The following is a 115,343-nucleotide window of genomic DNA, read 5'->3' as shown; positions in this document are numbered from 1 at the left end:
CAGGGGCTATTTTGGCAATATCTTCGTCCTTAACGGCAATACGTTCGGCATTGGCTATAAGGATGCCAAGGTCGGTAAACGATGCAGTTTTAGGATTGGCTTGCAGTACGGTATCAATCTTTTCCCTCCAGTGGAACAGCTCCGAACGTGTGGGTGGTATACCTGCATCTATTTTAGACCGTAAAAAATCTTTTTCGGCTTTGGTGAGCCAGTCCTGTTTGCCTATAAAATCGGCTATGGCTTTGTATTCCTCGGTGGTGAGTTCGCTGTCCTGCCAGGCGTGGTAGAGCAGGGGGAGCAATATGTTTAGTTTTGGGTCGTTGTTAAAGGTAATATCCATTTTGATTGTAATTGTGCGGATATAAAAATAAGCATTATCTTACGGTACTGTTTGTAAGGGAGTGTTAAAAAAGATGCTGAGTTACTGAGAAGCTTAGATACTTAGTTTAAAAATATAGTTGTTAAAAAAATGCATGGCCAACCGATATCGGAATTATCTAAAAAAATAGGAGTGGTAATTACAGATACCCCCGGGCATGTTTTGGTTACCCAATACTTTAGCATGAAGAATACCTGGGTAAGGGATGGTGTTGTAATTTTTATGATGATATTTTCTATCTGTGCTGTATTTGTTGTTACAGCAGGTTTTCAGTGGCTGCCCATGGTGCTTTTGGCTTTGGGGTTACCGTTAATGGGCTATAGTATGTATATGGTACTGAGCATGGCACGCGATTTTGTAAAGGTATCGCCCGGCCATATTTCATATAAATACAGGTTACGGCAGAAAGAAATATCCTATACCGCCGATACGGTTTTAAACCTTAGTTACCATGAAGATACTGTAAGCGGAAGGTATAATACCTACCATTATTTTATAGTGCATATAATGGTAAAATCAGGACAAAAGCATGAAAAGGTGTTTTCTGTATATACCGATGCCAAATACAGGAATGAAGCACTGTATGTGGCCAACCACGTGTTACATCTTATAAAATCTAAAGGGTTGAAAAGCGAATATTAAAAACAACAACCATGAAAAATATTTACTTTCTGTTATTACTGTTTAGTGCTGCCGTGTGGTCACAGGAATTATCGCAATTAAAAGGTACATGGATATCTAAGGAAAGCGATATTATTATGATTGATAGTGTAGCAGAACATACAAATATAATTGCGACATTAAATGACAGCCAAGAATTGGCATTATCAATTGAGAAAAAGAAACTTAATTTTACTGAGGAATTTTATTCATCAAGGGAAGATTATAAAAAGCTGCATACCTCTATGTATAGCTTTAAAATACTGAAATTGTCAGAAACAGAACTGTGGTTAAAACCTGTATCCAAACTTTCTAAGAGCTTTTTTCAAAACAGAAAGATGATTAAATTCACTAAAGATAAATTTAATGTTGATGCGGCGCTGAATTTTGAAAAACTTATATTTCATACCACGCCATGTTTTGGTACCTGTCCGGTTATAGATATAGAAATTAAAGCAAGCAGAACCACGTACATTCAATATGAGCCAAAACCAATGTTTGTGTTTGAAGGCGAAAAAGAAAAATTGGGCAGGTATGAAGGGGTAATTGCCGATGATTTATATCAAGAACTCTTGGAAATTTTATCAACAAGTAATATCAGGACATTATATTTCCCGGAACAGTGGGGAGCAGACGCGCCTGAAATTACCATTATCCTATATTATAACGGTGAGCGGAAATACCTCAAATCCATGTTCCCGCCAAAAGTAGCTGACAGGCTTATTGACTTTTTATACGCACTTCCAAAAAAAGCCAAATTACCGCCTACAGAAGTGGTCAGGAAGCTTGAAGACAAGCCATAAGGCTACCCTAAAATCCCTTCAATCTTAGCCCATTGCAGCAGCATAACAGTTTTGGCATCCTTGATTTCGCCACTCTTTATCATGCCGAATGCTTCTGTAAACGGCAGTTCCAGTACCTCTATAAACTCCTGTTCTTCTTCAAGGCCACCGCCGTCACCACTTTTAAGGGCATCGCTGTAAGGCGCGGCAAAAAAATGTATGGTCTCAGTCACTGAGCCTGGCGACATATATACCTCCATAATGCGGGTAACTTCGCCCACAATATACCCGGTTTCTTCCTGGGTTTCGCGGCGAATGTTTTCCTCGGGGCTTTCGTTGTCCAGCAGGCCGGCACAGGTTTCTATAAGGCGTGCTTCGGGGTTACCGTTATAATAGGTGGGTATGCGTACCTGGCGGGTAAGGATTACGGTGCCTTTTTCCTTATTGTACAGTAATATGGTAGCGCCGTTGCCACGGTTGTATACCTCGCGTACTCCTGTTACAGTTTCCCCGTCAGGAGTGGTGGTCTGGTAGGTAACTTTGGTCAGGGTACCCCAGTTGTTGCTTAGCAGTTCTTCGCTCAGTATGGTAATATTTTCGGGCATTGCTTTCTTCTTTGTTTGTAAAGGTAACGGTAAAGTGCGAAAAAACGTACTGCCGCCTGTAAAATTATAGGCATGCTTTCGTTAGCCATAAACCACCAAAAGCGTAACTTTGCTTTACAAACAAAATACCCGAAGCCATGAGCGACCTGAGCAATTACCGCCGTTCTTACGAAAAGAGCCAGCTTGATGAAACCCACCTGCCCGAAGACCCTATAAACCTGTTTAAGAAGTGGTTTATAGAGGCAGAGGAATTTGGTATGTCAGGCGAGGTAAATGCCATGACGGTTAGTACAATGGGGCTGGACGGCTACCCGAATTCGCGAGTGGTGCTGCTTAAGCAGTATACTTACGAGGGCTTTATTTTCTTTACCAATTATAATTCCGATAAGGGGAAGGCCATTGCCGAAAACCCTAACGTATGCCTGTCGTTCTTTTGGCAGGATATGGAGCGTCAGGTAATTATAAAGGGTAAGGCTGAAAAGACTACCGTGAATATAAGCGACGGTTATTTTGACAGCCGCCCCGATGGCAGCAAACTGGGTGCAATAGCATCAGAACAGAGTAGTGTAGTGCCATCCCGTGATTACCTTGATGACAGGCTTACGGTTGTAGAGAAAAATTACAAGGGAAAAGTAATTCCACGCCCGCAGCACTGGGGCGGTTACCTTGTAAGGCCGGTGAGCGTGGAGTTTTGGCAGGGCAGGCCAAACCGTATGCACGACCGTATCCGTTTTATACTACAGGATGACCATTCATGGAAGGTGGTAAGGCTGGCGCCGTAAAAATTAACAGAATAGAATTTTTATCATAATTTTAAGAGCAAATTAACTATTTGGGTGGCATTGCTTTAATAATTTTTGTAAATTTAGTTATAATCATTTCAAAAACAGAAGCGTATGAAAACCCTTATATTGATCCGCCATGCTAAATCGAGTTGGGATGCACCCCTTAACGACAAGGATCGCCCGCTGAGTACCCGTGGCATACAGGACGCCCACCTTGTGGCAGCAAAGGCTGAAGACAGCCTGCCAAAATCGTATATAGTATGGAGCAGCACGGCACAACGCGCCCGTAACACGGCCTATATTTTTGCCGAAACGCTTTCGGTACCTATAGATACTATCAACTTCAGGGACGACCTGTATACTTTTGACCACAAGTCGCTGGCAAAAGTGGTAAAAACCTGCGATAACCAATTTGATAACCTAATTCTTTTTGGACATAATGATGCGATTACTAATTTTGTTAATACCTTTGGGAACCGCGATGTGGAAAATGTGCCTACGTCGGGGTTTGTTTCCATGACGTTTGATACAGACGACTGGAAAAACCTTACCAAAGGTTCAACAGATGTGCTAATCTTTCCAAGAGAATTAAAAAAATATGATCCATCATTCACCGGTTAACCGGTATAACGACAGGGAAAAAAGCTGGCTCGCATTTAACGCTCGCGTATTGCAGGAAGCCGCCGATGAAACTGTACCATTATTAGACCGACTTCGTTTTTTAGGGATATTCTCCAATAACTTTGATGAGTTTTTCCGTGTACGCTATGCCGCCATTCGCCGCCTGAGCCTGGAGGGCATAACCAGTGAAGAACTCCCACTTACCGACTCGGCACACAAGCTGCTGGGCGAGATTACAGAAATTGTTATAGAACAGCAAAGTGAAAGCCTCCGCATCCTGAGCCGTATAGAAAAGGAACTGGAAAAGGAGAACATCTTCATGCTGAATGAAGCCCAACTGAACCGTGAACAGGAGCAGTTTGTAAAGGATTTCTTTTTGCAAAAGGTGAGCAATGAGCTGGTAACCATTGTACTTAACGACCTTAAGGAGTTTCCGCTGCTTAAAGATACTGCGGGCTACCTTGCGGTAAAAATGGTATTGCCACCTAAAAGAGAGGGCGATGGCGAAAAGCGTGTACGCTATGCCATTATAGAAATGCCGCGAACCGTGAGCCGTTTTGTAATACTGCCATCGGTAAACGAGAAGCATTTTATCATACTGCTTGATGATGTGGTACGTTATAACCTGAATAATATTTTCAACATCTTTAACTACGAGAGCATTTCGGCACACATGATCAAGATTACCCGCGATGCCCAGCTCGATCTTGACTCAGACCAGAGCAAGAGCCTTATGGAGAAGATTTGGACCGGGGTAAAAGACCGTCGCATTGGCGAGCCTGTTCGTTTTGTGTACGATGTATCTATAGAGGAAGATACACTACAGTACTTCCTTGAAAAACTAAACATAGATTCTACCGATAGTATTATACCCGGCGGGCGCTACCACAATCGCAGGGATTATATGGATTTCCCTACGCTGGGCCGCACCGACCTGCTGAGCCAGCAAAACCCTCCGCTGCCGGTAAACGGCCTTACACTGGAGGGCAACATTCTTCAACGCGTAAAAAAGAAAGATTACCTTATATATGCGCCTTATCAGTCGTATTCGTATGTGATTAAATTTTTGCGTGAGGCAGCGCTGGACCCAAAAGTGCAGAGTATTAAGATAACGCTGTACAGGCTTGCAAAAAACTCGCAGATTATCAGTTCGCTTATAAATGCTGCCAAAAACGGCAAAAAGGTAACAGTACAGATAGAGCTACAGGCACGCTTTGACGAAGCCAGTAACATTACCTATGCCGAAATGATGCAGACTGAGGGTATCAATCTTATTTTTGGTGTGAAAGGGCTTAAGGTGCATAGCAAAATATGCCTTGTAGAGCGTCTTGAAAATGGTAAAATAAAACGCTATGGCTTTATATCTACCGGTAACTTTAATGAAAGTACCGCTAAGATTTATACTGACGTAACGCTATTTACCGGCCACCAGCAGATAATGAAGGAGGTAAGCAAGATATTCGACTTTTTTGACGTAAATTACAAAGTACATCGCTACAAGCACCTTATAGTATCGCCGCACTATATGCGGAATAAATTCTATAAGCTGATAGACAGGGAAATACTGAATTCTATAGCAGGAAAAGAAGCCTATATAAAGCTGAAAATGAACAGCCTTACCGATTTCCGTATGATAGACAAGCTGTATGAAGCCAGCCGCGAGGGTGTACGTATACAGTTGGTTATACGTGGTATGTGCTGCCTTATACCGGGAGTACCTGGCATGAGCGAAAATATTGAAGCGATAAGTATTGTAGATAATTACCTGGAACACCCGCGTATTTATATTTTTGCGAATGCGGGCCATCCGGATATTTATATTTCGTCGGCAGATTTTATGACGCGTAATATTGATTCGCGTGTAGAAGTTACCTGCCCTATATATGATGAGGATATTAAGAAGGAGCTGCTGGATACCTTTGAGATAGGGTGGAAGGGCAACGTTAAAGCCAGGCTACACAGCGAAGGTATGGAAAACAAATACCGTAAAAAGGCCAATGCTAAACCGTTCCGTGCGCAGCAGGAAACCTATAATTACTACCGCAACAAGCTGGAGGTAATTTATACCACCGTTAGCCCAGAAGGCACGGAAGAGTAACACGATTTTAAAGACACGAGCTAGACTACATGATTACTATAAAAAAATATGCTGCTATAGATATTGGTTCAAATGCCATGAGGCTTTTGGTATCTAATATCGTGGAAGCACCCGGAAAAGAAACTGCGTTTAACAAAGCCTCGCTGGTGCGCGTACCCATACGCCTCGGCCAGGATGCTTTTACTGTAGGGGAAATTACCGAGGAAAATATAGAACGCATGGTAGATGCCATGAAAGCCTACAGCCTGCTTATGAAGGTACACAAAGTAGAACGCTATACAGCTTGTGCTACATCGGCTATGCGTGAGGCTTATAATGGCCAGGAAGTAGTGGATATTATACAGCGTGAGGCCGATATTAAGATAGATATTATAGACGGCAAAAAGGAAGCAGCTATTATTGCGGCTACAGATTTGCACGATTTTTTAAAACCCGGGCACAATTACCTGTTTGTAGACGTGGGTGGCGGCAGTACTGAATTTTCATTATTTGCCGATGGTAAGATAGTGGCATCTAAATCATTTAAGAACGGTACCGTGCGCCTGCTGAACAATATGGTGAATGATGTTGTATGGCACGAAATAGAAAAATGGATTAAAACCGTTACCGAACAGTATGAGAATATTAACCTCATAGGTTCTGGCGGTAACATAAACAAGCTGTTTAAGCTTTCGGGTAAAAAGCAGGATAAGCCGTTGTCTTATTTTTACATACAGAGCCAGTACCAGCAACTGAGCAGCATGAGCTATGAGCAGCGTATTACCGACCTGGAACTGAACCCGGACCGTGCTGACGTAATTATCCATGCCACGCGCATTTACCTCAATGCCATGAAGTGGAGCGGTGCCAGGAACATTTACGTACCTAAAATAGGATTATCTGACGGGATAGTGAAGGCTATGTACCACGGTACACTATAAGCCTATTCCAGCGCCAGGAATTTTTCCTCTATTTCCATGATTGCGGCAGTAGTAAGCGGCTTGGAGCTGAAACTTACGCCACGGCCTTCGGCTACTTTCATGTCGTCGGGGTTTTCAGATGTGCTGAGCATGGTTATGATGCGGCTCTTCTTTTGCGTTTCTTCGAGCGCAAAATAAGCATCTAAAAACTCCCAGCCGTTCATGCCGGGCATATTTATGTCGAGGAAAATAAGGTCGGGCAGTGCGTCGGTATCAGCGGTTTTTATGGCATTAAGCGCTTCATCTGCCGAAAGGTAAGCGGTAACTGTAATCTCGGGGTTATGTTTTTTGATGGCCCTTTCATGAAAAAAGTTGTCAATCTTGTTGTCATCAATAAGCATTATCAGCTTTATCTGTCTGTCCATATTAATCAGTTATAGAGCTGAAATCCAATGCTTTTGTATGGTATAAGCCTTTTGTGTACAATGCGTTCAGCGATTAGTTTTAGTAATTTTGGATATGTTTATTTTCTTGGGATATAAAACAGGGGAAATTTACCTACAATTTTCGTGAAATTTCATAGGGTTTTCCCTAATTAGCATATCCTTAACATTTTTTAGCTTTCAAGGTTAGCTATTGTAAACCAGAAAGTACTGCCTTCACCGGGTACAGATGTTACCCATATTTTGCCCCCGTGCATTTCGGCAATCTTTTTACAATTGGCTAGCCCCACGCCATAACCTTCATAATCGTCGCGACGGTTTACGCGTTGGAAAATATTGAAAATGCTCTTAAAATGCTTCTCATCTATACCAATACCGTTATCTGATACATAAAACTCATGTTTGTGCTCATTATTGTTGTAGCTGTAGCCTATGTGTATAGTGCATTGGACATCTTTCCGGCAAAATTTTACGGCATTGTTTATCAGGTTCTGGAAAAGTTGGCGGAGTTCTGTTTCATAAGCAGGGATTACCGGCAGGGGAGTGTCGGTATATATTTCTACGTTTGATGCAGTGATAAGCCCTTTCAGGTCGGCTTTTACTTCGTTTACAATTGTAGCCGTATCGGTAGTAGACAGTTGCTTGTCGCGACCCAGGAGCCCATAATTTAGCAGGTGCCTTATAAGACCACTCATGCGTGTGGTGGCCTGTTCCATTTCGTCAAGGTGCATGCCTATTTCATCGGTAAGCGCTTCAGGATAATCCTCCCGTAGCAACCCAATATAATTAGATACCGTGCGGAGCGGTTCCTGCAGGTCATGTGAGGCTATGTAGTTAAACTGCTCCATCTCCTGGTTTTTTATTTTCAGTTCGCGCATCTGTTCATTAATAATGCGTTCGGTGTTTTTACGTTCGGTAATGTCTACCACTATGGCAAGGCCCACAAAGCCGTCTTCCGTTTTCAGCGGGGTAAGGCCAAGTTCTATGGGAAATTCATGTCCGTCCTTATTACATGCATACAGTTCCGCTTCAGAGGTATACTTCCTTGAGGTTGGCCGTACAAAAAAGCGTTTCCTTTTCTCGGGGTGCAATGCCTTAAAGCGGCCGGGCAGCAGCATTTCTATCTTATTCCCCAGCATTTCTTCCTTCTTGTAGCCAAACATCTTTTCCGTTTCAAGGTTTGCAAGCAATATTCTACCTTCTTCGTTGGCTATAACAAGGGCATTGGGCAGGGCTTCAAAAACACTGTTCAGCTTTTCAGTTTCCAGCAGCATTTTGTGTTCCAGTGAGTTTAGTTTTTTTGACGTTTGCCAGATAAACACAAGGCTTATAACAATGATTAGGACCGCAAATATCAATGAGTTCGTTTGCCTGAACATAAACTGGTAGTGGTCTATATAACCGTCTATGTAACTCATCAGCAGCATAGCCGCCGATATTTTTATAAACAGCCTGCGTGCCATTACATTGCCTATACCTGTACCGGTAAACAGGCGGGTAAGGCCGTGGCGGTAATTGAGTAGGCTGGCTGCCACAGAAAACAACACAAAACACACACCGGTGTTTATGGCCATAGGGCGGTACTCATTATAAGTGTATACGTCCTGTAAATTGAAAATATACCCAAGCAGCTCTAAAGTGGATATAAAGGTTACGCCATGAAGCAGGTATTGTGATAGGGTGATGACCGTGTTCTTTTTACTGTTACCCAGTAGCAACCCTAATCCCGAGAACAAAAAGCACGATGAGGTGTATATTGATATTTTGCCCTGCACCATATAGGTTTCGCGGTTTTGCCACGCTGCATACAACAGGTGAGACAAAGGCCTGTCTTGTATAAGGCTTTGCTCCAGGCCTACAAACCCGATGAGTGCTGCCGAACCTGCCAATATACGTGCCAACAGCCTGTATTTTTGCAGTGAATGTGCCAGGTGGAGTATCAGTGAAACGGATAGCAGGATAAGGCCGATAGCGGTACTTACCTTCATAGTGGTGTACCCGGGCACTACGCTTTTCAGGGTTTCATTATCATATACCCAGCCGATTAAAGACAGTACGCTGAGGATAATAATAGCCGCTGCCGAATAAAATGCTGCGTATTTATAACGAAGTACAGGCATGGTGTGCATCATTTGGTGGTTTTGGTTATAATTCAGTTTTGATGGAGTTACTATAAATTTACTAAAAAAACACGACCTGTATTGACAAAAAGTGTGACATTAACTATTTGGAATGATTCTTCCGTGTCAACTTGTCATAAGTTTTCTGACAATTTACACAGTTTTGAATGGCATGGTTTACTGGCACAATCATTGACTAATAGAAAGCGTACTGAAATAAAAATATAAATCGGAAACAAAAAAATAAACTATATAAGATGAGTAAGATAATAGGAATCGACTTAGGAACAACCAACTCTTGCGTAGCCGTAATGGAAGGCGGTGAGCCGGTTGTTATTGCAAATGCCGAAGGGAAAAGGACCACGCCATCGGTAATCGCTTTTGTTGAAGGAGGCGAAATTAAGGTGGGCGACCCTGCTAAAAGGCAGGCGGTAACTAACCCTACAAAAACCATAGCTTCTATTAAGCGTTTTATGGGTAACAAGTATACTGAAAGTGCTAAAGAAGCATCTACAGTAGCTTACAAAGTGGTGAAAGGTGACAACGACACCCCACGTGTAGACATTGATGGCCGCCTTTACACTCCACAGGAGCTTAGCGCCATGACGCTTCAGAAAATGAAGAAAACCGCTGAGGATTACCTTGGGCAAACTGTAACAGAAGCCGTTATTACTGTACCGGCTTACTTTAACGATGCACAGCGCCAGGCTACTAAAGAAGCCGGTGAAATTGCAGGCCTTAAAGTAAGGAGGATTATTAACGAGCCTACTGCAGCTGCACTTGCCTACGGCCTTGATAAAGCCGGTGTTGACCAAAAAATAGCCGTATATGACCTTGGTGGTGGTACATTTGATATTTCTATCCTTGAGCTTGGCGACGGCGTATTTGAAGTGCTTTCTACTAATGGTGATACACACCTTGGTGGTGACGACTTTGACCAGGTAATCATCGATTGGCTTGCCAATGAGTTTAACAGCGAAGAAGGTGTAGACCTGCGCAAAGACCCAATGGCACTACAACGCCTTAAAGAGGCTGCTGAAAAAGCTAAAATTGAACTTTCTGCCTCTGCACAGACCGAAATAAACCTGCCGTACGTTACTGCAACTGCTTCAGGCCCTAAGCACCTTGTAAAAACACTTACACGTGCTAAGTTTGAGCAACTTGCCGATGATCTTGTACAGCGTTCTATGAAGCCTGTTGCAAAGGCGCTTCAGGATGCAGGTCTTAAAACTTCAGATATTGACGAAGTTATCCTTGTAGGTGGTTCTACACGTATACCACGTATACAAGAAGAAGTGGAGAAATTCTTTGGTAAAAAACCTTCAAAAGGTGTTAACCCGGACGAGGTTGTGGCTATTGGTGCTGCTATCCAGGGTGGTGTACTTACCGGCGACGTTAAAGACGTACTACTTCTTGACGTAACCCCGCTTTCTCTTGGTATCGAAACTATGGGTGGTGTAATGACCAAGCTTATCGAGGCTAACACTACTATCCCTACCAAAAAATCACAGACATTCTCTACCGCAGCTGACAACCAGCCATCAGTAGAAATCCACGTGATACAAGGTGAAAGGCCAATGGCTAACGACAACAAAACTATCGGACGTTTCCACCTTGACGGAATTCCTTCTGCACCAAGAGGCGTACCTCAAATTGAAGTAACTTTTGATATTGATGCTAACGGTATCATTAAAGTATCGGCTACAGATAAAGGTACAGGCAAGTCGCATGACATCCGTATTGAGGCTTCTTCAGGTCTTACACAGGAAGAAATCGAAAGGATGCGCCGCGAAGCTGAAGAAAACGCTGAAGCTGACAAGGCTGCAAAAGAAAAGGTTGAAAAGCTTAACGAAGCTGATGCCATGATTTTCCAGACTGAAAAACAACTTTCAGAATTTGGCGATAAGCTTTCTGCCGGAAACAAAGGCAACATTGAAGCTGCCCTTACCGAGCTTAAAGCTGCTTACGAAAGCAAAGACGCTGCTACCATACAGCCTGCGCTTGACAAGATTAACGAAGCCTGGAAAACTGCATCTGAAGAGCTTTACAAAGCCCAGGCCGAAGGCGGACAGGGTGGTGCCCAGCAAGCGGAGCCACAAGGTGCCGAAGCCGGAGATAATGTTCAGGATGTAGATTTTGAAGAAGTGAAGTAATCTTTTACTCTAAGATTTAGAGATAATAGATGACAGATAATAGACGCCCCGCAATTTGCGGGGCGTTTTTATTTATATGTCTTGCCCTGAAAAAGTTGATTAATAAAATATCAACCTATTTCAGGATTAATTAATAAGAAGATAGGAAATGTATTCGATAGCTTCTGTTGAGAAATGCATTTTACAAATCATTTTAATGAGTAATGACTTGATTATAATGCTGTAAAATATAATTACATAAAGAAATACATTAATATATAACGTATAAACAACAAAGCGCTCCTTTTGAGAGCGCTTTGTTGTTTTATTACTAAGTTATACTACTTTTTCTTCAGTACTGCTTTATACCTCCAGTAAGCAAAACCACCAAGGATAAGCATACCGGCTGCCATATAGTAAAAATGTGCAGGTGTACGCGGTTCACCGGTAGCGTAACTGTGCAGGCCGGTAAGGTAGAAGTTTACACCAAAATACGTCATTAGTATAGAGAAATATGCCAATGCGCTAAACAGGCTGAATATCCACGTGCCTCTTAGTTTTGGCACAAGACGCATGTGTATTACAAATGCATATACCATAATACTTACCAGCGCCCAGGTTTCCTTAGGATCCCAACCCCAGTAACGGCCCCAACTTTCGTTTGCCCACTGCCCGCCAAGGAAGTTACCTATGGTAAGCATTACAAGGCCCACGGTAAGCGCCATTTCGTTTACGTAGGTTAGTTCCTTAATATTAAGTTCGAGCTTCTTTTTATTTTTTTCTGTTGCAAACAGCATCAGTATAAGAGATACAAGCCCCAGTATCATAGACAGTGTAAATGGCCCGTAGCTGGCTACAATCACCGCTACGTGTATCATCAGCCAATAGGAATTAAGTACCGGCTGCAGGTTAGCAATAGCACTATCAAGCCAGTTCCAGTGTGCTACCATAAGGATAATACTGGTTACAAAAGCGGCCGCTGCAACCACAAGGTCTGACCTTCGCTTTACATAATCTTTTACGAAGCTTATCTTCATAACAAGATGCAGTATTATATTAGGGGTAAAGCCTGCACCCAGCGCAAGTCCAAAGAACATTGTAGCCCAGGCAACATAGACTATAGACTCGTAAGCGTTACTCCATGGGGCGTGGCCCGATAAGTACCAACGTACAATAAGCCCGGCTGTATGCAGTGCAAACAATATCCATATAATGGTACGGAAAACTTTGATAGAAGTATTTATACCGCGTGTGTCTTTAAAAATTTTGATTAGGGCAAATACAAGCATCAATAACCCTGCATATAGGTAGTACTGGAAAAGCCTTTCAAAAATATTCACCTTGTTGTACAACAACTCTGCGTCAATTTTACGATCAGATGGTATTACTGTAGTGCCCATTTTCTTTTGGTACAGGCTCAGGTTATCCAGTATGTCATCGGCAGCTTTATAACCTCCGGTTTGTACTGCCCCGCCAAGTGACCCGAAATAATACGGCACTATATTGCGTATGGTATCCATACCCTTAATACTGTCGGTAACTGCCTCGGTATACGATACCCACTTGTGGTTTTTGTTGCCCGGCACCGGAAGTACCTTAAACAACTGCCCCGAAAGGGTAAGGTTAAGCAATACTATACGTTCATTAATATCTTTAAAGTCCTTATCAAACTTATTCATTTCCTTTTTATGGGCGCCTTCTTCCAGTACAGCGCTCAGCTTATAGTTACCCTTGTCATCAAAAAAATCGGACATGGCAGCATACTCGGTATCAACAGGAAGCCCGGTTATTTTACGCAGGCTGTCGTTATGCCTTGCAAGAAAAATGACAGGCACTTCATACCACATCCTGTCCATAAGCGTCATGGAAAGCAGTGCCTGGTCTGAGTTCATGCCATGGAATGTTTCCTTCTTGCTCAGCTTGCGCAAAAGTTCAGAAGAGAATGTGTTAATTGGCATCACACGCCCATTATCCTGAATAAGGATACGGCCAAACTTAGCAGCATGCTCCTTGCTTACCTTATATTTCTCAAAAATAGAATCCAGCTGTTTATCGGTTGGCCTGTCATGCTGGTGTTTTTCTTCTTGGGAATGGTCATGGTCGTGATTGTGATCATGGTCGTGATTGTGCGTTTGCGCATATCCGCCCAATGCAAAGAACAGTACAAGCAGGGCGGTAAGTCCGGCTTTCTTCTCGTGTATTTTATCAATCTTCCTTTTCAGGTCGCCAAAGCGGGTGTTTTTGTCAAACAAAATAGCCATAAGCCCCAGGTACAACAAAAAGTAACCGGCATACGATATCCATGTACCCCAAAAGTCGTGGCTTACCGATAGTTTGGTACCCAGCTCATCCGGGTCAAAACCCGACTGGAAGAAACGGTAGCCACGGTAATCAAGCACGTGGTTCATATAAATATGGTAGTCAAATTTGTCTTTCTTCTCAGTATCGTCTATAGTAACTTTACTTTCAAATGACGAATATCCGGCGCTCATACCTTCCATACCGGGATAGCGGTTTGCTATAAAGTCGTTAAGCGTTACATCAAACGGAAGTTCGTAGGTTTTACTGCCGTACAGCAGCGTGAAATCAAGCTTACCTATTTTAAAGGCCACCGGTACGCCTATCTTCTGGTTACCACCCATAAGGGTTACTTCTTTTTCTTCGCCCTGTGTTTTTACGGTAAGCGTTAATGCCGAATCGTCCTTGGTTTTATAGTCACCGTTAAACACATAATCCACTTTACCTTTTATGGCACGTTCAGGCAGTACAAACATGGCACCCGCCACATTATACAGTGATCGGAACATAAGCGGCTGCACAGTGTCTTTGGCTACTTTGCCCTGCATACGGTCGGCCATGCGCATAAAGCTACCTTCAAACGGGGCGCTTAGTGTATAGTCTTCGCCATTTTTGGTAATGTTAATAGCACCGGCAGTAGGCTTATTAAAGGCAAACAGTATGTTGTTTATGTTTTGTACTTCCCCAGCCTTCAGGTAATGTTCGGCGCGTTTACCCTGGCTTTGCTCTACCAGTTTCATGTATTCGGTTCCGTTAGCATCGGGCACTATGTTTTCTTTCGCACCCAAAACATAGTTTTTGTACTCTATTTCAAAAGGTATGCTGTTAAACTCATCATCTATACTGAAGTGGTTGCTTGCCAAAAGCGGCATTTCTTTACTGGTCATCAGTATCGTCTTTTCATACGTACGGCGCATTACCTGCCCTTGGTATTCGCCATCTACCCATACGGTAAGGTAAGGTTTATCGCTGTAAAACTGGTGTTCGGTAGCCTTTTCGCGTATTGGCATCATGCCTTCGTAGCTCAGGTAGCGGGTTACAAAAGCGCCTATAAGTATTAATATAAAGGCAAGGTGCAATAGCAGCGTAGCCCATTTCTCGCGTTTGTGAAGCTGGTATTTTTTTATGTTGCCCAAAAAGTTAATCAGGAAAACCAGCATTATACCTTCAAACCACCATGTATTATAGATAAATACGCGTGCGGTTTCGGTATTATATGCGTCTTCTATAAATGTGCCTATGCCCATAGCAGCAGCAAAGAGTAGGAACAACATGGCCATTAAACGGGTAGAAAACAGGAAAGATGCTATTTTGTTCATTTGTGTATGTACAAAGAGGTTGTAAAAAATCCCTGCAAAAATACTCAAAACTTCAGTTTGAAGCAGCCGTTATTTCATAAAATTAGATATAAAGTAAAATATTGTATCAATTTTATTATTTACATTAAGTTAGGTATCTTTGGTCGCAAAGGAAACATAACCATTACCTTAATTTAATGAAAATACAAAAAATATTCTGGTTCATAGGCCTTACTGCTTTTACGGCCTTTGCCCAGGAAGCCGACCCTACCAACCAGGAAAAGTTTGATGACATTATGTACCGCCGCGGCAATACCTACAGGGCTGCCAGTGGAACACCCGGCCCGGAATACTGGCAAAACCACGCCGACTATGTTATAGAGGCCGAGCTAGACGATGTAAGCAATACCCTGAAAGGCAAGCTTACCATGACCTACTACAATAACAGCCCGCAAGACCTGTATTATATATGGATGTATGCCGAGCAGAACCGCTTTACCGAGAATTCGCGCGGTACGCTTACTACGCCCGTTAGTGGTAACCGTTATAGCGGCGATACCGACGGTGGCCTGAATATAACCAACCTTTCTGCTAAGACCAAGGGTTTTACAGGTACTAAGTTTCTGGTTAGCGATACCCGCTTCCAGGTATTTTTTGATAAACCGATTAAAGCTAATGGTGGCAAAGCAACTGTAAGTATGGATTTTGAGTTTAAAATCCCGTCTGAAGGTATGGATCGTATGGGGCGCCTTACTACACAGGGTGGTACTACATACTCTATAGCCCAATGGTATCCGCGTGTGGCTGTATACGATGATGTTATAGGCTGGAATACAGAACCGTACCTTGGCGCTGGTGAGTTCTATGTGGAGTACGGCAACTTTGATTACAAAGTTACAGTACCGTACAACCACATAGTAGCAGGCTCAGGTTTGCTTGTAAATGCCGGCGAAGTGCTTACAAAACAAGAGCAGCAACGCCTGGAACAGGCCAAAAACAGCGATAAAACCGTATATATTATTTCTCCTGAAGAGGCTGGTAATACTACCGTAACCCGACCGGTGCAGAGTGGTAAGGTTACCTGGCACTTTAAGATGGAAAACACACGCGACGTGGCGTTTACCACTGCGAAGAATTTTATTTGGGATGCTGCACGTATCAACCTGCCAAGCGGTAAAAAAGCACTGGCACAATCGGTATATACTAAAGAAGTAGATGATAACAATGCCTGGGGTCGCAGTACCGAATACGTAAAGGGCAGTATAGAGCACTATTCTAAAACGTGGTTTGAATACCCTTATCCTAATGCCATAAATGTAGCCAGTAATGTGGGCGGTATGGAATATCCGGGTGTGTCTTTTTGTGGTGCTACAAGTATCCGCGGCGACCTTTGGGAAGTAACCGACCACGAGTTTGGCCACAACTGGTTCCCTATGATAGTGGGCAGCAACGAGCGCCGTTATGCGTGGATGGATGAAGGATTCAATACATTCATCAACTACTACAGCGCCGGGGCATTTAATAACAATGAGTACCCGAGCAATATTGGTAAAAGCCGTGCCCATGTTTTTTGGCTAAAGAGCAGCAAACGCGAAAGCATAGCTACCTACCCAGATGTAGCAAGGTCGTCTATGAATTTAGGTTATACAGCATATTACAAGCCTGCAACCGGTCTTATAATGCTGCGCGAATACATATTGGGCCACGAAAGGTTTGATTACGCTTTTCGTAATTATATAAAAAACTGGGCATACAAGCACCCGCAGCCAACCGACTTTTTTAACGCCATGGACAATGCTGCAGGTGAGAACCTTAACTGGTTCTGGAGGGGATGGTTCCTTAGCAATGCCAATATAGACCTTGGTATATCTGCAGTAGCTGAAGAAAAAGACGGTTACCTGATAACCTTTACAAACAAAGGCGACATGCCTGCCCCGGTAGTGTATAAAGTAACCTATGACGATAATACTACAGAGGTGCGTACCCTGCCGGTAGAAATATGGCAACGTGGCAACGAATGGAATCATTTCTTTAAAACCACCAAGAAAATTAAAATACTGGATATAGACCCGGGACGCTTCGTTCCGGATATTAATATAAGCGATAATACCTGGACTAAGGAATAATAAAAAAAGCAGGATAAACTTATCCTGCTTTTTTATAGTATATAAAATATCAAACAAAAACGCCCTGCAATATGCAGGGCGTTTTTGTTATAGGCTTAGTATAAAATTGTCTTTGCTTAACCCATCTGAAATATGCTGCCAGTTAATGTGTACCACATCACTAAGTACTTTTTTCAGCATGTTAAAGTCGTTAGGCTTTTTAATGTAAACGTTAGCTCCGGCTACAAAGGTTTCCTCAATATCCTGTTCAGATGAAGAAGTGGAATATATGGCTACCGATATTTTCTTTAGCTGGTCGTTTTGCCTTATTTCCTTAAGACACTCCATACCGCTTTTTCGGGGCATGTTCAGGTCCAGGAAAACGATATCCGGGAGTACACTGCCGGGAGTATTTAGGTATTCCATAAGCTGCTCGCCATCGTTAAAGGTGGTAATGTCGTATTTTATCTTTACCTCCTCAAATGCCTCCTTAAAAAACAGGCGGTCATCTTCATCGTCGTCGGCAAGCATTATATGCAGTGGTTTATCGTGCATCAATTTTTTTAAAGATTTATTTAATATCAGTAATCCTTTTTTGACGCATTATTTTCCTGAAGGCAGAGGGCGTTACCCCTGTAATATTTTTAAACTGCTGCGAAAGGTAAGCCACGCTGCTATAATTCATCATGAAAGAAATCTCGGTAAGCGATAAATTTTCTGTTAACAATAGTTGCTTAACCCTTTCAATCTTGTGCAAAATAATGAAATTTTCGATAGATATAAAAGTAACTTCCGAAAAAACCTGAGAAAGTGTACGGTAGTTTTCACCGAGCTTTTCAGACAGGTACGTAGATATTTTAAGCGATTGCATGCCCTTATCTGCATACAGCATTTCCAGGATTACATTCTTTATTTTTTGTACCAATATATTCTTTTGGTTGTCAACGATTTCTATACCGAATGCCTCCAGCGATTTTAAAAAGGCATGATAGGTATCGGCAGGTACGCCGCTTTTAAAATTTACATATCCCGGCTCAGTCACCTTGCAGTCTATATTAAATTTATCGAGTTGCTGCTGCAGCAGAACCTTACACAGGGTGTCTATGTTGTACTTCAGGTAAAGTTCCATACGGTATTTTTCGTTATAACTGGTTTTGTAGGATATCTTCAGTAGAGATATAAAAGTATAAAATTTTATGGTTGTAATACTTACACTTTTGTACAGTACACAATATTGTAAAATACACCATGTGTTAAAAATTAACATTTTGAAAATGTGCGCATTGTAAATGCTATTAGTATGTAAAATTTTATAAAAATTTATTAAACCCATACCTTATCAATGTTTAAACCTTGTATTTTTATGCGATAAATACTACTGTATGCCACAATTGTTGCCACCGGACGGCGGTATCATCTATACCGAAACCGATATGCATTACCTGTTCCCCGAACCGCTTAATGCCATAACATCGTGCTTTTTCCTTGCCATAGCCATTTATTGGACATTTAAGCTGTGGGGCAGGGGCAGGCAATATACATTTCTCAGTTTTGCATTAGTACTCCTATATATAGGAGGTATTGGCGGCACCATATACCACGGCCTGCGCCAATGGACTTTCTTCATCATGATGGACTGGGTGCCTATTATGCTGCTGTGCGTTTTTGCGGGAATTTATTTCATCAGCAGGCTTACAAAATGGTATTATGCACTACTGCTGGTTGTGGCATATATGGCATTCTGGTACATATTACGCACTTACCTGAAAGGAGCAACAAATGTGCAGCTTTACATAAATATTAATTATGCCATAATGGGATGCATAGTATTACTTCCTGTTTTAGGTTACCTTATAAAAACAAAATTTAACCACGGTAGGTGGGTAGGCTATGCTTTGGTTGCATTTGTATGCGCACTTACTTTTAGGGTGGCCGACCCTTGGCACTGGATGGCATGGGGTACGCACTTTTTATGGCATACATTTGGGGCTATAGCAGCATTTTGTATGTTTATGTATTTATACCTTATAAACAATGGAGAGCCAACCTATGAAAGCGTAACAAAATAAAAAACCTGTTTGCGGAGGCTTTGCAAACAGGTCTATAGCATTATACGGTATATACCGGCAAAAAGTGTTATTAATAATGTTTGTGCCGGAAAGAAATTTTAACGTACCGAAAACAGTTGGTTTAGAAACTGATGCGGGAATGTAAAATTAGGCAAAATCACTATTTGAAATATCGTTTTTTCAATAAAAATTATCCTTTAATTGAATATTTTTTTAGCTACAATTTAGTTATTCTTAATGAATTGTTAAAAATTAACAATTATGTTATATCTGTAACTATTCCATTTTAGATTTAATGAAGTCGGCTATCAGTGCTGCAATTACTTTTCCGGTAAGGTGTATGTAGCTTTCATACTCCAGTTCCGGCACCGCTTCGCATATGTGCAAATAGGTTACATTGCGGCATTGCCCGAAATAATGTATAAACTGTCGTGCTTTTTCTATACTGAAACCGCTTGCCGTCATGGTATCAGTAGGGAAGTGGGGCAGGGCAGACAAATCCAGTTCCAGCCCGAATGGGTCATCGGCAATAAAACCTTTGGCGAGTGCCAATTCCTCATTAAAGTGTTTTTCCTTGCGTACAGCAATCTGCTCATAAGTGTTATACCGCAGGCGGTCGTTATGCTTTTTAATAGTTTCGAGTATGCCTTTGTTGGCATAACTTTCGTGCATCCCGAAAATAAAGTAATTTTTCAGGAACCCTTCTTCAAATGCATAGCTAAAGCCATTACCGCTGTGGCGTCCTTCCAGCATACGCAGGCGTGCACGGCTGTCGTAGTTTACAGCATTAATCGGCTTTCCTTTTGCCAGCGCGGCACCTTTTACATTACCATAAGCATTGTTATGCCCACCGCCCAATACAATAGGTATTTTACCCGCCTGAATAATGCGGCATACTATATGAGATACGTCTTTGTCTATCTTTTCTACCAGTGTACTCAGTTCCCTGCGGCCTTCTTTTTCACGAGAATCTATAACAGAAGCTGCTTCCATGGCTTCTGTAACGTCTACCTGTCCAAGCACTACAAGGCTACTGCCTTTGCAGAAACGGTTGTGTTGCATGTTGCAAATGCTGCGCAGGGCATAGTCCCAGGCTTTTGCTGCGCCTGGTTTTCCATGGTTGGCACGTACCCCTATATCTTCGGGCACACCCAGCAGAACAAACTGTGCCTCAGTTTCTTTCAAAAATTCAAACGGGTCTGTATCCTTAGGAACGGTTACTATACGTTCGCCAAATTTAATCTCCCCACTGCGCTGTTTTGTGTATTTTAACAGGTCTGCAGCTGTAAATGGTATAATATTTTTCATTGCTTGCTTGTTATACCAAAAATAATACTTTTCTGTAAATTTTTCTTAAAAGAGAAAAATCGTATTAATTAATAACTAAATTTGAAAAACTAATTACATAAACGTTATGGAAGAAAATCAAAAAAGCAACTCAGGACTGAAAATAGTAATCATAGTATTGTCCTTGCTTCTTATAGGAAGCCTTGGGGTAATGTACAAAATGAGTACTGACAGTAAGGAGACGGAAACGCAACTGGTATCTGAAAAAGATAAGCTAATGGCCGATCTTAAGGCTCAAAAAGAAAGCTATGATAAAGCTATAGCCGAAAACACTTCGCTATCGGGTGAGCTTGAGGCAGAACGTGCCAAAATTGTAGAGCTTATGGCTGAAGTAGAGAAATCTAACGGCCAGATTGCCGACCTGAAAGGTTTCAGGAATAAATATTCTCAACTTAAAAAGCAGCATGATAAGCTGATTGCCGAAAACCAAAGGCTGGTAGAGGAAAATGCTACACTTACCACACAGCGCGATAGTACTCGCGGTGCACTGGATGAAAGCAAGCGCCTTAACGATACACTTGTAGCGCAAAACAGTAGCAAGGATAAAGTAATAGAAAAAGCACAGAAACTTAGCATTACTAATGTACGTACCAAAACCTACAAGAAGAAAAGTTCTGGTAAGCTGGTAGAAACAGACAAAGCCCGCAGGGTAGATGTTATAGACGTTACCTTTACCATTGCTGCAAATGAGGTGGCTATAGCCGGAGAAAAAACATATTATGTTCAGGTAATAGACCCTAAAAACAATGTTGCTGGTGAAAAGAAAACCGAAACATTTAACGGGCAGTCGCTTACGTATAGCTTTGTTACCAAGGCTAACTTCCAGAACAAAACACTGGATATAAACCAAACTATTAATGGTGAGGATTTTGCTAAAGGTACTTACTTTGTAAACGTGTTTGATAACGGTGTACTTGTAGGTAGCTCAAGCTTCTCTCTACGATAATATACTTCGTAAATAATATAAAAATGGGTCTGTATCTTTTTGATACAGACCCATTTTGTTTTGTGTAAATTGTGTCTACTATATTATTTCACCGCCAATAATAATGGTATCTATAAGGTTGCTGCCAAAAGCATATGGCAGTTCGTAATACGAATTGAGCGGTTTGGTGATGATGATACTTGCCTTTTTACCAACGGTAATGCTACCGTGGGTCTCGCTTAGCCCCATAGCATAAGCGCCGTTTATAGTGGCTGCGTTTATTGCTTCTTCCGGGGTCATTTTCATTTTGATGCAGGCTGTAGCTACTACAAGGTTCATGTTGCCGCTGGGCGTGGTACCGGGATTGTAGTCGGTAGCCAGGGCAAGGGGCAGGCCTGCATTAAGCATTTGCCGGGCAGGTGTATATGGTATGCTAATGAAGAACGAGCAGGTGGGTAGCGCTACCGGCATGGTGCGGCTGCCTTTAAGAGCATTAATATCTTCATCGGTAACAATTTCCAGGTGGTCTACACTGAGCGCATTGTGTTTTACACAGGCAGCTATACCTTCAATAGCTGTAAACTGGTTCACGTGTATTTTGGCTTCCAGGCCGTAGCGTTTACCGGCTTCCATAATGCGTTCGGTTTCTTCCACAGAAAAATATCCGGTTTCACAAAACGCATCGATATAATCTGCCAAACCTTCGTTTACAATAGCAGGCAGCATTTCGTTTATAATCAGGTCAATGTAGCCCGTATGGTTTTCTTTATACTCTTTTGGGAAAGCATGCGCCCCAAGGAAAGTAGCCTTAACAGCTACCGGGTAATTTTCGCGCAGGCGCTTTACTACGCGCAGCATTTTAAGTTCGCCCTCCACAGTGAGCCCGTATCCTGATTTTATCTCAATAGCCCCCGTACCCAGTTTCATCACTTCTTCCAGGCGTTTGCGGCTTTGTTCGTACAGTTCGTCTTCGCCGGTTTCGTTCAGCCTGTTTGCCGAATTAAGGATGCCACCGCCACGGTTGGCTATTTCTTCATAGCTCAGCCCGTTAATACGGTCTACAAATTCCTGTTCGCGGTTGCCTGCATATACCAGGTGGGTATGGCTGTCGCACCAGGTGGGTAGCACAGTTTTTCCGGTGGCGTCTATAACCTCTGCATCTGGCAGGGCAGGGCAGCTATCCATTGTGCCAAAGCCTGTTATGGTATCGCCCTCTATAAGCAGCCATGCGTTTTGCAATGCGGGTAGTGTAGCCATTTCGGCACCACTGAGTTTATCAATATGGGTATCGCGAACCTGTAGTAGTTCTTTTATATTGGTAATGAGTATCGGCATATGTCAAAGTTTGTGTAAAAATAGCATCACTTTTAAAAAACTCCTATATTTATAGTACAGAAAATACCACACTTTTTGTGAAAAGAATAGAATACAATAAAGTACGCAGGGTGCAGCCCAATGCTTTTGAATACAATGGCGACCATACCGACGAACCCGTACAAATGCAGCTCTTTGTTTTTGACGAAGAAGGCTATGAGGAATATAAAAAAGTAAACCTGGAACGGGTAATCAGTGAGTGTACCGACCCTAAACAGGAACATGATATAAAATGGCTTAACCTACATGGCCTCAATAATCCGGAACTTATAAAAAACATTACCGAACTGCTAAAAGCAGAACCGCTTATAATAGGCGATATTCTTAATGTACACCGCCGTACCCGTATTGAGGAGCTTGGCGATGTGCTGTTTTTCAGCATAAAATCGGTACTGCCGGAGGAGGAGGATAATGTAGTGAAAACCGAACAGGTGAGCTTTTTACTGAAAGGAAATACCATAATATCGTTCCAGGAAAAACGCAGCGATTACTTTAACCACATACGCGAACGCATACGTACAGGCACAGGCGTTGTCCGTAAAAAGAAGAACGACTATCTGCTGTACCTGATGCTGGATGCCATTATGGAGAATTTTTTCATTACGCTGGAAAAATACGAGGAACGCATAGCGCAGCTTAATGATGAAGGCCGAACCAATTGCGGTGCCAACTTCATTGAACGCGTTGAAGCTACAAAAGACAATCTTGTATTCCTTAAACGCGCCATAACACCGCTTCGTGAAGCATTGTTGAGCCTTAAAAGCGAGCGGGATGAAGACGAGTATGAAACCATACGCAAGGCAACCCACGTATATTTTGCCCGCCTGCACCAAAAGTGCCTGGAACTTTTGGATCAAACCGATTACGACCTCACCTCACTGGACAGCGCCAGTAACTTCCATTTTGCATCGCAGGGGCAGCGTATGAATGAGATTATGAAAACCCTTACGGTGTTTTCGGTAATATTTATGCCGCTTACTTTTATAGTGGGTGTCTATGGCATGAATTTCGATAATATGCCTGAACTGCATACCCATAACGGATATTATATAGTGTTAGCAATAATGGTAATTACTATAATAGCCATGGTCATTTATTTTAAAAAGAAACGCTGGTTTTAATTATGAATTTTATTAGTGATGTATCTAAAAAGGAGTTCCCGCAGCAGGAAAAAGTACCTGCTACCGTGGTACGCCGCCCCATACTGGACCTTATTAAGGCCGAACACCCAGAATTTGACGACAGTTGCCACCTTGCCATGAGCGAGCTTAACGCGTATCGCGAGCGCTACATATCTGAATCGCTGGAGCAGGAGGTAGGCCAGCTTGACGACCTTGAGAAAAAGGTTGTAAAAGCAATGGCCGACAGGAAACTCGTTAGCGATAACCCCGATGATGATGACAGCCTGCCACTTACCTTTGGCCAGCGTATAGCCGATAAGGTTGCTGATTTTGGCGGAAGCTGGACGTTTATAATCTCTTTTGTTGCATTCCTGCTGGTGTGGATAGGCATCAATGCTTTTGTGTTCCTCAATAAGGGATTCGACCCATATCCGTTTATTTTACTGAACCTGATACTGTCTTGCGTGGCAGCATTACAGGCTCCGGTGATTATGATGAGCCAGAACCGCCAGGAAGAAAAAGACCGCCAGCGCGCCCAGAACGATTATATGGTTAACCTGAAATCAGAACTGGAAATACGGATGCTGCACGAAAAAATAGACCACCTGATACTGCACCAGGAGAAAACCCTGATGGAAATACAAAAAGTACAGGTAGATATGATGAACGATATATTGGCACGTATTGAAAAGAAAGTGTAAGCTCTATACAAGTTTAAAGGTGTTTAAATATAATTTGAAAAAATTCGTGTAATTCGTGGCTAACTTCAATGAACGTTTCAGCAAAGTAAATTTGAACGTTACACCAAAGTAGCCCCTTTTATTGCTGCCTAACTTTGTACCATAATCATTAAACAACATTATGTCATGGAAAAAGTTTGGTTTATAACAGGAAGTTCACGTGGCCTTGGCAGGAGCCTTACCGAAGCCGTACTGAAAAGCGGTGATAAAGTGGCTGCTACTGCCCGAAACCCTAAGCAGCTTGACGATTTGGTTGCCCAATATCCCCAGCAACTACAGGTAATACAGCTTGATGTTACCGATTATGATGCCGTACATTTGGCTGTAGCCGGTGCAGTAAAAAACTTTGGGCGTATAGATGTACTGGTAAACAATGCAGGTTTTGGTATTACCGGTGCCACTGAGGCATTTACAGATGACCAGGTACGCAGCCAGCTGGAAACCAACCTGTATGCACCTATAGAAGTTACCCGTGCGGTATTGCCCTACATGCGTAAGGAACGCAACGGACGCATACTACAGGTAAGTTCTATTGGCGGGCGTATGGGCAGTGCCGGGGTAAGTATTTACCAGGCGGCCAAGTTTGGCCTTAGTGGTTTCAGCGAAGCGCTGGCTAAGGAAGTAGCCGAACTGGGTATTAAAGTTACATCGGTAGAGCCGGGCGGTTTCCGTACAGACTGGGCGGGTGACAGTATGACCTATGCACGCAGGATAGAGGACTATGTTACGGTAAACAGCCGTGCCGATTATTTCAGTAGCGGTACATTTGTCCCTGTAGGCGATCCTGATAAGGCAGCCAAAGTTATGGTAGACCTTGCTGTACATCCGAATCCTCCCGTACACTTAGTATTAGGCAGTGAAGCCATAGGTTTTTTAAGGAGTGCCGATGCCTGGCGTGCTGCTGAGCTGGAAGAATGGCTGCCGGTAAGCCTTAGCACCGACCATGATGAGTCTGAAAATTTCCTTGAAACAGAAATGGGAAAAACTTATCTTAAGAAATAATTTTTCAGCCACGAATTTCACTAATCTGCATAAGCAGGCGATATGATTATAGTTTGTGTACATTAGTGAAATTCGTGTCAAAACATAAAAACAGTATGTCAAATACAAGCACTACAGTTATAGACGGTATTATTTATTCCTGCTACACCCGCCTGAGCCGCGAAGGTGAGAATTTTATACCGTACCATGTGTTTAGTTACATAGAATCGGGCAGCCTGCGTATTAACGATGGTAAAAAGGAATACCTGCTACAGGAGGGCGACTGCGCTTTTTACCTGCGTAACCGCCTTGCCAAATTTTCTAAAATGCCTGAACCGGGCAGGGAATTTAAATCCTTATCTGTAAGGATAGACAGTGATATACTCCGTGGGCTTAAAGCCAATTTTAAAGATGCGGCATTACAAAAGCCTGTAACAAATGATGCTATTATAAAACTGGATGAAAACCCTTTGTATACGGGTTTTGCGCAGTCACTCATATCCTATCTGGGCAGTGGTGCAACACTTACCGGGCCGCTTAAACAGTTAAAAGTCCAGGAAATAGCAATGCTGATACTCCAGGCGCAACCTGAGTTGGCAGGTGTGTTGCTGGACATAAGCGAACCGGGCAAAATAGATCTCAAGGATTTTATGCAGCGCAATTTCAGGTTTAATGTAAGCCTGGAACGTTTTGCCTACCTTACCGGCCGTAGCCTGAGTACGTTTAAACGCGATTTCGAGAAGATATTCGGTATTACGCCAAGTCGTTGGTTACAGCAAAAACGCCTTGACGAAGCCCGTTACCTTATTGCCGACAAAGGCTACAAAGCATCGGATGTGTATATTGAAGTAGGTTTTGAAAACCTGTCGCATTTTTCATTTGCATTTAAAAAAGCTTTTGGCAAAGCACCTACGCAATTGGGGTAGTTTTTAAAATACTGATTTGTGTAAATTGGTGAAATTCGTGGCTTAGATATCTCAGGAAAGCAACAACTGCATAAATTGCAAATCAAGCCAACGGTCAAATTTAAAAGCCACTTCTTTTAGCACTCCCGCTTCTGTGAAGCCAAATTTTTTATGGAAGGCAATGCTGCTTTCGTTTGCGGCGTCAATACAACCTACCATGCAGTGGTAACCTTCACTTCTACAAAGTTCTATAAGATGTGAGAAGAGTGTAGAGCCAACACCTTTGCTATGCGCATTTTCAGACACGTATACCGAATGCTCTACCGTAGGCTTAAACCCATCCTTAAATCTAAAGGTGCCGTAGGTAGCATAACCCAAAACGGTAGTATTTTCTTCGGCTATAATAACCGGCCAGTCCCCCTGCTGCTTATCAGCAAACCATTGTGCTATTTCGGCATCCGTTTTTGGCTCATAATCGTATATTGCAGTGCTATATACTATATTATGATTCATTATTTGCTGTATTTCAGGGAGGTCGGCGGCAGTAGCTTTACGTAGGGTAACCATAGTTCTTTTGCTTTAGTCGAAACATTCCATCATTAGTAAATCACCTTCACGGTGCTCTATAACAACCATACCGTCTTTGTCGGCTTCGTTGCTGCTACCGGTACGGTAACCTATGGTAAGCGATTCTTCGTGCAGTGGGTATTTCAGGTTTTTAGTGGAGATACCGTCAACTTTACCAATTGGGATAAGCGAGATAATTGTACCGGCTGGGTACCACTTTTCAAACTTATTCGGTAGCAGGAATATCTTGCTGTGGTCGTCCAGCAATACAACTTTCAGCTTGTCGCGAAAGCGGACTATATTGGTAATGTTAGTCACAGTATGGTCGGCGCGCCTACCCGTAGCCCAAATTACATTTACGGCAGGTATATTACGGGTGATAAGGTAGTCGAAAGCCTTTTCAAGGTCGGTTTTTTCCTGGTCGGGAGTATATACGATTTCCAGTGGATATTGCTGTTCCAGGTATTTTTCAGGGCTGAAGCCACGGTCGAAATCCCCAAGCAGTACATCTACCTTTATGCCCAGTTCCATCACACGGTCTATGGCGCTGTCTAAGACAATTACCAGTGGCGACCATTCCAGGAGCTGCCCCATAAGTTCTTTACTGCATTCGGCGCCGTTAGCTATTATAAGTGCGGGTTCCTGGTCGTCTCGTACTATGTGGTGTGATGACATTTTGTGTTGTTGCTATTTTTACAAAGGTAGTAACTTATGCGGGATTTTTACTGGAGCAATAAGTGCTACAGTAATCACACACAACAAAAAAGCCTGCTTTTATAAAAAAACAGGCTGATTGTGGAATATTAATTATTTCACTGGGTAATGGTATACTGTAGAGTGTCTACCTGCGTAACGCGGAAATACCCTAAGGCATAGTTATCAATATCGGTCTGGTTAACAAGATTGCCACGTACACCGGCCGGGGTGGTTGTAAATGGCCCGCCGCCGTTTCCACTGGCTACTTCAAGCAGCTTATCCATATAGTTTTTGTAGCGCTGCGAAATGCTGAACAGCCTTATACCAAGGGTTTGCCCCGGTTCTAGGTCTTCATCGGTAAAAATGCCGAACATTTCATTACCCTGCGTAAATTCATCGTCAAACACATCATAGTCAGGGTAGGGAAGTACCTCGGAGTCGAAACGTACCATGTAATAATTATTGGCAGTGGCATCGTCCATGAAATAGAAACGTACCTCAGTTTCATCACCTAAAAATCCCCCGTCATTTACCTGGTGTACCGTGGTAATATCAGGTATAGGAGCCAGGGTTTCTACCGCGGTATAGGTTTGGCTGTCCGTAATCACTGTAAGTGTATAGGTGTCACCTATAATGGGTTCAAAATCGTTGCATACATATTGCCCTGTACCGGGTGTTTCTGTAAAGGTAAAAAGTGTACCGGTGCTGTTTGCTACAGTTACTATGGCATCGCTTACTACGGGTACTTCACTTTGATAATAACCGGTAGTTGTGGTAAGCTTTATGATTTGTACATTGCCGGGTGTGCCTTTAACCCAGTCCAGTGATGCGTCTACTACAAGCCTTGGCGGGGCGGTGTCCAAGTTAACATCTACCACTTCTTCACAAGAAGTAAAAAGCAATACAGTAAGTATCGGAAGTATATAAAATATATTTTTCATGATTCTGATAATAAAATGGTTAACGATTAAAACTTAAAGTTATACGTTACACTGGGTATTACCCCAAAAATGGACAGCCTTACAGCTTCATTAGCACCTGTATCTTCGTTTTGGCGGAAGCTTATAGAAGCTGAGTTCTGCCTGTTGTACAGGTTGTAAATGCTGAATACCCATTCGCCCTGCCATCTTCTACCTTTCTGGTTTTGAGGGGTCAGGGTAGCCGAAATGTCCAGGTGATGGTAGGCCGGCAGCCTGTTTTCATTTCTCAGGCCGTAGCTTGGTATGGTAATGTCGCCGTAGTGGTACTGCCCGTTAGGGAATGTAACCGGGCGCCCGCTTTGCAGCGTGAATATTGCCCCAAACTGCCATTTCTTGTTCAACTCATACGCACTTGTTACCGAAAGGTTGTGCAGCTTGTCATAGCCGGTTTTGTACCATTGGCCATCATTAATGCCTATTTCATTTGGGGTACGTCCCGGGGTCTGCTGTTCTGAACGGGAAAGGGTATACGATACCCAACCGGTTAGTTTGCCCTCATTTTTACGCACAAGCAACTCAAGGCCGTATGCACGCGATTTCCCCCTTAACAGCACCTGCTCTATATTTTCATTGGCTATAAGGTCGGCACCATCTATATAGTCTAGCCTGTTTTTTATGTTTTTGTAGTATACTTCGGCTTCAACAGAATACGCATCATTTTTCAGGTTACGGAAGTAGCCTAATGCATACTGGTCCAGCAATTGTGGTTTCAGGTAGTTGTCGCTCGGTGCCCAAACATCCAGTGGGGTAGGCGATGCCGTGTTGCTTATCAGGTGTAGGTATTGTGCCATACGGTTATAGCTTGCTTTAATTGATGCATCATCGTTAAGGCGGTACGATACGGCTGCACGGGGTTCTGGGTTATTAAACTGTGCTATAACATCGCCGCTGCCGTAGTAGCGTGTACTTATAGGTGTAGCCTTTTCGTATATTTTCAGGTCATTGTCGTAGGCCACGGGCTGGTTATTGGCATAAATATTCATGCTTTGTGCACCCAGCCTGTAGAAAAGGCTGTAACGCAGGCCGTAACTCACAGTAAGCTTATCGGTCAGCTGGTGCTCGGCATCGGCGTAAAAGGCGGGTTCAAAGGCATATTTTTCAGCCAGCTTATCGGGATTAATGGCAGAATCCGGACCTGTAGGGGTAATTTCGCCGGGGTTAAAGCTGTAGTACACGGCATTAACACCATAGGTAAGCTTTATCTTGTCGTTTACGTAATGCTTAAAGTCGTACTTAAAGTTGTAGTTTTTAATACCGCTGTCCCACTTAAAGCCGATGAAATCAAGTGTCAACCCATAATAGTAATCGCTGTAAATAAGGCTCATGTTACTGAAAAGCTTGTCGCTATACAGGTGGTTCCATCTTAGGTTGACCAATGTATTGCCATAAATATTGTTAAAGCTACTGCTGATGCTCATAAGGTCGCGCCCGAAATAACCCGAAAGGTACAGGTTGTTGTTATCGTTTAACTTGTAGCTCAATTTGGTATTCAGGTCATAGAACGAGGCTGAATTATCGTTGCCCGAAAGTTTCAGGAACAGGTGGGCATAACTTGTACGTCCACCTACAAGGAATGATCCTCTATCTTTTACAATAGGACCTTCGGCAAGCAAACGGCTTGATATAAGCCCGATACCACCATTTACATGAAATTCGTTTTTGTTACCTTCTTTCTGGTAAATGTCCAGTACGCTGGAAAGGCGGCCACCATAACGGGCGGGTATCCCGCCTTTATACAGTTTGATTTCTTTAATGGCATCGGCATTGAATACCGAGAAAAACCCGAAAAGGTGCGATGAGTTAAACAACATGGCCTCATCAAGCAATATCAGGTTTTGGTCGGCAGCCCCACCACGTACATTAAAACCTGAAGACCCTTCGCCCGAATTGGTTACGCCCGGTAATTGCATCAGCGACTTAATAACGTCGGTTTCGCCCAGTACCACCGGCATCTTTTTAATTTCTGCCGATGTAAGGCGGTTCATGCTCATCTGCGGGGTACGTACGTCAGCCTTGGGCTTATCGGTACTGATTACCACTTCCTGAAGCTCATTCGCACTGCTGGTCAGGTTGTAGTTTTTGCGTACGTTACTTGTAAGCGTTATGGTCTCTTCAATAGTGCCGAAGCTTACATAACTTATTTGCACCGTGTAAGTACCCTGTGGCATTGAAATAGAATAGAAACCGTACTCATTTGTAGTAACAGCCGTTTGCAGTTCTTTAATGTAAACGGTGGCACCTATGAGGGTTTCGGTGGTGCCGGAGTCGGCTATAGTGCCGCTGAGTGTGAATTTTTCCTGTGCATGCAGGCCGCAATACACAAATAAAAAGAATACCGGCAGGTATTCTTTAAGCAGTTTTTTCATAGTGGTTTTTATTGATTGACGATAGGCTAACGCCTATCAGACGTTTTTTAGTACACTATGTTACAGGATTAATGGTTTTTTAATGCGTAAAATTGTTTTGCTAATGCATTGTTTCAGGATTTAAGAAATAATGCGCAATTTTACCGTATGATTTTAGCCATTGATGTGTACTACCTTGATAAAGGTGCCAAAGCTGTAGGTGTATTGTTTGAATGGGATGATGCCGCACCCAGGCAAACCATTATAGAGTTTATAGATGAAGTAGCCGATTATGTTCCGGGCAAATTTTATAAGCGTGAATTACCCTGCATAGAAGCCTTGCTGAAAAAGATTGGTACAGACTTTCTCGATGCAGTTATTGTAGACGGGCATATATACGTAGATAATAACGGTACTTATGGTTTGGGCGGACGCACTTTTGAGTTGATGGGCGGGAAGCTCCCGGTTATCGGGGTGGCTAAAACGGGATTCCATACCAATAAAGAAACCGTAATTGAGGTCTTTCGTAGCGAAAGCAAAAATTCGCTGTATGTATCGGCTATAGGGATGGATGTGGCTTTGGCTGCTGCCAAAATACACGCCATGCACGGCAGTTACCGCATGCCCGATATTTTAAAGAAGCTGGATATGATTACTAAGGAGTGATTTACAAGATAATCTCATAATAGGCTTAAACAAAAAAGCTGTCCCCGTAAAAGGGACAGCTTTCTTTATACTCCGGCTAATTTCGACCTAAGCAGGAGATTATTGGAATTTAAGCAAGTTTCGCAAGTATCGCATTAAGCGTGGCACTTGGCCTCATAGCAGCATCAGTCTTGGCATTGTCCGGGTGGTAGTACCCGCCAATTTCTTCAGCTTTGCCCTGAGCACCGATAAGCTCGGCATCAATTTTAGCTTCGTTTTCAGTAAGTTCAGCAGCAATAGGAGCGAAAATAGCTTTTAGTTCAGCATCTTTGTCCTGTGCAGCAAGCGCCTGTGCCCAATATAGTGCAAGGTAGAAGTGCGAACCACGGTTGTCTATCTGGCCTACGCGGCGTGCTGGTGACTTATCGTTATCAAGGAACTTCTCATTTGCAGCATCAAGGGTTTCGCTAAGTACTAATGATTTAGCGTTGTTCTGCGTTTGTCCAAGGTGCTCAAGAGATACACCAAGTGCAAGGAACTCACCCAGTGAATCCCAACGCAGGTAACCTTCCTCTACAAACTGCTGAACGTGCTTAGGCGCAGAACCACCGGCACCCGTTTCAAACAGGCCACCACCGTTCATTAGCGGAACGATAGAAAGCATTTTAGCCGATGTACCAAGCTCCAGGATAGGGAACAGGTCGGTCAGGTAGTCACGCAGTACGTTACCGGTTACAGAGATAGTGTCCTTACCGTCTTTAATACGCTCAAGCGAGAACTGAGTAGCAGCAATAGGGTCAAGGATTTGTATGTCAAGACCTGTAGTATCGTGGTCTTTCAGGTAAGTGTTTACTTTAGCGATAAGCTCGCGGTCGTGGGCGCGGTTTTCATCCAGCCAGAAAACAGCAGGAGTGTCGCTTAGCCTTGCACGGTTTACGGCAAGTTTCACCCAGTCCTGGATAGGCGCGTCTTTGGTCTGGCACATCCTGAAGATGTCACCGGCCTCAACAGCCTGCTCCATATATACAGTACCGTTGTTGTTATCTACAACTTTGATTACACCTGTGGCAGTAGCCTGGAAGGTTTTGTCATGCGAACCGTACTCTTCAGCTTTCTGTGCCATAAGGCCCACGTTTGGTACGCTACCCATAGTGGCAGGGTTAAACGCGCCATGTTTTTTACAGAAGTCGATAGTAGCAGTGTATACGCCGCTGTAGTTCCTGTCCGGGATAATGGCTTTAGTATCCTGTTGTTTGCCTTCTACATTCCACATTTGGCCGCTTGTACGTATCATTGCAGGCATAGAAGCATCTACAATAACGTCGCTCGGTACGTGAAGGTTCGTAATGCCAAGGTCAGAGTTTACATAAGCAAGCGCAGGGGCAGTAGCGTAAACGGCTTCAATAGCAGCTTTTACTTCAGCTTCTTCCGGTTTGCCTGCTATTTTAGCATAAACATCACCAAGGCCGTTACGTGTATCTACACCAAGTTGTTTGAACAGCTCAGCATACTTTTCAAATACTTCAGCATAGAATACCTCTACAATAGCGCCAAAAATGATAGGGTCAGATACCTTCATCATCGTAGCTTTAAGGTGTACAGAGAACAGTACGCCTTTTGCTTTTGCATCTTCAATTTCTTTAGAAACGAATGTTTTCAGTTTGCTTAGGCTAAGTGCAGAGCTGTCAATGATTTCGCCTGCTTTAAGCGGGGTAGAAGCTTTAAGTACGGTTGAAGTACCATCAGTACCTACAAACTCGATTTTTACATCGGTAGCCTCGCTTACGGTAACTGATTTTTCGCTACCGTAGAAGTCGCCTTCGCTCATACTGGCAACGTGTGTATTGCTATCAGCACTCCATACACCCATAGAGTGCGGATGAGCCTTAGCATAGTTTTTAACGGCTTTAGGCGCACGGCGGTCTGAGTTACCTTCACGTAGTACAGGGTTTACAGCCGAGCCAAGTACTTTGGCATATTTTGCTTTTACAGCTTTGTCTTCGTCAGTTTGTGCGTCTTCAGGGTAGTTAGGGATGTTGTAACCCTGCTCCTGAAGTTCTTTAATAGCTGCCTTAAGCTGTGGTACAGAGGCAGAAATATTCGGAAGTTTAATGATGTTTGCTTCCGGGGTGTTGGCAAGCTCACCAAGTTCGGTAAGTGCATCGCCTATTTTTTGTGCCTCGGTAAGGTTTTCAGGGAAGTTAGCCAGTATACGGCCTGCAAGTGAAATATCCCTTGTTTCAACATTGATTCCTGCTGTTGAGGCAAACGCCTGCACGATAGGCAGGAATGAATGTGTGGCCAGCATTGGCGCTTCATCCGTTATCGTGTAGTAAATTTTAGATTTGTCAGACATCTTCTGTTTGTTTATAGCTTCATCGGGAAAATGAAACCGAAAAAGCTGATTGTTAATACGTTATTTTAAGTTTGTTTAGGCTTTAAACTGTATTTAGGGATGCATGTATTACACCATACCGAAAATACAATTCAAGGCTCGCAAATATAGGAAAACTCATTCTAAATAAGGTGGTTTTATTTCGTAAAAAATCGATATAGATTTTGAGTTTTCAGTAAATTAAAGGTCTAAATTTTCTTTGATTTTTATAGTTAGAAAAGTTTTTTTTAAAGCGGTGTTTAGTCTAAGCAGGGGTGTGCTTTTAATAACTTATTTTATTTCCCCTGACAAGGCATTTTTAGTGGGGGAGTGGTGCTTATAATCGTTTTTTTTAAGCATCTAATGGTTTAGTGCTATAGGGGTGAAATAAAAATCCCTGCTTTTTAGGGCAGGGATTACTATTAACAATATAAATTAAGCTTAAAAATTAGCTTGCAGGATTTTCTGCCTTTTTAATGGTCACAACCAGTTCGCTGCCGCCATCTTCAAGGTCCATGAAAATTTCATCGCCGCTTGATATTTTAGAGGTGATAATTTCCTCAGCAAGTACATCTTCCACGTACTTCTGTATGGCACGTTTTAGTGGCCTTGCACCATATTGCTTATCAAAACCTTTGTCGGCAATAAAGTCTTTCGCTTTTTCGCTTAGCTGAATGTTGTAGCCAAGGTCCTTAACGCGGGCATATAGTTTTTCAAGCTCAATGGTGATGATTTTATCAATATGCTCTTTCTCAAGAGGGTTGAACACAATGATGTCGTCAATACGGTTGATAAATTCTGGTGCAAATGTCTTTTTAAGTGCAGCTTCAATAACACCTTTGCTGTGCTCATCAGCCTGCGACACTTTGGCAGAAGTACCAAAACCAACTCCCTGACCGAAGTCTTTTAGCTGGCGGGCACCTACGTTAGAGGTCATGATGATGATAGTGTTCTTAAAGTCAATCCTGCGGCCAAGGCTGTCGGTTAGGAAACCGTCATCAAGCACCTGAAGCATCATGTTAAATACATCAGGGTGGGCTTTTTCAATCTCGTCAAGAAGCACTACTGCATACGGCTTACGGCGTACTTTTTCAGTAAGCTGTCCGCCTTCTTCATAACCTACATATCCTGGAGGCGCACCAACAAGGCGTGATATGGCAAATTTCTCCATATACTCACTCATATCGATACGGATAAGCGCATCTTCACTGTCAAACAGTTCTTTTGCAATAACCTTGGCAAGCTGGGTTTTACCCACACCGGTTTGTCCAAGGAAAATGAACGAACCTATCGGCTTGTTAGGATCCTTAAGGCCCGCACGGTTACGCTGTATTGATTTTGCAATTTTCTGAACAGCTTCGTCTTGTCCAATTACTTTACCTTTAATAAGTTCCGGTAGTTGGGCTAACTTGTTACTTTCAGTCTGTGCAATACGGTTTACAGGGATGCCTGTCATCATGCTTACCACATCGGCCACGTTGTCTTCGGTAACGGTAACGCGGTTGTTTTTAGAATCTTCTTCCCACTGCTCCTGGGCTATGGCAAGTTCTTTTTCTATGCGTTTTTCGTCATCACGAAGCTTCGCAGCTTCCTCGTATTTCTGTTTTTTAACCACACTGTTCTTAAGCTCGCGTACTTCCTCAAGCTGGCGTTCCAGGTCAAGTATCTGCTTAGGAACATCAATATTTGTAATGTGTACGCGGCTTCCTGCTTCGTCAAGGGCATCAATAGCCTTGTCCGGAAGGAAACGCTCACTCATGTACCTGTCGGTCAGCTTCACACAAGCTTCAATAGCTTCTTGTGTGTAGATAACGTTGTGGTGGTCTTCGTACTTGTTCTTAATATTGTTAAGAATAGTAATAGTTTCAGGAACACTTGTAGGTTCTACCATTACCTTCTGGAAACGCCTTTCAAGTGCGCCGTCTTTCTCAATGTACTGGCGGTACTCATCAAGGGTAGTAGCACCGATGCATTGGATTTCGCCACGTGCAAGTGCCGGTTTGAACATATTACTTGCGTCAAGCGAACCCGTAGCGCCACCCGCACCTACAATAGTGTGAATTTCGTCTATAAAAAGGATGATATCGTCATTCTTTTCAAGCTCGTTCATAACCGCTTTCATACGTTCTTCAAACTGTCCACGGTACTTGGTACCTGCCACAAGGCTGGCAAGGTCTAGCGTTACCACACGTTTGTTAAACAGTATACGCGATACTTTTTTCTGGATGATACGCAGTGCAAGGCCTTCAGCAATTGCTGATTTACCCACACCCGGCTCACCTATAAGTAGTGGGTTGTTCTTTTTACGGCGGCTAAGGATCTGGCTTACGCGCTCTATCTCTTTTTCGCGGCCCACTACAGGGTCAAGTTTGCCTTCTTCGGCAAGTTCAGTAAGGTCTCGGCCAAAATTATCGAGAACCGGGGTTTTAGATTTTTTATTGGCCTTATTGCCCGGAGCAGGATTGCTGAAGCCGCTGTCGCCCCTCAGGCTGTCATCCTGTCCTGGATCGTCGTTATAGGATTCCGCTTTTGGCAGGTTATCCATAAAATCTTCCTCGTTTGATGTCATGCTAATGAATTGTTCTTTAACAGTTTCGTAATCAATTTTCAGTTTGTTCAGCAATTTCGTGGTAGGGTCGTTCTCGTTGCGCAGTATACATAACAACAAGTGTGCTGTGCTTATACTGGTGCTTTGGAAAACCTTGGCTTCCAGGAATGTAGTGCGTAGTGCCCTTTCGGCCTGGCGGGTAAGGTGGAGGTTTTTCTTCTCGTTATTACGCTCTGCCGTAGGGTTTGCAGGGCTTAGTATCTCTACCTTTCTGCGCAGGTGGTCCAAGTCTACCGATATGCTGTTCAGGATGGCAATGGCCTTGCCCTGGCCATCCCGTAAAATACCTAACATAAGATGTTCTGTACCAATAAAGTCATGGCCCAGCCGGAGGGCTTCCTCCTTGCTGTAGGTAATTACGTCCTTGACTCTTGGTGAAAAATTATCATCCATATTCTTCCTTTCTTTACTAAATGTAAATCTACTATTTTTTTAAGGAATTTGCAAAAACTGTACCCAACAAAGTACTGTCATGCTAATTGACAAAAAATACCTGACAAAAGAAAGTGTTTTATGCTTACTTTATCAACTATAGCTGGGGTTGCCGTTGTTGATAAATGAAGTAAAATAGTAGTTTTAAAATACGGAAATCATAATTTTATTGCGTATATTGGCGCGTTTTGTATTAACTATAAATTTTAATTATAACGACTTATGGCTGAAGGAGAAAAGTTAATTCCCATTAATATAGAAGACCAGATGAAGTCGGCCTACATAGATTATTCGATGTCGGTTATCGTGTCAAGGGCGCTTCCGGATGTAAGGGATGGCTTGAAACCCGTGCACAGAAGGGTACTGTACGGAATGTACGAACTGGGTGTACTTAGTAACAGGGCGCATAAAAAATCGGCAAGGATTGTAGGTGAGGTATTGGGTAAGTTCCACCCTCACGGCGATTCATCTGTATATGATACTATGGTGCGTATGGCCCAGGAATGGAGCCTTCGTTACATGATGGTAGACGGACAGGGTAACTTTGGCTCTATAGACGGTGACAGCCCCGCAGCAATGCGTTATACCGAGGCAAGGCTTAAAAAGCTCTCTGAAGATATAATGAGTGACCTTGATAAGGAAACTGTAGACTTCCAGCTGAACTTTGACGATACCCTGCAGGAGCCTACCGTAATGCCTACGCGTATACCTAACCTGCTTGTAAACGGTGCCAGCGGTATTGCCGTAGGTATGGCTACCAATATGGCCCCGCACAACCTTACAGAGGTGGTAGACGGTATACTTGCATATATAGATAACACCGATATTGAAATAGACGAACTGATGCACCATATAAAAGCACCTGATTTTCCTACAGGTGGTATTATATATGGGTATGAGGGCGTACGTGAAGCCTTCAAAACCGGCCGTGGCCGTGTAGTGCTTCGTGCCAAGACCAACTTTGAAGAAGTAGAAGGCCGCGAAGCTATTATTGTTACTGAAATACCGTATCAGGTAAACAAGGCCGAAATGGTGAAAAAAACCGCTGACCTTGTGAACGATAAAAAGATAGAGGGTATAAGCAATATACGTGACGAGAGTGACCGTAACGGTATGCGTATCGTATATATATTAAAGAAGGATGCAGTGCCAAACGTGGTACTGAATACTCTGTTTAAGTTCACGCAGCTTCAGTCGTCGTTTAGTGTAAACAACATTGCACTTGTAAACGGCAGGCCGGAAATGCTGAACCTGAAGGATATGATCCATCACTTTGTGGAGCACAGGCATGATGTAGTGGTACGCCGTACGCAGTACGAACTCCGCAAAGCAGAAGAGCGTGCACACATCTTAGAAGGCCTTATCATAGCCTCAGATAATATAGACGAGGTAATAGCCATCATCCGTAGTTCTAAAGACGGTGAGGAAGCCCGTGCCCGACTTATAGAGCGTTTCAGCCTGAGTGAAATACAGGCGCGCGCTATTGTAGAGATGAGGCTACGCCAGCTTACCGGCCTAGAGCAGGATAAACTTCGTGCTGAGTATGCCGACATCATGAAATTAATCGCTGAGTTAAAAGCACTCCTTGCCAGTAAAGAGCTAAGGATGGCCCTTATTAAAGAAGAACTTACAGAGGTTAAAGATAAATATGGTGATGACCGTCGTAGTCAGATAGAATACAGCGGTGGTGATGTAAGCATCGAAGACCTTATTGCCGACGAAAATGTGGTAATCACTATTTCGCATGCGGGTTACATTAAGCGTACGCCACTTAGCGAATACAAAACCCAGAACAGGGGAGGTGTAGGCCAAAAAGGTGTGGCTACACGTGATGCCGACTTCCTGGAGCATCTGTTTGTAGCTACAAACCACCAGTACATGCTATTCTTTACACAAAAAGGTAAATGTTTCTGGATGCGTGTATACGAAATCCCTGAAGGTAGTAAAACCAGCAAAGGACGTGCTATACAAAACCTTATTAACATAGAAAATGACGATAAGGTAAAAGCATTCATCTGTACGCAAGACCTTAAAAATGAGGAGTACGTTAACAGCCATTATGTAATAATGTGTACCAAACAGGGTATTGTTAAAAAGACCCTTCTTGAGCAATACTCACGCCCAAGGCTAAACGGTATTGCTGCTATTACTATCCGCGAAGACGATGAGCTGCTTGAAGCGAAACTAACTACCGGTGAAAGCCAGGTGCTTATAGCCGTTAAGAGTGGTAAGCTTGTCCGTTTTGAGGAAGGTAAGACCAGGCCAATGGGACGTAGTGCCAGCGGTGTACGTGGTATTACCCTTGCCGATGAAAAGGACGAGGTAATTGGCATGGTATCTGTAAACGATATGAACAGCGAAATCCTTGTGGTATCTGAAAACGGTTACGGCAAGCGAAGCAGCCTTGAGGATTACCGTATTACAAACCGTGGCGGTAAAGGTGTAAAAACGCTGAGCATTACCGATAAAACGGGTGGGTTGGTATCTATAAATAACGTTACCGATGCTGATGACCTGATGATTATCAATAAATCGGGGCTTACCATCCGTATGATGGTGAGCGACCTGCGTGTTATGGGCCGTGCCACACAGGGTGTACGCCTTATAAACATTAAGGGTAACGACTCTATTGCGGCTGTTGCCAAGGTAATGCGCGAGGAAGAAGAGGAAAACCTTGAGGGCCTTGAAGGAGTAGAAGGTATTACCGATGAAGGTACCGATGCTACTACTGCCGAAGATACGCAGGAAGATACAAATACAGACGAATAAACAACAATAACAAAATAATTATGAAAATTAAATATGCCGTAGCGGCTTCGCTGCTACTCTCAGTTGCTGCTTATGCACAAAAAGACGAGCTGAAGGCACTAAAAAAACTTGATGAGCTTAAGACTCCGCCTACAGAAGCACAGATTAAAGAATATAACGACCTTTTTGCTGCATTTGAGTCTAAGATAGGCAGTGCAAACGAAGAACAAAAAAGGGATTTTTATTACTATCGCGGTACGTATTATCTATTTGTTGATTTAGCCCTAAACCCGGCTAACGCAGTAAATGCAATCACCAAGGGTATGGACGACGTTAGTAAAGTCCTTGAAATAGAGAAAAAAGGTAAAAAGAAATATACAGACGAGCTTGAGCAGCAGAGCCTGCCTCAGTTGAAATCTGAAATATTGCAACTGGCCGAAACTGCTACACAACAAAAGCAGTATAAAATGGCTTCGGTTGCTTATGAGTTAGCTTATAAAGTAGACCCTAAAGACCCTTTCAGCCTTTACAATGCCGGTGCTATGGCATTAAATTCTCAGGATTACGATGCAGCATTAAAAGATTACCTTGAGCTTGATAAAATTGGTTTCACAGGTGAATATACCTACTATATAGCTACCAATAAGTCTACGAGCCAGGATGAAACTTTCCCTAGTAAAACGGTTATGGATATTGCCATCAATACTTCTAAAACCCATACAAACGGAAGGGAAACAAAGCAGCCTTCAGTAAGGCCCGAAATCATTAAACAAATAGCCCTTATCTATAAAACAAAAGGTGAAAAGGAAAAAGCAAAGACATTTTTTGCTAATGCACGTAAGGAAAACCCTGATGACCTTGACCTTTTGCTTACCGAGGCAAACCTTTACTATGAATTAGGTGATACAGCTACTTATAAAAAACTTATAGGCGAAGCTGTAGCTAAAAGCCCTAACGACCCAATTTTGTTCTACAACATGGGTATCGTTACTACACAGTCACAACCTGCTGAAGCGGAAGGTTACTTTAAAAAAGCTATTGAGCTTAAACCGGATTATTTTGACGCGCTTGTGGCATTGGGTACCCTTCAGCTAAACGGCGAGCAAAAGATTATTGATGACATGAACAAGATTACAGGCAACACTGCTAAAGACAACCAAAAGTACGAAGCGCTTAAAAAACAAAGGGCGGCACTTTATAATAAAGCACTGCCATATCTTGAACAGGCCCATAAAGTGAAGTCAGATGACCAGTACGTAATTTCAGTACTTGCCGGTATGTACCAGGCACTAGACCGTACTGCTGATTATAACGCTATGAAAGCTAAGAGAAAATCTTAATAGTATTTTCATATTAATAAGCACATTAGCCTCGCAAATTGCGAGGCTAATTTTTTTACTTTAATCATCAAACAAAAAAAATCCCTGAACAATCTATTTTGCTCAGGGATTTTTTATTTACCAGACAGTATTTAACTACTGGTCCATTATGGTCTTTTTCTTTTGCAGTACATCTACCTTTTCTTTTTCTATTACCTCGCCTTTAAGCTTTAGCACTACGGTGCCACCGGTAACATTTACAGCATTGCTCTGTACGGTTATCGTCTTACGTATAGGCCCGGCATGCATGTTATACTTTACTTCAATCTTTCCGGTTTGTCCCGGTTTTATCGGGTCTTTCGGCTTACTGGGTACAGTACATCCGCAAGATGATTTTACTTCGGTAATTACAAGGTCAGCATCACCGGTATTCTTAAACTCAAACACCCTCAGGCCGTTATCTTCGTCCTTATTAGTAGTACCATAATCTATGGTATCGCTTTTATATTCTATTTTGGCGCCCTGTTGTGCATTGGCAGTAACAACGATAAACAGCATGGCTACTAAGTGTAAAAATTTCTTCATGTATTATGCATTTTGTATCCGTAAAAATAAACATATCCGCTATACCCACAAATAATGCCTGTGTTTTTTTGTAATTGTGCTTATATGGTTACTTTTGCATTTAATTTTACAAAATCCGCGCCATTTTTCAGGCGTTTATTTAAGTTAACTGATATATGAGTATTCCAGCACAATTTGACCCGAAAGCAGTAGAGAGTAAGTGGTACGACTATTGGATGAAAAACAATTATTTCCATTCAGAACCCGATAGCCGTACACCATACACCATAGTAATCCCGCCACCAAACGTCACCGGGGTGCTGCACATGGGCCACATGCTGAACAATACCATACAGGATGTACTTATACGCCGTGCACGCCTTAAGGGCTTTAACGCCTGCTGGGTGCCGGGTACAGACCATGCCAGTATAGCTACCGAAGCTAAGGTGGTTGCCAAACTGAAAGCGGAAGGCATCAACAAGGCTGACCTTACCCGTGAGGAATTCCTGAAGCATGCATGGGAATGGACCGAAAAATACGGCGGGGTAATTTTAGAACAGCTTAAAAAACTGGGCGCTTCGTGCGACTGGGAACGTACCAAGTTCACTATGGATCCGGATATGAGCGCTTCGGTTATAAAGTCGTTTGTAGACCTGTATAACAAAGGCCTTATTTACCGTGGCTACCGTATGGTAAACTGGGATCCTGAAGCTAAGACTACGCTAAGTGACGAAGAAGTTATTTACGAAGAGCGTCAGGGTAAACTGTACCACATTAAGTACCAAATAGAAGGTACTGATGATAGCATTATAATAGCCACTACACGCCCGGAAACCATTTTGGGCGATACCGCTATATGCATCAACCCGAATGATGAGCGTTATACGCACCTGCAAGGCAAAAAGGCTATTGTGCCGATTGCCAACCGTGTGATACCTGTTATTTTTGATGAGTATGTAGATATGGAATTTGGTACCGGCGCACTAAAGGTGACTCCGGCACATGATGTGAATGACAAGGAACTTGGCAACAAGCACAACCTTGAAATCATAGATATATTTAACGAAGATGCCACACTGAACAGTTTTGGCCTGCACTATGCCGGTAAAGACCGTTTTGTGGTACGCGATGAAATAGCCAAAGAGCTTGAAGCCATTGGCAGCCTTGAAAAAATTGAAACGCACCTTAACAAAGTTGGTACATCAGAGCGTACCAAGGCGGTTATAGAACCAAGGCTTAGTGACCAGTGGTTTCTGAAAATGGATGAACTGGTTAAGCCTGCGCTTAAAGCCGTACTTGAAACCGAGGAGGTAAAACTATACCCGAGCCGTTTCAATAACACCTACCGTCATTGGCTTGAAAACATCCGCGACTGGAACATATCGCGTCAGTTATGGTGGGGCCAGCAGATACCTGCTTACTATTATGGTGATGGTAAAGAAGATTTTGTGGTTGCCGAAACCCCTGCTACTGCACTGGAACTGGCTATAGCCAAAACCGGTAACACTGCACTTACTGCCGCCGACCTGAAACAAGATGTTGATGCGCTTGATACCTGGTTCAGCTCTTGGTTATGGCCAATGAGTGTATTCGGTGGTATATTGGAGCCTGAAAACGAAGAGTTTAAATATTACTACCCTACAAATGACCTTGTTACGGGTCCGGATATCCTTTTCTTCTGGGTAGCAAGGATGATTATTGCAGGATATGAATACGCAGGCGAAAAACCGTTTACCAATGTATACCTTACCGGCCTGGTACGCGACAGTCAGCGCCGTAAGATGAGTAAGTCACTGGGTAACTCTCCGGATCCGCTTGACCTGATAGAGAAATTCGGTGCCGATGGTGTACGTGTAGGCTTGCTACTGAGTGCTTCTGCAGGTAACGATATACTGTTTGACGAAGAATTGTGCAACCAGGGCAAAGGCTTTACCACCAAGGTTTGGAATGCGTTCCGACTGATAAAAGGGTGGGAGGTAGCCGACATAGCCCAGCCGGAACATTCGGCGAAAGCCATAGCATGGTACGAAGCCAAGTTACAGAAAACGCTTGCTGAGATAGAAGACCATTTTGAGAAATACCGTATCAGCGATGCGCTTATGGCTATTTATAAGCTGGTTTGGGATGATTTCTGTTCATGGTTCCTGGAAATGATAAAGCCGGGCTACCAGCAGCCGATAGACAGCGCTACTTTTGCCAAGGCTATAGAACTGCTTGAAAGCAACCTGAAACTGTTGCATCCGTTTATGCCATTCCTTTCAGAAGAGATTTGGCAACATATTGCTGAGCGCAGTGCCGAAGAAGCGCTTATCGTATCGAAATGGCCTGAAGCCAAACCGTATGATGAGAAGCTGCTTGCTGACTTCGAATTTGCTACCGAGGTTATAGCGGGTATCCGCACCATAAGGAAGGATAAGAACATTCCGTTTAAGGATGCTATAGAACTGAAAGCTATCAATACCGAAAACGCTTCTGAAGCCTTTGACAGTGTGATTACCAAGCTGGGTAATGTAAGTGCTGTGGAATACGTTTCAGACAAAGTAGGCGGTGCGCTTACCTTCCGTGTGAAGAGTAACGAGTACTTTATCCCTGTAACGGGCAATGTGAACATTGAGGAGGAAATAGCCAAGATAGAGGAGGAGCTTAACTACAACCGTGGTTTCCTCAAATCGGTACAGGCGAAACTTAGCAATGAGAAATTTGTAAACAGCGCCCCTGAAAAGGTAGTAGCCATAGAGCGCCAGAAAGAGGCAGATGCCCTGGCTAAAATAGCCGTACTAGAGCAAAGTATTGCTGCACTTAAATAGTTTACTATGTAAATATTATAAAATAGGCCGCTGAAAAGCGGCCTATTTGTTTTTCTATTTTGTATAAATTGAGGAATTTAGCAATCCTAAATTTACTTAGTAGTTGCTTCCTGGTAGGTTATTTTACGTTCTACGTTGAAGGCAGGCTTACTGAAAACAACTACTGTTTTTTTCGTCCAGTTGTTGTGGTCGTCGTAGGTGTATACGTACTTACGGTCGTCCAGTACCTTGCCTGTTGCATCGGTTGTACGTACCGAAACCAGGTTACCCTTATCGTCATAAATATTTTCAATAGTAACTTTAGGCGAGCCTTTTCTCTCGCGTTCCCGTAATGTTACGTTCTTATCCTTGTCGTATTTATACGTATCTGTAGTTTCAGAATTATCATAGCGCTCTGTAGTTATATGCCTGAATACATTATCGGCAGCATCGTAGTTGAATATTTCTACGTACTCAGTTTGGCCTTTATCGTCTGTGGTTTCTTCTTTAACAAGGTTTTTACCGGTATACTGGTACGTAGTTTTATAGTTCAGCTTTTCTTCGCTGTAACGGCTTTCGGCAATTTTCAGGTTCTGTGCATTGTACTCATACTTTGCTTTTACCTTTATAATTTCCGTACCCATGTAAAGGTTTTCACCTATAAGGTTGCCCTTATCGTCGTACATGTAGGTACTCTTATCCAGTGGATTATCCTGGGCATTGTAAGTTATCTTCTCTATCGGTTTACCGTTTTCATACTTGTAAGTGATTTTACCCAACTGGCTGTTATCGGGGTTACGGCGTATGGTGGCCAGTATATTGTCTCCGGCGGCATCCCATTGGTTTTCCGTAACCATAGAAGGTACCCCATTCAAAAACTGGGTACGCCTTAGCAACTTTTCCCTGCCGGTATATGAAGACTCTTCAAAAGCCTTATTGCCAAGCCATTTCTTTTCAGAAACCAACATACCGATTTCGTCAAAGTAAAGGTCGGTATCGTGTTCAGAGGCTATTTCATTGCCTGGCTCATTTTTACCGTCAGGGCCAACTTTAAATGATTTTTCAGATACTGATGTCACATTGCCTTTTAGCTTGTAAAAGTCGAGATCAGTTTTTTCGGGTTTGGTTTCAGCCTGAGATTTTTTTTCATCTGCGCACGATGCAAGCAGGAATAAGGAAAGCGTAATATACAGGTATTTCATTTATTGTTTGTAGAATTAGTTTAATGCCAAAAATCTGTCTTTTTTATGAGAAAGTCAAATGCTTTATAGCCTAAATACAATAAAAGATTTATAGCCCTTTACTCTTTTTCCCAGATTTCAGGATTTCGTGAAGTGTGATACACTGCCAGAATATTGACCTGGTTTTCTTTAAGCAGAAACTCATAGTGTATCCCGTACGGGAATTTATTTGTGAAGGCTACCCGAATGTTGGAATATCTAATTCCGTAAGCTGCTGGATTTTCAATAATATTGTTTACCATATTACTTACTTCTTTAAGAAATATATGACCTAAACCTTTACGGGCATTATTATACCATTCAGCAGCTTCTTTTAAGTCTGATTTTACGGTATCAGCAACATGTTTTTTAATTTTCATCACCCAGTTCCTTTTCTAATTCTGTCATCATAGTGTCAAAATCGATTAGGGATTCAGGATGATTTTTTATGTGCTGTTGTCTGCGAAGTGTTTCTTTTTTTTGCCAGGCAGGGATATAAAAATCCTCTTCTATTGTTATAGATATCGGTTTTTTCTTAAACGCGGCCTTAATCGTTTCAATGAAATCCGGTGAAATTTCGTCGGCAGAAGAAAAATGAAAGGTAGTTTCCATAGCTGAAGCTTTTTACCAAATTTACTAATAAAAGATATACAGTAAAATAATAAGCCACGAATTACACTAATTTTCACCAATTGATTAGTGAAAGTAAGGTAATTCGTGGCTGAATTATTTAAAAGAGAAACTCTTAGTTTTCCATGTAAGCCTCTATAGGCGCGCAAGAACAAACCAGGTTACGGTCGCCATACGCATCGTCTACGCGGCGTACCGCAGGCCAGAATTTATTTTCCTGAAGGTACTCCAGCGGATACGCTGCTTTCTCACGGCTGTAAGGAAGGTTCCAGGTATCAGCAGTAAGCATGGCAAGCGTGTGCGGAGCGTTTTTCAGTATGTTGTTCTTATCTTCAGCGGTAGCCTCGTCAATTTCCTTACGGATAGAGATCATGGCATCGCAGAAACGGTCAAGCTCCTCAAGGTTTTCGCTTTCGGTAGGTTCTACCATCAGCGTACCTGCTACCGGGAACGATACCGTAGGCGCGTGGAAACCGTAGTCAATAAGACGCTTAGCGATATCCGTCACCTCAATACCATTCGCTTTAAACGGACGGCATTCCAGGATCATTTCGTGGGCAGCACGGTTCATTTCGCCAGTATATAGTGTATCAAAGTGGCCTGCAAGGCGCTCTTTAATATAGTTGGCATTCAGTATGGCATGCTCAGTTGAACTTAGTAGTCCATCAGCACCCAGCATGGTAATGTAGCCGTAAGAAATAAGGCATACAAGGGCAGAACCCCATGGAGCCGCTGATATGGCAGTAATAGCCTTATCGCCACCTGTAGCCACAACCGGGTTAGTAGGCAGGAACGGTACAAGGTGCTTAGCCACACATATAGGGCCTACACCGGGACCACCACCACCGTGAGGGATAGCGAAGGTTTTATGCAGGTTAAGGTGGCAAACGTCAGCACCAATGGTACCCGGGTTGGTAAGGCCAACCTGAGCGTTCATGTTAGCGCCGTCCATATATACCTGTCCGCCGTTTTCGTGGATAATGTTTATAACCTCTATTATCGAAGCCTCGTATACACCGTGGGTAGACGGGTACGTAACCATAAGGCAGGCAAGGTTGTCCTTGTGCAGTTCTGCTTTGGCTTTAAGGTCTTCAACGTCAATGTTTCCGTTTTCAGAAGTTTTGGTAACCACAACCTCCATACCGGCCATATGCGCAGTAGCAGGGTTGGTTCCGTGTGCAGAAGCAGGGATAAGGGCAATGTTCCTGTGGCCTTGTCCTATAGACTCCTGGTAGGCGCGGATAACCATAAGGCCAGCGTACTCGCCCTGTGCGCCACTGTTTGGTTGTAGGGTAGTACCTGCAAAACCGGTAATCACATTAAGTTGCTCTTCCAATTTTTTCAGCATGGTCTGGTAGCCCTGTGCCTGCTCAAGCGGTGCAAACGGGTGGATGCTGTTCCAGCTTGGTAAGCTTAGCGGAAGCATTTCGGCAGCAGCGTTAAGCTTCATGGTACAAGAACCAAGAGAAATCATACTGTGGTTAAGGGCAAGGTCCATACGCTCCAGCTTTTTGATGTAGCGCATAAGAGCCGTTTCGCTGTGGTATTTGTTGAATACCTCGTGCTTCAGGAACTCGCTGGTACGTGAAAGGCTTTCAGGGTAGTTTGCAACCGCAGAAAGTCCGGTAACCGTTTCAGCAGTTTTACCGGTAACTTCAGTAAATACAGCAATGATATCATTAATGTCGTTTACCGAAGTAGTTTCGTTAAACGCTATGCTTACGGTGTTTTCGTCTATGTAGAAGAAGTTGATTTCCTTAGCTTCGGCAGCAGCCTTAACTTTGGCAGCATCAGCTTTTACCACAAGGGTATCAAAGAAAGCAGTATTAGTCTGGTAAACACCAAGCTTGTTAAGCGCATCGGCAGTAGTTGCAGCAGAAGCATGAACTTTACCGGCTATGTACTGTAGGCCTTTAGGGCCGTGGTATACGGCATACATACCAGCCATAACAGCAAGCAGTACCTGAGCAGTACAGATGTTTGATGTAGCTTTTTCACGTTTAATGTGCTGCTCACGTGTTTGCAGCGCCATACGCAGTGCACGGTTACCGTTAGTATCGATAGTAACACCGATGATACGGCCCGGCATAGAACGCTTGTACTCTTCTTTAGTAGCGAAGAACGCTGCGTGAGGCCCACCGTAACCCATAGGGATACCAAAACGCTGTGTAGTACCTACGGCAACGTCGGCACCAAGCTCACCCGGAGAGGTAAGCACGGCAAGGCTTAAAATATCGGCAGCAACCGCAGTTTTAATACCGTTTTCCTTAGCTTTGGCAATAAATGCGGCATAATCGTACACCTGGCCGAATTTGCCAGGGTATTGTAGTATGGCACCGAAGAAATCCTGAGAGAAATCAAAGGTTTCGTGGTTGCCCACCACAAGCTCTACGCCTATAGGTGTAGAACGCGTTTGCAGTACGCTAAGGGTTTGCGGAAGTATTTCTTCGCTAACGAAGAATTTGTTTACGTTGTTCTTTTTCTGGTCGCGGGTACGCACGTCAAAAAGCAGTGCCATAGCCTCAGCAGCGGCAGTACTTTCGTCAAGCAGCGATGCGTTTGCTATTTCCATACCTGTAAGTTCTATTACAGTAGTCTGGTAGTTAAGCAGCGCTTCAAGGCGGCCCTGTGCTATCTCAGCCTGGTACGGCGTATAGGCGGTATACCAACCCGGGTTTTCGAAAATATTACGTTGTATAGGTGCAGGTACAATGGCAGGGTGGTAGCCCAAACCGATGTACGACCTGAAAATTTTATTGGTGCGGCCCAGCTTGGTGATATGGTTGTAGTACTCATACTCGCTAAGTGCAGGATCCAGGTTTAGCGGTGCTTTCAGGCGGATGTCGTCCGGAAGTGTTTCGTAGATCAATTGGTCCATGTTTTCCACGCCAATTGTTTTAAACATTTGTTGGAGGTCAGCCTCCCTTGGCCCAATGTGCCTCAAAGCAAAAGCATCTGTTTTCATGTTGTGTTGAGTGCGTTGTTTTTAAAGGCACAAAATTAGTCATTTTTATTCAAATTTTTATCTGTGTATAAACGTGATTTTGTGAATTTTTCAACACAAGTTAATAACCTTTGTGATATTCGCTAAATTTGTAATTATGGCAGTACTAAAACGATTGTTTAGCTTTTATATACACGGCAGCATCCACGTTTCGGTGGCGGTGCTAAGCCTTGTATTGATGACCAATCACATGTTTTCACTGCCGTTAAATGCTTACATGGCGGGCTTTGCGTTCTTTGGTACGCTGTTCGGGTACAATTTTATAAAATACGAAAGCCGTTTCCGCAACAGGCTTCCGCTTAGCATCTTTCACAAAGCCGTTTTAATAATTAGCCTGCTATCACTTGTAGCAGGGGCGTGGTGTTTTTTCATGCTTTCGCATAAAGCGCAGCTTGCCGCCCTGATACTGTTTGTTTTTGCAGTGCTGTATGCGGTACCTGTTTCGCCTAAAGGCAACCTGCGGAACCTTGCCGGGATAAAAATATACATCGTTGCGCTGTGCTGGGCGGGCATCACTACGCTGATGCCGTTGCTCAATGCCGGGCTTGATTTGGGCCATGACGCCTGGCTGAAATTTTGCCAACGCTTTTTGCTTGTCATTATCCTGATACTGATTTTCGAAATCATCGATCTCAGTGTAGATGACCCGGCTTTGAAAACCGTTCCCCAAAAGATAGGTATTAAAAACACCCGTTTGCTGAACCTGTTTTTATTGGCACTGTTCTACTTCCTGGAATTTTTTAAAACCCATACCGACATGCACCAGCTCATGGCTAACGTGGTGCTTATATTTACCGTAGGGTTGTTTACTCAGTTTGCCAGCCCACAGCGTCCTAAATACTACACCCTGTTTTGGGTGGAAAGTGTACCGGTGTTTTGGCTGGGTTTGTTGCTATTGCTGGATTATATAGTATAAAAGCCTCCCACACGTATGCAGGAGGCTTTTACAGAAAGAAAATAATTGCCTTATTTAGAAATTGTAACGCATGCTAAAGTTCCATGTCCTACCGTTTCCGAAGAAAGCGTTATTGGTAACATTTATTCCTTTGTAGGTTGTAACACCTTCGGTAACCTGGTTTGCTGAAGTAACTTCAGAAAGGTAAACCTCGTCAAAAACGTTGTTTACGTTTGCCCTGAATACTATAGATGTTTTAGGGAAGTTAATCCTGTATGTAACACCTGCATCTACAAGGTCGTAAGACGGTAGGGCCACGTAGTCTTCCAGTACGGTATCAGAGTACAGGCTTGAATAGTTCCTCCAGTCGGCATCTATACTCAGGCCTTTGGTTATTTTATAAGCAGCGCCAAGGCCTACAGTACTTTGGGCAGCACCGCCTACTTTCATATCTTTTACGTTAATAACGTCTTCACTAAGTATGTTCCTGTTTTCATCACGCCTTACTACAAATACGTTATCATCGTATTTCCAGTCGCCAAGCGATACAAATCCCCTTACATCAAGAGCCGGTAACGGACGTGTATGTACATCAAGTTCAAGTCCTTTGTGTAATTGGTGTACACCTGAGTTAGTACTGTAAACAAGCATATTTGTTTCTGCGTCAGTGGTACTTGTGGTTGTAACCCTGTCTTTCCAGCGGGTAATGTATCCGTTAAGGTTAGCGTCTACATACTGGCTGCGGAAACGGTAACCGGCTTCAAATCCTGTAATTTTTTCATTCTCGGTAAGCGGGTTAACCGTGTTACCAAAGTTCAGGTAAATGTTGTCGTGGAAAGGCTGCTTAGAGTAGAAACCTGCATTAGCAAATAGGGTATGGTTTTCTGTAATACTATAGCTGGCACCACCCTTAATGTTATAACCGGTGTTGTTTACCTTAGCCGATTTTTCTTCTGCCTGGGTATATCCCCAACGGTCCCAACGTACATGGCTCTGGTTAGAAAAAGCACCTTGTGCAAATACAGAGAAATCATTGGTAGCATATTCTACCTGCCCGAAAACACCGGCGTAACTTATACGCTCGTCATAGTCATAGTCTATCTTCTGTGTATCGGCTGGCTTATTTGTAAACGCACTCCACGGGTTAGCGCTGTATTGCTCTGTAACCACATAACCGTCAAGGTGATGGTAGTTATAGTCCAGGTTTGGCTGGCCGGCATCATAAGCAGGTACCCTGAAACCGCTTAACCCCATAAAGTTAGATACTTCCCTGTAGTGGGTACCTTTATAAGTACGCAGGTCTATACCGGCATTGTAGCTAAGGTTTTCTGAAATTTTATGGTTAAAGTTACTTACCACACCATACCAGGCGTGGTTGTTTACCGAATTACGGATAAGATAAGAGTTAGAAAGCTGGCCTATACCATCGGGTAATGCCATGTTGTTATTTCGTATGGTATTAAAATCAATATGCCCGTCTGCAGTATATTTTTTATTAGATGAAGCACCGAAGTTACCGGTACCGCCACCACGGCCCCATGAAGCATATAGTACAGTACTAAGGTTCATTTTATCATTGATGTTAAAGTCCCAGTTAAGGTTAGCTACTGGCTTATGGTAGTAATTTGTCCTTTCGCTAAGGTAATCTCCGTCAAGGAAACCGTAGTTATTGTTGTACTTACGGCCATATTGCAGGTACCTTGAAATAGGCTTGGTAAAGTTTTGATCGTGCCATTGTGGTGCACCGAATACAAGGAAGTTAAAAATATGCTTTTCGCTGGCTTTGTAACCAAACGAAAGGAAGTAGTTATAACCTTCACCATAGGTACCACGGTTGTAGCCGTCTCCGCTCCATTTGGTAAGCATGGCACTCACACCCAAACCATTTTCCATAAGGCCGGTATTGTAGCCTACAGTAGTACGGGTATAATCGTTGTTCCCTATCATAGACTGGGCAAAGCCGCCTTGTTTAAGGTCGGTAGCTTTGGTAACTATGTTTACTGTACCACCCACTGAAGATATGGCAAGCTTAGATGAACCAAGACCGCGCTGTACCTGTACAGAGTTGGCCACGTCGGTCATACCGCTCCAGTTACTCCAGTACATGTTACCGTCTTCCATACCGTTTATAGGCTGTCCGTTCAGGAGGAATGCCGTATTTGTCTGGTCGAAACCACGCACATACATTTGCGAATCACCATAACCACCGGCCTGGCTGGCTACGTAGATACCCGGTGTATTTTTCATAACCTCAGGAAATTCCTGGTTACCTGATTTTTCCTGTATTTCGCGGCGGCTTATGTTGCTTACGGCTACAGGTGTACGCCTGTCTTGTGCAAGGTCTATAACACCTTTACCTACAATCACTACACCTTCAAGTTCAGTTGTATTATCGCTCAGGGTTATTGTACCTACACTTAGGGGCGTACCCGGAGTAATGGTAAAATCTACCGTTTGTGAACTAAACCCAAGGAAGCTTACTATTAGCTGCCCACTTGTTGTTTGTGTGCTTAGGGTAAAGTTACCGTTTGTATCGGCAGTTGTGGTATCACTACCGCCACTAACAACGATTGAGGCCCCGGGTAATGGCTGGCCATCGGTATCGGCAACTGTACCGGTTACTGTTTCCTGTGAAAATGCTATCCCTGCAAACAGCAGGAATACCACAGTGAAAAACGATGTGAAGTTCTGTTTCATTTAGGTTACTTTTAATTAGTTGCTGCCAAAAGTCTTTTTCACGGCGGAAAAGCGTGTTAAGGCAGCGTTAAAACCAAATGAGTTTACAGAAATGTAACAGTAGCGGGCTGTTTTTAAGAGAATTTTATGAAATCTCGTAAGAACCGTTTATACTTGCTTTTCACAAAGGTAACGGTAGGATAATGGCTATTGTTTGATTTTTAAGCAAAGAAATATAAAGCTTGTCAGAATTGATTTATTTGCCAATACATCTGAACATTATACACAAGCAATCCCGTATATACTGTGGCAAACAGCACAAACAATGCATTCATACCATAACTGCCAATTTTAAAAATAGTTTGCTGCGGTATCTGGTAATTAACCCAAAGCTAAAATTAAGCCCCTGTATGTAGCGCCCATAGGTTTTGGCAATTTCCTGGTTCAGGGGTTTTAATTGTTTTACATCGTTGTACCAGTCGAAAACACGGTGGCGTATGTAGGGATAAATGAGTGCAGTGAATATTTGGCCGATACCTCCCAGTATAATGAGCCAGTTTGGAATGTTGATAATCATGATTTTAAGGTTTATAGTTAATAAGGTCTTTCAGTGCGTGCCAGCTTAGGCATACTGAGTAACAAGCAATTAGCATGGGGATTATAATGAGTAAAATGGGGCGTAGTAGAGGGTAAATGTTTGAGAGGCCGAAGAATAATATTAGCCATACACCGGTTATTCCCCAATACAGGCCAAGTGCGGTTTTTGTTTTGGAACTAAAAAAACGCATGGATACCAATTGTATTATGCCAAACGACAACTGGTAAAACCCCAGCCAAAACTGGAATGACAGGCCTTTACCCCATGTTGCTGTATGCACCGATATGGTTACAGTAACAAACACCAGGTTTACAATGTGAAGGAAGCGGAACAGGGCTATCATAATTTATATTTTAATATTGTATGTTTTTCACAGGGAAAGAAACCTGTTGTTGCATTATTGGATAATAAGGTTTCGAATAGCATCTTCAGCGTTGTTATACTTAAACTCAAAGCCGCTTTTTAATAATCGCACCGGTATTACATTTCTTGATTTAAGTACCAGTTCGGTTTCAGTGCCTATAATCTTAGCGCCTATTTTTAAAAGCCATTTGGGCTGGGGTAACCCAAAGGGCATGTGTATAGTTTTGCGTAGCATAGCCATGAAATCAGTGTTTTTTATTGGGTTAGGTGCGGTTACATTTACCGGCCCGGTAAGCTTTTGGGTAATGATAAAGTCTACCGCGCGGGCAAAATCCAGTTCGTGTATCCAGCTGATAAATTGCCTGCCGTTTCCCTGCTTGCCGCCGAGCCCGGCTTTGGCCAGTGTTTTTATCGGGGGGAATGCCCCGCCACCGTTACCCAAAACTATAGAGGTACGCAACGCAGTTTTATATGTGCCTGGTGTATTTGCTGAAAAAAAGATGTGCTCCCACATTTTGGCTACATTCATACTGAAATCAGAGCCTATTTCACCGTTACTCTCATCCATCTGCAAGTCTTCGCTATGGCGGTATATGGTAGCAGTCGATGCGTTCAGCCAGTGGGCGGGAGGGGCACTGCATTGTGCTATTGCTTTGGCAAGTAAAGCGGTACTGTCTAAGCGGCTGTTTAGTATTTCGTTTTTATTGGTTATAGTATAGCGACAGTTTACCGATTTCCCGGCAAGGTTTATCAGCACATCGGCACCGTTAAGTTCCGTTGCCCAATTGCCAAGCGCCTTGGCATCCCAATGCACATATTTTATATTGTCTTTATTGGGTAACATATTGCGCGTGAGTATGATAATTTCTTCGGCTTTATCTTTAAAATAAGCAATAAGAGTTTTGCCCAGGAAGCCTGTACCTGCGGCGATTACTATTTTTTTCATGATGATTTTAGTAAGTTAGGAAAACGTAAAGTATGGTAAATATAAGAATGAGAAACCTGTACAGGAACCAGCCTGCACAAAGCCCGGTGCGTAAACCCAGTAGTTTTATACGGCGGTAGTGTTCTGAGAACATGATGATTGCCGTAATTAAAAACCAGAAGAATATAGCGTTTCCTGATATATCTAAAAGCGAGTTTGCTATCATTCCCAATACCAGTAATAAAGAGCCAAACAGAGATACCGTCATAAGATTGCCGAAGTATTCAAATTGGGTTTCCCTGCTTTCTTTTTGTAGCAACAGCCATTGAAACGGTATTTGCCCAAAGGCTAAAAACAGTTCCAGACAAAAAGGGAACGTAGCTTTTCCATAATTCCTCAGCTGCGAATAGCGGTACAGTGCAAGAGCGGTCATTACACCTGCAAGCACTATGTAAGCAATACGGTACTTCAGGTTAAAATCAGGGATGCACTGTACCTCGGTTTTACTTTTTGCTGAAGGGATAATCACCTTACGGTTGTACGATACTAACGAATACAGCTTTTTTAAAAAGAAATAGGTTGGTTTGGTTTTGCCCATTTTTTCAATAAACGATATTGAATGCCCCAGCACTTTCAGCAGGCTGTCTATACCATAAGTAACTGATTTGTTGTTGTGGTCTATCAGCGCGATTTCGTTGCGTGCACGGTTAGCATCCACAAAAGCGCAAGTATCAGTGTTGAGGTCGGCATAGGGGAGACGGCCGTTTTCATCGAGCATGCCTGTCTTCACAAAACCGGCGGTATAAGCCCTGCATAACGGACAGTCCTTGTCGTATACCAGTGTTTGGTGTTTCAGGGTTTTCATAGCCTTACATTTTAAACACTATTTTATCTTCGGCTGGTGTCTCTTTAGCTTTGCGTTTGCCACGGAAAAAGAAGTACAGGTTAAGGAACAGCATAACACCCAAATAAATACTAAAACCGCCTATTTTATAGCTCAGTGCTTCTACCAATTCCTGGTAACTGTCTTTGTAGAGTTCTATACGCAGTATCATCAGGGCAAAGCCAAGGTTAAGCAGATAAAACCCAGTTTCGAAGAGCTTGTTGGTAGCGTCGGCTATTTCGGCACGGCCCTTAAAAATATCCAACATAAAAATACGGGCGTTTTTAAACAGGGTGCGACTTACGACCAGCGTAAGGGCAATAGCCACAGGCAGGTAAATAAAATAGCCGGTAAGGATTTTTGTAGTTTCCATATAAAGATGATTTATAGTTAATGAATAAGTTTTTTCACGTAACGGGTAATGATGAAAAGGTTTACATAATGCAGCACAGCAATCAGTAAGACTATATAACCGATGCGGCCTGCAAGCGTTTCGGAAAAACCGGTAAGGGTTTCTATGTTTTTCCAGTTGGCAAGGGTAGTGGCGGCATAACCAATGTTTACAAAATAGTAACCTGTAAGCAGTATTTTATTAATGCGCGTACACAACTCCTGATGCCCGGGTATCAGCGACAGCACATAGGTATTGCCATTGCGGTAGCAAATCCTGCCTACTATAACAATAATGTATATGGTGCAAGCCAAGAATATACAGTAGGCAAGGAGGTTAAGGTTCATGGCTTTTCGCTTTTATGTGTAGTACTATAGTGAGATATATTATAGTAAGTGGAGCCAGTATAAACATTGTACTATCCCTCACAAGTATTGTTGCCAGTGCCAGTAACAGATAGACTATGATGTATATATTTGTGCCCTTTTGGACAATCCAGATAATTACACCTAATGCCTGAGCGGCTGCTATTATAAATCCTGCCCACATACTTACGTACATGAATGTTTCAACCATAAAACCGAAACCAATAATCGTGAAAACTGTAAGCAGACAAATGGCTATCAGGTTAATGTTGTTGATTGTATTCATGATGCGCTGCTTTACGGTTGTTATACAAAATAAAAGTCCGGTAAAAGGCAAGCACCGGCGGTATAAAGCAGATGTAATCTACATCGGCACCCACTATCCATAAGCCAAAGAACACCACAACACCTAAAAAGTAAATGTATATATGTGACTGTTTAGGATTATCCACAGCATGATTAATTGCAATAACAACCTGTACCAAACCCGTGAGTATTGTAGATAAAGCTGCATAAGCCCAGAAACCATTATCAATAAACCCTATCAGAGCCAATATAATAGGCAGTATTACTACAAAATTATTAAGTCGGCGTATATTTTTCATAGTATTGATTGTTTTAAACTTTCAAAAAATATTGAAATATTGTAATAAAAAATTTTAGCGCATTATCTTCATAACAAGGCGGGCTATCCAGTTGTCTTTGTGCTCAGTAACTTTCTCTATCATGTTGTCAGCTTTCAGTACAAAATCGTACAGTTTGGCTGTCTGCTCCCTGAAGGTCTTAGCCTCGGTAGAGTTATCCTCTTTAGAAAAAGACGATACATCTTTCAGCACTTTAAGTGCAGGTTTAATTTCGCGTTTACTACGCTCCTGGGCTATTTTTACGGCCAATTCGTCAAGATCTTTTTCAGCTACAAAAAACTCACGGCGTTCGCCCGGCTTCAGTTCCTTATATACAATACCCCAGTCCATGAGCGAGCGAAGGTTCATGCTGGCATTGCCACGGCTTATGTGCAGCTCTTCCATTATTTCCTCCATGCTCAGGGCTTCGGGTGCTACCATAAGCAGGGCGTGTATCTGCGCCATGGTTTTGTTTATACCCCATTGAGAGCCTAATGCGCCCCAGGTTTGTATGAACTTATTTTTTGCTTCTCCGAATTCCATACACCAAAGGTAAATAATTATTTTTAAACTTTCAAAATATTTTGAAAGTTATTTTTAACAAAGAATAAAGTGCCTGATTAGTTTTATATTACTTCCAGTTTAGCTCTAATGCAAAACAGGCTTTATTATCCTTGTTTATACTGAAAAAAGTTTGCTTGTCCTCGTTACCGGTAAGGATTTGTACGGTTTCGCCCAACTGTAGCTCTCGCATAAAATTCATGTCCAAGCTTTGTAGTTGCTGTTTCAGTAAAGGCTTAGGGTCTATGGCATCAAGGCACCATTCTAAATATTTCACATTATTTACATGGTTTACAATATCCAGGTCGCTAAGTACAGTTTTATATTCAGCAGCTACGGTAGTTTCACGGTTGAGTTCCACTTTTTTAAAGGATTCTGTAGATGCTTTATTGTCAGGGTATTTTTCAATATGCTCATGTGGCAGCGCTAAAGATTCAGCCCTGCGGGTCCGGGTATTAAAAACGGCCCAATAGGTAACACTGCCTGCCAGTTTTTTATCACCATGCCACAGTTCCAATGCACGTATGGAGCGCGAACCCTGCAAATCGTTTATCCAGGTTTTTACCGTAACCACATCGCGCCAGCTAGGCAGTTCATTTATCTCAACACGCATGCGGCTAAGTACCCATGCCTGGTGGTGCAGCTGCATATCGGCAAAGCTAAGCCCGCCTTTTTCGGCATGGTAACCGGCAGTGAGTTGGAGTATATTACACAGCTCGGTATGTTTCAGCAGGCCATTTGGGGTGCATTGAATAAAATTTATTTCCCAGTCGTGACTGTATACCGATGTAAAATCCGGTGCTATTGGCATGATGTTTCGTTTATGTAATTAATGATTTCTTTCGGTTCTGTGGTAAAATCAAACCACTTTGTACCCTCAGTACGGCGGAACCAGGTCATTTGCCTTTTGGCAAAACGGCGTGTATTCTTTTTTATTTCCTCTATGGCAAAATCCAAATCCCATTCACCGTCAAAATAACTGAACAATTCACGATACCCCACAGTTTGCAGGGCATTCAGTTCTTTGTGGAGATATAGCGCTTTTGCTTCTTCAATAAGTCCCTGCTGTACCATAATATCTACCCGCATGTTTATGCGGTTGTACATCAGTTCGCGGTCGGCTTCAAGGCCGATGATTATTGGGGTAAACCTGCGGCTGTTCTTTTTAATATTCAGGAAAGAAGAGTAGGGGCGCCCACTGCCTATACTTACCTCAAGGGCACGCATCATACGCTGCGGGTTTTCCTTTGCTACATTTTCATAATGGACCGGGTCAAGCCGTTGCAATTCTTCCTGAAGGTAAGTAATGCCTTCAGTTTCGTAACGGGCTTTTATCTCTTCGCGTACTGCCGGATCTATTTCAGGGAAGTCGTCAAAGCCCTTCAGTACGGCATCTATGTATAGTCCTGAGCCGCCTACCATAACTGCATAATCGCTGGTTTCAAAAAGTTCATCCAGTTTTGCAATGGCATCGCGTTCAAAATCACCTACGGTATATTCTTCAAAAATGCTGATATTTTGTATAAAATGATGTTTGGCAGCTGCCAGTTCGTCTGGAGATGGTACGGCGGTGCCAATAGCCATTTCCTTAAAAAACTGCCTGCTGTCTGCCGATAGTATTTCGCAGTTGTAATGCTGTGCAAGTTGTATAGCCATTGCTGTTTTGCCAATGGCAGTAGGGCCAACAACAGTTATAAGGTATTTCTTAAGTGGCATCATGGTTTGGATTTAGTTCGGAGCTGCAATTATAGCAGAATTTGGCATCGTCCCTGTGATCCTTGGCATGGCACTCAGGACACACCTGGGTATTAAGATGCACCTTGTGGTCGCTGATTATCTGAGCGGTAACAAGCCCGGTAGGCACTGCTATTATGCCATACCCCATAAACATGATGACTACCGATACCAGCTGGCCCAGTGGTGTAATGGGTGTTATATCGCCAAAACCCACAGTAGTAAGCGTAACGATGGTCCAGTAAATACTGATAGGGATGCTGGTAAAGCCGTGTTCGGGGCCTTCAATCATGTACATTAGTGTACCAAGTATAATGCATAACACCATAACGCTGAACAGGAATACCGCTATTTTGGTTCGGCTTTTGGCTATGGCTCCTGTAAGCTGGTTTGATGCGCCTACAAACTGTGGCAGCTTCAATATCCTGAAGATACGTAAGAAACGTACTGCCCGTATTGCTATCAGGAAGTGTGTAGCAGGAAACAACTGTGCTATATACATGGGCAGCATGGCAAGCAAATCAATTATACCATAGAAACTAAGTATATATTTTATGGGTTTGTTTACTGCTATAATCCTGCCGATATATTCAAGTGTGAAAAGTACGGTAATTACCCATTCGATAATCATGAGCTGACGGCCGTAAACAATGCGTACCGATTCTATACTCTCCAGCATTACTGCTACTACACTAAGAAATATAATGCTTTGTAATACTATGTCAAATGTTTTGCCCGCGCGGGTATCAGACTCGTGTATTATGGTGTGCAGCCGTTGCCGCAGTTTTTCGGGGATAATATTTCTCTTGCTCTCTTCCATACCTTAAAATATTGAAAAATATTTTAAAAACGCATGGTTTTCAGCGCTTTCTTTTTCCTTATGTAATCCTGTATAATCTTTTTGGCATCGCGGTTGTTGTCCATTGGTATCAGGATGTTTTTCAGGATGTCTATGTGTGTAACCTGATAGTTCAGGTTAAAAAAGGCATAGCCTTTATAAATACCATTTTCTATAAGCACGGCACTGCGTTCATCAATAGCACGGCCACGGTCTATAATAATTAGGCTTTGGTTATAGAAGCTGTTCATTTTGATGAATTCTTCTACGCGTGCATTGTATTCTGCCGGGGCTTCCTGTTTTATACAGGCACCGTTACATTCGCCCATACCATAAGGGAAACAGGTTTCCTTAACCGAAGGATCCATGCCGTTTACCTTTTGGCAGAGTTTGTATTTTTCGGTAATGCGGTATAAAGCGCTTTTAGCCTCAACACTGCTTGTAAACGAAATGATTTCCTTTTTACGTCCATCGGTTTTTAGCAGCTTCAGGGCAATGTAACCGTCTTTATCCTTTTCGGCATATAGCGAAACAGGGTAGACTGTTTTTTTCTGTGCGCGGTTCAGTATCGGTTTGTTAACCTTTATTTCCTGGCATTCCTTCAGCATGGCTATAAGTTCGCTGCCGGTTTCTTCATAGGTTACGGTAAAGGCATCGCGCTGTATGCGCTTTGATTTACGCGAAGTACCTGTAAAATGCTGGTTAACGCGTTTTTTTATATTACGGCTCTTGCCAATATATATCAGCGTGCCGTCTTCTTTATAAATGTAATAGATACCGGTAATAGAAGGCAATCCCTCAATCATATCGAGCAGGCGCGGCGAAATACCTTTTTGCCCCTCGGTTTTTATAAGGCTGCGTACAATTTCCTTTTCGGTATCTTTTTGCAGCAGTAGCTTAAAGAGCTGTACGGTAGCCATGGCATCGCCGGTGGCACGGTGCCTGTCGCTGATAGGAATGCCCAGCGAACGCACCAGTTTACCCAGGCTGTGCGATGGCTGTTCGGGCAACAGCTTTTGGCTGAGCTCTACAGTACAAAGGGTTTGTTTTTCGAAATCATAACCCAGGTTCCTGAATTCGGTGCGCAGTACACGGTAGTCAAACTGTGCGTTGTGGGCTACAAGTATGCAACCCTCGGTAATTTCTATGATACGCTTAGCTACTTCATAGAACTTCGGGGCGCTGCGAAGCATGGCATTGTTAATGCCGGTGAGCTTTACCACAAAGGGTTGTATGGGTTTTTCCGGGTTTACAAGGCTGATAAACTGGTCGATAACCTCATGGCCATCGTACTTGTAAATGGCTATTTCAGTTATTCCTTCTTCGTTAAACTGCCCTCCGGTAGTTTCTATGTCGAGTATTGCGTACAAGAAAAATGTTTCAGGTTTAAGTTTAAAATTACCTTCTGGGGTAATGGGTTATATGCAAATGTACAAAATTATCTGCTGCCAAATATACTACTGCCTATACGTACCATAGTACTGCCGCTGGCTATTGCTATTTGGTAATCACCACTCATACCCATGGATAAAGTTTCAGGTTTCAGGTTTAAAGTTTTTTCCGAAAGTTCTGACTGTTTTAATTTATCAAAAATGGTTTTCAGGAGGGTAAATTCCTTTTGTATCTGTGTTTCATCTTCAGTAAAAGTAGCCATACCCATAAGGCCGGTTACACAGATGTTTTCCATTTGTGTAAATTCATCCGATACCAGTAGAGCATCAAGCTCAGCTTCATCCATCCCAAACTTGGTTTCCTCTTCGGCTATGTGTATTTGCAGCAGGCAGTTAATGGTTTTTCGGTAACGCTTAGCTTGCTTGTTTATTTCTGTAAGTAACTTCAGGCTGTCTACACCGTGTATAAGTGAAACGTACGGAGCCATGTACTTTACCTTGTTGGTTTGTACGTGGCCTATCATGTGCCATTGTATATCCCTGGGCATCTGCTCCCATTTATCGGTCATTTCCTGGATTTTATTCTCCCCGAAAATACGTTGCCCGGCACTATAGGCTTCCATTAGGTCGGGCACAGGCTTGGTTTTGCTCACTGCTACCAGCGTTACATGGGGCGGGAGGGATGCTTTTATGTTGTTTAGGTTATCGGCTATTGACATTTTATTTAGTTTACAGTTGATAGTTCTCGCAAAGGTACAATACTTACGAACAATCAAATTAACAAATCCACGAATCCACAAATCCACTACAATTCATACACTACCAATCCGCTTCTCAGCTTAGGTTCAATATACGTGCTTTTCGGTGGCATTATCTGGTTGTTGTCTGCCAGCGCTTTTATTTCATCTATAGAAGCAGGGAAGAGGGTGAAGCCTACAGTAAACAGACCCTCATCTACCATTTCTTTAATCGCGGTGATGGATTTAGTACCGGGAAGGTATTCTATGCGGCCGTCATTCCGTAAATCGTGGATGCCAAGTAACGGTTGAAGTACTTTATCGTAGAGTATCTGTGCATCAAGGGCTTCGTGTGTATTACTGAAAGTAGCTTCTTTAAGCGTAAGCGAATAAAACTCACCTTGCAGGTACATACCAAATTCGAATTTCTTTGAAGGCTTCCAAAGTTCTAAATGGCGGTTTTCTACCTCGAAATCTTTGCTTAAAAGTTTAAGGAACTGGCCTGCCGTATGTCCGTTAAGGTCATGAACAAGGCGATTAAACTCATATATTTTCAGGTCTTTTTCCGCTATCAGGAAGCTCATAAAATAGTCCAGATTAGCATTGCCTTCTGATTTATATTCCTCATACAGCATTTCTGCCGATGCGCTGCGGTGGTGGCCGTCGGCTATGTACAGGCTGGGCATATTGGCAAATTGCGCCTGTAGCCATTGTATCTCGGCAGCATCCTTTACACGCCACAAGGTGTGCTTGTCACGATTAAGTGATGAAAACAGGTACAGCGGGCGTTTTTGCTTGCGTGCTGTTATCCATTGCTCCAGTTCGTTGTTTTCAGGATATGTGACCAATACCGGTTCGGTATTAAAACCGGTAAGGTGCATATAGTCTTTAAAGTATGATACGCGATAGGGCAGGGTATCCTCGTGCTTTTTAATGATATTTTTCTGGTAATCTGCAATCGAAGTCCCGGCTATGATACCGGTATATGTGTTGCCTTTTCGCTGTATCTCGTACAGGTAAAAAACAGGGGTGTTTTCCTGACGTAATATCTCTTCCTGCTTAAATTCAAAGTACTTATTATGCACCGAACGGAAACGCACATTCTCAGATAGTTTCTGTTGGTTGATATAACCCGGGTTCAGCACGTGCAGAAACGAGAAAGGGTTATAATCCAGCTGCGATGCCAGTTCAGCTGGGCTGTATTCGTCATACGAACGGCAGGTAACCAGGCTCACCTTGTCACGCGATGGGCGTACTGCTTTAAAGGGTACTATTGTAGCCAAAAGTTATTTCAGATTTTTGATTGAAGTTTTCAGGATATTACAGATTTCTTATTTATCGTTATAATGGCCCATTGCAGAAACAATAAATACGGTAACCACATCTTCTTGAACGCGGTAAACCATCCTGTCTTTTTGGTTTATGCGCCTGAACCAATCGCCGCTAAAATCATGTTTGAGTTGCTCAGGCCTGCCTTCTCCCTGATAGGGTGTTTCTGTGAGTTCTAAAAGTATCTTTTCATTTTTTTTGATAGTAGCTTTATTCCCGGATTTAAAATGTTCTTTTAAATCTTTTTTAGCATCAGGAGTAATTTCTACAAAATATTTTCCCATACGTTATCGGGGTTTAGGCGCGTGGTTTTACCTTTTTTTATGTCGGCTTCCCCTTTTTTAATTTTAGTAGTAAACTCAGGGCTGTAATTGGCTTTTTCTTCAATCTGAATAAAAGGGAGTACCTTAAGATATTCTAAGAATGCCTTTGCCTGTTTACTTCTTGGGTTTATTTTGATTGTAATTTCCATAGTATCAAAACGGGTTTCTACTAACAAATATAAAGAAAAATGATGTGTTTTAAAAGAGGTAAAGTAAACTCCGCTACTTTACCTCTTTTAAACTTTATTACTTCTTATATGCTACTTTCTCAGCTTTTTTACTTTCGCTGTAATCGTAAAAACCTTCGCCTGATTTTACACCCAGCTTACCGGCGCGTACCATGTTTACCAGTAGCGGGCAAGGGGCATATTTCGGGTTTTTAAAACCGTCATACATTACGTTAAGTATGCTAAGGCAAACGTCAAGGCCAATAAAATCGGCCAGTTGCAGTGGTCCCATAGGGTGTGCCATGCCCAACTTCATTACAGTGTCAATCTCATAAACGCCGGCTACGCCGTTGTACAGGGTTTCTATTGCCTCATTTATCATCGGCATCAGTATACGGTTTGCCACAAAACCAGGGTAGTCGTTTACTTCTACAGGTACTTTGCCCAGTTTTTCGGAAAGTTCCATTATAGCTTTGGTCACTTCGTCTGAAGTATTGTAACCGCGGATAATCTCCACCAGCTTCATAATAGGCACGGGATTCATAAAGTGCATGCCTATTACCTTATCCTGCCTTTCGGCCTTAGTAACCGCGGCAATCTGCGTTATAGAGATAGACGAAGTATTGGTAGCCAAAACGGTTTCGGTGGCGCAATACTTATCCAAATCCCTGAATATTTTTAGTTTCAGGTCTACATTTTCGGTAGCAGCTTCCACTACAAGGTCAGTATTTACTACTCCGTCTTCAATATCGGTATAGGTAATAATGTTGCCTATGGTTTTATGCTTGTCTTGTTCGGTTATGGTACCTTTTGCCACCATACGGTCTAGGTTGGCAGCGATTGTATTGATGCCTTTTTCAAGCGCTTTTTCTGATACGTCAATCAGTTTTACGTTAAAACCGCTTTGTGCAAACACGTGGGCTATCCCGTTGCCCATAGTACCGGCACCTATTACCGCAATATTTTTCATTTTAAATAAGTTATAGTTTATTGTTTGTTTCTTTTTTGCAGATTATATCCAAAAATAAGAATAATTATTAGATTATATCAAAAAAACATCCTTCCAATACATTGGTAATATAACTCACAAAATGATTTTATCAAACTTTATATTATTTGCCTTTACCAACAATACCCTTAAGAGTTTCAAAGGAAATAAGGTTCATATACGTTTTCCTGTTTTGGTCGAATTCTGTAAATTCAAAAAACGGGTTAACAGGTGCAATGCTCTTGCCAATATCAATGGTCTTAGACAATACTCCCACACCCCAGTCGGTATCTATACAGCAAGAATATACAGCCGGGTTAAAACGCCATTTTAAGAACGCTTTCCATGTAGTACCATTCCAGAAACCGTTGGCCGGGGTAAAGTAATAGCCATAACGCTCACGCGCGTGAAATTCTGTCGGAGGATTACAATCGTGAAGCACTATAAAGCCATCTTCTTTAATGTATTGCAAAGCATTTATAATATCTCGGTCTACCTGGTCGGCCAGGTGAAGGCCATCTATAAAAATAACGTCAAATTTAATATCGCTTGACAGGATTTCACCTGCCGACAGCTTTTCAAAAAAGACATCGCTGGTCATTTTAAAATCTACAGGGTTCTCCTTAAACTCCACACCGGGGTCTACGCTATACTTTCGTGGCGACTTAATATGGTTGAAGTTTTTTTCGGGGTTGCGTACACCTATTTCAAGGTAACAGGTGTCATTACCTTTTACAGACAGCAGGTAGTTAATTATTTCTGTCCTTACAGGGCTTTTGGAAGTCTCTTTACGGTTCAGTTTCTGAACCTCTACATAATAGGGATCTTTAAGGTAATCAAATCCCTTAACTACATATTTAAATGGGGCTACTGCAAGAAGCAGTTGTTTAATCGTCATAACCGGTGTAAACTAAATTGATGCTAAGCTAAAAAAATCTACGCAATAACAATCTAAATCTTCAATAAATAACAATATTGTTTATGAAGGTTTAATAAACTAACCGAGCCAGCCGTCCCTGTCAAGGCTACGGTACTGTATGGCTTCGCTAATGTGATGTGATGCTACGTTATTACTGCCTTCCAAATCTGCTATGGTGCGCGATACTTTCAGTATACGGTCATACGCCCGGGCAGAAAGATTAAGGCGCTCCATTGCTGTCTTTAGCAGTTGCAGTGAAGCGTCGTCCAACTGGCAATATTCCCGTATCAGACGCGTACCCATTTGTGCGTTATAATGTACGTTTTCGTATTGTTCAAAACGCTGCGTTTGTATTTCGCGGGCAGCGGTAACGCGCTTGCGTATCTCAGCACTGCTTTCGGCTTTGCGGTTATCGCTTAGCTTTTCAAACGGCACGGGTGTAACCTCTATATGTATGTCAATACGGTCGAGTAGGGGACCTGATATTTTACTGAGATAACGTTGCATTTCATGCGGCGATGAACTTACCGGGGCATCTGGGTCGTTAAAATACCCGCCAGGGCTTGGGTTCATACTTGCAACCAGCATAAAGCTAGACGGATACGTAATAGTAAAACGTGCGCGGCTTATGGTTACCTCGCGGTCTTCTAAGGGTTGACGCATTACTTCCAGTACCTCACGCTTAAATTCAGGCAACTCATCCAGGAATAGTACACCATTGTGTGCCAGGCTATCTTCACATATACAACATGCGGAATGTTTATCTACATTTGAATCTCAGAAATATTCCTCACCTTAAATGTGTGCAACTGAAATTGCACACTCAAAAGATGAGGGATGTTTGTTTATATTTGCAACCATTATTTCAAAGATATGAATAATCTTATTTACGCTCGTGTTTCAACTATTGAATATCAGGATTACCAGCGACAAATCGATGATTTGAAGAAAGTAATAACTGATAATGGACACCAACTTGATAGCATTAAAATCTATTCTGAAAAAATATCAGGATATAAGAAGAATGAGGAAAGGCCAGCCCTTAACGAAATGCTTTCTTTTATCAAGACAAATCCAGAATCAACAGTTTGGGTAACTGAAATATCTCGCCTTGGCAGAAATCCCAGCCAAACAAGGAAAACAATTGATGAACTGAGCGACTTGAAGGTGCCTGTTTTTATCCAATCCTTAAACCGAGCCACGATTGACTCTCAAGGCAACAGAGACGGCATTGTAAACATTATTTTGCAGGTTTTGATGGAGTTTGCGCATGAAGAGGTAAAACAGCTTAAAACACGTATAAAATCAGGAAAATTGGCAGCAGCCAAGAAAGGTCAACATGCAACCAATGTATATCCGTATGGCTATATGAAAGGTGATGATAAAAAAATAATTATAAACCCTGATGAAGTTGAAACGGTTAAATTAATCTTTGACTTCTATTCACAAGGTCTTGGCATGAGAGCAATTGCTACAAGGCTTCAAAACATGGGCATACCTACAAAGTTCAATACTATCTATGATGCTGATAAGATAGTCAACAAACAAAAGGCCAGTGAGTATGCCTGGACAATTGCAACAATAAAAGGCATACTTGCCAATTCAATCTATAAGGGTGAAAGAAAATACAAGGATGAAATCATCCCTGCACCTGCAATAATTGAACCCGAACATTGGGAACGCGTTCAGGATATAATGCAAAATAAGACAAATAGAAACTATCTTACCTCTTACACCTATCTATTGAAAGACCTCATTACCTGTGGTAAATGTGGGAGAAATTATTACGCAAAATACAAGCCGACACCAAATGGTGATAAGGTGTATATGTGCAGCTCTAAGATAACACATACACCATGTGGGCAATCATCAATCAACCTTCCATTTGTTGAGACACTAATCTATAATGAGATTGCTCTCTCCCCTGACCTATTAAAATATCTAAGCAGTTCGGTGGAGTTGAAGAAAGGATTAGCAAATGAAATTAAGCACTTAAAATTAGAAGTCCCTCAAACCGAAAAAACAATAAAAGAACTGGAAAAAAAGAATAATAAATTACTTGATTTATTACTTGAAGATAAGATTACTAATAATGTTTATAATGAGAGACATGCGGATTTTAAAACTCAATTAGACTCAGCTCAAAAAAAGCTTGTACTGCTTAAAAAAGAACTTTCTCAAAAAGAAAGAGCATTAGTAAAATTTGATGAGGAAAAGATTAATCAGGATGTGATGGTAAATGCTAAAGATAACAGAGCAGAACTGCAATCACTATTTAAACAATTCATCGATAAAATTGTAATTAATGAGATTGGTGAGAAACTAATGTTGTTAACAGTTTACATTAAATTAGGAGATGTAACTATTTTACCTCCAATAAGATTGATTTACGATAGATTCAGAGTTAAATTCTATCCGAAATATCAAATTTTCCATGGCATAACTATAACAACGGAACCTAAATTTGACTTGGGAGAATTTAGAAAGAACGGTAAGTATATACTTCAAAATGCTGAGGAATTGGATAAAGTCTATAATGAAGAAATAACATCGAAGGGTTGGTTATCGATGGATAGGAAAAATTTCTTGGAAGTGTATTGATATTATTTCAGATGTGTCATTGAAATAATATCAATATTTTGCTGAACTAAAATCTCTCGCACTTCGTGATTTAAACTAAACGAACTTGTATTACCACTAACATAATATTCGCTTAAAACACCTTTTTTTACCAGTCTTTCAAGGTCTGCATTGTCATACGAAAAATTTATAGAGGTTGTATTTCTTACCAAAAATTCGTTTACATATAATCTCTGATTTTTGTTTAATTCATTAAAAATTTTAAACCACTTTTTCTTATTCTTACGTATAAGTTGTTTCTCACGGTATTCTTTGTAAAAGAAATTCGATATCCAAAATATAAATGAAACTATTAGAAATGTTAAAGCTGATAGATATATAAGCAAAATAATGCCCTGCCAATTTTTAAAATCTTGGGTTTCTACGATAGCTTTGGGTCTAAAAATAAAGATGATAGTACCTAAAATTGATATAACTGAATAGAACTTAACAGGTGTTTTATCTATTTGAAACAGCTTAATAAAAAAATTCTCACTATCCATTTACTCCTTATTTAAATAACTCTCCTATTTCAACATCTAATGCCTGGGCAATGCGATAAAGTTTATCAATACCCATGATTTGCTTTCCAGCCATATAACGTCTCAAGGCTTCAATATCAAGGTCTGCATCGTGCGCAACTACACGCACCTTCAGGCCTTTTTCTTTTATGATAGCCTTTACTTTGGCCCCGACTTGAATAACAATCTCTGGTATTTCCTTCTTTCTTTCCATTATTACCAAAGGTAAATTCATCACTCCACATAAACAGGAACGTATTTTTCCAGTTATATATGACTGTTTTTGTTTGTTTTATGTATATTTGCCATATAATTAACTTATAACCAAAATAATATGAAAAGAATCTTGGCACTTCTCGCAATTGCCCTAACACTATCGCTAACCTCTTGCAGTAGCGATGATAATGAAACGCTATCTGAACAACCGAACCCAGTCACAGCACAAAACAGGCTAAGGGTTACATGGACTGATAACCTTGTAAGAACCTATAAGATTGATTGGTCTAATGATGCCACCAGCGGCACAAAAAATGCCAGTGCAGGTCAAACTAACATATCCGACAGCAACGGTTACACAAACTTTATTGATTATGCGACAGGTGATTACATTACCCGTGTTCAGATACAAACAAACTTAATATCAAAGGATTTAAAGGTATCGCTGAACGGCAAGGAAATAAAGCAAACGCTTGCCGAAACAAAACGTTATGAAATAACCTTTATTCAGAACAACGGCGTTTGGCAGCCCAATGCGATAACACTATCAAACTAACAACAATGAAAAAGATATTATTAACACTATTCGCCATAATCAGCCTAGCCTCATGTTCATCAGATGACGCTACAGCAATAAATGAACCATCCCCTATAGCAACAGAACAAACCAAAAGCTACAGATTTTTCCCGATGGCTTATGACGCATCACTGTATCATATGCCTATAACTCTAACCACAAATGATATGTACTTTGCTATCAAGCGTGGTAATGATGAATGGGTTGAACAACCTGTATCATATAGTGACATTACAGTGCAGCAAAATGATAGTGTTTGGTTTAAGGTGATACCTGCGGATGGGTATTATCCAAATGAAAAAAATTATCTGGATTTCCAAATTTGGAATAAGGATACCTTAGCACAAAATGCGGGCAATACAAAAGTGAGATTTGAAACGTATAATGCACCGATTAATAAGAAATTGAAGCTGGAATTTCCTGAATACTATTAAGAATAAAAAGATTTAATCATCAGGTTCAGAAAAATCTGAGCTTTTTTTTTATTTTGCAAATCTAATTTAAACCTTATCAATCATAATGACTATAATAGATAATGACTATCACATTGGCGAATCAGAAGCATTTACTTACAATCTTAACTTATGTAAAGTTTATGGAGAAGGTACAGTGAGAGATATAATTTCAAACAATGTAAATACAAAGTGGCCTGAACCTAGAAAAAGTGGAGTGTATTATCAACACGAAGTTCTGAATTCTATTGCCGAAAATTTTGTAAAAAAGAAAATTACCGCTAAAAAAGCATCAGAATTGACAGAAGCACATTTACGAACACTCCTGAACAAATCTGATGAAGTTGATTGGGAAAGCTTAACTGCTACAATCAATAAGAATAACCTAGCCAAGGTCATTAAACAACATGGTGCTAATATTCCAAATAAAGCATATTGGAAATTAGTAGCACATGCTTACACAATGAGCAATATGTGTTATGAAGACGCTGATAACATACTTCCCTTTTTTCAAAATGATAGACCAGATAGGCATTTTTTAATGGATGAAGATGAACAACAAGCATTAGCAGCTTTACCTGAAACATTCACAATTTACAGAGGATGTAGTAAGAAAGAAATTAAATCAGAGAAATTCAGGTTCAGTTGGACAACTGATAGGAAAGTAGCAGAGTATTTTGCTTTCACCTATATTAATCTCGCCAAAGGAGAAAAGATTGATAAGAAAAAAGAACTATTTGATATTGTTGAAAAAACCATAAATAAAAAAGATGTAATTGCTTACTTCCTAGGGAGAGAGGAAGCAGAAATAATTTATATCTCTTAGAAGGTACTAATAATTTTCAAAAGGGGATTGCTTAATGGCTTTCCCCTTTTTTATGCCCGATTTTCATGTTACAATGTATTTTTTTATGTCTTGCTAGATTGCAGCCCTAATATAAAAAATTATACCAATGGAAACAGAAATCATGCGCTATGAAAGCTTGATTTGCAACGCTTTTAAATGTCGTCCAGGCAACAGGCACGGAGCTAGAAAAGGTTTAATGAGAAATCTAATAAAGACGGAACAGGGGGTGAAAATTAAAGGCATTGGCTCCCACAAAAAGCAACTTGAGGATATTAAGAAATATCTAAGCAAAGCCTTAATTAAATTATCCAAAACAAAACCTTATTCAAAATCATCTGGTTTCTTTACTACGTTGGATATGTTATTATCACGCTGTAATTATAGTTCCGAACTGATGGTTATAGTTAATAATGCGATGGAAAGAGTTATAATCCTGAGAGATACCGTCGCCATTCTAGATTAACCATGGAGGCATTTTGTCTTGAATACAATTTAAACAGAAAATACCTATTGATAGGTATTTTTTTTTATGTTAAAAATCCGAATTTACCTATTCAATATATAAAAATATAATTATGAAAGAATACGTTTTAAAAACAGTCGTAATTTTTATGTTTTCAATATCCAGCAATGCTCAAAGTTGGGTAGCTCAAATAACAGGTGTTGATATAAATTTGAACAATCAAACTGTTTCTATTAAACCTCCTGACATTTCGGCAATACCAACAATGCTACAAAATTTGCCTAAAGATGTTGGCCAAGCATTATTAAATCCAGCCGCACCAATTTTAGCTTCGTCAATTAGATTTTCAAAAGGACAAGCTCAAAATAGAGGAACTCAACCAATTCCTTATAATATTAAACAACAGTTGTTAAATTTTTTTCCTAGAAATATTTTAGAGAGTACAACTTGGACAACTGCAAATGGAATTAGCATTGATGGAATGCTAAAAAATTGGCTTAATCAAGAAGGTGCCGTAACATTTGACAATGTTGTATGTTTTTCAAGCGCAGATTTAGCTAATAATGTAGAACTTTGGGCACACGAACTAACTCACGTTTTACAATACGACCAAATGGGAGTTGAAACTTTTGCTTTTATTTATTCAACGAATTGGAATAGTTTAGAAAGCCAAGCACGGGATAACGCTAGTAGAATTGTACAAAATATTAATTTAATAAATCAAGGAAATACACCTAGTTGGAGATATAATATTGCTCCAAATATTGGACAGAATCAATTAACCTGGAGTGAAGTTAATGATAAAGCAAAACTTACTATATCACCAACCGAGTGTATTTGGGTTAACAATCAAAATAATACTACTGGCAATATATGTCCTTGCTCAATTATGGTAACTGGAGTAATAATAAAAAGGCTTTCAGATGGATTTGTAACCACTATGCCTTGCAATGAACCAACCTGTTTATTTAGGGCTGGGCAATCTGGTCCACTACTTTCTCCTGTTGGTTTTATCATTACAGGAGTTACAGCTGCATACCAGTATTAATTCAAGTGAAATCTAAATTAAAAAAAATTATGGATGCCAGAACGGCAAACTTTAACGATAAGGTTGTTGAATATGAAGCTTGTGAAGTTTATTCAAGCAATGAAGATTTTGGTTTATAAGCTTGGTATTGTACAAAGTTAGAAGATGCTGAAAGGAAATTCTTATCTTTGGAAGATTAACCAATTATTTTATATTATGCCAATAATTACATTTATCGTTGAAGTAAAGGACTTGAAAACAAATGATATTTATGAAGTTCCTTTAGAGTATCATGTAGACTTAGACCCAGTATATCTTGTTCTTAAAGGAACTAGTATACTTTCAACAAGCATTGATATGGTAAGTAGCGAGCCTACTTTTACGGAAGGTATTAAGCACTTGAATACGACTCTTAGGGTTGATGATTATAAAATTGAAAAGATTGAAGAGATTGAAGATTCTTTTGCACAATTAATTGGACAAGTTTTTCAAGAAATAAGAAAATTTAATAAATAAGGGTAGCGTTAGCTACCCTTATTGTTTTTCTAATATATCCTGAACTTTCTTCACGGTTCTTGCATCCACCTCACAAGCTCCAGCCACCTCTTTCTGTTTCATTTCTGGGTAGTCTTGCAACATCTTAACGACCCTACTATATTTCTTTAATACCTCAGCATCATTCTCAGTAGTACCCTTTGGTCTGCCGCCATTAAGCACACCACCATTAGCATCCTTCTTAGCCTTAATACCATCCCTTATGCGTTGATTGATGGTCTCTCTTTCCATTGTCGAAATACCACTTAAAACCGTTGTAAGGAAGGAAAATAGTCGATTAACGCTACCATCCGAATTAAGGCTTTTTAAGCCATTTAAATCCTCCACATGGATATTGACACCATGCCTATGTAGATAATCGATTGTGGTAAGTATATCAAGCGTATTCCTGCCCAGGCGTGATAGTTCAGATACAAATAAATCACTTACCTGACCATCACTCACAGCCTTATAAAGCTTCTTACCTGCTGGCCTATCTGCAAATGGTATTGCACCAGATACACCCTTATCGGTAAAGATAAGTTCATCCTGCTGCTTCTTTATATCCTGTCTCAGGGTAGATTGTTGGCCTGTTGACACTCTTATGTATCTTGCTTTATTCATGGTCTTAAATCGCTTTAAAATGATTATTAATTAAGATAAACCACCTCACCAAAGCTTAGATTAAAACCCCGTTGTTAATAATTAATATTCGTAACCTTCTATAAATTCAATCCTGTTATCAATGCCCTTTAAAAGCTGGTCAAAATACAAACCTTTGATTTCATCCTTTATCTTGCCATCTTCAAACAGGTACACATCATAAAGGTCAGCAACTGATAAACTTATCAGCATCCAACCTGAATGCCTGTGAGCATTAACTTTGAGCAAAAGCCCTTTATCATCATAGTTAATTTTCCTCTCAACACCCCAACTCCAAAAGACATTGGGGGTTGGATAATGGAGTAATAGTAGTGTTTGCTCCACATCAAAATCTCGGCAGCAAAGGCTGTCCATGTTCTCAAAAATTTTTACTATTTTTGTCATAAGTGAAAATTGGTTAGGGGTTCGCTTCTAACCTTTGGAAGGGATGTTAGCGCATCCCTTTTTTTATTGGTGGTATCTCAATATTTCAATGTACTTGTTGTTCCTTATTTGAACAAGTCAAAGATAGGCATATTAAATTTAAATACAAAATAATACTTAACTATTTTTATGTATTTTTTAAATCATTTTCACCAGTAAATACGTTTGGTATTGGCATCAAAAACAAATGCACAATAACCTATAGTATTATCGTGCATTTTTCTGTTATAAGGAAAATCTATTTTGATGTAATCTGGCTGCTACCTTGATGTGAGGTGGGCATTCCTGGGCCTGTTTAATTCGGGTCAGGGTCGCGCGTATTTAAGAGGGGAAATATTTATGTGGATTTACTATATTTATTAAAATTTCTAACTGTAATTTTATGGCTCATATTAAATTGATTCCTAGCAAACATCAAAGCATTTCATTTAATCCTAAAGAACTAAACAATATAGAACTTTCAGAAGAAAGTAAAGAAATTGGTATCGACTATCTAAAATCGAAGGAGTTAATGAAAGATTATGATATCATGTTGATGTATGATGATATGATTACATTTGGATTTGATTATATCCATAATAAAACTAAGAAGTTATTTATTGAAATAAACCCTGTAACAATTTTTTATTCTAATGCCGTAATGTCATTTGGGTCTTTAGAACATTATAGAAATATACTTCTACAACAAGGACAAGATGTTAACAAAGTAGCAAGCCAAACTAACGAAAACACAAATTTAACTCACTCAGGACATTATTTTCAATTAGCTATCAATTGTATAATTAATCTTCAAGCGTCTTTAGAGAGCTTTGCAAATAGTATAATTCCAGAAAATTATCATTATTTAGACAGCAAGGGTAACCCCGTTAGACCGTCAATAATCTATAAACTAACGAAAGTACTTCCTCAGCTTAAAAAGGTAAATTTCGAGATTAGCAGTAATAAAAAACATCGCAAGAGCATTGAGAGTTTAGTAATTCTCAGAAATGATATTATTCATCTAAAACCAGTTCCTAAAACCAATACTGGGTATAAAGATGTTTATAGAAGAATACTTGATTTTGATTTTAAGAAGGCTTTAATTGCAGTCAGAACGTTTATAAATTTTTATGAATCAAATTTAATTCAAGAATGCGAATGTGGAATTGATTATTCTTATTATAGAATGCCCGAAGAGAAAAAGAAAATATAACAAATAAAACACCAGCTTTAATTGCCAGTGTTCTCTAATAGGGTTCTAATTTTCTTTATTGTATCTTTATATATTTGACCTACTCTATTATTGGTAACAGCATATATTTCTGCCATTTGTACGTGGGTTTTCTTTTCTCCATTTAGTTGGTGGTAGTATTCTATTATTTCTCTTTCCCTCGGCTTTAGTGACTTTAGGGCTGATTCAATCTTTTCCCACATTTCTGAGGTATTTTCATCATCATTATTATCAGGAAATTCAAAATATTCTGGCAACTGAATCTTTCTTGGTATATTATATTCTCCCCCCGCGCTTTGTTCATCTTGTAGGGATTGTTGCTTCTTGAACAATTCCTTTAGCTTTTTGGAGGGCATTCTGATGCTGCTGTTGTATTGCAATAGGGTCGTGATTATTCTTCTCTTTATCTGTACTGCTGCAAAATATGACAAGGTTGTTCCGATGTGCGGTTGATAGGCTTCAACCGCTTCCATTAATCCAATATTCCCCTCACATATAAGGTCATCGATAGTTAATGCTCCATCATCTGGTAAATACTTCTGGAACTTCTTTGCAAGGTGGACAACCAACCTTAGATTAGCATTTATTAGTTGCTCCCTTGCTTTATTATCCCCAGCTTTGGCCTCTATTACCAAGGCCAGCTGTTCTTCTTTTGATAAAGTGGGGATATTGCTTAATTCATTGTAATAAATGCTATTCATTATATTACATGGCCCCAAGTCTTGCCCGTGATGATTGAGCTTATTGTGCTTGCTGATACCTCGTACAAGCCAGCAATTTGCTTTTGGCTGATACCCATATTCACCAACTTTTTGATAGCTTTTACCAGCTTCTCGGATAGTTTTGCCATGCCGTGTTTACTACCCTTATGTGAACGATTTTCAGCCCTTGTAAGGTATCTTAGGTTAGTTAGGGAGTTGTCCTGCTTATTGCTGTTGATGTGGTCACATTCGTAACCTGATGGCTTCTCACCAACAAATGATTCTAATATTAGACGGTGCATATAATACTTCTTGCCGTCTATTACAATAAATAGGTAATCATCCTTTTTTTGCCCATTGGATAGTGGCGATAGAGTTCTTGTTTTTCCGTTCTTATAGGTGTGACGGATGTTTCCAAGGTTGCTTACTTCATAGGTTTCATTTGCTTTGATTGCTTTCCACTGTTCATTTTGCTTCTTCATTTTTAATTAATACTTTTTCTCTCTTGCCCTCGGCTTTAGTTTTTTGAGGGTTTATTATAATCCAGTAGTTTACGTAGCCACTCTGGTAGGCTTTTCTTTTCATTTTGTACCGCCTCAGCTCTCTTTTTTAGCTGGTAACAGTGCCATAAGAAGTCATTAAGTTGCTCATCAAATGGCTTTTCATCGTCATTCATATTGTTCCTTTATTATTAAATATCTAGCAGAAATGGAAACGACCATTTTTTGATAAAAAAATTGAAAATAATTTTGATAGAAATGGAAAACCCCAGCAAATGCTAGGGTTCTCAGAGAAAAAAATATTATTTATAATTATAGTGAAGCTCCTTCAACTATCCTTGTTGTGTTGCTTTGGGCATCTGTAATTTCAGAAACCCGAACAATAGGGGAGGGTAGTGCTGCATTACCCTTAACTACCTCTTGACCAATCTTTGAGGCAAGAATATCATAATCAATCTTAACCCCGTTCATACTACCCATATTAGAATAACCACCACCTATGAGGCCACCTTCGGCAAAGCCAGGCACGCCGATGGAACGAAAGAACCTTGGACCACCTGCACGTCTTTGTTGATCTTGGTTTAGAATTACTTCTCCTTGTCTAACATAGGCAAGCGTATCATCACCATTGGCAAGCGGTAAAATATTGCTTCCGTTATTAATTACACCAGCTCCAAGTATAGGAACTTGACCACCATCGGCAAATGATGCATTTATGCCAGATATTTTTTTAACTTGAGCCATACCGCTTGCAAGGATGGTACCAGCTGATACCAATTTTGCTGCTGAACCAAATGGTTCTGGCAACACTGAAGGTGCTGCTAGTGTTGCAGTAACACCTTGGAAAGTATTAATCGTAGCTTGGGCAATTGCCGCGGCCTTCCCCGCTGCGGTATCTTCACCCAAAAGTTTAGATAGATTCCCAAACATATCACCGTAAGCGGATAGCTTTGCGTTCAGGTAAGCATCATCAATTTTCTTCTTATTTATGTTGTGCTTTTGCTCAATCTTGGTGGTATCAGCACCTGTCTTTTCCGCAGCCTTTAACTCTGCTTGGTATCTTATATCTTCTTCCGATAGTTGACGTTCAAAATCGTTTGCAAACTTTTCAGCATCAATTAATCTTTGATTCTCAAGGTCAATGGCCTTTTGTTCCTTCTTGGCCTCATCCCTTAGCTTTTGAGCTTCCTCATTCTTTATCCTATTGTCCTCGTTAATGAGATTGATAGCATCGTTATATTCCTTTTCATTGATAATGCCAGCTTCTTTACGTGCTAGCTGGTAATCACGCTGAGCCAGTGCCAATTGGTTGTTTAGGTCGAAAGACTTTAAAAGCTTATCCTCCGAATAAAAAGCATCATCTTGTTTTTGTTGTTCAAGTGCTTTTTTCCTCAGTTCAATTTCATCGGCAGCCAATTCCACGGCAGCCTCGGCCTGTTTCTTTGCGTAGGTATTTTGAAGATTTAGTTTTTCTGTTTGGTATTGTGCTTCTGTTTTTTTGCCTTTGGATTTTTCATATTCTAACAGGGCCATTTTTTTGTCAGTAATCTGCTTTTGGAAGTCCAACTCATCCTGTAAACTCTTCTTCTTATAGCCCTGCTGTGCGATGAATAAATCAATTGCTTCCTTTTGCTTTTTAATTTCAGCATCGATTTGTTTAATCTTGGCATCGCTAGCAGCCTTGGCATCAGCAACGGCTTTCTTTTGTGCAGCAGCATTAGCGGCTGCTGCATTAGGGTCATTATCGGCAACAACATTTTTTTGAGTTGTAGTAGTTGACACCTTAGATTTTACCTCCACATTTTTAGACTTCATATTGTCTAATGATTTGTTTAGGGCATCAACATCAATCCTAAGGAACTTTAATACTGGTGTTATTCTTTCTAGGATTCCCTGTACCGCATCAATAATGGTATTTTTTATTCGCCCAAAGGCATTGCCAACGATAGTGGCAAGGTTGGTAAAACCATTTTTTAACGCATCAATAGCACCTGAAAAGTCACCCTGTACAATCTTTTTAAAGAAGTTGATAAATGTTGAAATTGTGTTACCAACGATTCTAAAGTTTGTTGCAATTACCTCAAAGGCAAGCTTAACGGATGTCTTCAGGTTCTCCCAAGCATTTACCAGCAATACCCCGACAAAGTCAATCAACGGCTGAAAATCTTTTTTAAGGTCAGCGACATACTCCATCATTTCGGCAAGGGCATCAACAGCCACTATCTTAATTGATGTCCATATATCACCGAAATTTTTTACCTCGAATAGTTCGGCTTGAACCTTATTCAAACGTTCGGTTGCATCAACCAACTCAAGCTGTTTATTGGCGGTTTCATCCAGCTGTTTATTGGCTGCTTGGTTAACAGCCTCAAGGATTTTCATTGCACCACCAGCATCCTCACCAGCCCCTCTAAACACATCAGCCGTCAACTGGGCCTGTTGTTGTTGAGTAAGTGACACCTCACTACTTTTTTTGGCTATAGCATCCAAAGCCTCTGCTGTTGTCGCTTCCCCCGTTCTTACTTTCTTTAGGATGTCATCTGTAAATGAAGCACCAAAGGCATTAACCAAAGCATCACGTGATGCTTTGGTTTGCTCTGTTAATGAAAGGTTTACCTCTTTAATGGCGTCTGGCAATTTATCCGAATAAACACCAAGGTCATAGCCCGTGTTAATTATTGCCATGAACTGTTCGGCTGAGTAACCCGCATTAGCAAACTGTACTGAATACTCCCCAATTGAATCAAGAAATTCCTCATTTTGCGCACCACCTGAAGCCAAGCCCTGAGCAATAATATTATTTGCCTCTGACATACTTATCCCGTACGCTTTTGCTAGGGCATTTGCCTTGGAAGCTATGTCTTTGAAGTCTTTATCGAAGGTCTCGGCTGTGGCTGTAATTTCGCTTCTAACGTTAGAAAGGTCAGCAGCGTTTACACCAAGCGCACGCAGTTCCTTGTTGGCCTCTTGTAACCCCTGATTGTAATCAAAAATGGCTTTACCAGCTGCAAAGGCTGCCGTTATACCAGCAATTACAGCACCTATTGGAGTAGCAATAAAAGTTAAAGCTGATTTGGTAGCACCACCAATTCCAGATGATAATTGGCTGAAGGAATTCTTTAGAAGGTTACCAGCCCCACCAGCTTCTTTAGCACGCTCATTGAAGCCACTTATACCACCGTTAAAAGGATTTATCTGGGCCAGGGCATCTTTGATGCTGTTGGTATAGTTACCCACATTCATCTTCTGCTTCTCAAGGGCAGAAGTATTGTCCTTTATAAAGTCGGTGTTTGCATCTATCTTTTTGTTGATAGCATCAATGGCAGCTCTACCCTCTGCCGTCTCAGCATTAACTTGGTTTCTTATTGTCCTAAGCTCTTTATTATTTTGAACGGCTTGGTCAATGGTTTTAACCTCTTTATTTAATGCTGTATTCGTTGCTTCAACAGCATTGGCAGCAGCCTTATCGGCATTCTCCAATTGCTGTACAAGCTGTAACTGTTTATTGTAAGATTGCTGTAGATTTTTAAGGGTTGCCGCCTGTTGGATAAACTCGGTACTGCTACCTTCTCCAGCTTTTTGCAGCTCTTTTTGTGCTGCCTGTAATTGTTCTATGCTCTTTTTGGTTTCACTTAGCTTGGTAAGTAATGCCTGAGTATCTATATTGAGACTTAATATCTCTACTTGTTGTGCCACTCATAGTCATATTATTTTGATGTTATGCCTCAAGGGGCGGTATTTTAATTAGCTCAACTTCAACCAGCTTTTCCTTTTGCCAGTTGCTTATCTTATTAATAAAGAAATAACTACCGTACTGTTCCAGATAGACCCTCTTAAATAGGTCAAGGTTGTATATATCCAAAACCGAAAGCTTCATCTTAACCTTTATAAGCTCCATGTTATCAAACAACTGTTTGAGGTAGAAGTAATGATTATTAAGGTAATATTGCCAGCCTAGATAGTCATAGGTGGCTACTCTCATTGGAGCTGTGATATTGGATGAAAAACCAGACGGGTCGGAAAAAATATATGATATAGGGTCGGAAGAATATTCTCGCAAATACAAAAATTGGAAGGGCAGTTCTTTTGTTGTGATGATGGAACTATCGTCCATTTCGTTCTCAGCCAAATCAAAAAAATAATAACCAAAAAAATAGTTATCAGTGAATAGCCTTCCCTTTATAGTTTGATTACCATCAGTCGAACTCTCACCCCAATATTTTGGTTTGGGAAGTGAACTATCAAAAACCGTTGTTTCAGCTTGTAATTGTTCGTTATCAATTGTGAAACTTCCTTTTAAATAATTTGCTTGGAATATATCAGGCCAGTGTTCATCGGCAACATCATCGGCAACTGTGAAGTTATTTTTCTGGGCATAGCCACCAATTGTATATTTTCTATTGCTTAGACTATCATATTTGTCGCTCCAATCAACTACCTCGCTATTTGATAAGAGGTCATCCATGCGTACGAAAACCACCTTCTTGTTGAATTCATCAACTCGGATTACCAATCCCCACCTTACCATTATTTCTCTTATGAAAACATCACTGTATATATCATCAAAAAGACATTGTTTAATGTCAAAGGGTAGGTAAGGTGTTACTGGAAAATGACTGACTCCTTTTTTTGCAGATATTAGAAGCCTTTTAAACACTTCATCATCAGAGATTGGGTAATCTAATTCATAACCAAGATATTCAAAGATTCTCTCAAATATGTACTTCACATAAAAATGAGGTGTTGTGTATACTATTGGTGTATTGATAAATGGTTGAAGTGACCATAGGTAACCACTTGAGGTAGTATATGCGTTATACTGGCTGGCTGGGAAAACAAAATTCTCAGTTGAGTTTACATAATTAATCAGCGTACTAGCCTGCCAAACTATTTCAGTTGATGGGTATACCTCCTGTAAACTGAGGGTCTTGATTGTCTCAAAAAATGTTTTTTCAGCACCGTAAATGTAGATTGATACATCCTTATTCGTATCTTCTTTAATAACACAATATCCTCCAATTACTATTGGTAAAGAATTCTCATATATATCAACCTTTACCTGTTGATAGGGTAATCTTGTAGTGCTTCCCTGTACCCCTAAATATTCAAAAATCTTTCTATTCTTTGCAGTAAGAGGTATTTTAAAACTATTGGTGTAACTGGTGTTGGCTTTACTAATATCACCAAGTTCATTAGTTTGGAATGTTAGGGCCACCTTCTCACCATCTGATAAATCAAGCTCTTGGTCATTTAAAAATATCTGCATTACTGGGTAATCGTTTGTACATCGGGCATTGTTATTGTTAAATTCAACTTTTGTTTACTTGTTTTTTTATCAACTGAAAAAGCAGTATCGGACAATCTAATACCTATCCAATCAAAACGGTCTTGCAACTGTTGAAAAGGTACTTGATGGGCATACATCCAAACTGATGGTGAAATGTATAAATCACTTAAATAAGCGGCATCAGTTGTATCATACTTTGTATTTATTTGGTATGTCCTATTAGCCGTCTTACCAATCAAATGTGTTGTATTAGTAAGGTTTTGCAGGTTGTCGTAATACCCTGCAAAATCATCAATTGTTCTCGGTGTTAGGTTATCCTTGTAAACACTATCAAATAGCCAATATGAATAACTCCCTTTACTGTTTAGCCACCTTAAGTATACGCCGCATTGGCTCTCTATTTTTGTGATATTAATATTAGCTTTGAATACATTATTCACATACATCTCAACCTTATTAAGGGTACTGGCATTTAGCAAAATATCGGTATCGGTACTGTTATTGGCACCATCACTAACAAACACCCTCAAAGCATTGGTATCAAGGGCTGTATATTGGTCAGTTTCTTGATTGGTTGTGATATTCCTGAAATGAATACCGTTCCATGTGTTATGTCCGTTTACGGTGAAATCAAAGGGATAACCCTCGAAATGCTTTACCGCATAATCAATATAATTTTCTGATGGTAACAACACCCTTATACCATTTGGTAGTTGGGTTAAACGGTGATAATTCGGTAACTGCTCAACGCTTCTCTGGAAATAATACGTTTTGGTGATGCTCTCACCCGTCAGGCTATTTTGAATTTCAATGTTTACATCAAAGGTTCTGCCAATATTTTCATCACTATATATGTACTGACCTGTTGAAAGGTCAGGGATAATAGCATCATCAAACCTATTGGTATTGATTTTTGCCTTGATGATTTCCTTCAGGTTAAATGTAAAAACACCGTTCAACGGAACTGTAGCAAAACTATCTTCTTCTATTGTTATGACTGCTTTTGTCGCACCAGTAATAACGTCACTTGAAAATTGAATTATGCTGTCATTATATGCTGGATTAACTGGTAATAAGTCTTTTAAAAATGTTATCATTGATGCTCATTAAAGCTCTTTGTTATTGTTGTAACTACCTCCTGAATAAAGGCATTTGCATTAAGTTGTGACACCCTGTCTAGGATTGATTGAATGCGTTCGGGTGTAATCACTTTGCTGTACACTTGTAGGTGTCTCTGTTTGTCTGTTCCTTTCTCAGCTATCTTTCTAGCAATGAGGAAAGCTATTGAGCTGGCTTTGGCTTTCTCTTCAACTTTAGCAAGACCTTTAGCAATAACCCAATCCAAAATGGGTTTCATTGGTGGTTGTCTACCATTTCGCCTACCGCCAAGATATGTATAGCCTTTAAGCACTGCTGTAAGGTCATTGTATTCAACCTGTAGACCTCTTTCAAACTCTCCCGAAGTCTTTTTGCCGCTAGCATTATATAGTTGAAGAATATCGTTTTTAATGTTTTCCATTTCCTCTTTGAGTATGTTGGCATTTTCTTCTTTAGTCAACATAAGTAGCGGAATAATTTATTAGGAGTCCGTCAAGGTTTTGGTCAAAAAGGTTAATGACTTCGGTTGTCTTAAAGCTGTTTACATCATACTGAGAACAAGCAAAAGCACCTATTAAAAGATTACGAGCATCTTCAAAAAGAGGCTTTATGTATTGTGAATATTTGTCGCTATACTCTTCATCGACATCTGATGACATTACAAGGAATAGCTTACCAGAATAGGTTAATGTTTCATTACCTAGGTCACTAAATTTACTGTCAGTTGTTACGGGGTCAACAAACAGATATATTTTTCCTGCCTCAACATCATCGTACAGGTTAAGGTAATCTTGCCTTGCATACTCAAAGCTCCAATCATTTTCCTCAGCTATATTTTTAAAAAAATCGTACATTAATTTTTATTTTTCCTCTGTCGGATTGCGTTCACATCCCTCATTATATCACCCCTAGTTTTTTCCATCCTAAGCTTGGTAAATACTACCATATAGGGTAACTCCTCTATTTCTGCCCACTTGGTTATATCACCTCCTGCTAGTGAGTCTATCGTGTTTATCACACCGAATTTTGCCATCCTTTCATTCGCCTGGGCTTCTATCATTACAATATCTTCATCCTCACTAACCAACTCATTTATTTCCATGTTTTTAATCTCAATGAGCTGGGCCAGTATACCATTATATATACTGTAAAATGGGATGATTGTAAAGTGGTAAACCGATTCTTTTGGTAACCTTGTGATGATGCTAACCGCTTCAGTAATAGCCTCCGTTGTACCTTCGTTAAGTAGATGCTTAAGTGTTACCACCTTACCATATTTCAGACTTCTTACATTTGGTATTTTAATCTTTCCGAAGGTTTCACTGATGGGGTCAATCACTTCTGTAACTGGTGATAATAGCTCAAGTATTGGTAGATATTCATCGATAATCTCATTTTTTAACGTTAGAAAATCAATAAGTTTATAGTCTGTTATCGTCTCCATTTTAAACTAAATGTTGTGCTTTTATTCCCGAACTTCATCAGGAAGATATATCTCAAGGCATCTATCCCGTGATTAAAAGCATCAATGGGAACATTCAACGGTGTTCCATTTTTATCCTTGGCCCACGTGTAATTCAAAAGTTCCTTAATAAGGTTGGTGCTTGTTGCCGTTACCCTTATTGGTTGCTCTTGTATTAAAGAAAGCCCATAATTTATTGAATCTTTTCCCTTCACAACTGGTGCAATAGGAAAACCATAATTCCTTAGCTCGGCAATACTTTTGGGTTCGGCACTATCAGCATAAATAATCGTATGCTTAGCATCTGTAGCTCTTATTTTCTCAGCAATTTGGCTATTCAATAACCCTTTCTGATAAAGCTTTTCATCAACAATCAGTTCACGGTTGTATCGGTATAGAGATATGAAGGTTGTAGGGTCATTACTATAACCCCAGTCAAGACCACTAGCAATAAGTTCCGCATCTACTGGTAATTCAACTATCTCAGCCCAATCGGTAATGATAGCCCCTTCCTGTTTGCCCATCAAACCTAAACCCATTACCCTCCAACGGTTGGCATAGTACTCATTCGTTTCACCTTTTATCTGCCAGCTTTCGATTTCATCAATAATCTTCTGTTCCAGATACTCGTTATCCTTATAGGTAACAATAAGATGCTCAGCCTTCTCATCCTCAATAAGCTCAGTAGTTGCCCAAAATGGCGCGGTCGGGTTGAAATCTAAAAATGTGAATAGCTTGGTACGTATACTTAATTCTCCATAAGCTTCAAATGATACGTTATTACACTCATTGATGAAAAGAATATCACGCCTACCACCTCTTAAACCATCTGGATTATCAGCACCAAAAAATTCAAACTCGCTGTTACCCAGTCGGTATTTTCTGTCTGTTAGATTGTGGTTGGCCTCATCATATAAATTCAGGGATTTCAGGATTTTAATAAAATCTTTGTATGCCCCACGTTTGAGTACTGGTACACTTTCAGCTACAATACTAATCGTTAGCTCTCGCTTTAAAGCATAATATATAAGGTAAAGAAGTATACTATAGGTCTTTCCTGCTGATGTACCTCCTTGTATTATCCTGATTGGCTTCGTAAGTTCTGCAATCTTGTTGAAGCAGCTGGTGGGTGTCAAAAATCATATTCATCTTCCTTCTTGTTATCATTCTTAGTTTGAAGCTTTATCGGCTCCACTTCCTTGAAATCTATATCAATTACATTATCACCGTTGATAATACTATCAATTAGCTGCATTTGATGGGGATTGGCAGCTTGTATATTAATAATTGGTTGGTTGCTGGTGTGTTGTACCTCAGTAATTTTTTTGAGGTTAAATTCATCAGAGAATTTCCTTTCCAATAACCAGCCAAAGCGATACCAGTTCTTGTCACCCCCAACCAATAAATCATCAATAATATTGAGCTTTTGCTCTATCAGCGCAGCCCTATATAGGTCTACAAATTCCTCAGCGGTTTCAATATCTTTTGGGTCGGTCTTACCTGCAATCCAATTCTTGAAAGTCCTATAGGTAATGTGGCTTTCTTTATCGGGTATTTCTTTGTTTACTAAAAAAACCAGTTCTTCATTATTGAGAAAAGCAATCTTTCTTTCATCAATCACTTTCTTTAAAGCATCAACCCAAATCTTCATCTTAAACGGCCTCCCTGCACCTGGTTTATTTTGTCTTTTTGGCTTTTCATTTTCCATTATAATTATTTCATGTCTAAGGAAATAATACGGTCAGATGTGAGTAAAGTAAAGGGTGTATATAAAATAAATGATGCCCGTGGCCGGGCATCATTTATTAATAGTGTATTTCGGTAATGTAAATCTCTTTGAACTTCCTGCTCTCCAACTTTTTTCTAACGTTGGAAAGTCTCTTGATAGCCTCCAAGTAACTTGAGTTATCCCTCTTTTGGAACAGGGTTTTTAATAGATTCATTTGGTTGAAACGATTACTTTAATTTCAGTAAGCAACTGAATTATTTGTTCTTCTTTATTAGCCTCCTTTTCATACTTCTCTTCCCATATAGTGGTTAACTTTACCACATCCTTTGACAGGGTATCTTTATCTTCCTGAGCCTTCTCAAGTCTTTTTGCTAACCACCAAATCACAATCCCCATTACCACGATAACAGGTGATTGCTGTAATAGCCATGTTGTTACTTCTGCCATTTTTTAGTTTATAAATTCCCAGTTATCTATGCCTCCTACATTGAAGGTATTTTCAGTTGCTACCACTAATAATAAAGCATCACTTAATACATCAGCAAGTTGTGAAGTAAAATCACCTGTTAGAAGTATTTCTTTATCTATCCCAATAAAAAGGCTTTGAACTTGTTCACTTGAATATGTTGTAGTCTTATTATCAATCAACTTTATTTTATAAAAATCATACCCTTCAATTTGGTAAGGATAGTTGTCTGGGAATGTATTTTCGGCATCCTCATTTATCAGGTAAGATGTGGTGTTTATCGTATACACTCCATTTTTGGTAATGGTAAAATTATTTAGCACCATTAGTATTTTACCTTGTTCTGTATCTCTACCAATCGTAATAATATGCTCATTGGTAGTGATAATTTTTTTAATCATTTCTATTGTTATAAAGCTGTAGTGGTAAGAGAACCACCATTATTGACTGTTATTCTATATCTTGTACCATCAGGAGATTTTAAAATTACTCCTTTAGTATTATCTGTAATTTCCATATCTGATAACTGAGTAGTTTTACCAGCAGTGTCTAAGATATATTTAGAAGTATAAGATGCACCACTAGCAGCTGTATTAGTACCAGCATCGATAAGGTGTTTGGTACCAGTTCCACCAGTTGTACTCTCATAAGCGGATAACCAGAGTGTTCTATATCCAGCCGTTCCACTTTGTGCTATGTTTGGTAATATAGATAGTGCTGTAAAGGTACCTGATGCAACTGTACTAGTTGGTGTTATACCTACTAATGCTCCTGCACCACCAGTGGCGTAGTTACCAATATTAACAGCTCCTGTAGACTGAGTGATACCATTTATTTGCATTGCAATAGTACCATTTCTAACAATATTTATGCTCCTTGCAGCTCCAGTTCCAGTGGCAGCATTACCAATATTTAATGAGTTATTTACCCATCTAATATATCCAGATTCGGTGTTGGTCGTTTGGTCAGCAGTATTATAAACTTGTATACCATTTGTTGCTGTAGATGATACATCTAGTTGCCCAGTAAACCTACCTGCACCTTCAATATTTAATTTATAACCAGTGTCTGTTGTTCCAGTACCTACGTTGAAATTACCTGTGGTATTAAACTTAGCCCAAGTTTGCGTATTAGCTAAATTTTGAAAGATTAGACCCGAACCTTGGTCAGTAATTGCAGGTGTTCTAGTTACAACTGTAGTGCTTGTTCTAGCATTATATAAGTTGTTATATCTTAATGAAGTAGTTCCTATATCTCGTGTATTTACATCAGCAATCAAATTTTGTGTTGTAAGTGTACCTGTCATAGTATCACCTGATTTGCTTACTTTTTCCGAGCCAATTGATGGCAAATCACTTAACATTGCAAACGTGTCACCACTGGCTTTGCCACCGTCAATTCTATATGTCTTATCGGCGGTAATAATTGTTGGCTGTAGGGTGAGTAGATAACCATTATTTTTATAATAAGAAGTACCATCAGGAGATATACCCGTAGCATTTGCTCCATTTGTAGTTACGATTCCTTGTGATGAGCTATTACCTTGAGTAGTCACCTGTTCAAGAGTAGGGGTAGAGGTACTTCCTGATGTAAAACCACTAATCCTACTATGTAAATAGCCCTTGTCAATTAATGAACGGTCAGTATATAGTGAGGAAAAATCATCACTGTAAGTGATACCAGAAAAAACTGATACGTCACCACTAACAATAATTTGAGGCTGCGTAGATGAATCAAGAATGATTGGCTGAGAACCACTTACAAGAGAAATAGCACCACCAGCACCTTGAATTTGTACTCCTTGTGAACTCCCATTTAACGTAATCCCACCAGAATTGCCAGCAATCGTGACACCATTTGAAGGGTTCATATTTATCTGACCACCGCCACCACCATTTATTGTTAATGGTTTTCCAGACGAATCTAGTGTTGTACCATCATCTGATAGTGTTAATGCACCATTCATCCCACCAAAATAGAATGATGTATCGCCCATTGACAATTGTCCAATACCACCTCTTACTATTGATAAATCAGTAGAGATGTTAGCAGTGCTGCCATAATCCAATACGCTCTGAAGGTCTTGGCTACCGCCCAATGATAATTCTATATTCCCCTCTGAATCGGCTCCGAAACCATTAACCGACGTAACAAATGTGCCATTGACGTTAGGATAAGCTAACGAATATGTATCACTACCAATAGTTCTATAAATGTAGCTATGAGTATGTATTGAATTGATAAAGTTAGCGTAACCTAATTGCAATCTTCCTCCATCCTCATCATTAGATAATTTCCATGTAATAGATGATGGGTCGTCAAAAAGGTGTCCATTTATTGAATTTAAACCTAATTGAACACTTTGATTTGCCCCAACGTAAGGTACTAAACCTGATGTATCTCCACCACCACCAAATTCTGACCATGTATCAGTGGTTAGGTCATAACTATAAAATTTATTTTCATCTTGTACCTTAGTGGTAAGGCCGTCATACTTATATGTTAGAGCGGTTAAGCCGCTGTAAGTATCAACGACAAAACGGTCATCAGATGGAGTGTTGTTGGAAATATTAAGCCCTGTGGCGGTACCAATACCACCATTATATATTTTCATTCAGTCTTTTACATTAACTTTCTTGTTATTATGTGATTGTGAAATTCTGAGCAGCATCTAAACTCAATGTTTGTCTTGTCCTATAAAAGGTTAAGCTCGCAGTTGAAGTACCATTTGCTAAGGTAAATGTGACCGTTTGCTTCCAGAAAAATGCTGTAGCATCACCCCAGCTGCCTATCACTGTAGAAAACCCGTTATTCGTAATACTTGCATTTGTATTCGTACTAACGAACCAAACATATTGCCCAGATGGGGCCAATGACCTTGATATAGTGTCATCACTTTGTACTACCTTTTGCAATGCTGTCGATACCGCCGTATAACCACTGGTATTGAGGACGGCATCGATTGATATGCCAGACCATTGCGGCAGATAGGTGGTGTAGGTGGTAGCAATGGCTTCAACCATAAACTCATCATTTCGGTTGAATGTGTTCTGTAGTGTATATGTTGTATTAGCTGTTCTGCTACCACCAGACAATGATTGCTGGCCTTGGTTAACGTAAGCTAGAATGTTACCAACTCCTTGACTGATGGATGATGTGAGGAATAGGTCATCACCGCTTTGAACATCAAATATTACATTTACATTTGTCGATAAACCACGTTCACCTGTAGCAGGTAATACTGCTAACGTTGCACTACTATTTTGATAAATAATAGCTAAAACACGTTCCAGTTGGCTTTCAGTTAAATGCTGATAATCGCCTTCATTTAGACCCTGAAGGTCATTATGATTTGTAGTTGGCTGTACCTCACTATTGGTCGTTATTACGAAATCACTTTGTTCAAAATCACCGTTATATACATTTGGAACACCAACAAACAAAGCAAAATACAGCACATCATTTGTTGTATATGAGAAGTAATATTGTTGTGTTGTACCTGTGAAGGACCATTCACTTTCATTTGCTACACTTACAAAATCGCCATCTTCAATTTCACCCAAATAATTGATATTACTGTTCTCATCATCTTCAACATCAGCAGCGGTAACGGTTTGTATACTGATTAGCTTGAAGGATGTTGAATAGACAGCATTGGGGTTATTTCCTTGGGCAGCACCATGATAGCCTTTACCCCTCAGTAAAAGGAAAATGTATTTTTTGGTACCGCCATTTTCGTTCCTTCTAAATTCAAAGAGAGTTGGAGTTGTAGTTTCACCAACTGGAATAGAGTAGGGGCGGGTGTTCAACCATTCAGCTACTTCGGCTGTTGTAATATCGCCAGTACCTTCAAGTAAACCGCTTGTGTAATATCTCGGTACGTTATCCTGGGCGCTCATTCCTGCTGGCATACCCTTTGCAAAAATGGTTGGTGATAATGCATCCATTAGGGCAATCTGGCTATCGTGAACAACACCGTCAACCTGTACCTCTGTGAAGTGAGATGGCTCAATTAATCTTAATCTAGTATCATAAGCATTATATACGGCAATCGCCTCATTACCAATAGGTATTGAAATGAAATTCTTTACGTATTTTCTGCCATTATGGAAAAAGGTTGTTGAATCGTTTGTATCAAATATTTGCATTATGCTATGCGCCTAAGCCTCATTTTTCTTTCACCTGTTGCTATTGTGCTTGTACAGGTGTTATAAGCTGGGAACTGGGTGTATTTTTCGGTCAAATACATCTTAATAAGTTCCCATTTTGAACCAGCCATTTGTGTTTGTTCTTTTGCCCTGTCTTTGAGCTTTGCATCAGTAGCTGGTTCACTGTCTTGTGATTCCTTAGTAGTGGATCCAAATGGTGTAATATTCATATTTATTTGGGGTAGATACCTTGCCATAAAAAGGTCAATTAACATGGCTTTTAGCCCTGTTTGGTAATAAGTGATTACAGGTGACTGACCAGCTATTGTAAAGGTTGAACCAGATAGCAAATCCTGATAGTCAGGATTATCCTGATTGGCCAAAACATCAAAATAAAAATTCACGCCTAAATATTCTCTAAGGTCATCATGTGCTTGGGTAATGACAGGATTAACTTTGTCAGCCAACTTAGCACTCGTTGCTTCATTCTTTTTACCAATATCTTTTAGGGTTTGTATATCCTCAATTGTAATTAAATTTTGGTACATTGTTTTCTAATGCTATAATCGGTGTTATTGTCCAGTCGTTGTCTGGATTAATTGGTTCCTCCCAACGGCTAAAAATGGTTTGGAATGCTTCAATAATGATAGCCCTTTCTTCTTCTTTTTGTTCCCAATGGGTCATTCTGGCCTGTTTTAATAGTTCTCCTGAGTTTCCAAACAGCGAAGTTGAATCGGCATCACCAATAAGGATTGGATGAACCCCAAAAGCTGACATGATTTTACTTTTTGAACTGGTTTCAGTATACTCTACTTTCTTATCATCAAAATCACTTTCGAGATTTTTAATAATAAATTGCTCTTCAAGGTCATCACTTACATTGTTGGCTTCTAATGTTAAAACACCGTTTGTATTTTCAACACCTAATAAATCTTGGATTGTTTTTTCAAAATCACGTCTTTCAAAATCATCATCGAAAGGTTTGGTGATAAAGATTTTTGTACCGAAATTCCCTCGTGATAGTGCTGCATCCTTGAAAACAGATGCTTTAAACTCGGCGTTCATATCACGCAATACGCTATTACCATCGCTTAAAGAATAGATGTCGTTTAAATCGGCTGTCACATGAAGTACCTGGCCCTTGTATTTATTCCACCCACCAACTGCTTCAACTTGGGCTTCAATGACGGCTGGGTTAGGGTTGAAAACATCGAATAATTCAAAGTCTTTTTTCTCTACTTTCTTGCCTTTGGCTTTATCCCAGTTATCATAACTTACTATTTTACCGCTATACCCCGTGCTATCTGACTTTCCAATCCTTGCATCTGAACAACTGATTAACTCAACACTGGTTACTTGGTAAAGAGCATTATAATTAACGTGAAAGAACAGATTGTTTTGCTCAGAAAACTCCCTGCTGGCCTGTCTAAATAGCTTATTTAATGATAGACCTCTCTTATTTACTATAGTATCTCTGCCAGCAAAGGCAAAACCTTTTCCATATATGTATTTTGCATTGGTATCAACACAATTTTTGGCGGTAACTGAGCTACCAATAAGACTTTTTATAAGCTGAGGATAAGCATTATCATCACCCCACTTATAAATACCCTCGGTCTTGTCATATTTAATTGAAAGCCTACTGTCTACATCGATAAGCTTTATTTTTATTCCCGACTTCTTGTTCATTATCCCTTGCTCATTCCAATCTTAATGTTATCTGGCAGTTGCTTAAATAGGCTTTTCCTATTTAAATTAACCCTTAAAAATGCTTCAATTTGTTCATCACTAGGGTTATTAAGCCCTATCTGGTCATAAGAAATGTTATCTCTTAATCTATATTGTGAAACAGCCTCTATAACAGCTTCAACCTCTATAATTTCAAAGTCGGTAGCCGCCGATAAGGCTGGTTTCTTTTTACATTTTGTACATCCCATATTCTAATGTTAGAAAAAAAGGTGATGGCTTTTTACAACCACCACCTTCTTTATCTCCTTTCTTTTATTCTATATTATTAGTCAACCATAAAATTGTCAAATTTCGCTTTAAGCGTAGTATAGTTACCTTCTTTCCACACTTGGTAAGGATAGGTTTCACCATATCCCTCAACTGAGCTAAGGGTGAATACAAATGAGCCATCATTTTCAAGTGTAGAATAGCTACCCTCACTCATTCTTAAACCATTTTCGATACCAAAAACATGGAAGGCTTCAGCATTTTGATAACCTTTCCACTTTGTCTCTACAATCACCACAAACTCACCACTACTTAGTTCTTTTATCCTTTCAGCATCTTCGCTACCCTGGCCAAATACTCTACAAGCAAAGCCATGAGCAAACGTATCAACACCAGAATCATTAGCTGTAAATGAGCTGGTAGAGCTACCAAGCTGCTTTATCCAACCGATTGAGTAACCTGTTGCACCTGATGCCAAAGAAATGTTTGTAACATTGGCTCCAGAGGTTGTAACCGCTGTAAGGTCTAAATCAGCACGGTTAATAATTACTGCCTTTGTCTCAAGACCTGCCTTCGCCTTCTCAGCTTGTGAACAGTTGTAAGCAATATTGGCGGTTAATTTTGAAATACATTCCATTATATATAATTGTATCTGTTTGTGTTATTAGTTAGCTTTATAAGTAACGATTTGAGAAGGGAATTTCACTTGAACACCAATCTTGAAAGCGATTTTTACTTTCACTTGTTCAGTCTCAAAAATATAACCTGCTTCTGCCTTATCATCCTCACCTAAAAGGTCATGACCAGTAACAAAGTTTGTGGTCTCGCCAGCATACACTCTACCAGTACCATTTAGACCTGGCAATGCATAAACCTTGACAGTTGTTCCTGGCAATGTGAAAGTCTCACCCCCATCAACAGAATAATGGAAAAGGTTAGCATTTTTCAATGCTTGAGTATAAGTTCTGTAAAGGTCTCTACCCACATATATACCAAGACTAGTTGAATCAAGAAGTTCGGTTGGAATAGCCTCATAAATCTTGTCCATCTGGGCAACGACGTTAGCACTTGTAAGTGTTGTACCTGTTACTCTAATAACTTCTGCTTCAGCATCAAGTTTCTTGATGAAACCATCATACTTATTTTTATTCACGTTAGTGGCACCAGTCAAGGAGGTATCACCCTGCCATACACCAGTTTCATTTTGATTTGCTACTTTATCAGTCAAAGCATCAATTACTTGACCCTCAAATGGGATTTCGTTATCTTCGCTTCCCGCTTTAACTTGAGATTGTAAATACTTGGTATTAAGTTCTCTTGGGTCGTAATCTTGACGTATAGCAATTGGAGATACAGTAATGTATCTTTGAGTGAACTTAGTATTTCCAATTGATTGTATTGTTTGCCCAGCTGCATTGCTTTGGAAGGTTGCATCAACATCCATGTAGTTTAATGCTTCACTGTGCTTGATTCCTGTTTGCTTTTCAAAAAGCTCGATAGTTTTACTACCAAAAATTGATTTCCTTAAAATTGGAAAACTTTGTTCATTTACATAGGTGCTTAAAGCACTTACATCATAAGCCATTATTGTTAAAGGTTAGACTTCTTGTTATTTTGCGTTAAGGATGGCCCAAGCCCTATTTAGGGTTTCTTCACTAGCCTTAACTGTAGGTTTATTTTCTTTCTTTGTAGAAGGTTGGTAATCACTGCCAACCGATTTTGCAAGTGCCTCGTACTTGGTTTGCAGTTCAGCAACTTTCTCGGCTGCCACCGCAACAACTTCAAGCATCTTGCTTTCAACCTCAGAATTTTCAGCTGGGGTATCACCAAGTAATTCAGCTATTTTCTTTTCAAGTTCTGCAACTCTTTGTTCTAATGCTGTAAGCTTGTCATCTTCTACTGGTTGGTCTTCCGATTGGGTATCATCCTCAGCAGCTTGTGAAGCTTCTTCATTAGCATGGGCTTCCTCTTCAACTTCAGCTGGTAAAATCTCGTTCACAACACCACCTGCTACAACTATTGTCGAACCATCAGGCATTATAAAGCTTCCATCAGCTGGTTTGCCATCAACCGTTGCTTTCACTCCAACTTCGGCAACATCTGTAGGCTCTAAGTCTGGAAAAACAACCTCAGTACCAGTAGCATCCTGAAGAACCAATTCGGCTTTGATACCGTTAAGCTTATTGAAGATTTGGGATAGTTTTTTTGTTAGTTTGTTCATCAAACTGTCATCTTCTTCTTTCTTGTTATTTATCATTGCCACTGCTTTCATCTGTGGCTGTGTTTCTGTAGCAAAGCCCATTTCTAGGGCCTGTGTTGCATCCAAATACGTTTCATTAGTAAGTAATGCTTGGATTGCGTTTTCATCGATTTGAAGAGCTTTAGAGTAAAAGCCGACAAGGTCATTCTCGACTTTTTTGAGATACTCCGCATGGGCTGCAAGTGTATCTGAGGTGCCTTTAACCTCTGCCCAAGGTAAGTGAATCATTAAGACATCAGAGCAACCTTGAGGAATGATTCTATTATCCCCAGCCATAAAGATTACTGAGGCTATTGAAAACGCTTTGGTAGTGTAGGTGGAAACTGGCTTATGGAGCCCTTTTAAATAATCATAAATGGCTTTTCCAGCATCAACATAACCACCAACCGAATCTATCTTTACAAGAAATTCAGTTGAGTTTTTTGCTGCTTTAACCTGTCTGATTACATCTAATAATGTTGTGTCATGACCAATTACGCCATTTATATATATTGTTCCAATCATATAAATAACTATACGGCCAAAAGGTCTGAAAGTAAATAGTTTATTTAAAAATGTTACTAATTGGTAGTTCTTGTATAATTTTTAACTGGCTCAATTATATAAATTCAATCTGCTGTTAATAACCTGTTCATTATATTTATAAAATGTTGTTTTTTTTACCTTATTTAATACTAATTTTATATAAAGATAGAGCCTCGCAATACTGCGAGGCCCTTTTCTAAAAAAATCCTAAATGGATTAAATGAAGCAATTCAAGTAGGAAGAGTCCAAATTTCACTACATGAGAGCATTTTTCAAAAAAAGCCTTCCACCAGGAGGGCTTTTCTTCTTTTTTATCCTTCTTCATATAAAAAAGAATTAAATAATTAAACCCTGATTAAAAAACTCTGATATAAAGATACGACATCGTTCGACAGGTATTAACGAACCTAAATATCTTATAAACAAATTAATTAACAAAGTGTATTTTGGGAATGATGTTTTGCACTGAGTTGTTAACAATAACGTTGTAATATAATTTAGCACTTATATATACGAAAATTTAAAGTAACTATACTCAAAATAGAAATGCCCCCAAATAAATGAGAGCATTTCAAATCAACCAACCAAATGAATTCTTGGTGAATTCACAGGCGTAAAAGTAATGTTTATTTTGATTATTGTTGTTACAGGATTTTACTGAGGTGCTTTATAGACGTTATTTAGCAATCCTGCCAAACGTATTCCTGCCATATTGATTCTTTTCCGAACTATCGGTATGTACTTCTTATAGTACGCTTCGTCTACCGTACTCCCTTCAGGTGTCTCTGCATACAACTTAGTACTTATTTTATAAGATTCCCAAAGCCACTCAACAGGTTCAGCACTTTGCCATTTTTTTATTTCTTCAAGTGTGGCTTTATCATAGTCAGATATTCTTTGAGATTCTGTCAAACTCTCATGTTCGATTAAATCATTATCCCAAAGTGAATGTAGGTTTGTCTTTTTACCGCCAAAATACAGTGTAATTGTTCCACCGCCTCTATCTGCTTTACGACTTACGTGCATAGGTTGATGAGCATCACCGACTAAGTGAATAAGATAACGTAAGGCTTTCAATTTGGCCACTGGTTCAGCATTGGGATTTTTTAAGGTTTTTTCAAAATTCACAATTGACTCATAGATATTGTTCTGGCTGCTTTTTACTTGTTGAACGAATTGCGAGTGAGTTAAACCTAAAGGCAAATTGATATAATGCCAGGGTGCTGTTTGAGGGCTTTTATGTTCATCTGCCCATGTGCTTGCGTCTGCCATAGTCTCACTATGCAATAAGTTTAAAATGGCAGTAGAAGCATTTGCATTGAGATGTTTTTGAGCAATAGCCCCAACTGTCCTGTGACCCTCATTTCCCCAAAAGACGAAAACCAATAAAGACGATAGTAGTACATTTTTCATAACTGTAAGGTGTTAAGCGTTTGACAATCAACATAAAATTACAACTATTTAATTCTTACAAAATACCTATTTGTAGGTATTTCCTATTACTGTACTATATGTTAATTTCATATTAACTTTAAACAAGTTAACCATGAAAACATTTTTACTATCAGTTGTTGCCAGCTTCTTATTGGCAGCATCAACTCCAACAGAATATGTGTACATCTGTAATGGCAAATACAGTAAAAAATATCATCTAGTCGAAGATTGCAAGGGATTGAATAACTGCTCAACTAAAATTGAAAAAGTTACCCTTGAAGAGGCTAAGCGAAAGGGTAGGACACTGTGCGGACATGAAGATTAAGATATACTATGAAACATTTAAAATTAATCAGTATTGTTACGCTGTTGTTAATTGTCGCTTTAATTATATACGAAATGTCAAGTTCTAGTGGCTATATTGGATTTTCATCAAGCGATAATATTAGTTTCTTTATGGGGCCTGAAACTAATACTAATTCCAAGTTTTTGAGCGTAAAGCTTTTATTTTCTTTAATATTTTGCTGGGCCGCTTTAAAAATAATTATGGCTCCTAAAGAAAAATATGATGATACAACTAGACAATGGGCATTTAGTATTCTTGCGTTAATTTCAGGTGTTTGGATTGGTACTGCTGTCTAAAACTGCTGATTTAAGTTGATTTAATTTTAGAAAATATGTTTGCTATCACGTCAACTGTCCAACCATTACCAAGAGCCTTTAATCTTTGGGTTTTGCTGATGCAGGATGTGTAGTTATCTGGTACCGTCTGTAGCCTTTCCGCTTCAATTGGATGAAGATGTCTCAGAAGGTCTTTAATTGCCGTATATGGCACTCCTTTAGCATGACTTGCCGTCAAACAACTTGCTTTGCCATCAAGAGGGTACTTATGATGCTCCCATCTGGCTTTTCCATTTCTCAAGCTATCCATATACGCAATGGCATCATCTGATAATCGGGCCTTCTCAAAGTCAAAAATCATTTGGTCTTTGCTCACAGTTGTTAAGCAACCTGTTTTGCCATCCTCCTTTACATAAGTCATTTGGGTATATGACAAATCCTTGTTCTTGTCTTCCCTTAAACCAGTTTCAGGATTGATTTTTCTTCCACAGATATGGACGCCTAAACCGTCTGACAACAGAATATCTCTCACAAGGATTCCTTTGTCTTCTGGTTGGGTAACATTTGGAATGTTTGTCCAGTATAGCCTTTTCCTATTTTGGGCCGACACCAAAGCACTATTGATTAGAATAGGCTCAACTCCTAAGTATTGGGTAATAACATCCTGATATTCCTTTTTCATCACTACATTCTCAAGCATGAAAAGGACATCTGGGTTCGTTTCTCTTACTTGGTTAAGGATTCTAACAAATTCAAAGAAAAGCTTTGACCTCTCATCCTCAAAGTTGAGTTGCTTTCCTGCAAAACTAAATCCTTGACATGGTGAACCACCTATGATAAGGTCTATTTTTGGTAGTTGGGTTACATCGAGTTTGGTAACATCACCAAGCTGGATTGTATTAGGATAATTGGTTTGGGTAACCTTTATAGCATGCTTATCAATTTCACATGCATAATAGCTAGAATATAATATTCTAGCTTTGTTTAGAGCTATTTGACCGCAGCTAATGCCATCAAATAAAGAAAGTACGTTGATAGTTAGGAGATAATTATTCTTCTTGTTATGCCTCTTTAAGAGGTCTCTGAATAATTATACTGGCAAGCCTGGGCAAAGTAAAGTCTGGTGGGTTTCTAACATTAGAATTTGGGGTGCGAAAATAACTATCTCTGGGAATGCCTTATTTTACTAGGGTTTTCAGAGATTTTATCTTATTTTAAGACACATAAGGCAAGCGAAGCTTTCTAAAATCAGAACCTGCGGTTGCCTTATGTGTCGTATTTTAATAATAATCCTTGGAATACCCTTATTTTACTGGTGTTTTGAAAGATAGTTATTTTCGCAGGTAAAAAAAAATTATAGAATTACCATAAATTAATGAGCAAAACACTTCTAAAAATGTTAAAAATTATGTATATTTGCCTATATCAGTAAAAATAATTTGAACTTTCACATATTTTCTGATATTTATTAGTATAAGATAGAAATATCCTCAGTTTCCTAGGGAATTACTGACGGCCATCAGCCCTAGGTTCTCTCACTGAGTAAACAAAAGAGAGTAAAATAATTATTCTAATATTAGAATAAAAGGGTAAAGAGAGAATGAGTGAGACCCAAAAAGATTGAAAAGAGGTATCTTCCAAAACCTTTAAAGGAAGTTCTACAAAACACTGAGTACAAAAGAAAAGATGATTTGTACTGTATTATTGACCTAATCTACAGAAAGCAGGTCTATTTCCGAAACAAACTCCAGATGGAGTATGGCTATTGCCAAATAAACAGGAAATCATTTGAAAACATTATCCCTTCCAAAGATAGAGTATTGGCTGGGCTGCAATTCCTTATTGATAATGACTTCATCAAAAGGAATGACTATTATGTATATGGTATAGGAGCGCAAGCAAAAGGATATAAAATATCCAAAGAATACCTAGGTAGCAAAACAGCCGTTGAGATAAGTGATGATAAGATTTGCAAGAAGATTCAGGAGCATCGTAACAAGACCAAAAAGGTAAGAGTAGCGATGCTTGAGTATGAAAAAAGCAAGTATTATAAAACCTTTAAAATAAACGGTCCAGAAGCCCTGCAAGCAGCTAAAGATAAGGCTATTGGTGATATAACCACCCTGCTCCTAAACATCAAATACAAGCTCACTAAAGAGCAAATAAATGACCTCATAGAGTGTACAGGAGAGTATGTGAAACATCGCAACATCATTCTAACGTTAGAAGGTGGTAAGGAATTACATAATATTCTTCATAGACTGATGGTACACCAACAGCATATATACTCAATTGCGGATGGCTTTTTATATTTTAAAAGAAATGAGACAAATGGCAGGTTGGACACAAATCTTACATCATTACCAAGTTATCTGAGAAAGTTTATCATTAGTGAGGAAACGCTCATCAATCTTGATATAAAAAACAGCCAGCCATATTTTCTCTATACCAAGTTGAGGAATGAGCCAGGCATTGACAAAGCAGAAGTTGAAAGATATGGGAAGCTGGTGGTAACGGGCCAGATATATGAATACTTTTCTGAAGTGTATGAAAAGGCCACTTGCAAGGTGAAAGATAGGCTTGCCATCAAGAAGATTCTGTTTAAAATATTTTACTCTAAGGTTAGCAGTTTCCCATATTACAAAGACGTATTTAGAAGCGTTTTCCCGAGCATAATGGAGTACATTGATGTAACTAACCAAGTTCAATATAATACGCTTGCTGTAGCTATGCAAACAATGGAAAGCCATGCCATACTTGATGTGGTTATGCCAGCTTGCAAAGTAGCAGGAATAACACCGCTTACTGTGCATGATAGCTTTATAGTAAGCGAGAAAGAAGCTCCGAGGGTGAAGGAGATATTTGAAGAAAAGTTCTTGGAACTATTTGAACTTGTTCCAAGCTTACATTATGAGAGCCTATATGAAATGGCCCCAGATGATAATGAAGATGATTTGGATGACCTCTTTTTCCTAACGGAAGATGATGATGATGAGGATGATAACATGATAATTGAAACAAAATACCTAAATGATAAAAGAAGCGCGTAAGAGAAAGAAAACCACCAAAGTCCATACATGGCAATTTCAAGGCCGAAAGATGACAATAGAAAGATATGACCATGCCCCGAAATCAATAACCTTTTTCGGGGGTGTTCACATTACAGTTGATAAGGAAAATTACAGCCTAAGGGCCGTTTCTAAACAACAAAAAAGGATGAGGCAGGAGTTGTATCAGTTCTTGGTAGATAATGGCTTAAATAGCATTAATTATCTGCTTAAAATTGACGCTCCTGAACAGCCAAGTGGTAAGAAGGTGTATTTGGAATTGATTATGAGTTTTGAACCAGCTGCTGGAGTTGAGATGAAGGATTTGGAAGGATTATTTGAGCAATTTGTTCAACAGGTTAAATCTTTCACAACTTAATTTTAATTAGTAAATTGTCAAAAAAAATTCTACTAACCAACTTTTAATATGTCATTTAAGCCAACACAAGAACAGGAACAAATTTTTGAGTTTTTTCAAAACGGCAAAGGTAATGGAATGATTGATGCTGTTGCTGGCTCTGGAAAAACAAGCACTATAATAAAAGGGCTTGATTATATACATAGCACTAATAGAATATTATTTTGTGCTTTCAATAAAAAAATCCAAGAAGAAATTCATCAAAAAACCAAGGAGAAAACTAATGTAATAGTTAGGACAACATACGCATTAGGTTTAAATATTTTAAAAGATTACATTCCTGCAATAAGTAATCGTAATCCCGACAGTTCAAAATATTATAATATTTTGAATGAAAATTTAAAAAAGGATAACCAAGGTGCTTATATAAATGATAATAATTTTATAGACTATTTTGAAGCCCTAAAACGTAAATACTATTCAGAAAAAAAACCTGATGAGATTGATGTATTTTACAAAACTTTTTTTTCAAATTATTATAGATTAATAGATTTACTAAGATATACCTTAAGCTTTAGTAAGGGAGAGGATTCATTTAAAAAGCTTGTTGAAAAGTATTCCATCGATATTGACCCTGAGGATTCAATAGTGTTATCTTTATATAAAAACTTGGTTGAATACGCTATTGAAGAAGGGAACAACAAAGCAAAAAATTTAGGTATCTATGACTTTGCTGATATGATTTTCTTACCATGTGAGTTTAAATTACGAGCAAAAAATCAATTTGATATTGTCTTTGTTGATGAATGCCAAGATTTGTCCAACGCTCAATTAAAAATCATTAGGAAACATTTAAAACAGGGAGGGAGATTTTTTGCTGTTGGAGACCCTTATCAATCTATCTATGGATTTGCAGGTGCATCCCCAGAATCATTTACTAACATTCAGACGGTATTTGAACCTGTGATGTTTAAGTTAACTAACTGCTTCAGATGTTCAAGCAAAATTGTAGAATTAGCTAAAGAAATTAGAGAAGATATAACTACTAGCAATACATTCGCTTCTGAAATTAAAAAGATAAAGTTCAATGAAATTACAAAATACATTCAGAAACAAGATTTTATCTTATCAAGACATAACAGTAATTTATTCGAGGTAGTTTTTGAACTTTTAAAAAAGGATATAAAATTTAAAATAATCGGGAAAAACGAGATATTAAAATCTTTGAAGAATATTATCCCAAATTGGGCATTTACAAACGAAAAATATTATGAAGATTTACCTATCCATTTAGACCAAATGTATAGAAACGCTGAAAGTAAGTTAAGTAGTAATCCCGCTAACTATGAAAAACTTGAAAATTTAAGCGATAGTATAAATATTATTGAAACATGTTTTTTTAATAATGATAATTTTAAAACATTAGAAGATTTATTTTCATATATCGAAGGCCTAATGGACAGCGATGACGTAGATTCCGTTATGCTATCGTCAATTCATAGGGCTAAGGGATTAGAAAGGAAAAATGTTTTTATAATTGGCTATGACCAACTACCTATTAAAAAGGAAAATATGTTAGATTGGCAATTATATCAGGAGAAATGTCTTAAATATGTTGCCATCACGCGAGCCGAAGTAACCCTTTATCAAACCGATAGTCCACCTGACAACAAGATTAAATCTGAACAATTAATATTAGAGGATGAATGTGATTTGGATGACACAATTGATAATTTGCCTATTTGATAAAGTTTATAAGGCTTGGGTTTATTTACCCAAACCTTATAATGAGTCCCTCAAAGAATTAAATCCAATTACTCAAGGTTCTTGAATATTTCGTCAAATCCTACGTCGGTTCTATCTGGATATACTTGTTGATTGTAACTATTCACATAAACATACGTCCCTTTTGCAAAATTTGAAAAATCTTTACAGACTTTAATATCATTATCATTTCCTTCAATTTTTAGGTCAAAATTGACTCTTAATAGATTAATCTGGTAATGCGTTAATGCTTCATCAGGATAATTAAAAAAATTATGTAATACACTTTGAATTAAGTTTACATATGATGCTGTATTAACTTCATTAATATTAAATTTCTTTTGAAAAATACCAAAAGGGCGTATAAGATTTGGAGCTGTTAGAATAAATGTCACTTCAATCTCTACGTAATTCGTTCCAAGTGGGACTATTCTCGCAACTGCTACTTGAATCGTGTCATAAGAAATCCTAAGAGTTACATCTGAGATAGTTGTTGTATGCATATAATTGTTTTTGATTATGAATAATTGTAAATTTTAAAGATTCAGCTTTAGCAAAAGAGGTGCGATAAACTTCATTATTAGAAATGGTTTTGCCATCCCTAACGTACTTCAGTTTCCATTTATCATCAGCTGGATAAATAATTGGTTTATCAAAATTTATAACATCCCACATTACATCAGGTTTATCATCCTCCCGAACCAAACCATCTTCTTTTTTCCATAACGCTATATAACTTTCTAACTTCTTTTTTCTAGCTAATGGTTTCAAGACCTCTACAAGTGGTCTATACATCCATATATAATTATTAATAACAGCAAATTTTTCAAACCCTAATCTCTTCCATGCAGTTCTTGAAGACCTTGGAGCGCAATATAAATACATCAATAGACATCCTTTTGATTTAAGTTTTTCAATCAATGCATTAAGTAGAATCTGCCCATATCCTTTTCTTCGATATTCATTTTGAACGCATGCAATTTCAATAAGGCATTCTCTACCATCCGTTGTAAGCGAATAATTTATAAAACCTATGGCTTTGTCATCGACAACTATATAAACAAAATTATTATTGGTTAAGCATGAAGCTATACCTGTAAAGTTATTATAGAAGTACACTCCCTTTTGCTGTTCATTGAATAGCCAGGCAGTAATTTGACTAATATGCTTTTGATTCGCTGTAAATTTAATCTCCATATTCAAACCACATTTTATTGATATTTAATTACTTAAAATATCCCACACATTTAATATGTTAAATTCTGATTTCCCCAGGCTGTGGAAAACTTCCACCTCCTACAAGGGAGACAGACGAAGCGCTGTGGTGTGGACTACGGAACGGCCTTTGGTTCATCAACCCTACATTTTTTATTTTGCCTGCCACACTGTGTATCTTGGTGGTTTCAAGAGCCTCACGTAGGGTCATGGGTGGCAATATACTGGGTAATCGTTTAGCTAGCATGGTTTTTCCTGCACCCGGAGGCCCTATCAATATAATGTTGTGTCCGCCAGCGGCGGCTATTTCCATACAGCGTTTTATAGATTCCTGGCCTTTTACGTCCGTAAAATCAAACTCCGGGAAGTCTAATGTTTTATAAAACTCCTCACGCGTATTTATTACAGTAGGTTCTATTGTGCCACGGCCTTCAAAGAAGTCAATAATTTCCGATACATTTTCCAGTCCGTACACGTCAATCCCCGTAACTATAGCAGCCTCTTTCACATTTTGCTTCGGCAGGAAAAAGCCTTTAAAACCTTCTTCTTTTGCCTTTATAGCAATGGGCAGGACACCTTTTATGGGTTGCAGCGAACCGTCAAGCGACAGCTCACCCATAATGATATACTTGTCCACTTCCTCAGATTTTATCTGTCCCGAAGCAGCCAGTATACCTACGGCAAGTGTCAGGTCGTACGCCGAGCCCTCTTTGCGCAGGTCGGCCGGGGCCATGTTTATGGTTATCTTTTTTCCGGGCAGGTTATAGCCGTTATTTTTCAATGCGGCAGCTATACGGTAACTACTCTCTTTTACGGCATTATCGGGCAGGCCTACAAGGTGGTAACCTACACCCTTATCTATATTTACTTCAACGGTTATGGTAGTGGCTTCTACCCCAAACACGGCACTGCCGTAGACTTTTATGAGCATATTTGGTTAGTAAAATTGGTGTGGTGAATGTACGCAAATATTTTTTCATACCATAACACAGTGGTAACGCTAATTTTGGCTTATTTTTAACCGGGCTTTACGGCTCGATAATCGTAAATCAACTAATTTAACCTTACATATTTAAAATAAACAATTATGGGATTATTTAATGCAATTATGGGCCATGCCAGCGAAGTAAGCATGGAAAAACTGAACGAGGAGTTCGGGCCGGTATTAGTCGGTGGCGAAACGATAGAAAAAGGATATAAACTGGTGAGGGATATGTTCGTTTTTACCAGCAAACGCCTTATACTGGTAGACAAACAAGGACTTACCGGTAGTAAAGTACAATACCTTACCATACCGTATGGCAGCATTATCAAATTCAGTAAGGAAAGTGCCGGCATGCTGGACCTTGATGCCGAACTGAAGATATGGATACGTGGTGAGGCACAGCCTATTTCTAAACACTTTGGCCGTGATAATAACATTAACGAAGTATACAAAGTACTTAGCGAATACATACTGAAATAGTATATAGAGCATAAAAAATAAGGAGGCCAATTGGTCTCCTTATTTTTTACTATTAAATCTGTCATTATTTAAACCCGATAATTTCTTCTTCGGCGGCAATAACATCTTCTACATATTTCTTGTAGGCGGCATAGTCCACCGTGCTAATGTTATCCCAAGGAGTATCTACATCGCGTACCACTTTCAGCTTGTTTGGCGCTACCTGCTCGTAGGTAAGGCTGTATTTGTGGTTCTTGTAGGTAAATGTATGGTTTTGCGGTATCTCGCTAAACTTCTTGCCTTCAGGAAGGTTCAGTATCACCTCACTCCTGTAGTGGTTTACATTTTCGTAAGAAGGATAGTTAATATCGTAATTGCGCTTCTCGGTATTGATGATGGCCTTGGTGTAAATCTTATCGATAAAAGGTATCTCAAAAATCTTAAGGCTACCTACCGACTGTAGCTTCTCTGAAACTGAGAACTTGGTCTGGTACTTAATTTCAGGAGAAAAACGCTCGTTGCTCAGCAGCTTGCTGTCTTCAAACACCACCACTTTGCTCAGCTTGTTGTTAAAGTCGTCTTCAAACTCCTTTTTCCTTACATCAGCAGTTGTGGCATCGCTAAACATTTCGTTGAAGTATGCTTTGTACGCACCGGTTACAGTGTGCGTGTTGTCAAACTTCTTGCTGTTTTCATCGATTGTTACTGTGCTTACCGACGAAATTGTGGTAGGCAGCGCATTGGTAAACGGTATATTGATAAGCGCTGATTTCTCATTCTCAGCCTTGTCAAACGATATTACCAACGCCTTGGCCTTGTACAGGCTGCTTGGCAGTGCTTTAAACGGCAGGTACTTATCGGTCATTTCCACAAAATGCTCCTTACCGTCTATGGTAACTTTTACAATACAGTGGTTAAAGCTGATAGCAGGCAACTTAAGCGATTCTATACCGCGGTCGTTAGTCTGCACCAATACAAGGTTTGCCTTAAGCCCGGCACGTTCTGCCATGGCTACAAACAGGGTAGAAACGTCTTTACAGTCTCCCAGTTTTGTGGTGATGGTCTTAGACGGTTTTTGCGGCACATAACCACTCTGCCTAAAGTCAAGTGAGCTGTACGTAATGTTCTCTTCTATGTACTTGTAAATCTTATAGGCAATTTCTTCCTGTTTAAGGCCGTCTGTACCTTTAGGGAAAATTTCGTTATAGGTTTTAATTGCAATGTTATCCATTTTGATGTTCTTCTTCACAAGATCGGCATACCAGTTAGAAATATCCGACCATGATTTGATAGAACTCACCGAAATTTTATTGGCAACATCACCGTACTGTGGCGAATAGTCTTCAGACAACGGAAGCGCCTGTGTATTTTTCTGTTCCCAGTAAATGTAGGTACGGTCTTTTATCTTTTTAGTCTTAGACGGGATGGCACCGTTAGTTATGTTATTGGCAAACGTAATGCCGTTCGGGTAAATAATACCAAACGTTGTCTGCTGTGAAGGGTACACACCGTTAAAGAAATAATCAAGTGTAAAATCTTTGTAAAAACGTCCGTAGCTGTTATCTGTAGTTTCGTAACATACGTGTACCACGTCGCCCACCTTAAGGTTGGTAAACACAACAGTACCATAATTTTGTTCACCCGGAACAAGGCTGCCGTCTGGTTTTACAATCTCAGCCTTAATAACGTTAAGGCCACTACCGTTTATTTCATATTCCTTAAGTTCCTCAACGCCGTTTTCGGCAATTACCTCGTAGATGTACGTAACCTTGCTCTTGCGGCCACCTTCAGGCAGTATGTTTACAATGTACTCATCAAGCAGTATGTTTACGCCATAGTTACATGGCATTTTAGAATTCCTGCGCTGTTTTATAAGGGGGTACACATCTTTAGTCGCCACTTCTTCAAGTTCATCAGGCACTTTGGTAATATCATACAGTGTTTTCCTCAGCTTGTTGTTACCCGAATGGTGCACCAGCGCCTCACGGAAATACTTTTCGGCTTCCTTAGTATTCTTTAAAGAGTTGTAGCTCCTGCCTTTTTCTTCCAGCAGGTTAAACGAATACGGGAAGTTCTTAAGGCCGGTATCGCTGTACTTAAGTGCTTCATCATAATTATTATCGTTGTTTGCCAGTGTTATAGCATCGTCATACACGTCATTAAAATAAGGGTAACGCTGTATACGCTCGTTCACAAGCTTTCTCACATCGTCCTTACGGTTCATGTCGTTGTAGTAATCTATCAGCCTGTTTATAGCTTCAGGATTTTCGCGGTCTTTTACAAGCTTTTCATAAATGGCAAGGGTCTTGTCCTTATCATTTTTAAGCGAAGTATACATACCGGCAAAAGTGGCAGTATACATTTCGTTGTTGTGTGTATTTGCTAAAAACTCCTCAAGCTTTTTAAACGAAAGGTCAACATCAGAATTCCTTAAGGCAATGATGTAATCAAACAACAGCGAATAGTTAGGCGAAAGCAGCTTACCCGCTTTTTCCTTATACTTTTCAAGTTCTGATATGTTTGATTCCTTAAGGAAGTTACTGTCGTTAAACTTAGAGATTACGCTGTAGTAATAATTTTCATCATCACGCATCATGTTTTTGGTAAGTTCTTCTACCTTATTATCATCATCGGTATGCGAATAATGTGTAATAAGCATGGTATTAACAAGCGAACTGCCCGGATATTTTTTTGAAAGTGCTTCTATAGCGTCAAATGCCTGCTCATCCTTATGGTTGTTGTTATAAGCATCAAACAGTAAAATTGCATACAACGGGTTGTTTGGCTGTTCTTTACATTTCTTAATCAGGTATGCCTCAAAATCAGGAAGTACTTCTTCAGCATTCAGGTCTGTAGCTGTGCTTTTGTTGTAAGGTTTATAGGTGTCAAAATATTCCAGCCCGGCTACCGGGTTACCATTAGCATCCCTTACCGAAGCAAAAAAGTAATCGCCCCTGCCGTCTACAGACGATTTAAACAACAGCCTGTTTATACCTTTTTTCAATGTGAATTTTAGCTTGTAAGCGTTAAGGTCGGTAGTTTCCATTTTATCGTTAACGTACACCTCCACATCGTTTACAAATACCTTTAACGGGCCACCTGCAGCAAAGTTCAGCACCACGGTTTTATCCTCAGGGCTGCTTATAAAGGTTTGCGCATAGATAATACCGTTGCCGTATTCATTTTCGTTGTAGTAAAAATGGTAACCTTCTTTTTGTGGTATTGCAGGATTATACCAGTTTACAAGACCGTTACTGTTAGCATTAAACGTCTTATCATTTTTTGCGTAGGTTTCCGGCTCATAGTCGGTTTCCAGGCCACTGCCGTTCATGTTTTCAAACACACCACAAAACTGCCATTTTTCTATAGGGGCAAGCTTTGCTATATTGCTGGCATAGCCATCAAAATTACGCCTCCTGCGGTCAAAAATCGCTTTATTGTACAGTACCAGGAGGTCGTTTTTATAGGCATCTACACCGGCTAAATAGTCTGCTTTTTCGTATGAAAAATCATCGTACCCTTCAGAGTTTACGTTGCCCAATCCAAAAGATTTATACCATATAGGGTATAGCAAATCCTTACTCTCCGGAAATTTAGAAAAGCTTTTCAGTACCCCGCTGTCAAACGATATCCTGCCCAGTTCTTCATCAATAATTGCGTCGAGGAGTACCAACTCTACACTGGTATCTTTCTTTTTCTTCAGGTCCTTATCAAAAAGCTTGCGGGCTTCTTCGCGCTTGTTTTTCAGCAGCAGGTCCCAAACTTTGTCCTGGCTGGTTTGGGCATGTACCATACCCGCTACCAGCAATAATGCTAAAAGTAATTTTCTCATAATTAATAAAAGGTTGTTAGTTCTTATTTTCCAGCAATGGCACAAAACGGAACTCCCCGAGTTCGTGCTTTTCAAAGCGGGTTTCGTCAATACGTATCAGTAGGTTCATCATCTGTACCTCATTTTCTCCGCCCACAGGTATTACCAGCCTTCCGCCAACTTTTAGCTGTGCCATAAGCGGTTTGGGTATCATGGGTGCACCTGCGGTAACAATAATACTGTCAAACGGGGCAAAGTTCGGCAGGCCCTTATAGCCATCGCCAAATGACAGATGCTTCGGGCGGATGCCCAACTTCGGCAATAATACCGAAGTGGTTTTAAACAGTTCGCTCTGGCGTTCTACACTGTGTACGGCAGCCCCCATGGCAAACAATACTGCAGTCTGGTAACCGCTGCCGGTACCTATTTCAAGTACCTTATCGCCCTTTTTCACCTGTAGCAGCTGGCTTTGGTACGCCACAGTATAAGGTTGCGAAATAGTTTGTCCCGCACCTATAGGAAACGCCTTGTCCTGGTATGCATAGTCTTCAAAACTGGAATTTAGGAACAGGTGGCGCGGCACTTTTTTTATAGCGTCGAGCACGTTCCTGTCAGTAATTCCTTTCTGTTCCAGTACGGTTACAAGTTGGTTACGTAATCCCTGATGTTTGGCGGTATCTTTCAATCTTAAAGGCTGTTAATTTTGGTAAAAATAGCAAACAATCTTAATAATTTCCAAAACAAATGTTAAACGCTAAAGTTGCACTTTTTATTGAATAATTCGTTATACTTAACCCGCTATTTTTTGGAAATTCGAATTAAATAATCTTACTTTTGTTTTAAAATATCATCCTTATGCTAAAAGTTGGCGTTTTGGGCGCAGGCCACCTTGGAAAGATACACCTGCGTTTGCTAAACCAGTCTGATAAATACGAACTTGTGGGTTTCTTCGACCCGAACAGCGAAAATGCTGACAAGGTTTCAAAAGAATTTGGCTATACAAAATTCGATACCATAACAGAACTTATCAATGCCGTAGACGTAGTGGATATAGTAACCCCTACATTATCGCATTTCGATTGTGCCAAAGAAGCCATTACGGCAGGGAAGCACATCTTTATAGAAAAACCTATAGCAAACACTATTGAGGAAGCCGACGAGATTATATCGCTGGCAAATCAATTTAACATAAAGGGGCAGGTGGGCCACGTAGAGCGCTTTAATCCCGCGTTCATAGCTACCCGCACCAAGATAGAAACCCCTATGTTTATAGAAACGCACCGCCTTGCCGAGTTTAACCCACGCGGAACCGATGTGCCTGTGGTGCTGGATCTTATGATACACGATATAGACGTGATACTAAGTGTGGTAAAATCACCCGTAAAAGCTATAAGCGCCAGCGGTGTATCGGTAATCAGTGAAACTCCTGATATTGCGAACGCACGTATAGAATTTGAAAACGGATGTGTGGCAAACCTTACTGCGAGCCGTATTTCATTAAAGAACATGCGTAAGAGCCGTTTCTTCCAGAGGGATGCTTATATATCTGTTGATTTCCTTGACAAAACCTGTGAGGTGGTAAAAATGAAAGATGCCCCTGAAACACCGGGCGATTTCGACATTATACTTCAAAATGCTGAGGGGCTTAAAAAACAGATTTATTTCGAAAACCCTGAAATTGAAGCAAACAACGCCATACTGGACGAACTGGAAACTTTTGCCGATGCCATAAACAACGGTACAGAACCGGTAGTAACACTTAAAGATGGTACCGAAGCACTTAGGGTAGCGTATAAAATTATTGAGTGCTTTAATAAGTAATTGACCGACATGCTGAAACAAGAATTAGAAACTTTGTTTAATGATATGCCTGCAATTGTAAAGGAAAAGCTGAAACCTGTAATGATAAATTTACTGGAACGTGCAGCAGACCTTGATGCAGAAGAAGGCAAAAGTACCGACTATTATGCTGAAGAGCATGAAGATATTATGAAAGAGGTACGAAAAGTAAAATACATCAATGACCAGTGGCAGATTATGAATGCCAAAAAAAGTAATTAACATGCTTACCTGGGAAGAATTTGAAAAAACCGAAATGCGTATAGGGACTATTATTGAAGTAAATGATTTTCCAAATGCACGCAAACCGGCTTACCAGCTTACTATAGATTTTGGCACAACGATAGGCATATTAAAATCGTCTGCGCAAATTACAAAACGCTATACTAAAGAAGTACTCATCGACAGGCAGATTATAGCGGTGGTAAACTTCCCTAAAAAGCAGATTGCTAATTTTATAAGCGAATGCCTGGTGTTGGGAGCCGTAGGGCAGGAAGGTGATGTGGTATTGCTTTCACCCGATTTTAAAGTAGAAAACGGATTACGTATCGGATAAATAAAAGAAACATATTTCTGTTTCCCGGATAGACACAAAACAAAACAGTCCCGCCATTGGCGGGACTGTTTGTATATAAAACTATTGTTTCAGATTAAAAAGCAAGCAGGGCTTTGTTGTATTCCCTAAGGTCTGAAAGGTTGTTCTTGTGGCTCAGGTCGCTGAAAAGCGACACAAGGTACTCAAGGCTTTCAAGGTTGTTTTCAGTAGTGTTAGCTTCGTCGGTCAGCAATTCTTCGCCTTCTATAGGCTCATCATCCGGAATTGGGATAAGGAAAGCGCCGTTGGCCTCTATGTGTTCGTAAGTAAGGCGCAGGGCTTTGGTAAGCACTGGGTTGTTTTCCTCAAGCGAATATTCGCGTAGCTTTTTCAGGTCAGTAACTAAGCGTTCTGCTTCAAAACCATTTTTAAAAAGGTCGACCTGGATCTTGTTAATCAGTTTCTGCGCACTCGGATGTTCCACGGTAAGTCGTTTTTTGTGTTTAATTTCAAAAGTGCAAATATAGTACTTTATATAACTTTTCCCATAGCGTGCGGCTTTTTTAATGCAACTTTAGGACTATTCTAAAAAGTCGATAAATGTAAGCCCGAAAATAACCCCGTCTCCACGGAAACCGCCTTCATAAGAGCGCACATAGTCAAACCGTAGCAGCCTGAACTTACCCCAGCCTACATTATCCAGCCCTATGGTAAATTCCATATACGGGTTATGTTCCGGTGTGGCAAGGTAGTGGGCACCGGCCACCAGATAATATTGAAGCTTATTGAATACCGGTATTGCATCGGTAAGGTAGCCTTTAAAATTATGCTCCATATGGGCTTCAAAATAGCGGTCATTTGTGCTGTGGTCGTAATAGGGCAGCAGGTTAAATACATTCAGGTAGCGTTCACTGCGGCCTACATGGGTTTGGTTGCCGTTAAAATGTTTCCAGTCCGGGAAAGCAACATTACCACTGTTTAAAAATACACCCGAACGGAATGCCGTGCCTAGTTCGCCTGCATTGCCTATGGTAATATCATACCTCAGGCGTGCCGAAAGGTGGTTAAACTCATAATCCTTTATGCTGCTGGCAAAGCCTTTTTCATATTTAAGCCACAGTTGCGGATAGTCAGGGTCTGATATGGTTTCGCGGCCATCGGGGCGTGTGCGGTAGGTTTGCCCGAAGTTAACCCTTGCCGTAACCGATGCTTTCAGCATTTCGTGTTTAAGGAATGCAGGTGTATCAAAATCCCAAGGCAACAATGGGTTGTTTGAAGTATAAGGATGATACTTGTCTTTCAGGGTACTAAAGTCCGTATTATTTCTTAATGCGTGGCGGCGTGTGTATTCAACGCTGCCGTATAAGTGCAACCCGTTCAGCACTTCTTCTTCGTAATTAATCCGCACAAAATTATTATCGTACAGTTTCATATAATTATCCCTGAAAAACAGTGTGCTGATACTGTTTACAATTTTATTAATCGGCTTTTCGGGGTTGTATTGTTCTATGCTGCTGCCCCCACTAAGGCGGATAATACGCTTACTGAAGTTATTAAACTTATGTTCTATATGCCCTGTGGCGCGGAAACGCTGTTCTGCAAAACCATAGTTTAAATCTGTGCCAATGGCTGTATAGGTATTATCAACATACGATTTTTTAAACTCAAAACCCGGCCCGAGCCAGTAGGCCTGCACGGTATTAAATGCCAACCGGCGTGCCAGCCCGGTAAAGGCAATTTCCCAATTTTCGGCTGTATTGTGGTAGGTGTATCCTAATGGTATAGACGTCCATTTAAACTTGTTACGCAGGGCATCCGTACTGTCTTTATAGGCCGTAGTATTGCGCTCGGCTTCCAATTTTTCTTTTGCAATGTAATCGTCGCGCTCGTCCGTATTCAATGGAATTGGGCGGTTACTGTTCCAATGGCTTTGGGGCTTTGTATTACTTTCGTTCTCAAAACGCTGTATCTCGGAACCAAAAGTATCTTCAGTGAAATCAGGTTTAAAATTATAGTTGCTGTATACATAACTCATAGTGCCGTAAGCACGTACCGACAGCACACTCAGGTCAAACAATACTACCTGGCCATTTTTGCTCCATAGTTTTTCCTGTGCGTTGTAGCCAAAGCTTTGCCTAATGGTAAAGGTGTTGAGCAAAGGTTGTTTTATAGTGCTGCCTTTCAGGGTAAGGTCGGTAGCGTAGATTTCACCTGTAGCGCCTACAATGTAAATAAAACCTTCGGCAGTAGGGGAGGTTTTGGTCTTGGGGCTGACCTTAATCTTATAAATAAGCTGGTTATTTTCAGCATAGAAAATACCCTCTGTACTGTAGCGGTAGTAGCCCTTGGCATTGCCTGCCAGTGGCGATATTACATTTACCTCAAAAGGCAGGTAATTTTGGTAAAAATCAAACCAGGCGGCATCGGCATTGTTATAACTGAAACCGTTGTCTTCCCCACTAACGCGGCTGGCTAAAACTTGTTCATGTATATTATCAGGTGCCTTGTACTTTATTTTACTGATGGTTTCGCTCAGGTAAATAATCCCGTTACCGCTGGTATCTACCGATGCTCCAAGGTCGCCTATCTGCTGCCAGAGTATTTTCTTCGGTACATTGTTTATCCGTAATGTTCCTTTAGAATAAAAATCTGCCTCAAATTGTGCCATTTTAGCTGCATTCACTTTACGCTGCTTTATGGCGTGGCTGATAATACTGTCGGCAATATGTTTTTTTTGTTCTTCAGGAAGGGCGGCAGCCTTATAGTTATCTGTATCAAGTACTACGTTAAAGCTATAGGGCAGGGTAGTGGCATTTACCACCGTTTCTTTCACTTTGTAGCCAATCATCCGGAATACCAGGCTGTACTTACCTTTTTTAGAAATGTCAAGGGTATACTGCCCGGCTTCGTTTGCCAAAGTAGTATTGTAGGTATCCTGCACGGTTACCGATACAAAAGGCAATGTGTTACCCGCTTTGTCGGTTATGGTGCCGGTTACCTGGGCATTTACCGCAAGGGTAATAAAAAACAGTAGTACAGCAAAGGTGTTTTTCATATTACATCAGGAACGATTGCAGGGCCAGTTCGTAGCTTTTTAGCCCGAAACCTATAATAACCCCTGCTGATACCGGCGACAGGTACGACTGGTGCCTGAAGCTCTCGCGTGAAAAGGTGTTGCTTATATGCACCTCTATAACCGGTGTGGTTACCGCTTTTACAGCATCGGCTATACCTACAGAAGTGTGTGTGTACGCACCTGCATTCAGTATAATGCCGTCAT

At 40.4% G+C, this 115,343-nt stretch carries 110 protein-coding genes and 2 pseudogenes (2 of these 112 cut by a window edge); 36 read left to right on the top strand and 76 right to left on the bottom strand.

Annotation, left to right across the window (positions count from 1 at the left end; translation table 11 throughout):
• Positions 1-340, bottom strand: partial view of an acyl-CoA dehydrogenase family protein gene (locus ACZIX4_RS10450; protein WP_463335577.1) — the 5' end (the start) only. 1,964 nt of this gene lie to the left of the window's left edge; only the first 340 of its 2,304 coding nucleotides appear in the window; it begins with the start codon at positions 338-340; its stop codon lies off the left edge, out of view.
• Between the two features lie 129 nt (positions 341-469).
• Here ACZIX4_RS10450 and ACZIX4_RS10445 point away from each other — a divergent pair, with 129 nt between their 5' ends.
• Together ACZIX4_RS10445 and ACZIX4_RS10440 are read left to right on the top strand one after the other, a co-directional pair.
• Positions 470-1,021, top strand: a complete 552-nt coding sequence (locus tag ACZIX4_RS10445) for a hypothetical protein (protein WP_463335576.1) — start codon at positions 470-472, stop codon at positions 1,019-1,021.
• 11 nt (positions 1,022-1,032) lie between these two features.
• Positions 1,033-1,842, top strand: a complete 810-nt coding sequence (locus ACZIX4_RS10440; protein ID WP_463335575.1) for a DUF6438 domain-containing protein — start codon at positions 1,033-1,035, stop codon at positions 1,840-1,842.
• Between the two features lie 2 nt (positions 1,843-1,844).
• Here ACZIX4_RS10440 and nudK read toward each other — a convergent pair whose 3' ends face one another.
• Positions 1,845-2,426 (bottom strand): GDP-mannose pyrophosphatase NudK, encoded by a 582-nt coding sequence (gene nudK / locus ACZIX4_RS10435; protein ID WP_463335574.1) that lies wholly within the window; start codon positions 2,424-2,426, stop codon positions 1,845-1,847.
• 137 nt (positions 2,427-2,563) lie between these two features.
• Between nudK and pdxH the strand changes: the two genes are divergently transcribed.
• From pdxH to ACZIX4_RS10415, 4 genes are all read left to right on the top strand, one after another.
• Positions 2,564-3,208: a pyridoxamine 5'-phosphate oxidase gene (pdxH, locus tag ACZIX4_RS10430; protein ID WP_463335573.1), complete on the top strand. Its 645-nt coding sequence runs from the start codon at positions 2,564-2,566 to the stop codon at positions 3,206-3,208.
• 114 nt (positions 3,209-3,322) lie between these two features.
• Positions 3,323-3,832 carry a SixA phosphatase family protein gene (locus ACZIX4_RS10425; protein WP_463335572.1) on the top strand — a complete coding sequence of 170 codons (510 nt, stop codon included), beginning with the start codon at positions 3,323-3,325 and terminating at the stop codon, positions 3,830-3,832.
• Positions 3,810-5,930 carry a polyphosphate kinase 1 gene (gene ppk1, locus ACZIX4_RS10420; protein WP_463335571.1) on the top strand — a complete coding sequence of 707 codons (2,121 nt, stop codon included), beginning with the start codon at positions 3,810-3,812 and terminating at the stop codon, positions 5,928-5,930. The genes ACZIX4_RS10425 and ppk1 overlap by 23 nt, the downstream gene beginning before the upstream one ends.
• Before the next feature lie 29 nt (positions 5,931-5,959).
• A complete protein-coding gene (locus tag ACZIX4_RS10415; protein ID WP_463335570.1) occupies positions 5,960-6,850 on the top strand; it encodes a Ppx/GppA phosphatase family protein in 891 nt (296 codons plus the stop codon).
• A gap of 2 nt (positions 6,851-6,852) precedes the next feature.
• Here the strand turns inward: ACZIX4_RS10415 and ACZIX4_RS10410 are convergent, their stop codons facing one another.
• Complete coding sequence (locus tag ACZIX4_RS10410; RefSeq protein WP_463335569.1) at positions 6,853-7,254, bottom strand: response regulator; 402 nt, start codon at positions 7,252-7,254, stop codon at positions 6,853-6,855.
• A gap of 191 nt (positions 7,255-7,445) precedes the next feature.
• Positions 7,446-9,404: a sensor histidine kinase gene (locus tag ACZIX4_RS10405; protein ID WP_463335568.1), complete on the bottom strand. Its 1,959-nt coding sequence runs from the start codon at positions 9,402-9,404 to the stop codon at positions 7,446-7,448.
• A 245-nt stretch (positions 9,405-9,649) separates the two neighbouring features.
• Here ACZIX4_RS10405 and dnaK point away from each other — a divergent pair, with 245 nt between their 5' ends.
• A complete protein-coding gene (dnaK, locus tag ACZIX4_RS10400) occupies positions 9,650-11,545 on the top strand; it encodes a molecular chaperone DnaK (protein ID WP_463335567.1) in 1,896 nt (631 codons plus the stop codon).
• Between the two features lie 320 nt (positions 11,546-11,865).
• Here dnaK and ACZIX4_RS10395 read toward each other — a convergent pair whose 3' ends face one another.
• Complete coding sequence (locus ACZIX4_RS10395) at positions 11,866-15,141, bottom strand: cytochrome c biogenesis protein (RefSeq protein ID WP_463335566.1); 3,276 nt, start codon at positions 15,139-15,141, stop codon at positions 11,866-11,868.
• Positions 15,142-15,317: 176 nt separating this feature from the next.
• Between ACZIX4_RS10395 and ACZIX4_RS10390 the strand changes: the two genes are divergently transcribed.
• A complete protein-coding gene (locus ACZIX4_RS10390) occupies positions 15,318-17,246 on the top strand; it encodes a M1 family metallopeptidase (RefSeq protein ID WP_463335565.1) in 1,929 nt (642 codons plus the stop codon).
• Between the two features lie 87 nt (positions 17,247-17,333).
• Here the strand turns inward: ACZIX4_RS10390 and ACZIX4_RS10385 are convergent, their stop codons facing one another.
• Positions 17,334-17,780: a response regulator gene (locus ACZIX4_RS10385; protein ID WP_463335564.1), complete on the bottom strand. Its 447-nt coding sequence runs from the start codon at positions 17,778-17,780 to the stop codon at positions 17,334-17,336.
• 16 nt (positions 17,781-17,796) lie between these two features.
• Entirely contained in the window at positions 17,797-18,354 is a 558-nt protein-coding gene (locus ACZIX4_RS10380) for a helix-turn-helix domain-containing protein (RefSeq protein ID WP_463335563.1), read from the bottom strand.
• A gap of 253 nt (positions 18,355-18,607) precedes the next feature.
• On the opposite strand from ACZIX4_RS10380, the gene ACZIX4_RS10375 reads away from it, so the two are divergent.
• Positions 18,608-19,294 carry a hypothetical protein gene (locus tag ACZIX4_RS10375; protein WP_463335562.1) on the top strand — a complete coding sequence of 229 codons (687 nt, stop codon included), beginning with the start codon at positions 18,608-18,610 and terminating at the stop codon, positions 19,292-19,294.
• A 276-nt stretch (positions 19,295-19,570) separates the two neighbouring features.
• Here the strand turns inward: ACZIX4_RS10375 and ACZIX4_RS10370 are convergent, their stop codons facing one another.
• A complete protein-coding gene (locus ACZIX4_RS10370) occupies positions 19,571-20,602 on the bottom strand; it encodes a formimidoylglutamase (RefSeq protein WP_463335561.1) in 1,032 nt (343 codons plus the stop codon).
• 106 nt (positions 20,603-20,708) lie between these two features.
• Between ACZIX4_RS10370 and ACZIX4_RS10365 the strand changes: the two genes are divergently transcribed.
• On the top strand, positions 20,709-21,587 hold the full coding sequence (locus tag ACZIX4_RS10365; protein ID WP_463335560.1) for a hypothetical protein: 879 nt from the start codon (positions 20,709-20,711) through the stop codon (positions 21,585-21,587).
• A gap of 78 nt (positions 21,588-21,665) precedes the next feature.
• Here the strand turns inward: ACZIX4_RS10365 and hutI are convergent, their stop codons facing one another.
• Positions 21,666-22,901, bottom strand: a complete 1,236-nt coding sequence (gene hutI, locus ACZIX4_RS10360; protein ID WP_463335559.1) for an imidazolonepropionase — start codon at positions 22,899-22,901, stop codon at positions 21,666-21,668.
• Positions 22,902-22,978: 77 nt separating this feature from the next.
• Here hutI and corA point away from each other — a divergent pair, with 77 nt between their 5' ends.
• From corA to ACZIX4_RS10340, 4 genes are all read left to right on the top strand, one after another.
• Positions 22,979-24,061: a magnesium/cobalt transporter CorA gene (corA, locus tag ACZIX4_RS10355; RefSeq protein WP_463335558.1), complete on the top strand. Its 1,083-nt coding sequence runs from the start codon at positions 22,979-22,981 to the stop codon at positions 24,059-24,061.
• A 2-nt stretch (positions 24,062-24,063) separates the two neighbouring features.
• Positions 24,064-24,762 carry a DUF1003 domain-containing protein gene (locus tag ACZIX4_RS10350; RefSeq protein ID WP_463335557.1) on the top strand — a complete coding sequence of 233 codons (699 nt, stop codon included), beginning with the start codon at positions 24,064-24,066 and terminating at the stop codon, positions 24,760-24,762.
• Positions 24,763-24,927: 165 nt separating this feature from the next.
• Positions 24,928-25,803 carry an oxidoreductase gene (locus ACZIX4_RS10345; protein ID WP_463335556.1) on the top strand — a complete coding sequence of 292 codons (876 nt, stop codon included), beginning with the start codon at positions 24,928-24,930 and terminating at the stop codon, positions 25,801-25,803.
• A 95-nt stretch (positions 25,804-25,898) separates the two neighbouring features.
• Positions 25,899-26,708: an AraC family transcriptional regulator gene (locus tag ACZIX4_RS10340; protein WP_463335555.1), complete on the top strand. Its 810-nt coding sequence runs from the start codon at positions 25,899-25,901 to the stop codon at positions 26,706-26,708.
• A gap of 51 nt (positions 26,709-26,759) precedes the next feature.
• Here the strand turns inward: ACZIX4_RS10340 and ACZIX4_RS10335 are convergent, their stop codons facing one another.
• The 4 genes from ACZIX4_RS10335 to ACZIX4_RS10320 all read right to left on the bottom strand — a co-directional run bounded on the left by ACZIX4_RS10335 (position 26,760) and on the right by ACZIX4_RS10320 (position 31,296).
• A complete protein-coding gene (locus tag ACZIX4_RS10335; RefSeq protein WP_463335554.1) occupies positions 26,760-27,254 on the bottom strand; it encodes an N-acetyltransferase family protein in 495 nt (164 codons plus the stop codon).
• Between the two features lie 12 nt (positions 27,255-27,266).
• Complete coding sequence (locus tag ACZIX4_RS10330) at positions 27,267-27,929, bottom strand: thiamine diphosphokinase (RefSeq protein WP_463335553.1); 663 nt, start codon at positions 27,927-27,929, stop codon at positions 27,267-27,269.
• Positions 27,930-28,066: 137 nt separating this feature from the next.
• Entirely contained in the window at positions 28,067-28,891 is an 825-nt protein-coding gene (locus ACZIX4_RS10325) for a DUF4249 domain-containing protein (RefSeq protein WP_463335552.1), read from the bottom strand.
• A 26-nt stretch (positions 28,892-28,917) separates the two neighbouring features.
• A complete protein-coding gene (locus ACZIX4_RS10320; protein ID WP_463335551.1) occupies positions 28,918-31,296 on the bottom strand; it encodes a TonB-dependent receptor in 2,379 nt (792 codons plus the stop codon).
• Between the two features lie 108 nt (positions 31,297-31,404).
• Between ACZIX4_RS10320 and ACZIX4_RS10315 the strand changes: the two genes are divergently transcribed.
• Complete coding sequence (locus ACZIX4_RS10315; RefSeq protein ID WP_463335550.1) at positions 31,405-31,941, top strand: endonuclease V; 537 nt, start codon at positions 31,405-31,407, stop codon at positions 31,939-31,941.
• 109 nt (positions 31,942-32,050) lie between these two features.
• On the opposite strand, the gene ACZIX4_RS10310 is transcribed toward ACZIX4_RS10315, so the two are convergent.
• Positions 32,051-34,276, bottom strand: coding sequence for an NADP-dependent isocitrate dehydrogenase (locus ACZIX4_RS10310; protein WP_463335549.1), 2,226 nt, complete (start codon positions 34,274-34,276; stop codon positions 32,051-32,053).
• Between the two features lie 466 nt (positions 34,277-34,742).
• A complete protein-coding gene (locus tag ACZIX4_RS10305; protein WP_463335548.1) occupies positions 34,743-37,295 on the bottom strand; it encodes an ATP-dependent Clp protease ATP-binding subunit in 2,553 nt (850 codons plus the stop codon).
• Between the two features lie 261 nt (positions 37,296-37,556).
• On the opposite strand from ACZIX4_RS10305, the gene gyrA reads away from it, so the two are divergent.
• Both gyrA and ACZIX4_RS10295 read left to right on the top strand, forming a co-directional pair.
• Positions 37,557-40,103 (top strand): DNA gyrase subunit A, encoded by a 2,547-nt coding sequence (gene gyrA, locus ACZIX4_RS10300; protein WP_463335547.1) that lies wholly within the window; start codon positions 37,557-37,559, stop codon positions 40,101-40,103.
• A gap of 20 nt (positions 40,104-40,123) precedes the next feature.
• Positions 40,124-41,422: a tetratricopeptide repeat protein gene (locus ACZIX4_RS10295; protein ID WP_463335546.1), complete on the top strand. Its 1,299-nt coding sequence runs from the start codon at positions 40,124-40,126 to the stop codon at positions 41,420-41,422.
• Between the two features lie 135 nt (positions 41,423-41,557).
• On the opposite strand, the gene ACZIX4_RS10290 is transcribed toward ACZIX4_RS10295, so the two are convergent.
• Positions 41,558-41,986 carry a DUF1573 domain-containing protein gene (locus ACZIX4_RS10290; protein WP_463335545.1) on the bottom strand — a complete coding sequence of 143 codons (429 nt, stop codon included), beginning with the start codon at positions 41,984-41,986 and terminating at the stop codon, positions 41,558-41,560.
• Positions 41,987-42,141: 155 nt separating this feature from the next.
• Between ACZIX4_RS10290 and ACZIX4_RS10285 the strand changes: the two genes are divergently transcribed.
• Complete coding sequence (locus tag ACZIX4_RS10285) at positions 42,142-44,772, top strand: valine--tRNA ligase (protein WP_463335544.1); 2,631 nt, start codon at positions 42,142-42,144, stop codon at positions 44,770-44,772.
• Between the two features lie 92 nt (positions 44,773-44,864).
• Here ACZIX4_RS10285 and ACZIX4_RS10280 read toward each other — a convergent pair whose 3' ends face one another.
• The 4 genes from ACZIX4_RS10280 to gcvP form a co-directional block, all read right to left on the bottom strand.
• On the bottom strand, positions 44,865-45,953 hold the full coding sequence (locus tag ACZIX4_RS10280; protein ID WP_463335543.1) for a hypothetical protein: 1,089 nt from the start codon (positions 45,951-45,953) through the stop codon (positions 44,865-44,867).
• Positions 45,954-46,051: 98 nt separating this feature from the next.
• Entirely contained in the window at positions 46,052-46,351 is a 300-nt protein-coding gene (locus ACZIX4_RS10275; protein WP_463335542.1) for a type II toxin-antitoxin system RelE/ParE family toxin, read from the bottom strand.
• Positions 46,341-46,583 (bottom strand): addiction module protein, encoded by a 243-nt coding sequence (locus tag ACZIX4_RS10270; protein ID WP_463335541.1) that lies wholly within the window; start codon positions 46,581-46,583, stop codon positions 46,341-46,343. Before ACZIX4_RS10270 ends, ACZIX4_RS10275 begins: the two co-directional genes overlap by 11 nt.
• Before the next feature lie 133 nt (positions 46,584-46,716).
• Positions 46,717-49,566: an aminomethyl-transferring glycine dehydrogenase gene (gcvP, locus tag ACZIX4_RS10265; protein WP_463335540.1), complete on the bottom strand. Its 2,850-nt coding sequence runs from the start codon at positions 49,564-49,566 to the stop codon at positions 46,717-46,719.
• Positions 49,567-49,702: 136 nt separating this feature from the next.
• On the opposite strand from gcvP, the gene ACZIX4_RS10260 reads away from it, so the two are divergent.
• Positions 49,703-50,521 (top strand): UbiA prenyltransferase family protein, encoded by an 819-nt coding sequence (locus ACZIX4_RS10260; RefSeq protein ID WP_463335539.1) that lies wholly within the window; start codon positions 49,703-49,705, stop codon positions 50,519-50,521.
• 54 nt (positions 50,522-50,575) lie between these two features.
• Here the strand turns inward: ACZIX4_RS10260 and ACZIX4_RS10255 are convergent, their stop codons facing one another.
• The 21 genes and pseudogenes from ACZIX4_RS10255 to ACZIX4_RS10155 all read right to left on the bottom strand — a co-directional run.
• The gene (locus tag ACZIX4_RS10255) at positions 50,576-53,197 is read right to left on the bottom strand and encodes a TonB-dependent receptor (RefSeq protein ID WP_463335538.1); all 2,622 of its coding nucleotides are present in this window, start codon (positions 53,195-53,197) and stop codon (positions 50,576-50,578) included.
• Positions 53,198-53,507: 310 nt separating this feature from the next.
• Complete coding sequence (locus tag ACZIX4_RS10250; RefSeq protein WP_463335537.1) at positions 53,508-53,753, bottom strand: hypothetical protein; 246 nt, start codon at positions 53,751-53,753, stop codon at positions 53,508-53,510.
• A gap of 4 nt (positions 53,754-53,757) precedes the next feature.
• Complete coding sequence (locus ACZIX4_RS10245; RefSeq protein ID WP_463335536.1) at positions 53,758-54,117, bottom strand: hypothetical protein; 360 nt, start codon at positions 54,115-54,117, stop codon at positions 53,758-53,760.
• 54 nt (positions 54,118-54,171) lie between these two features.
• A complete protein-coding gene (locus ACZIX4_RS10240) occupies positions 54,172-55,083 on the bottom strand; it encodes a TIGR01777 family oxidoreductase (RefSeq protein ID WP_463335535.1) in 912 nt (303 codons plus the stop codon).
• A gap of 7 nt (positions 55,084-55,090) precedes the next feature.
• Positions 55,091-55,927, bottom strand: a complete 837-nt coding sequence (locus ACZIX4_RS10235) for a thiol-disulfide oxidoreductase DCC family protein (protein WP_463335534.1) — start codon at positions 55,925-55,927, stop codon at positions 55,091-55,093.
• Positions 55,928-55,931: 4 nt separating this feature from the next.
• Complete coding sequence (locus ACZIX4_RS10230) at positions 55,932-56,318, bottom strand: hypothetical protein (RefSeq protein ID WP_463335533.1); 387 nt, start codon at positions 56,316-56,318, stop codon at positions 55,932-55,934.
• A 17-nt stretch (positions 56,319-56,335) separates the two neighbouring features.
• Complete coding sequence (locus tag ACZIX4_RS10225) at positions 56,336-56,683, bottom strand: hypothetical protein (protein ID WP_463335532.1); 348 nt, start codon at positions 56,681-56,683, stop codon at positions 56,336-56,338.
• Complete coding sequence (locus ACZIX4_RS10220) at positions 56,673-56,987, bottom strand: hypothetical protein (RefSeq protein ID WP_463335531.1); 315 nt, start codon at positions 56,985-56,987, stop codon at positions 56,673-56,675. Before ACZIX4_RS10220 ends, ACZIX4_RS10225 begins: the two co-directional genes overlap by 11 nt.
• Complete coding sequence (locus ACZIX4_RS10215; RefSeq protein WP_463335530.1) at positions 56,965-57,306, bottom strand: hypothetical protein; 342 nt, start codon at positions 57,304-57,306, stop codon at positions 56,965-56,967. The genes ACZIX4_RS10220 and ACZIX4_RS10215 overlap by 23 nt, the downstream gene beginning before the upstream one ends.
• 54 nt (positions 57,307-57,360) lie before the next feature.
• Positions 57,361-57,867, bottom strand: coding sequence for a GbsR/MarR family transcriptional regulator (locus tag ACZIX4_RS10210; RefSeq protein ID WP_463335529.1), 507 nt, complete (start codon positions 57,865-57,867; stop codon positions 57,361-57,363).
• 88 nt (positions 57,868-57,955) lie between these two features.
• Positions 57,956-58,696: an acyl-[acyl-carrier-protein] thioesterase gene (locus ACZIX4_RS10205; RefSeq protein WP_463335528.1), complete on the bottom strand. Its 741-nt coding sequence runs from the start codon at positions 58,694-58,696 to the stop codon at positions 57,956-57,958.
• Positions 58,687-59,601: a tRNA (adenosine(37)-N6)-dimethylallyltransferase MiaA gene (gene miaA / locus ACZIX4_RS10200; protein ID WP_463335631.1), complete on the bottom strand. Its 915-nt coding sequence runs from the start codon at positions 59,599-59,601 to the stop codon at positions 58,687-58,689. Before miaA ends, ACZIX4_RS10205 begins: the two co-directional genes overlap by 10 nt.
• Complete coding sequence (locus tag ACZIX4_RS10195) at positions 59,591-60,439, bottom strand: ion transporter (protein WP_463335527.1); 849 nt, start codon at positions 60,437-60,439, stop codon at positions 59,591-59,593. Before ACZIX4_RS10195 ends, miaA begins: the two co-directional genes overlap by 11 nt.
• A gap of 23 nt (positions 60,440-60,462) precedes the next feature.
• Positions 60,463-61,827: an exonuclease domain-containing protein gene (locus ACZIX4_RS10190; protein WP_463335526.1), complete on the bottom strand. Its 1,365-nt coding sequence runs from the start codon at positions 61,825-61,827 to the stop codon at positions 60,463-60,465.
• Positions 61,828-61,895: 68 nt separating this feature from the next.
• Positions 61,896-62,567, bottom strand: coding sequence for a YggS family pyridoxal phosphate-dependent enzyme (locus tag ACZIX4_RS10185; protein WP_463335525.1), 672 nt, complete (start codon positions 62,565-62,567; stop codon positions 61,896-61,898).
• Between the two features lie 86 nt (positions 62,568-62,653).
• Positions 62,654-63,868 (bottom strand): DUF1015 domain-containing protein, encoded by a 1,215-nt coding sequence (locus tag ACZIX4_RS10180; protein WP_463335524.1) that lies wholly within the window; start codon positions 63,866-63,868, stop codon positions 62,654-62,656.
• 48 nt (positions 63,869-63,916) lie between these two features.
• Complete coding sequence (locus tag ACZIX4_RS10175) at positions 63,917-64,198, bottom strand: Txe/YoeB family addiction module toxin (protein ID WP_463335523.1); 282 nt, start codon at positions 64,196-64,198, stop codon at positions 63,917-63,919.
• Entirely contained in the window at positions 64,180-64,386 is a 207-nt protein-coding gene (locus tag ACZIX4_RS10170) for a DUF2683 family protein (protein WP_463335522.1), read from the bottom strand. Before ACZIX4_RS10170 ends, ACZIX4_RS10175 begins: the two co-directional genes overlap by 19 nt.
• A 97-nt stretch (positions 64,387-64,483) precedes the next feature.
• Entirely contained in the window at positions 64,484-65,374 is an 891-nt protein-coding gene (locus ACZIX4_RS10165) for a 3-hydroxyacyl-CoA dehydrogenase family protein (protein WP_463335521.1), read from the bottom strand.
• Between the two features lie 142 nt (positions 65,375-65,516).
• Positions 65,517-66,290 (bottom strand): class I SAM-dependent methyltransferase, encoded by a 774-nt coding sequence (locus ACZIX4_RS10160; RefSeq protein ID WP_463335520.1) that lies wholly within the window; start codon positions 66,288-66,290, stop codon positions 65,517-65,519.
• A gap of 99 nt (positions 66,291-66,389) precedes the next feature.
• Positions 66,390-67,049, bottom strand: a pseudogene (locus tag ACZIX4_RS10155) (ATP-binding protein); the annotation flags it as partial.
• A 99-nt stretch (positions 67,050-67,148) separates the two neighbouring features.
• On the opposite strand from ACZIX4_RS10155, the gene ACZIX4_RS10150 reads away from it, so the two are divergent.
• The gene (locus ACZIX4_RS10150; RefSeq protein ID WP_463335519.1) at positions 67,149-68,912 is read left to right on the top strand and encodes a recombinase family protein; all 1,764 of its coding nucleotides are present in this window, start codon (positions 67,149-67,151) and stop codon (positions 68,910-68,912) included.
• A 2-nt stretch (positions 68,913-68,914) separates the two neighbouring features.
• Here ACZIX4_RS10150 and ACZIX4_RS10145 read toward each other — a convergent pair whose 3' ends face one another.
• Both ACZIX4_RS10145 and ACZIX4_RS10140 read right to left on the bottom strand, forming a co-directional pair.
• Entirely contained in the window at positions 68,915-69,433 is a 519-nt protein-coding gene (locus ACZIX4_RS10145; RefSeq protein ID WP_463335518.1) for a super-infection exclusion protein B, read from the bottom strand.
• Positions 69,434-69,440: 7 nt separating this feature from the next.
• Positions 69,441-69,665, bottom strand: coding sequence for a helix-turn-helix domain-containing protein (locus ACZIX4_RS10140; protein ID WP_463335517.1), 225 nt, complete (start codon positions 69,663-69,665; stop codon positions 69,441-69,443).
• A 120-nt stretch (positions 69,666-69,785) separates the two neighbouring features.
• On the opposite strand from ACZIX4_RS10140, the gene ACZIX4_RS10135 reads away from it, so the two are divergent.
• From ACZIX4_RS10135 to ACZIX4_RS10110, 6 genes are all read left to right on the top strand, one after another.
• The gene (locus tag ACZIX4_RS10135) at positions 69,786-70,223 is read left to right on the top strand and encodes a hypothetical protein (RefSeq protein ID WP_463335516.1); all 438 of its coding nucleotides are present in this window, start codon (positions 69,786-69,788) and stop codon (positions 70,221-70,223) included.
• 5 nt (positions 70,224-70,228) lie between these two features.
• Positions 70,229-70,678 (top strand): hypothetical protein, encoded by a 450-nt coding sequence (locus ACZIX4_RS10130; RefSeq protein ID WP_463335515.1) that lies wholly within the window; start codon positions 70,229-70,231, stop codon positions 70,676-70,678.
• A gap of 85 nt (positions 70,679-70,763) precedes the next feature.
• Positions 70,764-71,522, top strand: a complete 759-nt coding sequence (locus ACZIX4_RS10125) for a hypothetical protein (RefSeq protein ID WP_463335514.1) — start codon at positions 70,764-70,766, stop codon at positions 71,520-71,522.
• Positions 71,523-71,649: 127 nt separating this feature from the next.
• Entirely contained in the window at positions 71,650-72,006 is a 357-nt protein-coding gene (locus tag ACZIX4_RS10120) for a hypothetical protein (RefSeq protein ID WP_463335513.1), read from the top strand.
• Positions 72,007-72,118: 112 nt separating this feature from the next.
• Positions 72,119-73,054: an eCIS core domain-containing protein gene (locus tag ACZIX4_RS10115; protein ID WP_463335512.1), complete on the top strand. Its 936-nt coding sequence runs from the start codon at positions 72,119-72,121 to the stop codon at positions 73,052-73,054.
• Between the two features lie 144 nt (positions 73,055-73,198).
• Positions 73,199-73,549, top strand: coding sequence for a hypothetical protein (locus ACZIX4_RS10110; protein WP_463335511.1), 351 nt, complete (start codon positions 73,199-73,201; stop codon positions 73,547-73,549).
• Positions 73,550-73,567: 18 nt separating this feature from the next.
• On the opposite strand, the gene ACZIX4_RS10105 is transcribed toward ACZIX4_RS10110, so the two are convergent.
• The gene (locus ACZIX4_RS10105; RefSeq protein ID WP_463335510.1) at positions 73,568-74,191 is read right to left on the bottom strand and encodes a recombinase family protein; all 624 of its coding nucleotides are present in this window, start codon (positions 74,189-74,191) and stop codon (positions 73,568-73,570) included.
• A gap of 81 nt (positions 74,192-74,272) precedes the next feature.
• Positions 74,273-74,614: a hypothetical protein gene (locus ACZIX4_RS10100; RefSeq protein WP_463335509.1), complete on the bottom strand. Its 342-nt coding sequence runs from the start codon at positions 74,612-74,614 to the stop codon at positions 74,273-74,275.
• Positions 74,615-75,035: 421 nt separating this feature from the next.
• On the opposite strand from ACZIX4_RS10100, the gene ACZIX4_RS10095 reads away from it, so the two are divergent.
• Positions 75,036-75,845: a hypothetical protein gene (locus tag ACZIX4_RS10095; protein ID WP_463335508.1), complete on the top strand. Its 810-nt coding sequence runs from the start codon at positions 75,036-75,038 to the stop codon at positions 75,843-75,845.
• 17 nt (positions 75,846-75,862) lie between these two features.
• Here the strand turns inward: ACZIX4_RS10095 and ACZIX4_RS10090 are convergent, their stop codons facing one another.
• From ACZIX4_RS10090 to ACZIX4_RS09985, 22 genes are all read right to left on the bottom strand, one after another.
• Positions 75,863-76,564, bottom strand: a complete 702-nt coding sequence (locus ACZIX4_RS10090) for a sigma-70 family RNA polymerase sigma factor (RefSeq protein ID WP_463335507.1) — start codon at positions 76,562-76,564, stop codon at positions 75,863-75,865.
• The gene (locus tag ACZIX4_RS10085; protein WP_463335506.1) at positions 76,564-77,046 is read right to left on the bottom strand and encodes an HNH endonuclease; all 483 of its coding nucleotides are present in this window, start codon (positions 77,044-77,046) and stop codon (positions 76,564-76,566) included. Before ACZIX4_RS10085 ends, ACZIX4_RS10090 begins: the two co-directional genes overlap by 1 nt.
• A 35-nt stretch (positions 77,047-77,081) precedes the next feature.
• Positions 77,082-77,240: a hypothetical protein gene (locus tag ACZIX4_RS10080; RefSeq protein ID WP_463335505.1), complete on the bottom strand. Its 159-nt coding sequence runs from the start codon at positions 77,238-77,240 to the stop codon at positions 77,082-77,084.
• A gap of 136 nt (positions 77,241-77,376) precedes the next feature.
• A complete protein-coding gene (locus ACZIX4_RS10075; RefSeq protein WP_463335504.1) occupies positions 77,377-80,760 on the bottom strand; it encodes a phage tail tape measure protein in 3,384 nt (1,127 codons plus the stop codon).
• Positions 80,761-80,782: 22 nt separating this feature from the next.
• On the bottom strand, positions 80,783-82,330 hold the full coding sequence (locus ACZIX4_RS10070; protein ID WP_463335503.1) for a hypothetical protein: 1,548 nt from the start codon (positions 82,328-82,330) through the stop codon (positions 80,783-80,785).
• Entirely contained in the window at positions 82,330-83,448 is a 1,119-nt protein-coding gene (locus tag ACZIX4_RS10065; protein WP_463335502.1) for a hypothetical protein, read from the bottom strand. The genes ACZIX4_RS10070 and ACZIX4_RS10065 overlap by 1 nt, the downstream gene beginning before the upstream one ends.
• On the bottom strand, positions 83,445-83,912 hold the full coding sequence (locus ACZIX4_RS10060; RefSeq protein WP_463335501.1) for a hypothetical protein: 468 nt from the start codon (positions 83,910-83,912) through the stop codon (positions 83,445-83,447). Before ACZIX4_RS10060 ends, ACZIX4_RS10065 begins: the two co-directional genes overlap by 4 nt.
• The gene (locus ACZIX4_RS10055; RefSeq protein ID WP_463335500.1) at positions 83,902-84,303 is read right to left on the bottom strand and encodes a hypothetical protein; all 402 of its coding nucleotides are present in this window, start codon (positions 84,301-84,303) and stop codon (positions 83,902-83,904) included. Before ACZIX4_RS10055 ends, ACZIX4_RS10060 begins: the two co-directional genes overlap by 11 nt.
• A complete protein-coding gene (locus ACZIX4_RS10050) occupies positions 84,303-84,893 on the bottom strand; it encodes a hypothetical protein (protein ID WP_463335499.1) in 591 nt (196 codons plus the stop codon). The genes ACZIX4_RS10055 and ACZIX4_RS10050 overlap by 1 nt, the downstream gene beginning before the upstream one ends.
• Positions 84,881-86,047, bottom strand: coding sequence for a PBSX family phage terminase large subunit (locus ACZIX4_RS10045; protein WP_463335498.1), 1,167 nt, complete (start codon positions 86,045-86,047; stop codon positions 84,881-84,883). Before ACZIX4_RS10045 ends, ACZIX4_RS10050 begins: the two co-directional genes overlap by 13 nt.
• Complete coding sequence (locus ACZIX4_RS10040; RefSeq protein ID WP_463335497.1) at positions 86,044-86,619, bottom strand: hypothetical protein; 576 nt, start codon at positions 86,617-86,619, stop codon at positions 86,044-86,046. Before ACZIX4_RS10040 ends, ACZIX4_RS10045 begins: the two co-directional genes overlap by 4 nt.
• A gap of 231 nt (positions 86,620-86,850) precedes the next feature.
• The gene (locus ACZIX4_RS10035; RefSeq protein WP_463335496.1) at positions 86,851-87,087 is read right to left on the bottom strand and encodes a hypothetical protein; all 237 of its coding nucleotides are present in this window, start codon (positions 87,085-87,087) and stop codon (positions 86,851-86,853) included.
• Positions 87,088-87,090: 3 nt separating this feature from the next.
• Complete coding sequence (locus ACZIX4_RS10030) at positions 87,091-87,507, bottom strand: hypothetical protein (RefSeq protein WP_463335495.1); 417 nt, start codon at positions 87,505-87,507, stop codon at positions 87,091-87,093.
• A gap of 8 nt (positions 87,508-87,515) precedes the next feature.
• Entirely contained in the window at positions 87,516-89,720 is a 2,205-nt protein-coding gene (locus tag ACZIX4_RS10025; protein WP_463335494.1) for a beta strand repeat-containing protein, read from the bottom strand.
• A 28-nt stretch (positions 89,721-89,748) separates the two neighbouring features.
• Entirely contained in the window at positions 89,749-91,254 is a 1,506-nt protein-coding gene (locus ACZIX4_RS10020) for a hypothetical protein (protein WP_463335493.1), read from the bottom strand.
• Positions 91,254-91,802, bottom strand: coding sequence for a DUF6712 family protein (locus ACZIX4_RS10015; RefSeq protein ID WP_463335492.1), 549 nt, complete (start codon positions 91,800-91,802; stop codon positions 91,254-91,256). Before ACZIX4_RS10015 ends, ACZIX4_RS10020 begins: the two co-directional genes overlap by 1 nt.
• The gene (locus ACZIX4_RS10010) at positions 91,777-92,943 is read right to left on the bottom strand and encodes a hypothetical protein (protein WP_463335491.1); all 1,167 of its coding nucleotides are present in this window, start codon (positions 92,941-92,943) and stop codon (positions 91,777-91,779) included. Before ACZIX4_RS10010 ends, ACZIX4_RS10015 begins: the two co-directional genes overlap by 26 nt.
• Entirely contained in the window at positions 92,943-93,191 is a 249-nt protein-coding gene (locus ACZIX4_RS10005) for a hypothetical protein (protein WP_463335490.1), read from the bottom strand. Before ACZIX4_RS10005 ends, ACZIX4_RS10010 begins: the two co-directional genes overlap by 1 nt.
• Positions 93,192-93,268: 77 nt before the next feature.
• Positions 93,269-93,847, bottom strand: a complete 579-nt coding sequence (locus ACZIX4_RS10000; RefSeq protein WP_463335489.1) for a hypothetical protein — start codon at positions 93,845-93,847, stop codon at positions 93,269-93,271.
• Positions 93,848-93,874: 27 nt separating this feature from the next.
• Positions 93,875-94,795, bottom strand: coding sequence for a hypothetical protein (locus ACZIX4_RS09995; RefSeq protein WP_463335488.1), 921 nt, complete (start codon positions 94,793-94,795; stop codon positions 93,875-93,877).
• A 24-nt stretch (positions 94,796-94,819) separates the two neighbouring features.
• On the bottom strand, positions 94,820-95,974 hold the full coding sequence (locus tag ACZIX4_RS09990; RefSeq protein WP_463335487.1) for a Clp protease ClpP: 1,155 nt from the start codon (positions 95,972-95,974) through the stop codon (positions 94,820-94,822).
• A 675-nt stretch (positions 95,975-96,649) separates the two neighbouring features.
• Entirely contained in the window at positions 96,650-97,408 is a 759-nt protein-coding gene (locus tag ACZIX4_RS09985; protein WP_463335486.1) for a S1/P1 nuclease, read from the bottom strand.
• 133 nt (positions 97,409-97,541) lie between these two features.
• Here ACZIX4_RS09985 and ACZIX4_RS09980 point away from each other — a divergent pair, with 133 nt between their 5' ends.
• Both ACZIX4_RS09980 and ACZIX4_RS09975 read left to right on the top strand, forming a co-directional pair.
• Positions 97,542-97,754 (top strand): hypothetical protein, encoded by a 213-nt coding sequence (locus ACZIX4_RS09980; RefSeq protein WP_463335485.1) that lies wholly within the window; start codon positions 97,542-97,544, stop codon positions 97,752-97,754.
• An 8-nt stretch (positions 97,755-97,762) separates the two neighbouring features.
• A complete protein-coding gene (locus ACZIX4_RS09975; RefSeq protein ID WP_463335484.1) occupies positions 97,763-98,071 on the top strand; it encodes a hypothetical protein in 309 nt (102 codons plus the stop codon).
• Positions 98,072-98,081: 10 nt separating this feature from the next.
• On the opposite strand, the gene dcm is transcribed toward ACZIX4_RS09975, so the two are convergent.
• Positions 98,082-99,086: a DNA (cytosine-5-)-methyltransferase gene (dcm, locus tag ACZIX4_RS09970; RefSeq protein WP_463335630.1), complete on the bottom strand. Its 1,005-nt coding sequence runs from the start codon at positions 99,084-99,086 to the stop codon at positions 98,082-98,084.
• Positions 99,087-99,654: 568 nt separating this feature from the next.
• On the opposite strand from dcm, the gene ACZIX4_RS09965 reads away from it, so the two are divergent.
• Genes ACZIX4_RS09965 through ACZIX4_RS09955 form a run of 3 tightly spaced genes read left to right on the top strand, consistent with a single transcriptional unit; the run spans position 99,655 to position 103,201 of the window.
• Positions 99,655-101,100 (top strand): hypothetical protein, encoded by a 1,446-nt coding sequence (locus ACZIX4_RS09965; RefSeq protein WP_463335483.1) that lies wholly within the window; start codon positions 99,655-99,657, stop codon positions 101,098-101,100.
• Positions 101,081-101,476, top strand: coding sequence for a hypothetical protein (locus ACZIX4_RS09960; RefSeq protein WP_463335482.1), 396 nt, complete (start codon positions 101,081-101,083; stop codon positions 101,474-101,476). Before ACZIX4_RS09965 ends, ACZIX4_RS09960 begins: the two co-directional genes overlap by 20 nt.
• Before the next feature lie 48 nt (positions 101,477-101,524).
• Positions 101,525-103,201: a UvrD-helicase domain-containing protein gene (locus ACZIX4_RS09955; protein ID WP_463335481.1), complete on the top strand. Its 1,677-nt coding sequence runs from the start codon at positions 101,525-101,527 to the stop codon at positions 103,199-103,201.
• A gap of 68 nt (positions 103,202-103,269) precedes the next feature.
• Here ACZIX4_RS09955 and ACZIX4_RS09950 read toward each other — a convergent pair whose 3' ends face one another.
• The 3 genes and pseudogenes from ACZIX4_RS09950 to ACZIX4_RS09940 all read right to left on the bottom strand — a co-directional run.
• Complete coding sequence (locus ACZIX4_RS09950; protein WP_463335480.1) at positions 103,270-103,722, bottom strand: hypothetical protein; 453 nt, start codon at positions 103,720-103,722, stop codon at positions 103,270-103,272.
• The gene (locus tag ACZIX4_RS09945) at positions 103,688-104,416 is read right to left on the bottom strand and encodes a GNAT family N-acetyltransferase (RefSeq protein WP_463335479.1); all 729 of its coding nucleotides are present in this window, start codon (positions 104,414-104,416) and stop codon (positions 103,688-103,690) included. Before ACZIX4_RS09945 ends, ACZIX4_RS09950 begins: the two co-directional genes overlap by 35 nt.
• A 61-nt stretch (positions 104,417-104,477) precedes the next feature.
• Positions 104,478-105,365, bottom strand: a pseudogene (locus ACZIX4_RS09940) (YifB family Mg chelatase-like AAA ATPase); the annotation flags it as partial.
• 156 nt (positions 105,366-105,521) lie between these two features.
• Between ACZIX4_RS09940 and ACZIX4_RS09935 the strand changes: the two are divergent.
• Entirely contained in the window at positions 105,522-105,899 is a 378-nt protein-coding gene (locus ACZIX4_RS09935) for a PH domain-containing protein (RefSeq protein ID WP_463335478.1), read from the top strand.
• Positions 105,900-105,963: 64 nt separating this feature from the next.
• On the opposite strand, the gene ACZIX4_RS09930 is transcribed toward ACZIX4_RS09935, so the two are convergent.
• The gene (locus ACZIX4_RS09930; RefSeq protein WP_463335477.1) at positions 105,964-109,710 is read right to left on the bottom strand and encodes a transglutaminase domain-containing protein; all 3,747 of its coding nucleotides are present in this window, start codon (positions 109,708-109,710) and stop codon (positions 105,964-105,966) included.
• 16 nt (positions 109,711-109,726) lie between these two features.
• On the bottom strand, positions 109,727-110,374 hold the full coding sequence (locus ACZIX4_RS09925; RefSeq protein ID WP_463335476.1) for a protein-L-isoaspartate(D-aspartate) O-methyltransferase: 648 nt from the start codon (positions 110,372-110,374) through the stop codon (positions 109,727-109,729).
• Between the two features lie 170 nt (positions 110,375-110,544).
• On the opposite strand from ACZIX4_RS09925, the gene ACZIX4_RS09920 reads away from it, so the two are divergent.
• From ACZIX4_RS09920 to ACZIX4_RS09910, 3 genes are read left to right on the top strand one after another with little or no spacing between them, the layout of a single operon-like run.
• The gene (locus ACZIX4_RS09920; RefSeq protein ID WP_463335475.1) at positions 110,545-111,510 is read left to right on the top strand and encodes a Gfo/Idh/MocA family protein; all 966 of its coding nucleotides are present in this window, start codon (positions 110,545-110,547) and stop codon (positions 111,508-111,510) included.
• 9 nt (positions 111,511-111,519) lie between these two features.
• Entirely contained in the window at positions 111,520-111,750 is a 231-nt protein-coding gene (locus ACZIX4_RS09915) for a hypothetical protein (RefSeq protein WP_463335474.1), read from the top strand.
• 1 nt (position 111,751) lies between these two features.
• Positions 111,752-112,084 (top strand): tRNA-binding protein, encoded by a 333-nt coding sequence (locus ACZIX4_RS09910; RefSeq protein WP_463335473.1) that lies wholly within the window; start codon positions 111,752-111,754, stop codon positions 112,082-112,084.
• Positions 112,085-112,178: 94 nt separating this feature from the next.
• Here ACZIX4_RS09910 and ACZIX4_RS09905 read toward each other — a convergent pair whose 3' ends face one another.
• The 3 genes from ACZIX4_RS09905 to aroQ all read right to left on the bottom strand — a co-directional run.
• Entirely contained in the window at positions 112,179-112,547 is a 369-nt protein-coding gene (locus tag ACZIX4_RS09905) for a hypothetical protein (protein ID WP_463335472.1), read from the bottom strand.
• A 96-nt stretch (positions 112,548-112,643) separates the two neighbouring features.
• Positions 112,644-115,118, bottom strand: coding sequence for a DUF5686 family protein (locus ACZIX4_RS09900; RefSeq protein ID WP_463335471.1), 2,475 nt, complete (start codon positions 115,116-115,118; stop codon positions 112,644-112,646).
• Between the two features lies 1 nt (position 115,119).
• On the bottom strand, positions 115,120-115,343 hold the 3' portion of the coding sequence (aroQ, locus tag ACZIX4_RS09895) for a type II 3-dehydroquinate dehydratase (RefSeq protein ID WP_463335470.1). 193 nt of this gene lie beyond the right edge of the window; the window shows 224 of its 417 coding nt (coding positions 194-417); its start codon lies beyond the right edge, outside the window — the gene reads right to left on this strand; its stop codon occupies positions 115,120-115,122.

Source organism: Flavobacterium niveum (genome assembly GCF_055231775.1).
Note: the sequence above shows the minus strand (reverse complement) of the source record. Positions and strands in the feature narration are given on the sequence as shown.

Coding starts and splice junctions, on each gene's coding strand:
- nudK (WP_463335574.1), bottom strand. CDS start 2,426: ATGCCCGAAAATATTACCATACTGAGCGAAGAACTGCTAAGCAACAAC.
- ACZIX4_RS10060 (WP_463335501.1), bottom strand. CDS start 83,912: ATGTTGACTAAAGAAGAAAATGCCAACATACTCAAAGAGGAAATGGAA.
- ACZIX4_RS10410 (WP_463335569.1), bottom strand. CDS start 7,254: ATGGACAGACAGATAAAGCTGATAATGCTTATTGATGACAACAAGATT.
- ACZIX4_RS09910 (WP_463335473.1), top strand. CDS start 111,752: ATGCTTACCTGGGAAGAATTTGAAAAAACCGAAATGCGTATAGGGACT.
- ACZIX4_RS10130 (WP_463335515.1), top strand. CDS start 70,229: ATGAAAAAGATATTATTAACACTATTCGCCATAATCAGCCTAGCCTCA.
- ACZIX4_RS09920 (WP_463335475.1), top strand. CDS start 110,545: ATGCTAAAAGTTGGCGTTTTGGGCGCAGGCCACCTTGGAAAGATACAC.
- ACZIX4_RS10035 (WP_463335496.1), bottom strand. CDS start 87,087: ATGGCAGAAGTAACAACATGGCTATTACAGCAATCACCTGTTATCGTG.
- ACZIX4_RS10165 (WP_463335521.1), bottom strand. CDS start 65,374: ATGAAAAATATTGCGGTAATAGGTGCCGGTACTATGGGCAACGGGATA.
- ACZIX4_RS10285 (WP_463335544.1), top strand. CDS start 42,142: ATGAGTATTCCAGCACAATTTGACCCGAAAGCAGTAGAGAGTAAGTGG.
- ACZIX4_RS10030 (WP_463335495.1), bottom strand. CDS start 87,507: ATGATTAAAAAAATTATCACTACCAATGAGCATATTATTACGATTGGT.
- ACZIX4_RS10275 (WP_463335542.1), bottom strand. CDS start 46,351: ATGAAAATTAAAAAACATGTTGCTGATACCGTAAAATCAGACTTAAAA.
- gcvP (WP_463335540.1), bottom strand. CDS start 49,566: ATGAAAACAGATGCTTTTGCTTTGAGGCACATTGGGCCAAGGGAGGCT.
- ACZIX4_RS10025 (WP_463335494.1), bottom strand. CDS start 89,720: ATGAAAATATATAATGGTGGTATTGGTACCGCCACAGGGCTTAATATT.
- ACZIX4_RS10070 (WP_463335503.1), bottom strand. CDS start 82,330: ATGCAGATATTTTTAAATGACCAAGAGCTTGATTTATCAGATGGTGAG.
- ACZIX4_RS10350 (WP_463335557.1), top strand. CDS start 24,064: ATGAATTTTATTAGTGATGTATCTAAAAAGGAGTTCCCGCAGCAGGAA.
- ACZIX4_RS10195 (WP_463335527.1), bottom strand. CDS start 60,439: ATGGAAGAGAGCAAGAGAAATATTATCCCCGAAAAACTGCGGCAACGG.
- ACZIX4_RS10105 (WP_463335510.1), bottom strand. CDS start 74,191: ATGAATAAAGCAAGATACATAAGAGTGTCAACAGGCCAACAATCTACC.
- ACZIX4_RS10305 (WP_463335548.1), bottom strand. CDS start 37,295: ATGGATGATAATTTTTCACCAAGAGTCAAGGACGTAATTACCTACAGC.
- ACZIX4_RS10090 (WP_463335507.1), bottom strand. CDS start 76,564: ATGAATAGCATTTATTACAATGAATTAAGCAATATCCCCACTTTATCA.
- ACZIX4_RS10140 (WP_463335517.1), bottom strand. CDS start 69,665: ATGGAAAGAAAGAAGGAAATACCAGAGATTGTTATTCAAGTCGGGGCC.
- ACZIX4_RS09955 (WP_463335481.1), top strand. CDS start 101,525: ATGTCATTTAAGCCAACACAAGAACAGGAACAAATTTTTGAGTTTTTT.
- pdxH (WP_463335573.1), top strand. CDS start 2,564: ATGAGCGACCTGAGCAATTACCGCCGTTCTTACGAAAAGAGCCAGCTT.
- ACZIX4_RS10325 (WP_463335552.1), bottom strand. CDS start 28,891: ATGAAAAATATATTTTATATACTTCCGATACTTACTGTATTGCTTTTT.
- ACZIX4_RS10055 (WP_463335500.1), bottom strand. CDS start 84,303: ATGTACGATTTTTTTAAAAATATAGCTGAGGAAAATGATTGGAGCTTT.
- ACZIX4_RS10340 (WP_463335555.1), top strand. CDS start 25,899: ATGTCAAATACAAGCACTACAGTTATAGACGGTATTATTTATTCCTGC.
- ACZIX4_RS10225 (WP_463335532.1), bottom strand. CDS start 56,683: ATGAACCTTAACCTCCTTGCCTACTGTATATTCTTGGCTTGCACCATA.
- ACZIX4_RS10120 (WP_463335513.1), top strand. CDS start 71,650: ATGGAAACAGAAATCATGCGCTATGAAAGCTTGATTTGCAACGCTTTT.
- ACZIX4_RS10015 (WP_463335492.1), bottom strand. CDS start 91,802: ATGTACCAAAATTTAATTACAATTGAGGATATACAAACCCTAAAAGAT.
- ACZIX4_RS10425 (WP_463335572.1), top strand. CDS start 3,323: ATGAAAACCCTTATATTGATCCGCCATGCTAAATCGAGTTGGGATGCA.
- ACZIX4_RS09930 (WP_463335477.1), bottom strand. CDS start 109,710: ATGAGAAAATTACTTTTAGCATTATTGCTGGTAGCGGGTATGGTACAT.
- gyrA (WP_463335547.1), top strand. CDS start 37,557: ATGGCTGAAGGAGAAAAGTTAATTCCCATTAATATAGAAGACCAGATG.
- ACZIX4_RS10395 (WP_463335566.1), bottom strand. CDS start 15,141: ATGAACAAAATAGCATCTTTCCTGTTTTCTACCCGTTTAATGGCCATG.
- ACZIX4_RS10380 (WP_463335563.1), bottom strand. CDS start 18,354: ATGGAACTTTACCTGAAGTACAACATAGACACCCTGTGTAAGGTTCTG.
- ACZIX4_RS09900 (WP_463335471.1), bottom strand. CDS start 115,118: ATGAAAAACACCTTTGCTGTACTACTGTTTTTTATTACCCTTGCGGTA.
- ACZIX4_RS10220 (WP_463335531.1), bottom strand. CDS start 56,987: ATGAATACAATCAACAACATTAACCTGATAGCCATTTGTCTGCTTACA.
- ACZIX4_RS09980 (WP_463335485.1), top strand. CDS start 97,542: ATGAAAACATTTTTACTATCAGTTGTTGCCAGCTTCTTATTGGCAGCA.
- ACZIX4_RS10185 (WP_463335525.1), bottom strand. CDS start 62,567: ATGTCAATAGCCGATAACCTAAACAACATAAAAGCATCCCTCCCGCCC.
- ACZIX4_RS10135 (WP_463335516.1), top strand. CDS start 69,786: ATGAAAAGAATCTTGGCACTTCTCGCAATTGCCCTAACACTATCGCTA.
- ACZIX4_RS10295 (WP_463335546.1), top strand. CDS start 40,124: ATGAAAATTAAATATGCCGTAGCGGCTTCGCTGCTACTCTCAGTTGCT.
- ACZIX4_RS10150 (WP_463335519.1), top strand. CDS start 67,149: ATGTTTGTTTATATTTGCAACCATTATTTCAAAGATATGAATAATCTT.
- ACZIX4_RS10125 (WP_463335514.1), top strand. CDS start 70,764: ATGACTATAATAGATAATGACTATCACATTGGCGAATCAGAAGCATTT.
- ACZIX4_RS10330 (WP_463335553.1), bottom strand. CDS start 27,929: ATGTCATCACACCACATAGTACGAGACGACCAGGAACCCGCACTTATA.
- ACZIX4_RS10080 (WP_463335505.1), bottom strand. CDS start 77,240: ATGAATGACGATGAAAAGCCATTTGATGAGCAACTTAATGACTTCTTA.
- ACZIX4_RS10230 (WP_463335533.1), bottom strand. CDS start 56,318: ATGGAAACTACAAAAATCCTTACCGGCTATTTTATTTACCTGCCTGTG.
- ACZIX4_RS10250 (WP_463335537.1), bottom strand. CDS start 53,753: ATGATTATCAACATTCCAAACTGGCTCATTATACTGGGAGGTATCGGC.
- ACZIX4_RS10365 (WP_463335560.1), top strand. CDS start 20,709: ATGGAAGAAAATCAAAAAAGCAACTCAGGACTGAAAATAGTAATCATA.
- ACZIX4_RS10020 (WP_463335493.1), bottom strand. CDS start 91,254: ATGCAAATATTTGATACAAACGATTCAACAACCTTTTTCCATAATGGC.
- ACZIX4_RS09995 (WP_463335488.1), bottom strand. CDS start 94,795: ATGGCTTATGATGTAAGTGCTTTAAGCACCTATGTAAATGAACAAAGT.
- ACZIX4_RS10085 (WP_463335506.1), bottom strand. CDS start 77,046: ATGAAGAAGCAAAATGAACAGTGGAAAGCAATCAAAGCAAATGAAACC.
- ACZIX4_RS09915 (WP_463335474.1), top strand. CDS start 111,520: ATGCTGAAACAAGAATTAGAAACTTTGTTTAATGATATGCCTGCAATT.
- ACZIX4_RS10205 (WP_463335528.1), bottom strand. CDS start 58,696: ATGCCAATAGCACCGGATTTTACATCGGTATACAGTCACGACTGGGAA.
- ACZIX4_RS10260 (WP_463335539.1), top strand. CDS start 49,703: ATGGCAGTACTAAAACGATTGTTTAGCTTTTATATACACGGCAGCATC.
- ACZIX4_RS10375 (WP_463335562.1), top strand. CDS start 18,608: ATGCCACAATTGTTGCCACCGGACGGCGGTATCATCTATACCGAAACC.
- ACZIX4_RS10385 (WP_463335564.1), bottom strand. CDS start 17,780: ATGCACGATAAACCACTGCATATAATGCTTGCCGACGACGATGAAGAT.
- ACZIX4_RS09950 (WP_463335480.1), bottom strand. CDS start 103,722: ATGCATACAACAACTATCTCAGATGTAACTCTTAGGATTTCTTATGAC.
- ACZIX4_RS10245 (WP_463335536.1), bottom strand. CDS start 54,117: ATGATAGCCCTGTTCCGCTTCCTTCACATTGTAAACCTGGTGTTTGTT.
- ACZIX4_RS09985 (WP_463335486.1), bottom strand. CDS start 97,408: ATGAAAAATGTACTACTATCGTCTTTATTGGTTTTCGTCTTTTGGGGA.
- ACZIX4_RS10445 (WP_463335576.1), top strand. CDS start 470: ATGCATGGCCAACCGATATCGGAATTATCTAAAAAAATAGGAGTGGTA.
- ACZIX4_RS09935 (WP_463335478.1), top strand. CDS start 105,522: ATGGGATTATTTAATGCAATTATGGGCCATGCCAGCGAAGTAAGCATG.
- ACZIX4_RS10235 (WP_463335534.1), bottom strand. CDS start 55,927: ATGAAAACCCTGAAACACCAAACACTGGTATACGACAAGGACTGTCCG.
- ACZIX4_RS10255 (WP_463335538.1), bottom strand. CDS start 53,197: ATGAAACAGAACTTCACATCGTTTTTCACTGTGGTATTCCTGCTGTTT.
- dnaK (WP_463335567.1), top strand. CDS start 9,650: ATGAGTAAGATAATAGGAATCGACTTAGGAACAACCAACTCTTGCGTA.
- ACZIX4_RS10050 (WP_463335499.1), bottom strand. CDS start 84,893: ATGGAGACGATAACAGACTATAAACTTATTGATTTTCTAACGTTAAAA.
- ACZIX4_RS10010 (WP_463335491.1), bottom strand. CDS start 92,943: ATGAACAAGAAGTCGGGAATAAAAATAAAGCTTATCGATGTAGACAGT.
- ACZIX4_RS10065 (WP_463335502.1), bottom strand. CDS start 83,448: ATGATAACATTTTTAAAAGACTTATTACCAGTTAATCCAGCATATAAT.
- ACZIX4_RS09960 (WP_463335482.1), top strand. CDS start 101,081: ATGATAAAAGAAGCGCGTAAGAGAAAGAAAACCACCAAAGTCCATACA.
- miaA (WP_463335631.1), bottom strand. CDS start 59,601: ATGCCACTTAAGAAATACCTTATAACTGTTGTTGGCCCTACTGCCATT.
- ACZIX4_RS10415 (WP_463335570.1), top strand. CDS start 5,960: ATGATTACTATAAAAAAATATGCTGCTATAGATATTGGTTCAAATGCC.
- ACZIX4_RS10175 (WP_463335523.1), bottom strand. CDS start 64,198: ATGGGAAAATATTTTGTAGAAATTACTCCTGATGCTAAAAAAGATTTA.
- ACZIX4_RS10215 (WP_463335530.1), bottom strand. CDS start 57,306: ATGAAAAATATACGCCGACTTAATAATTTTGTAGTAATACTGCCTATT.
- ACZIX4_RS10210 (WP_463335529.1), bottom strand. CDS start 57,867: ATGGAATTCGGAGAAGCAAAAAATAAGTTCATACAAACCTGGGGCGCA.
- ACZIX4_RS10115 (WP_463335512.1), top strand. CDS start 72,119: ATGAAAGAATACGTTTTAAAAACAGTCGTAATTTTTATGTTTTCAATA.
- ACZIX4_RS10160 (WP_463335520.1), bottom strand. CDS start 66,290: ATGACGATTAAACAACTGCTTCTTGCAGTAGCCCCATTTAAATATGTA.
- ACZIX4_RS09990 (WP_463335487.1), bottom strand. CDS start 95,974: ATGATTGGAACAATATATATAAATGGCGTAATTGGTCATGACACAACA.
- ACZIX4_RS10170 (WP_463335522.1), bottom strand. CDS start 64,386: ATGGAAATTACAATCAAAATAAACCCAAGAAGTAAACAGGCAAAGGCA.
- ACZIX4_RS10095 (WP_463335508.1), top strand. CDS start 75,036: ATGGCTCATATTAAATTGATTCCTAGCAAACATCAAAGCATTTCATTT.
- ACZIX4_RS10240 (WP_463335535.1), bottom strand. CDS start 55,083: ATGAAAAAAATAGTAATCGCCGCAGGTACAGGCTTCCTGGGCAAAACT.
- ACZIX4_RS10335 (WP_463335554.1), bottom strand. CDS start 27,254: ATGGTTACCCTACGTAAAGCTACTGCCGCCGACCTCCCTGAAATACAG.
- ACZIX4_RS10320 (WP_463335551.1), bottom strand. CDS start 31,296: ATGAAAAAACTGCTTAAAGAATACCTGCCGGTATTCTTTTTATTTGTG.
- ACZIX4_RS10405 (WP_463335568.1), bottom strand. CDS start 9,404: ATGATGCACACCATGCCTGTACTTCGTTATAAATACGCAGCATTTTAT.
- ACZIX4_RS10005 (WP_463335490.1), bottom strand. CDS start 93,191: ATGGGATGTACAAAATGTAAAAAGAAACCAGCCTTATCGGCGGCTACC.
- ACZIX4_RS10110 (WP_463335511.1), top strand. CDS start 73,199: ATGCTGAAAGGAAATTCTTATCTTTGGAAGATTAACCAATTATTTTAT.
- ACZIX4_RS09975 (WP_463335484.1), top strand. CDS start 97,763: ATGAAACATTTAAAATTAATCAGTATTGTTACGCTGTTGTTAATTGTC.
- ACZIX4_RS10290 (WP_463335545.1), bottom strand. CDS start 41,986: ATGAAGAAATTTTTACACTTAGTAGCCATGCTGTTTATCGTTGTTACT.
- ACZIX4_RS10310 (WP_463335549.1), bottom strand. CDS start 34,276: ATGTCTGACAAATCTAAAATTTACTACACGATAACGGATGAAGCGCCA.
- ACZIX4_RS10370 (WP_463335561.1), bottom strand. CDS start 20,602: ATGAAAAATATTATACCATTTACAGCTGCAGACCTGTTAAAATACACA.
- ACZIX4_RS10040 (WP_463335497.1), bottom strand. CDS start 86,619: ATGGAAAATGAAAAGCCAAAAAGACAAAATAAACCAGGTGCAGGGAGG.
- hutI (WP_463335559.1), bottom strand. CDS start 22,901: ATGCCGATACTCATTACCAATATAAAAGAACTACTACAGGTTCGCGAT.
- ACZIX4_RS09945 (WP_463335479.1), bottom strand. CDS start 104,416: ATGGAGATTAAATTTACAGCGAATCAAAAGCATATTAGTCAAATTACT.
- ACZIX4_RS10390 (WP_463335565.1), top strand. CDS start 15,318: ATGAAAATACAAAAAATATTCTGGTTCATAGGCCTTACTGCTTTTACG.
- ACZIX4_RS10145 (WP_463335518.1), bottom strand. CDS start 69,433: ATGGATAGTGAGAATTTTTTTATTAAGCTGTTTCAAATAGATAAAACA.
- ACZIX4_RS10280 (WP_463335543.1), bottom strand. CDS start 45,953: ATGAAATACCTGTATATTACGCTTTCCTTATTCCTGCTTGCATCGTGC.
- ACZIX4_RS10000 (WP_463335489.1), bottom strand. CDS start 93,847: ATGGAATGTATTTCAAAATTAACCGCCAATATTGCTTACAACTGTTCA.
- ACZIX4_RS10345 (WP_463335556.1), top strand. CDS start 24,928: ATGGAAAAAGTTTGGTTTATAACAGGAAGTTCACGTGGCCTTGGCAGG.
- ACZIX4_RS10440 (WP_463335575.1), top strand. CDS start 1,033: ATGAAAAATATTTACTTTCTGTTATTACTGTTTAGTGCTGCCGTGTGG.
- ACZIX4_RS10100 (WP_463335509.1), bottom strand. CDS start 74,614: ATGACAAAAATAGTAAAAATTTTTGAGAACATGGACAGCCTTTGCTGC.
- ppk1 (WP_463335571.1), top strand. CDS start 3,810: ATGATCCATCATTCACCGGTTAACCGGTATAACGACAGGGAAAAAAGC.
- ACZIX4_RS10270 (WP_463335541.1), bottom strand. CDS start 46,583: ATGGAAACTACCTTTCATTTTTCTTCTGCCGACGAAATTTCACCGGAT.